Origin of the sequence: Streptococcus mitis (assembly GCF_000722695.1) — a bacterium.
Lineage (GTDB): Bacteria > Bacillota > Bacilli > Lactobacillales > Streptococcaceae > Streptococcus > Streptococcus mitis_O.
Genome location: NZ_JPFU01000015.1, coordinates 1 through 115,343, shown reverse-complemented (window position 1 = coordinate 115,343; position 115,343 = coordinate 1). Strand labels below are relative to the sequence as shown.

The 115,343-nt window shown below is 41.0% G+C and carries 117 protein-coding genes, 3 pseudogenes and 2 riboswitches (1 of these 122 running past the window's edge); of the genes and pseudogenes, 101 read left to right on the top strand and 19 right to left on the bottom strand.

Annotated elements, in window-relative coordinates:
- A protein-coding gene (locus SK629_RS10050; RefSeq protein WP_042901741.1) for a DUF3021 domain-containing protein crosses the window boundary here: on the bottom strand, nucleotides 1-8 show its beginning. The gene continues 451 nt to the left of window position 1, outside the view; 8 of the gene's 459 nt are visible here — the first part of the coding sequence; its start codon is at nucleotides 6-8; its stop codon lies off the left edge, out of view.
- The gene (locus tag SK629_RS10045) at nucleotides 5-445 is read right to left on the bottom strand and encodes a LytTR family DNA-binding domain-containing protein (protein ID WP_042901740.1); all 441 of its coding nucleotides are present in this window, start codon (nucleotides 443-445) and stop codon (nucleotides 5-7) included. Before SK629_RS10045 ends, SK629_RS10050 begins: the two co-directional genes overlap by 4 nt.
- 310 nt (nucleotides 446-755) lie before the next feature.
- Between SK629_RS10045 and mutL the strand changes: the two genes are divergently transcribed.
- On the top strand, nucleotides 756-2,705 hold the full coding sequence (mutL, locus tag SK629_RS10040) for a DNA mismatch repair endonuclease MutL (protein WP_042901739.1): 1,950 nt from the start codon (nucleotides 756-758) through the stop codon (nucleotides 2,703-2,705).
- Nucleotides 2,706-3,015: 310 nt separating this feature from the next.
- On the opposite strand, the gene ribE (SK629_RS10035) is transcribed toward mutL, so the two are convergent.
- From ribE (SK629_RS10035) to ribD, 4 genes are read right to left on the bottom strand one after another with little or no spacing between them, the layout of a single operon-like run.
- Nucleotides 3,016-3,483 (bottom strand): 6,7-dimethyl-8-ribityllumazine synthase, encoded by a 468-nt coding sequence (gene ribE / locus SK629_RS10035; protein WP_042901738.1) that lies wholly within the window; start codon nucleotides 3,481-3,483, stop codon nucleotides 3,016-3,018.
- A complete protein-coding gene (locus tag SK629_RS10030; protein WP_042901825.1) occupies nucleotides 3,484-4,689 on the bottom strand; it encodes a bifunctional 3,4-dihydroxy-2-butanone-4-phosphate synthase/GTP cyclohydrolase II in 1,206 nt (401 codons plus the stop codon).
- Nucleotides 4,690-4,708: 19 nt separating this feature from the next.
- Complete coding sequence (ribE, locus tag SK629_RS10025) at nucleotides 4,709-5,344, bottom strand: riboflavin synthase (protein WP_042901737.1); 636 nt, start codon at nucleotides 5,342-5,344, stop codon at nucleotides 4,709-4,711.
- Entirely contained in the window at nucleotides 5,329-6,429 is a 1,101-nt protein-coding gene (ribD, locus tag SK629_RS10020; RefSeq protein WP_042901736.1) for a bifunctional diaminohydroxyphosphoribosylaminopyrimidine deaminase/5-amino-6-(5-phosphoribosylamino)uracil reductase RibD, read from the bottom strand. Before ribD ends, ribE (SK629_RS10025) begins: the two co-directional genes overlap by 16 nt.
- A 133-nt stretch (nucleotides 6,430-6,562) precedes the next feature.
- A riboswitch (FMN riboswitch) is annotated at nucleotides 6,563-6,677 on the bottom strand.
- 156 nt (nucleotides 6,678-6,833) lie between these two features.
- Here ribD and ruvA point away from each other — a divergent pair.
- A complete protein-coding gene (gene ruvA / locus SK629_RS10015; RefSeq protein WP_042901735.1) occupies nucleotides 6,834-7,427 on the top strand; it encodes a Holliday junction branch migration protein RuvA in 594 nt (197 codons plus the stop codon).
- Between the two features lie 9 nt (nucleotides 7,428-7,436).
- The gene (locus SK629_RS10010; RefSeq protein WP_000166611.1) at nucleotides 7,437-8,000 is read left to right on the top strand and encodes a DNA-3-methyladenine glycosylase I; all 564 of its coding nucleotides are present in this window, start codon (nucleotides 7,437-7,439) and stop codon (nucleotides 7,998-8,000) included.
- Nucleotides 8,001-8,084: 84 nt separating this feature from the next.
- Here SK629_RS10010 and SK629_RS10005 read toward each other — a convergent pair whose 3' ends face one another.
- The 5 genes from SK629_RS10005 to SK629_RS09985 form a co-directional block, all read right to left on the bottom strand.
- Nucleotides 8,085-8,348 carry a SemiSWEET family transporter gene (locus tag SK629_RS10005; RefSeq protein WP_000166114.1) on the bottom strand — a complete coding sequence of 88 codons (264 nt, stop codon included), beginning with the start codon at nucleotides 8,346-8,348 and terminating at the stop codon, nucleotides 8,085-8,087.
- A gap of 101 nt (nucleotides 8,349-8,449) precedes the next feature.
- On the bottom strand, nucleotides 8,450-9,487 hold the full coding sequence (locus tag SK629_RS10000; protein WP_042901734.1) for a S66 family peptidase: 1,038 nt from the start codon (nucleotides 9,485-9,487) through the stop codon (nucleotides 8,450-8,452).
- 161 nt (nucleotides 9,488-9,648) lie between these two features.
- Nucleotides 9,649-9,996, bottom strand: coding sequence for a hypothetical protein (locus SK629_RS09995; RefSeq protein ID WP_000331824.1), 348 nt, complete (start codon nucleotides 9,994-9,996; stop codon nucleotides 9,649-9,651).
- Nucleotides 9,997-10,011: 15 nt separating this feature from the next.
- Complete coding sequence (locus tag SK629_RS09990; protein ID WP_042901733.1) at nucleotides 10,012-10,689, bottom strand: DUF1129 domain-containing protein; 678 nt, start codon at nucleotides 10,687-10,689, stop codon at nucleotides 10,012-10,014.
- 11 nt (nucleotides 10,690-10,700) lie between these two features.
- Nucleotides 10,701-11,645 carry a magnesium transporter CorA family protein gene (locus SK629_RS09985; RefSeq protein ID WP_000815623.1) on the bottom strand — a complete coding sequence of 315 codons (945 nt, stop codon included), beginning with the start codon at nucleotides 11,643-11,645 and terminating at the stop codon, nucleotides 10,701-10,703.
- Nucleotides 11,646-11,776: 131 nt separating this feature from the next.
- On the opposite strand from SK629_RS09985, the gene uvrA reads away from it, so the two are divergent.
- The 49 genes and pseudogenes from uvrA to SK629_RS09735 all read left to right on the top strand — a co-directional run bounded on the left by uvrA (nucleotide 11,777) and on the right by SK629_RS09735 (nucleotide 48,922).
- The gene (gene uvrA, locus SK629_RS09980; protein ID WP_042901732.1) at nucleotides 11,777-14,608 is read left to right on the top strand and encodes an excinuclease ABC subunit UvrA; all 2,832 of its coding nucleotides are present in this window, start codon (nucleotides 11,777-11,779) and stop codon (nucleotides 14,606-14,608) included.
- The gene (locus SK629_RS09975; protein ID WP_042901731.1) at nucleotides 14,601-15,662 is read left to right on the top strand and encodes a M24 family metallopeptidase; all 1,062 of its coding nucleotides are present in this window, start codon (nucleotides 14,601-14,603) and stop codon (nucleotides 15,660-15,662) included. The genes uvrA and SK629_RS09975 overlap by 8 nt, the downstream gene beginning before the upstream one ends.
- Before the next feature lie 57 nt (nucleotides 15,663-15,719).
- Nucleotides 15,720-15,871, top strand: a riboswitch (M-box (ykoK) riboswitch).
- A 194-nt stretch (nucleotides 15,872-16,065) separates the two neighbouring features.
- On the top strand, nucleotides 16,066-18,726 hold the full coding sequence (mgtA, locus tag SK629_RS09970; RefSeq protein ID WP_042901730.1) for a magnesium-translocating P-type ATPase: 2,661 nt from the start codon (nucleotides 16,066-16,068) through the stop codon (nucleotides 18,724-18,726).
- A gap of 135 nt (nucleotides 18,727-18,861) precedes the next feature.
- On the top strand, nucleotides 18,862-19,260 hold the full coding sequence (gene spx / locus SK629_RS09965) for a transcriptional regulator Spx (protein WP_000591165.1): 399 nt from the start codon (nucleotides 18,862-18,864) through the stop codon (nucleotides 19,258-19,260).
- A gap of 217 nt (nucleotides 19,261-19,477) precedes the next feature.
- The gene (locus SK629_RS09960; RefSeq protein WP_042901729.1) at nucleotides 19,478-20,047 is read left to right on the top strand and encodes an SP0191 family lipoprotein; all 570 of its coding nucleotides are present in this window, start codon (nucleotides 19,478-19,480) and stop codon (nucleotides 20,045-20,047) included.
- A gap of 86 nt (nucleotides 20,048-20,133) precedes the next feature.
- The gene (locus SK629_RS09955) at nucleotides 20,134-20,400 is read left to right on the top strand and encodes an IreB family regulatory phosphoprotein (protein WP_000507059.1); all 267 of its coding nucleotides are present in this window, start codon (nucleotides 20,134-20,136) and stop codon (nucleotides 20,398-20,400) included.
- A 3-nt stretch (nucleotides 20,401-20,403) separates the two neighbouring features.
- Nucleotides 20,404-20,823, top strand: a complete 420-nt coding sequence (gene ruvX / locus SK629_RS09950) for a Holliday junction resolvase RuvX (protein WP_033609357.1) — start codon at nucleotides 20,404-20,406, stop codon at nucleotides 20,821-20,823.
- Nucleotides 20,824-20,838: 15 nt separating this feature from the next.
- Nucleotides 20,839-21,144: a DUF1292 domain-containing protein gene (locus tag SK629_RS09945; protein ID WP_000017620.1), complete on the top strand. Its 306-nt coding sequence runs from the start codon at nucleotides 20,839-20,841 to the stop codon at nucleotides 21,142-21,144.
- Between the two features lie 401 nt (nucleotides 21,145-21,545).
- Nucleotides 21,546-22,796, top strand: a complete 1,251-nt coding sequence (locus SK629_RS09940; protein ID WP_042901728.1) for a bifunctional folylpolyglutamate synthase/dihydrofolate synthase — start codon at nucleotides 21,546-21,548, stop codon at nucleotides 22,794-22,796.
- A gap of 84 nt (nucleotides 22,797-22,880) precedes the next feature.
- Nucleotides 22,881-23,345, top strand: coding sequence for an SP_0198 family lipoprotein (locus SK629_RS09935; protein WP_042901726.1), 465 nt, complete (start codon nucleotides 22,881-22,883; stop codon nucleotides 23,343-23,345).
- Between the two features lie 244 nt (nucleotides 23,346-23,589).
- Entirely contained in the window at nucleotides 23,590-25,122 is a 1,533-nt protein-coding gene (cls, locus tag SK629_RS09930) for a cardiolipin synthase (protein WP_042901725.1), read from the top strand.
- Nucleotides 25,123-25,378: 256 nt separating this feature from the next.
- A complete protein-coding gene (locus SK629_RS09920) occupies nucleotides 25,379-26,932 on the top strand; it encodes a damage-inducible protein CinA (protein WP_042901723.1) in 1,554 nt (517 codons plus the stop codon).
- Nucleotides 26,933-27,051: 119 nt separating this feature from the next.
- Nucleotides 27,052-29,259: an anaerobic ribonucleoside-triphosphate reductase gene (gene nrdD, locus SK629_RS09915; protein ID WP_042901722.1), complete on the top strand. Its 2,208-nt coding sequence runs from the start codon at nucleotides 27,052-27,054 to the stop codon at nucleotides 29,257-29,259.
- 11 nt (nucleotides 29,260-29,270) lie between these two features.
- On the top strand, nucleotides 29,271-29,411 hold the full coding sequence (locus tag SK629_RS09910; protein WP_000521618.1) for a hypothetical protein: 141 nt from the start codon (nucleotides 29,271-29,273) through the stop codon (nucleotides 29,409-29,411).
- A 43-nt stretch (nucleotides 29,412-29,454) separates the two neighbouring features.
- Entirely contained in the window at nucleotides 29,455-29,961 is a 507-nt protein-coding gene (locus tag SK629_RS09905) for a GNAT family N-acetyltransferase (RefSeq protein ID WP_042901721.1), read from the top strand.
- On the top strand, nucleotides 29,954-30,544 hold the full coding sequence (gene nrdG, locus SK629_RS09900; protein ID WP_042901720.1) for an anaerobic ribonucleoside-triphosphate reductase activating protein: 591 nt from the start codon (nucleotides 29,954-29,956) through the stop codon (nucleotides 30,542-30,544). Before SK629_RS09905 ends, nrdG begins: the two co-directional genes overlap by 8 nt.
- A pseudogene (locus tag SK629_RS09895) lies at nucleotides 30,541-31,169 on the top strand (uridine kinase family protein). The gene nrdG and the pseudogene SK629_RS09895 overlap by 4 nt, the downstream one beginning before the upstream one ends.
- Before the next feature lie 243 nt (nucleotides 31,170-31,412).
- Nucleotides 31,413-31,721 carry a 30S ribosomal protein S10 gene (gene rpsJ / locus SK629_RS09890; RefSeq protein ID WP_001284513.1) on the top strand — a complete coding sequence of 103 codons (309 nt, stop codon included), beginning with the start codon at nucleotides 31,413-31,415 and terminating at the stop codon, nucleotides 31,719-31,721.
- 216 nt (nucleotides 31,722-31,937) lie between these two features.
- Complete coding sequence (gene rplC, locus SK629_RS09885) at nucleotides 31,938-32,564, top strand: 50S ribosomal protein L3 (RefSeq protein ID WP_000160197.1); 627 nt, start codon at nucleotides 31,938-31,940, stop codon at nucleotides 32,562-32,564.
- A 24-nt stretch (nucleotides 32,565-32,588) separates the two neighbouring features.
- Nucleotides 32,589-33,212: a 50S ribosomal protein L4 gene (gene rplD, locus SK629_RS09880; protein ID WP_000024537.1), complete on the top strand. Its 624-nt coding sequence runs from the start codon at nucleotides 32,589-32,591 to the stop codon at nucleotides 33,210-33,212.
- On the top strand, nucleotides 33,212-33,508 hold the full coding sequence (locus SK629_RS09875) for a 50S ribosomal protein L23 (RefSeq protein ID WP_001055347.1): 297 nt from the start codon (nucleotides 33,212-33,214) through the stop codon (nucleotides 33,506-33,508). Before rplD ends, SK629_RS09875 begins: the two co-directional genes overlap by 1 nt.
- A gap of 17 nt (nucleotides 33,509-33,525) precedes the next feature.
- Entirely contained in the window at nucleotides 33,526-34,359 is an 834-nt protein-coding gene (rplB, locus tag SK629_RS09870) for a 50S ribosomal protein L2 (protein ID WP_000512911.1), read from the top strand.
- A 103-nt stretch (nucleotides 34,360-34,462) separates the two neighbouring features.
- Nucleotides 34,463-34,744 carry a 30S ribosomal protein S19 gene (gene rpsS, locus SK629_RS09865; protein WP_000533766.1) on the top strand — a complete coding sequence of 94 codons (282 nt, stop codon included), beginning with the start codon at nucleotides 34,463-34,465 and terminating at the stop codon, nucleotides 34,742-34,744.
- 11 nt (nucleotides 34,745-34,755) lie between these two features.
- Entirely contained in the window at nucleotides 34,756-35,100 is a 345-nt protein-coding gene (gene rplV / locus SK629_RS09860) for a 50S ribosomal protein L22 (RefSeq protein ID WP_000818137.1), read from the top strand.
- A 12-nt stretch (nucleotides 35,101-35,112) separates the two neighbouring features.
- Nucleotides 35,113-35,766, top strand: coding sequence for a 30S ribosomal protein S3 (gene rpsC / locus SK629_RS09855; protein ID WP_000529936.1), 654 nt, complete (start codon nucleotides 35,113-35,115; stop codon nucleotides 35,764-35,766).
- Between the two features lie 3 nt (nucleotides 35,767-35,769).
- Nucleotides 35,770-36,183 (top strand): 50S ribosomal protein L16, encoded by a 414-nt coding sequence (gene rplP, locus SK629_RS09850; protein WP_000960946.1) that lies wholly within the window; start codon nucleotides 35,770-35,772, stop codon nucleotides 36,181-36,183.
- 9 nt (nucleotides 36,184-36,192) lie between these two features.
- Nucleotides 36,193-36,399, top strand: coding sequence for a 50S ribosomal protein L29 (rpmC, locus tag SK629_RS09845; protein WP_000772918.1), 207 nt, complete (start codon nucleotides 36,193-36,195; stop codon nucleotides 36,397-36,399).
- Between the two features lie 24 nt (nucleotides 36,400-36,423).
- The gene (gene rpsQ, locus SK629_RS09840) at nucleotides 36,424-36,684 is read left to right on the top strand and encodes a 30S ribosomal protein S17 (protein WP_000440801.1); all 261 of its coding nucleotides are present in this window, start codon (nucleotides 36,424-36,426) and stop codon (nucleotides 36,682-36,684) included.
- Between the two features lie 25 nt (nucleotides 36,685-36,709).
- A complete protein-coding gene (gene rplN, locus SK629_RS09835; RefSeq protein WP_000616545.1) occupies nucleotides 36,710-37,078 on the top strand; it encodes a 50S ribosomal protein L14 in 369 nt (122 codons plus the stop codon).
- Between the two features lie 77 nt (nucleotides 37,079-37,155).
- On the top strand, nucleotides 37,156-37,461 hold the full coding sequence (gene rplX, locus SK629_RS09830) for a 50S ribosomal protein L24 (RefSeq protein ID WP_000497691.1): 306 nt from the start codon (nucleotides 37,156-37,158) through the stop codon (nucleotides 37,459-37,461).
- Between the two features lie 23 nt (nucleotides 37,462-37,484).
- Entirely contained in the window at nucleotides 37,485-38,027 is a 543-nt protein-coding gene (rplE, locus tag SK629_RS09825) for a 50S ribosomal protein L5 (protein ID WP_000013542.1), read from the top strand.
- Nucleotides 38,028-38,044: 17 nt separating this feature from the next.
- Nucleotides 38,045-38,230, top strand: a complete 186-nt coding sequence (locus tag SK629_RS09820) for a type Z 30S ribosomal protein S14 (protein WP_001085697.1) — start codon at nucleotides 38,045-38,047, stop codon at nucleotides 38,228-38,230.
- 167 nt (nucleotides 38,231-38,397) lie between these two features.
- A complete protein-coding gene (gene rpsH / locus SK629_RS09815; protein ID WP_000245504.1) occupies nucleotides 38,398-38,796 on the top strand; it encodes a 30S ribosomal protein S8 in 399 nt (132 codons plus the stop codon).
- A 187-nt stretch (nucleotides 38,797-38,983) separates the two neighbouring features.
- Nucleotides 38,984-39,520, top strand: a complete 537-nt coding sequence (gene rplF / locus SK629_RS09810; RefSeq protein ID WP_033684406.1) for a 50S ribosomal protein L6 — start codon at nucleotides 38,984-38,986, stop codon at nucleotides 39,518-39,520.
- 83 nt (nucleotides 39,521-39,603) lie between these two features.
- Nucleotides 39,604-39,960 (top strand): 50S ribosomal protein L18, encoded by a 357-nt coding sequence (gene rplR, locus SK629_RS09805; protein WP_000624044.1) that lies wholly within the window; start codon nucleotides 39,604-39,606, stop codon nucleotides 39,958-39,960.
- 17 nt (nucleotides 39,961-39,977) lie between these two features.
- Nucleotides 39,978-40,472 carry a 30S ribosomal protein S5 gene (gene rpsE / locus SK629_RS09800; RefSeq protein WP_000874202.1) on the top strand — a complete coding sequence of 165 codons (495 nt, stop codon included), beginning with the start codon at nucleotides 39,978-39,980 and terminating at the stop codon, nucleotides 40,470-40,472.
- Nucleotides 40,473-40,485: 13 nt separating this feature from the next.
- A complete protein-coding gene (rpmD, locus tag SK629_RS09795; RefSeq protein WP_042901719.1) occupies nucleotides 40,486-40,668 on the top strand; it encodes a 50S ribosomal protein L30 in 183 nt (60 codons plus the stop codon).
- Nucleotides 40,669-40,812: 144 nt separating this feature from the next.
- Complete coding sequence (rplO, locus tag SK629_RS09790) at nucleotides 40,813-41,253, top strand: 50S ribosomal protein L15 (protein ID WP_000766087.1); 441 nt, start codon at nucleotides 40,813-40,815, stop codon at nucleotides 41,251-41,253.
- A gap of 12 nt (nucleotides 41,254-41,265) precedes the next feature.
- Nucleotides 41,266-42,576: a preprotein translocase subunit SecY gene (gene secY / locus SK629_RS09785; RefSeq protein ID WP_042901718.1), complete on the top strand. Its 1,311-nt coding sequence runs from the start codon at nucleotides 41,266-41,268 to the stop codon at nucleotides 42,574-42,576.
- A gap of 256 nt (nucleotides 42,577-42,832) precedes the next feature.
- On the top strand, nucleotides 42,833-43,471 hold the full coding sequence (locus SK629_RS09780; protein WP_042901717.1) for an adenylate kinase: 639 nt from the start codon (nucleotides 42,833-42,835) through the stop codon (nucleotides 43,469-43,471).
- A 116-nt stretch (nucleotides 43,472-43,587) separates the two neighbouring features.
- Nucleotides 43,588-43,806 (top strand): translation initiation factor IF-1, encoded by a 219-nt coding sequence (gene infA / locus SK629_RS09775; protein ID WP_001029883.1) that lies wholly within the window; start codon nucleotides 43,588-43,590, stop codon nucleotides 43,804-43,806.
- A gap of 24 nt (nucleotides 43,807-43,830) precedes the next feature.
- Nucleotides 43,831-43,947, top strand: a complete 117-nt coding sequence (gene rpmJ, locus SK629_RS09770; RefSeq protein ID WP_001808836.1) for a 50S ribosomal protein L36 — start codon at nucleotides 43,831-43,833, stop codon at nucleotides 43,945-43,947.
- 17 nt (nucleotides 43,948-43,964) lie between these two features.
- The gene (gene rpsM, locus SK629_RS09765; RefSeq protein ID WP_000090781.1) at nucleotides 43,965-44,330 is read left to right on the top strand and encodes a 30S ribosomal protein S13; all 366 of its coding nucleotides are present in this window, start codon (nucleotides 43,965-43,967) and stop codon (nucleotides 44,328-44,330) included.
- Between the two features lie 17 nt (nucleotides 44,331-44,347).
- Complete coding sequence (rpsK, locus tag SK629_RS09760) at nucleotides 44,348-44,731, top strand: 30S ribosomal protein S11 (RefSeq protein ID WP_001118385.1); 384 nt, start codon at nucleotides 44,348-44,350, stop codon at nucleotides 44,729-44,731.
- Between the two features lie 42 nt (nucleotides 44,732-44,773).
- A complete protein-coding gene (locus SK629_RS09755) occupies nucleotides 44,774-45,709 on the top strand; it encodes a DNA-directed RNA polymerase subunit alpha (RefSeq protein ID WP_000568987.1) in 936 nt (311 codons plus the stop codon).
- 11 nt (nucleotides 45,710-45,720) lie between these two features.
- Complete coding sequence (gene rplQ / locus SK629_RS09750) at nucleotides 45,721-46,107, top strand: 50S ribosomal protein L17 (RefSeq protein WP_000331493.1); 387 nt, start codon at nucleotides 45,721-45,723, stop codon at nucleotides 46,105-46,107.
- 264 nt (nucleotides 46,108-46,371) lie between these two features.
- The gene (locus SK629_RS09745; protein WP_042901716.1) at nucleotides 46,372-46,638 is read left to right on the top strand and encodes an ACT domain-containing protein; all 267 of its coding nucleotides are present in this window, start codon (nucleotides 46,372-46,374) and stop codon (nucleotides 46,636-46,638) included.
- Between the two features lie 9 nt (nucleotides 46,639-46,647).
- Nucleotides 46,648-47,985 carry a PFL family protein gene (locus tag SK629_RS09740; RefSeq protein WP_042901715.1) on the top strand — a complete coding sequence of 446 codons (1,338 nt, stop codon included), beginning with the start codon at nucleotides 46,648-46,650 and terminating at the stop codon, nucleotides 47,983-47,985.
- 244 nt (nucleotides 47,986-48,229) lie between these two features.
- On the top strand, nucleotides 48,230-48,922 hold the full coding sequence (locus SK629_RS09735; protein WP_042901714.1) for a histidine phosphatase family protein: 693 nt from the start codon (nucleotides 48,230-48,232) through the stop codon (nucleotides 48,920-48,922).
- A gap of 102 nt (nucleotides 48,923-49,024) precedes the next feature.
- On the opposite strand, the gene SK629_RS09730 is transcribed toward SK629_RS09735, so the two are convergent.
- Genes SK629_RS09730 through SK629_RS09720 form a run of 3 tightly spaced genes read right to left on the bottom strand, consistent with a single transcriptional unit; the run spans nucleotide 49,025 to nucleotide 52,817 of the window.
- A complete protein-coding gene (locus tag SK629_RS09730; protein WP_042901713.1) occupies nucleotides 49,025-50,683 on the bottom strand; it encodes an ABC transporter permease in 1,659 nt (552 codons plus the stop codon).
- Entirely contained in the window at nucleotides 50,673-51,764 is a 1,092-nt protein-coding gene (locus SK629_RS09725) for an ABC transporter ATP-binding protein (protein ID WP_042901712.1), read from the bottom strand. The genes SK629_RS09730 and SK629_RS09725 overlap by 11 nt, the downstream gene beginning before the upstream one ends.
- Nucleotides 51,765-51,776: 12 nt before the next feature.
- Nucleotides 51,777-52,817, bottom strand: coding sequence for an ABC transporter substrate-binding protein (locus SK629_RS09720; protein WP_042901711.1), 1,041 nt, complete (start codon nucleotides 52,815-52,817; stop codon nucleotides 51,777-51,779).
- A 319-nt stretch (nucleotides 52,818-53,136) separates the two neighbouring features.
- On the opposite strand from SK629_RS09720, the gene leuS reads away from it, so the two are divergent.
- The 9 genes from leuS to SK629_RS09675 all read left to right on the top strand — a co-directional run bounded on the left by leuS (nucleotide 53,137) and on the right by SK629_RS09675 (nucleotide 62,058).
- A complete protein-coding gene (gene leuS / locus SK629_RS09715) occupies nucleotides 53,137-55,638 on the top strand; it encodes a leucine--tRNA ligase (protein WP_042901710.1) in 2,502 nt (833 codons plus the stop codon).
- 311 nt (nucleotides 55,639-55,949) lie between these two features.
- Nucleotides 55,950-56,270: a MarR family transcriptional regulator gene (locus SK629_RS09710; RefSeq protein WP_235219634.1), complete on the top strand. Its 321-nt coding sequence runs from the start codon at nucleotides 55,950-55,952 to the stop codon at nucleotides 56,268-56,270.
- A 56-nt stretch (nucleotides 56,271-56,326) separates the two neighbouring features.
- A complete protein-coding gene (locus SK629_RS09705) occupies nucleotides 56,327-57,559 on the top strand; it encodes an acyl-CoA thioesterase/BAAT N-terminal domain-containing protein (RefSeq protein WP_042901708.1) in 1,233 nt (410 codons plus the stop codon).
- Nucleotides 57,560-58,228: 669 nt separating this feature from the next.
- A complete protein-coding gene (locus SK629_RS09700) occupies nucleotides 58,229-59,095 on the top strand; it encodes an ABC transporter ATP-binding protein (protein ID WP_042901707.1) in 867 nt (288 codons plus the stop codon).
- Nucleotides 59,095-59,937, top strand: coding sequence for an ABC transporter permease (locus SK629_RS09695; protein WP_042901706.1), 843 nt, complete (start codon nucleotides 59,095-59,097; stop codon nucleotides 59,935-59,937). Before SK629_RS09700 ends, SK629_RS09695 begins: the two co-directional genes overlap by 1 nt.
- Before the next feature lie 18 nt (nucleotides 59,938-59,955).
- Entirely contained in the window at nucleotides 59,956-60,411 is a 456-nt protein-coding gene (locus SK629_RS09690; RefSeq protein WP_042901705.1) for a LytTR family DNA-binding domain-containing protein, read from the top strand.
- A gap of 9 nt (nucleotides 60,412-60,420) precedes the next feature.
- A complete protein-coding gene (locus SK629_RS09685; RefSeq protein WP_042901704.1) occupies nucleotides 60,421-60,840 on the top strand; it encodes a DUF3021 domain-containing protein in 420 nt (139 codons plus the stop codon).
- A gap of 94 nt (nucleotides 60,841-60,934) precedes the next feature.
- Nucleotides 60,935-61,630: a GNAT family N-acetyltransferase gene (locus SK629_RS09680; protein WP_042901703.1), complete on the top strand. Its 696-nt coding sequence runs from the start codon at nucleotides 60,935-60,937 to the stop codon at nucleotides 61,628-61,630.
- 11 nt (nucleotides 61,631-61,641) lie between these two features.
- Nucleotides 61,642-62,058, top strand: coding sequence for a GNAT family N-acetyltransferase (locus tag SK629_RS09675; protein WP_042901702.1), 417 nt, complete (start codon nucleotides 61,642-61,644; stop codon nucleotides 62,056-62,058).
- Nucleotides 62,059-62,883: 825 nt separating this feature from the next.
- Here the strand turns inward: SK629_RS09675 and SK629_RS09670 are convergent.
- Complete coding sequence (locus SK629_RS09670; RefSeq protein WP_042901701.1) at nucleotides 62,884-62,976, bottom strand: type I toxin-antitoxin system Fst family toxin; 93 nt, start codon at nucleotides 62,974-62,976, stop codon at nucleotides 62,884-62,886.
- A gap of 133 nt (nucleotides 62,977-63,109) precedes the next feature.
- Between SK629_RS09670 and ruvB the strand changes: the two genes are divergently transcribed.
- The 8 genes and pseudogenes from ruvB to glmS all read left to right on the top strand — a co-directional run bounded on the left by ruvB (nucleotide 63,110) and on the right by glmS (nucleotide 73,202).
- A complete protein-coding gene (gene ruvB, locus SK629_RS09665; RefSeq protein ID WP_080710294.1) occupies nucleotides 63,110-64,108 on the top strand; it encodes a Holliday junction branch migration DNA helicase RuvB in 999 nt (332 codons plus the stop codon).
- Nucleotides 64,089-64,661 (top strand): nucleotidyltransferase family protein, encoded by a 573-nt coding sequence (locus tag SK629_RS09660; protein ID WP_042901699.1) that lies wholly within the window; start codon nucleotides 64,089-64,091, stop codon nucleotides 64,659-64,661. The genes ruvB and SK629_RS09660 overlap by 20 nt, the downstream gene beginning before the upstream one ends.
- A gap of 345 nt (nucleotides 64,662-65,006) precedes the next feature.
- Nucleotides 65,007-65,765: an isoprenyl transferase gene (locus tag SK629_RS09655; RefSeq protein ID WP_042901698.1), complete on the top strand. Its 759-nt coding sequence runs from the start codon at nucleotides 65,007-65,009 to the stop codon at nucleotides 65,763-65,765.
- An 8-nt stretch (nucleotides 65,766-65,773) separates the two neighbouring features.
- Nucleotides 65,774-66,577, top strand: coding sequence for a phosphatidate cytidylyltransferase (locus SK629_RS09650; RefSeq protein ID WP_042901697.1), 804 nt, complete (start codon nucleotides 65,774-65,776; stop codon nucleotides 66,575-66,577).
- A 21-nt stretch (nucleotides 66,578-66,598) separates the two neighbouring features.
- Nucleotides 66,599-67,857: pseudogene (rseP, locus tag SK629_RS09645) on the top strand (RIP metalloprotease RseP).
- Between the two features lie 12 nt (nucleotides 67,858-67,869).
- Nucleotides 67,870-69,723, top strand: a complete 1,854-nt coding sequence (locus SK629_RS09640; RefSeq protein WP_042901696.1) for a proline--tRNA ligase — start codon at nucleotides 67,870-67,872, stop codon at nucleotides 69,721-69,723.
- A 98-nt stretch (nucleotides 69,724-69,821) separates the two neighbouring features.
- Nucleotides 69,822-71,201 (top strand): 6-phospho-beta-glucosidase, encoded by a 1,380-nt coding sequence (gene bglA, locus SK629_RS09635; RefSeq protein ID WP_042901695.1) that lies wholly within the window; start codon nucleotides 69,822-69,824, stop codon nucleotides 71,199-71,201.
- A 192-nt stretch (nucleotides 71,202-71,393) separates the two neighbouring features.
- Nucleotides 71,394-73,202 carry a glutamine--fructose-6-phosphate transaminase (isomerizing) gene (gene glmS / locus SK629_RS09630; protein ID WP_042901694.1) on the top strand — a complete coding sequence of 603 codons (1,809 nt, stop codon included), beginning with the start codon at nucleotides 71,394-71,396 and terminating at the stop codon, nucleotides 73,200-73,202.
- 18 nt (nucleotides 73,203-73,220) lie between these two features.
- Here glmS and SK629_RS09625 read toward each other — a convergent pair whose 3' ends face one another.
- A complete protein-coding gene (locus tag SK629_RS09625; RefSeq protein WP_042901693.1) occupies nucleotides 73,221-73,415 on the bottom strand; it encodes a hypothetical protein in 195 nt (64 codons plus the stop codon).
- A 56-nt stretch (nucleotides 73,416-73,471) separates the two neighbouring features.
- Here SK629_RS09625 and SK629_RS09620 point away from each other — a divergent pair, with 56 nt between their 5' ends.
- The 8 genes from SK629_RS09620 (at nucleotide 73,472) to SK629_RS09585 (ending at nucleotide 80,078) form a co-directional block, all read left to right on the top strand.
- On the top strand, nucleotides 73,472-74,521 hold the full coding sequence (locus SK629_RS09620) for an LLM class flavin-dependent oxidoreductase (RefSeq protein ID WP_042901692.1): 1,050 nt from the start codon (nucleotides 73,472-73,474) through the stop codon (nucleotides 74,519-74,521).
- A gap of 220 nt (nucleotides 74,522-74,741) precedes the next feature.
- Entirely contained in the window at nucleotides 74,742-75,746 is a 1,005-nt protein-coding gene (locus SK629_RS09615; protein ID WP_042901691.1) for a uroporphyrinogen decarboxylase family protein, read from the top strand.
- A gap of 12 nt (nucleotides 75,747-75,758) precedes the next feature.
- Nucleotides 75,759-75,962 carry a hypothetical protein gene (locus SK629_RS09610; protein ID WP_042901690.1) on the top strand — a complete coding sequence of 68 codons (204 nt, stop codon included), beginning with the start codon at nucleotides 75,759-75,761 and terminating at the stop codon, nucleotides 75,960-75,962.
- Between the two features lie 2 nt (nucleotides 75,963-75,964).
- On the top strand, nucleotides 75,965-76,963 hold the full coding sequence (locus SK629_RS09605) for a uroporphyrinogen decarboxylase family protein (RefSeq protein WP_042901688.1): 999 nt from the start codon (nucleotides 75,965-75,967) through the stop codon (nucleotides 76,961-76,963).
- Nucleotides 76,964-76,974: 11 nt separating this feature from the next.
- Nucleotides 76,975-77,853 (top strand): transporter substrate-binding domain-containing protein, encoded by an 879-nt coding sequence (locus tag SK629_RS09600; RefSeq protein WP_042901687.1) that lies wholly within the window; start codon nucleotides 76,975-76,977, stop codon nucleotides 77,851-77,853.
- Nucleotides 77,854-77,885: 32 nt separating this feature from the next.
- Entirely contained in the window at nucleotides 77,886-78,578 is a 693-nt protein-coding gene (locus SK629_RS09595; protein ID WP_042901685.1) for an amino acid ABC transporter permease, read from the top strand.
- Nucleotides 78,579-78,581: 3 nt separating this feature from the next.
- On the top strand, nucleotides 78,582-79,304 hold the full coding sequence (locus tag SK629_RS09590) for an amino acid ABC transporter permease (RefSeq protein ID WP_042901684.1): 723 nt from the start codon (nucleotides 78,582-78,584) through the stop codon (nucleotides 79,302-79,304).
- Between the two features lie 9 nt (nucleotides 79,305-79,313).
- The gene (locus tag SK629_RS09585) at nucleotides 79,314-80,078 is read left to right on the top strand and encodes an amino acid ABC transporter ATP-binding protein (protein ID WP_042901683.1); all 765 of its coding nucleotides are present in this window, start codon (nucleotides 79,314-79,316) and stop codon (nucleotides 80,076-80,078) included.
- Nucleotides 80,079-80,153: 75 nt separating this feature from the next.
- Here SK629_RS09585 and SK629_RS09580 read toward each other — a convergent pair whose 3' ends face one another.
- Together SK629_RS09580 and SK629_RS09575 are read right to left on the bottom strand one after the other, a co-directional pair.
- Nucleotides 80,154-84,044 carry a pullulanase gene (locus SK629_RS09580; RefSeq protein ID WP_042901682.1) on the bottom strand — a complete coding sequence of 1,297 codons (3,891 nt, stop codon included), beginning with the start codon at nucleotides 84,042-84,044 and terminating at the stop codon, nucleotides 80,154-80,156.
- 107 nt (nucleotides 84,045-84,151) lie between these two features.
- Nucleotides 84,152-85,636, bottom strand: coding sequence for a M protein trans-acting positive regulator PRD domain-containing protein (locus tag SK629_RS09575; RefSeq protein WP_042901681.1), 1,485 nt, complete (start codon nucleotides 85,634-85,636; stop codon nucleotides 84,152-84,154).
- 482 nt (nucleotides 85,637-86,118) lie between these two features.
- Here SK629_RS09575 and rpoB point away from each other — a divergent pair, with 482 nt between their 5' ends.
- From rpoB to ilvA, 24 genes are all read left to right on the top strand, one after another.
- Nucleotides 86,119-89,730, top strand: a complete 3,612-nt coding sequence (rpoB, locus tag SK629_RS09570) for a DNA-directed RNA polymerase subunit beta (protein WP_042901680.1) — start codon at nucleotides 86,119-86,121, stop codon at nucleotides 89,728-89,730.
- Nucleotides 89,731-89,762: 32 nt separating this feature from the next.
- Nucleotides 89,763-93,440, top strand: a complete 3,678-nt coding sequence (rpoC, locus tag SK629_RS09565; protein WP_042901679.1) for a DNA-directed RNA polymerase subunit beta' — start codon at nucleotides 89,763-89,765, stop codon at nucleotides 93,438-93,440.
- A 107-nt stretch (nucleotides 93,441-93,547) separates the two neighbouring features.
- Nucleotides 93,548-93,970, top strand: a complete 423-nt coding sequence (gene ndk, locus SK629_RS09560) for a nucleoside-diphosphate kinase (protein WP_042901678.1) — start codon at nucleotides 93,548-93,550, stop codon at nucleotides 93,968-93,970.
- A gap of 132 nt (nucleotides 93,971-94,102) precedes the next feature.
- Nucleotides 94,103-94,735, top strand: a complete 633-nt coding sequence (locus tag SK629_RS09555; RefSeq protein WP_235219625.1) for a competence protein — start codon at nucleotides 94,103-94,105, stop codon at nucleotides 94,733-94,735.
- Nucleotides 94,736-94,830: 95 nt separating this feature from the next.
- The gene (tsaE, locus tag SK629_RS09550) at nucleotides 94,831-95,274 is read left to right on the top strand and encodes a tRNA (adenosine(37)-N6)-threonylcarbamoyltransferase complex ATPase subunit type 1 TsaE (protein ID WP_042901677.1); all 444 of its coding nucleotides are present in this window, start codon (nucleotides 94,831-94,833) and stop codon (nucleotides 95,272-95,274) included.
- Entirely contained in the window at nucleotides 95,264-95,782 is a 519-nt protein-coding gene (locus SK629_RS09545; RefSeq protein ID WP_042901676.1) for a GNAT family N-acetyltransferase, read from the top strand. The genes tsaE and SK629_RS09545 overlap by 11 nt, the downstream gene beginning before the upstream one ends.
- Before the next feature lie 7 nt (nucleotides 95,783-95,789).
- Nucleotides 95,790-96,842, top strand: coding sequence for a biofilm formation/cell division transcriptional regulator BrpA (brpA, locus tag SK629_RS09540; protein WP_042901675.1), 1,053 nt, complete (start codon nucleotides 95,790-95,792; stop codon nucleotides 96,840-96,842).
- 88 nt (nucleotides 96,843-96,930) lie between these two features.
- Complete coding sequence (locus SK629_RS09535; protein WP_042901674.1) at nucleotides 96,931-98,187, top strand: competence/damage-inducible protein A; 1,257 nt, start codon at nucleotides 96,931-96,933, stop codon at nucleotides 98,185-98,187.
- A gap of 83 nt (nucleotides 98,188-98,270) precedes the next feature.
- On the top strand, nucleotides 98,271-99,407 hold the full coding sequence (gene recA, locus SK629_RS09530) for a recombinase RecA (RefSeq protein ID WP_042901673.1): 1,137 nt from the start codon (nucleotides 98,271-98,273) through the stop codon (nucleotides 99,405-99,407).
- 114 nt (nucleotides 99,408-99,521) lie between these two features.
- Nucleotides 99,522-100,892: an MATE family efflux transporter gene (locus tag SK629_RS09525; RefSeq protein ID WP_042901672.1), complete on the top strand. Its 1,371-nt coding sequence runs from the start codon at nucleotides 99,522-99,524 to the stop codon at nucleotides 100,890-100,892.
- Between the two features lie 96 nt (nucleotides 100,893-100,988).
- The gene (locus SK629_RS09520; RefSeq protein ID WP_042901671.1) at nucleotides 100,989-101,705 is read left to right on the top strand and encodes a YebC/PmpR family DNA-binding transcriptional regulator; all 717 of its coding nucleotides are present in this window, start codon (nucleotides 100,989-100,991) and stop codon (nucleotides 101,703-101,705) included.
- A gap of 177 nt (nucleotides 101,706-101,882) precedes the next feature.
- Entirely contained in the window at nucleotides 101,883-102,353 is a 471-nt protein-coding gene (locus SK629_RS09515; protein ID WP_042901670.1) for a MarR family winged helix-turn-helix transcriptional regulator, read from the top strand.
- Nucleotides 102,328-104,097, top strand: a complete 1,770-nt coding sequence (locus SK629_RS09510; protein ID WP_042901669.1) for an ABC transporter ATP-binding protein — start codon at nucleotides 102,328-102,330, stop codon at nucleotides 104,095-104,097. The genes SK629_RS09515 and SK629_RS09510 overlap by 26 nt, the downstream gene beginning before the upstream one ends.
- A complete protein-coding gene (locus tag SK629_RS09505; RefSeq protein WP_042901668.1) occupies nucleotides 104,087-105,847 on the top strand; it encodes an ABC transporter ATP-binding protein in 1,761 nt (586 codons plus the stop codon). The genes SK629_RS09510 and SK629_RS09505 overlap by 11 nt, the downstream gene beginning before the upstream one ends.
- A gap of 95 nt (nucleotides 105,848-105,942) precedes the next feature.
- Entirely contained in the window at nucleotides 105,943-106,446 is a 504-nt protein-coding gene (locus SK629_RS09500) for a phosphatase PAP2 family protein (protein WP_042901667.1), read from the top strand.
- Nucleotides 106,447-106,559: 113 nt separating this feature from the next.
- Nucleotides 106,560-107,006 carry a LytTR family DNA-binding domain-containing protein gene (locus SK629_RS09495; RefSeq protein ID WP_042901666.1) on the top strand — a complete coding sequence of 149 codons (447 nt, stop codon included), beginning with the start codon at nucleotides 106,560-106,562 and terminating at the stop codon, nucleotides 107,004-107,006.
- A 4-nt stretch (nucleotides 107,007-107,010) separates the two neighbouring features.
- Nucleotides 107,011-107,685, top strand: a complete 675-nt coding sequence (locus SK629_RS09490; protein ID WP_042901665.1) for a LiaF transmembrane domain-containing protein — start codon at nucleotides 107,011-107,013, stop codon at nucleotides 107,683-107,685.
- Between the two features lie 105 nt (nucleotides 107,686-107,790).
- A complete protein-coding gene (gene rpmB / locus SK629_RS09485; RefSeq protein WP_001140948.1) occupies nucleotides 107,791-107,979 on the top strand; it encodes a 50S ribosomal protein L28 in 189 nt (62 codons plus the stop codon).
- 154 nt (nucleotides 107,980-108,133) lie between these two features.
- Nucleotides 108,134-108,499 carry an Asp23/Gls24 family envelope stress response protein gene (locus tag SK629_RS09480; RefSeq protein WP_042901664.1) on the top strand — a complete coding sequence of 122 codons (366 nt, stop codon included), beginning with the start codon at nucleotides 108,134-108,136 and terminating at the stop codon, nucleotides 108,497-108,499.
- A gap of 2 nt (nucleotides 108,500-108,501) precedes the next feature.
- Nucleotides 108,502-110,169, top strand: coding sequence for a DAK2 domain-containing protein (locus SK629_RS09475; RefSeq protein ID WP_042901663.1), 1,668 nt, complete (start codon nucleotides 108,502-108,504; stop codon nucleotides 110,167-110,169).
- 199 nt (nucleotides 110,170-110,368) lie between these two features.
- The gene (locus SK629_RS09470) at nucleotides 110,369-112,069 is read left to right on the top strand and encodes an acetolactate synthase large subunit (RefSeq protein ID WP_042901662.1); all 1,701 of its coding nucleotides are present in this window, start codon (nucleotides 110,369-110,371) and stop codon (nucleotides 112,067-112,069) included.
- Nucleotides 112,062-112,538 (top strand): acetolactate synthase small subunit, encoded by a 477-nt coding sequence (gene ilvN / locus SK629_RS09465; RefSeq protein ID WP_042901661.1) that lies wholly within the window; start codon nucleotides 112,062-112,064, stop codon nucleotides 112,536-112,538. The genes SK629_RS09470 and ilvN overlap by 8 nt, the downstream gene beginning before the upstream one ends.
- Nucleotides 112,539-112,604: 66 nt before the next feature.
- Nucleotides 112,605-113,627, top strand: coding sequence for a ketol-acid reductoisomerase (gene ilvC / locus SK629_RS09460; RefSeq protein ID WP_000290683.1), 1,023 nt, complete (start codon nucleotides 112,605-112,607; stop codon nucleotides 113,625-113,627).
- Nucleotides 113,628-113,742: 115 nt separating this feature from the next.
- Nucleotides 113,743-114,993: a threonine ammonia-lyase IlvA gene (gene ilvA / locus SK629_RS09455; RefSeq protein ID WP_042901660.1), complete on the top strand. Its 1,251-nt coding sequence runs from the start codon at nucleotides 113,743-113,745 to the stop codon at nucleotides 114,991-114,993.
- Nucleotides 114,994-115,144: 151 nt separating this feature from the next.
- Here the strand turns inward: ilvA and SK629_RS12730 are convergent.
- Nucleotides 115,145-115,343, bottom strand: a pseudogene (locus SK629_RS12730) (transposase); the annotation flags it as partial.

Here is a 115,343-nt window from a genome sequence, read left to right as displayed (position 1 = left end):
TTTTTCATAGTTCTAATTTCTCCTTGATGGTTTTTAGATAACGGCGTGAAGAGTAGGTGAAGCTTTCGTTTTTTAGAAAGATTTCTACCAGACCGTTGGGGGTAAGCTTGAGATGAGAGATAGAGTCGATATTGACGATTTCAGATTGGGAAATTTGGATAAAAGTTGTTGGCAGAATTTCAAGGACCTGATAGAGTCGCAAATCAATGGTGTAGGTCTGACTCGCTGTTTCTGCTAGAACCTTCCGATTCTCGATATAGAAGCGTTGTATCTTACCAATCTCAACGAGATAGACCTGATTATCGATTTTCCCTTTGATTTTTTCTGTTAAATCCAGATTTTCTGCGAACTCGATGACTTTCTGGATTTTATCGGTTTCTTGAGGTGCTTGAACAATCAGCTTTTCCTCTTCGTAAGTCTCACTAATCTGTAGTTCTACTTTCATAAATTTCTCTCCTTGTTTTTCATACAAAATTAATCTCACTTCTTGTACACCTTTATTAATACTCTTCAAAAATCAAATTCAAACCATGTCAGCGTCGTCTTGCCGTACTAAAGTACTGTCTAAGCCTAGCTTTCTAGTTTGCTCTTTGATTTTTATTGAGTATACCACTATTTTATTCCCCCTGGCAAGGGGCTTTGTCTATGTGGAGGGATTTGGCTCCTATGTGGTGGAGCTTTTCTGTCCTGTCTGAAATATGGTATAATAGCACTAATCAATTTCTAGGAAAATAGATACAGAAAGGGGCTGAAAGATGTCTCATATTATTGAATTGCCAGAGGTGCTGGCAAACCAGATTGCAGCTGGAGAGGTTATCGAGCGTCCAGCTAGCGTTGTTAAGGAGCTGGTAGAAAATGCCATTGACGCAGGCTCTAGCCAGATTATCATTGAGATTGAGGAAGCTGGTCTCAAGAAAATTCAAATCACAGATAATGGTCACGGAATTGCCCACGATGAGGTGGAATTGGCCCTACGTCGCCATGCAACTAGTAAGATAAAAAATCAAGCAGACCTCTTTCGGATTCGGACGCTTGGTTTTCGTGGTGAAGCCCTGCCTTCTATCGCTTCTGTTAGTGTCTTGACTCTGTTGACGGCGGTGGATGGTGCAAGTCATGGGACTAAGCTCGTTGCGCGTGGGGGAGAAGTAGAAGAAATTATCCCAGCGACCAGTCCTGTGGGAACCAAGGTTTGTGTGGAGGACCTCTTTTTCAACACGCCTGCCCGCCTCAAGTATATGAAGAGCCAGCAAGCAGAGTTGTCTCATATCATTGATATTGTCAACCGTCTGGGCTTGGCCCATCCTGAGATTTCTTTCAGCTTGATTAGTGATGGCAAGGAAATGACGCGGACAGCTGGGACTGGTCAACTGCGTCAAGCTATTGCAGGGATTTACGGTTTGGCGAGTGCCAAGAAGATGATTGAAATTGAGAATTCTGACCTTGATTTCGAAATTTCAGGTTTTGTGTCTCTGCCTGAGTTAACCCGAGCCAACCGCAACTATATCAGCCTTTTCATCAATGGCCGTTATATCAAGAACTTCCTGCTCAATCGTGCTATTCTTGACGGCTATGGTAGTAAGCTTATGGTAGGCCGTTTTCCACTGGCTGTCATTCACATCCATATTGACCCTTATCTAGCGGATGTTAATGTGCATCCGACCAAGCAAGAGGTGCGAATTTCTAAGGAAAAAGAACTGATGACATTGGTCTCAGAAGCTATTGCAAATAGTCTCAAGGAACAAACCTTGATACCAGATGCCTTGGAAAATCTTGCCAAATCGACCGTGCGCAATCGTGAGAAGGTGGAGCAGACTATTCTCCCTCTCAAAGAAAATACTCTATACTATGAAAAAACAGAGCTGACTAGATCTAGTCAAGCTGAAGTAGCTGATTATCAGGTAGAATTGACTGAGGAAGGGCAGGATTTGACCCTGTTTGCCAAGGAAACCTTGGACCAACTGACCAAGCCAGCAAAATTGCATTTTGCAGAGAGAAAGCCTGCTAACTATGACCAGCTAGACCATCCAGAGCTAGATTTAGCCAGTCTGGATAAGGCTTATGACAAACTGGATCGAGAAGAATCTTCAAGTTTTCCAGAGTTGGAATTTTTTGGACAAATGCATGGAACCTATCTTTTTGCTCAAGGGCGAGATGGACTCTACATCATAGACCAACATGCGGCTCAGGAACGGGTTAAGTACGAGGAGTACCGTGAAAGCATTGGCAATGTTGACCAGAGCCAGCAGCAACTCCTAGTGCCCTATATCTTTGAATTTCCAGCGGATGATGCCCTCCGTCTCAAGGAAAGAATGTCTCTCTTAGAGGAAGTGGGCGTCTTTCTAGCAGAGTACGGAGAAAATCAATTTATTCTACGTGAACATCCTATCTGGATGGCAGAAGAAGAGATTGAATCAGGCATCTATGAGATGTGTGATATGCTACTCTTGACCAAGGAAGTTTCTATCAAGAAATACCGAGCAGAGCTGGCTATCATGATGTCCTGCAAGCGGTCTATCAAGGCCAATCACCGTATCGATGACCATTCGGCCAGACAACTCCTCTATCAGCTCTCTCAATGTGACAATCCCTATAACTGTCCCCACGGACGTCCTGTTTTGGTGCACTTCACCAAGTCGGATATGGAAAAGATGTTCCGACGCATTCAGGAAAATCATACTAGTCTACGTGAGTTAGGGAAATATTAAAAGTACAAAAAAGTCTGGGAAAAATTTTCAAAATCAGAAAAACGCATAAAATCAGGTGTTCACAAAAACCTTGATTCTATGCGTTTTATTATGGAAATATTTGCTTTTTTCCGAATACTCGTCAAAACACGTCAGTTTTATATGTAATCTCAAAATAGTGTTTTGAGCTAATTCTGCCAGTTTTGTCTGTAATCTAAAAGCTGTGTTTTGAATACTTGCTGTTACCTTCCTAGTTTACTCTATGATTTTCATAGAGTATTAAATTGCGATTTTACCAAGTTTCTTTATTCGTCTAAAAGTAGAGTCTGTTTTATGCGTCCAATGTACGAATTAGGTTGACCATTTCAATAGCTCCTTGTGCACACTCAGAACCCTTATTGCCTGCTTTAGTGCCAGCTCGCTCTATGGCTTGTTCAATTGTATCTGTCGTTAGCACACCAAACATAACAGGGATTTCGCTATTTAAACTGATTTGGGCGATTCCCTTAGATACCTCGCTACATACATAATCATAATGACTTGTACTACCTCTAATGACAGCTCCCAAGCAGATAATTGCATCATATTTTTTACTTTTTGCCATTTTTGATGCAATCAGTGGTATTTCAAAAGCTCCTGGAACCCAGGCTACCTCGATATCTTTCTCGTTTACATTTTCTCTTTTGAGATTATCTAGTGCTCCAGATAATAATTTTGAAGTTATAAATTCATTAAATCTCGCTACAACAATACCGATTTTAATATTGTTTGCTACTAAATTACCTTCATAAGTGTTCATTTATTTTTCCTCCATATTTAAAATGTGCCCCATTCGATTTTTCTTTGTTTCTAAATAAAAACTATCGTGAGGATTGGCTTCTATTTCGATTGGTATTCTACTGGAAATGGTAATTCCATATTTTTCTAACTGTTCAACTTTGTCAGGATTATTTGTCAGTAAATGTAGTGACTGTAGTCCCAGGTCTTTAAGCATTTGTGCTCCAATATGATATTCTCTTAAATCACCTTCAAAGCCTAATGCAAGATTGGCATCAAGCGTATCCATTCCTTGATCTTGTAAATGATAGGCTTTTAATTTATTGATAAGTCCAATTCCTCGTCCCTCCTGTCGCAAGTAAAGTAAGACACCCGAACCATTCTCAGCAATCATTTTCATAGCTTTATCGAATTGCTGTCCACAATCGCACCGTAAAGAGCCTAAAACATCTCCTGTTAAACATTCAGAGTGAACTCGACATAATACGTTGGCTTCGTCCTCTATATTTCCCATAATAAGAGCAAGATGATGTTCCCCATTTAGTTTATCTATGTAGCTAATTGCTTTGAAATTACCGTATCTAGTAGGCATATTGACAGTTGAAACTCGTTCTACCAGCTGATCATATACTTTTCTATATTCTTGTAATTCTTTGATGGTGATTAGTGGAATGTTGTGTTTCTTCGAGAACTGAATTAAATCATCTGTTCTCATCATTTTACCATCATGATTCATTATTTCACAACATAGGCCACACTCTTTGAGTCCTGCTAATTTTAATAGATCAACAGTTGCTTCTGTGTGTCCATTTCTTTCTAGAACACCACCGTTTTTCGCAATTAAAGGAAACATATGTCCTGGCCTGCGAAAATCAGAGGGTCTTATATCTTCAGCTACACACATACGTGCGGTCAGTCCTCTTTCCTCGGCAGAAATACCTGTGGTCGTTTCCTTATAATCAATTGAAACTGTAAAAGCAGTCTTATGATTATCTGTATTGTGTTCAACCATAGGTGAAAGCATTAATTGATTAGCTAAACGTTCGCTCATAGGCATACAAATTAATCCTTTGGCATAAGTAGCCATGAAATTAACATTTTCTGTTGTAGCTGCTTGTGCGGAACAAATTAAGTCTCCTTCGTTTTCTCTATCCTTGTCGTCTATAACAAGAACAAGTCGTCCCTTCTGCAATGTTTCTAATGCTTCTTGTATTTTTCGATATTCCATTGACTGATCATCCTTTCTACTAAAATCCATTTTGATATAATAGTTCCTTAGATATTTCTGATTTTGGAGAATTATCCATCAGTTTTTGCACATATTTACCTAAGATATCATTTTCAAGATTTACTGTACTCCCGACTTGTTTACTCTTAAGAATGGTTTGTTCCAAGGTATGAGGGATAACAGATACTGAAAAGTTTACTTTGGAGACTTTAGCGACAGTCAGACTAATGCCGTCAATTGTAATAGATCCTTTTTCAACTATTAAATCTAAAATTTCTTTTTGTGTGTTGATTTGATACCATACAGCATTATCATCTTTTTTTATTGACGAGATTTTTCCTGTACCATCAATGTGTCCTGTAACGACGTGACCTCCAAGTCGACCGTTGGCAGATAAGGCTCTTTCTAGATTTACCTCACTTCCATGTTTTAATAGAGTAAGAGCTGTTCGACTCCATGTTTCATTCATTACATCAACTGTAAAGGATTGATGATTGAAATGAGTAACTGTAAGACAGATACCATTTACTGCTATACTATCGCCTAAATGGATATCCGTTAATATTTTTGAGGCTTTAATCGATAGTTTGCAATTACGAGAGTCTTTCTGTATTCTTTCAACTTTTCCGATTTCTTCAATTATTCCTGTGAACATGGATAAATCACTTCACTTTCTATGAGATAGTCATTTCCTATTTGAGAAAAAGCATAAGGTTTCAGCATGATAGCGTCATTTGGCAAAGAAATACCTTCACCTCCGACAGGAAACTTGGCACTGCCTCCAAAAATTTTTGGTGCAATATATATTTTCAGATCATCAACAATTTGTTGTTCCAAAGCACTCCAATTCATTAGACTGCCCCCTTCTAGAAGTAGGCTATCAATCTGCATGTTTCCTAGATGTTGCATTAAATCTGATAAGTCTATATGATTGCCTTTTTTCTTTATGGAAAGTATTTCACAGCCATGATTTTGATATAGCTTTATTTTATTTTTGTCTTCAGAGGAAGTGGCAATGTAAGTTTTAATATCATTTGCTGTTTTTACGATTTTAGAGGTAAGAGGAGTTCGTAAATGTGTATCGCATATGATACGGATAGGATTTTTCCCTTCCTCCAATCTACATGTCAGCAAAGGATCGTCTTGAATAACAGTATTGACTCCCACCATAATCGCACTGACATGGTGTCGTAACTGATGCACATGCTTTCTTGCCTCTTCTCCAGTAATCCATTTGGATTGATTTGTTTTAGTGGCTATTTTTCCATCCATTGTCATTGCATATTTCATAAAAACATAGGGTACATGCTGAGTAATGTACTTTCTAAAACTTTTTATTAAGTTAAGACACTCATTTTCTAAAACTCCAACAGTAACTTGAAGATTATTTTCCTCAAGTATCTTTACTCCTTTTCCAGATACAATAGGGTTACAGTCTAGGCTTCCAATGACTACTCTTGTAATACCACTATCAATTATAGCGTCTATACAAGGAGGTGTTTTCCCGAAGTGACAACAGGGTTCAAGTGTTACATAAAGTGTCGCTCCTACAGGGGATTCTCTACAGTTTTTAAGAGCATTTCTCTCAGCATGTGGGCCGCCAAAAAACTCATGATATCCTTGTCCGATAATGTGATTATCTTTTACAATAACTGCGCCGACCATAGGATTGGGATTGACGTAACCAGCCCCTTTTTGTGCCAGTTTTATTGCTAATTGCATATATTCTGAGTCGCTCATCTCACTACCTCCAAAAAAATATACCTTGAATAGGGGACTATTCAAGGCATACAAAAGAGAACTTATGCGATTAACAAAAATACTCTGAAATGACAAGTAATCATTTCAGAGCACGCAAAAAGCACAAATATACTTTCATCTTCTTTCATCCAGACTATACTGTCGGCTTTGGAATTTCACCAAATCATGCCTTTCGGCTCGTGGGCTATACCACCGGTAGGGAATTACACCCTGCCCTGAAGATAGTTATTCAATTACAAATGATTATAGTACTTAATTTTAAATATGTCAACAGATAAATACAGATTATTTTTGCTATACTTTGTTTGTGTTCATTGCTCCTCTATCATCGGCTAAAGAAAATATGATATACTAGATAGGCAAATTAAGAGAGAAGGAAAACTATGTACGAATATTTAAAAGGAATCATTACCAGAATCACTTCCAAATACATTGTTCTTGAAGTCAACAGTATCGGTTATATCCTGCATGTGGCCAATCCTTATGCCTACTCAGGACAGGTCAATCAAGAAGCTCAAATTTATGTGCATCAGGTTGTGCGTGAGGATGCCCATCTGCTTTATGGATTTCGCTCAGAAGACGAGAAAAAGCTCTTTCTCAGTCTGATTTCGGTATCTGGGATTGGTCCTGTATCAGCTCTTGCTATTATCGCTGCTGATGACAATGCTGGCTTGGTTCAAGCCATTGAAACCAAGAACATCACCTACTTAACTAAGTTCCCTAAAATTGGCAAGAAAACAGCCCAACAGATGGTGTTGGACTTGGAAGGTAAGGTAGTAGTTGCAGGAGATGATCTTCCTGCCAAAGTGGCAGTGCAAGCTAGCGCTGAAAACCAAGAATTGGAAGAAGCTATGGAGGCCATGTTGGCTCTGGGCTACAAGGCAACCGAGCTCAAGAAAATCAAGAAATTCTTTGAAGGAACGACAGATACAGCTGAGAACTATATCAAGTCGGCCCTTAAAATGTTGGTCAAATAGGAGCAGAGCATGACAAAACGTTGTTCGTGGGTCAAGATGACCAATCAGCTCTACATTGCCTATCATGATGAGGAGTGGGGGCAGCCCCTCCATGATGACCAAGCATTGTTTGAGTTGTTGTGTATGGAAACCTATCAGGCAGGCCTGTCTTGGGAAACGGTACTAAACAAACGTCAAGCTTTCCGAGAAGCATTTCATGGCTATCAAATTCAAGTGGTCGCAGAGATGACTGACACCGAATTGGAAGCTTTGCTGGATAATTCAGCTATCATCCGAAATAGAGCCAAGATTTTTGCTACACGCGCTAACGCCCAAGCCTTTCTACGACTACAGGCAGAATATGGCTCTTTTGATGCCTATCTTTGGTCTTTTGTTGAGGGGAAAACTGTCATTAATGATGTTCCCGATTATCGCCAAGCCCCAGCTAAAACCGCTTTGTCTGAGAAATTAGCCAAAGATCTCAAAAAAAGAGGTTTCAAGTTCACAGGCCCAGTCGCCGTCTTGTCTTTTCTACAGGCTGCAGGACTAGTTGATGACCACGAGAATGATTGTGAATGGAAAAGCAGGAATTAGTGTGTACAGGTAACTAGCATATCTGAGAATATAGAAAAAAGCTGAGAAATTTTTCCCAGCTTTTTATATATACTATTAGATTTGTTAGAGTGAAGTCAAAAAAGTGATTCCACCTAAAATAACACCAGCTGAATTTGGAATGATTAGTATCCAATCCTTCTTAGGTTCCTTTGTCCATCCATAAATAACCCAGATTAAGCAAGATATAGCAGCTGATAAAGGTTGAAATGGTTGAGCTTTATTTCCCTGTAAATTAGCGATAATTTGAGGTATGTAGGCAATAAATACTATAATTCCAATAAAGGCACCAATAGAACCTACGATTCGATTAATTTTTTGTTTTGTCATATACACCTCCTTCAAAAGGATATCATAGAAATTAGCGAAATGCAATAAATTCAGATACAAATTGTAATGAAAACGAATACAAAAGCACAAAAATAGAGAAACTATTTATTTTTGTTATAGTCAAAGCGAATGATTTGCTCCTGTGCATCTACATGGGCGTGGACTCCAAAGGGGACAATTGCTCTCGGAGTTGCGTGGCCGACATTCAGATTATAGACAATTGGGATATTGCTGTCAATAATATCCAATAGTGCCTCTTTATAGTCGTCATAGAAAGTTTCATCCATAGGTTTTCCGACCAAGAGTCCACTGATGACCTCGAATATACCAGTGTCTTTTAAAGTCTGCAACATATTTTTGAAGTCTTCCAGCTCAGGCTTTTCTTCGCTTGTTTCTAGTAAGAGTATTTTTCCTTTCCAGTCTGACAAATCAGGGAAAAGTTTGTATTTTTGGCTGAGTTCCGTGCTATCTGCGTATCGAGAGTTGTCAAAGATATCGTAGAGGGATTCGAGGCAACCACCGAGAATTTCCCCCTCAAACTGGGCATTTCCTTGCAACAACTCAAAACCGGTATTTGCATGACTGACACGAGGTATTCCCAGAGCCTTGGGACTGAAGTCAGTCCTTTCCTCATACCAAACATTGCTAGGGCGAATTTCTGAGATTCTTTCCGTCTCAATTAATTCTTTAAAGTAGTGAAGACTATAGGGCAACATCTCCTTGTCTAATTCACAAATGTCTGCTAAGAAGGATTGACCATAAAAAGTCTTGATTCCTAGTTTATGCAACATGAGATGGTTCATGGTTGTATCTGAGAAGCCAAGAAAAATCTTTTGTTTGATAACCTTTTGTAGTCGGTCATTTTCAAAAAGATAAGGTAGTAAGCGATAGGTATCGTCTCCACCGATGGCGCATAGGATCATGTCAATGTTATCATCAGAAAAGGCATGAATCAAATCCTCTGCACGAGCTTCAGGATGGTCCTTGATAAAGTCTAATCCTTTTAGCGAATGAGGCAAAAAGGTAGGATTGAGTCCCAGGTTCTTGAGACGTTGAACACCCAAGTCCACTTCGTGTTTGACAAAGTTCTCTCCGATAATACCACTAGATAAACTAACAACACCAATAGTAGAAACCATATTTCTTCCTCCTAGAAATTAATTGAGCCTATTTTATCATAAAAGATGGGAGAAAACTATAGGGAAAATGGTAGAGGGAAGCTTGTAGGCAAGCAAGTGAAAAAGCAACCGCTGGTGCAGTTGCTTTTCGTTTTCTAATCAGTAATCTCGCTAGATATGAGTTACTTGGTCAACTCTTGATTATAGGAGAGGGCCAAATCAATCCAGTAAGGCAATTCTTTTTGACCTTCTATATCTAAGTCTATATACCCATGATAAAGGCGCCCCCTCATCAATGTAGTATGAGCTCCTGTTCGGGGTAGAACTTGCTTCTCCATTTCCTTGCCAATTCTGACCATAACCAGTTCATCCTTTCTGGAACTGACAGTAAGGACCATTTTACCACGAATCATAAAGGCCAGGCCACCAAACAGCTTCTTTTCTTCTAGCTCTTCTTCGAAAATTTGGGGAGGAAGTTTGAGCGCTAGAATTTTTCGAATCTGCTGAGCTAAAGATTGACTATACGCCATAGCTCTTTCCTTTTCTTAGTAACGTGTTGGTCCTGCACTTGCGCTGCGGATGTTCAAGCGTTTCTTGAGATAGAAGCGAAGGGCTAGGAGGACTGCTCCGATAATAGCTAGTGGCAATGGAGCAAGTACTGGGTTAAGGCTAGCTGGTAGGAAGCTTGTTGCAAAGAAAACAAGCAACCAAAGGAACATAGAAGCCAGGATAACCAGTACAGATTTCCAGAAAGGTGGACGTTGACTGCGGTCCATATCTGGTCCATAGTATTGGTAAACGAAGTAGTACATCAAGTAGAAGGCAAATCCACCAACCAGTCCAACTAATAGGAGAGTGACAAATCCATAGCCGAAAGCTTGATCTGCCGCAAAGAAAGTTGTGAGGGCGCTGACGAGGGCAAAGAGACTAGTGATGAAAAGGGCTGAGTCCATAATCATGAGTTTTGGATCATCATTTTCTTTTGGATGCTCTTTTTCATATTGCTCCTTGACAGTAAAGCTATGAGCCCAGTGAGTTGGTGCGCCATAGAGGGAACGAGCAGTCGTACCCTTGGCTTGCTCCTCAAGGATTTGGGGAATAACTTCCTCAAAAATAGCCTTGATTTCAGCGTCTGATTTCCCATCTTTGATGAATTGTTGGGTAGCGATATGGATAAACTCTTGGTTTTTCTTGGTTAATTTTTGTAAATCAATCTGAGACATAGGAACTCCTCTTAGAACCATTTTTTATGGATGAGATAGAGAGTGAGCGAGACACTCATAGCAAAGGCGATAAAGACGATTAACCAGAAGGCATTTGGCTCGCCGTTTAGGGGGATTTCATTATCCTTAAAGTTCATCCCGTAGGCAGAGAAGACCATGGTTGGGATGGACATGACGATGGTCACAAGGGCCAAGGTTTTCATGATGTTGTTCTGGTTGTTGGAAATGATAGAGGCAAAGGTCTCTGTCATAGAATGCAAGACGTTTCCATAAATGTCTGCCATCTCGATGGCCTGTTGGGTTTCAATCAGGGTATCTTCAAGCAGGTCTTCGTCCTCAAGGTATTTCTTGATATTGCTGGTTGAACTGGTCAATTTCTTAATCACGCGCTCATTGGTTTTAAGTGAGGCCTTGAAATAGACGATGGTTTTTTCCAATTCCATGAGCTCAATCAATTCTTCATTACGAGTTGATTGATGCAGTTGACTTTCGATTTGTTCACTCTTACGATCAATCGAACGAAGGGCTGTTAGGTAAAGCTCTGCATTACGATAGAGGATCTGAAAGATGAAACGTGAACGCATGAAGGTGTAGAAATTACGCAAGCGACGGTTGATAAAGACATCGAGGACTGGTAGTGGTTCCAAACACGTAGTGATAATGGTTTCCTCGGTGATGATAATACCAAGCGGGATGGTAACGTAATAGGTGCGGTTATTTCTTTCCTCTGTGACCGGAACGTCTACGATAATCAGGGTGTACTCGTCTTCAATGGTAATACGAGACATTTCTTCCGCATCGAGCGGTGCTCGAAGGTCAGCAATATCAATATCGAAGGCGTTAGCGATTTCGAGTGATTCATTTTGAGTCGGATTGACGAGATTGATCCAAGTACCCGGTTCAAGTGTATCGATCTCTTTAAATTCAGTTGTTGTAGAGAGAAAAACTTGTTTCATATCCCTTATCCTTTCTCATTTTTCAGATTTTTTCACACCGTACTATTATACTACAAAATCAGCCTTTTGGGTAATAGAATCTCACTTTTTTTGGTATAATGGTAAGCAATAATGGACTAGAAAGAACAAAGATGCAAGATAAAATTGTCATTCATGGGGCGCGTGCCCATAATTTAAAAAATATTGATGTGGAGATTCCGCGAGACAAGTTGGTTGTCGTGACAGGTTTGTCAGGTTCAGGGAAATCCAGTCTGGCCTTTGACACCCTCTATGCGGAGGGTCAACGTCGCTATGTAGAGAGTTTGTCAGCCTACGCTCGCCAGTTTTTGGGAAATATGGAGAAGCCTGATGTAGATGCTATTGATGGCCTCAGCCCTGCTATTTCCATCGACCAGAAAACGACTAGCAAAAACCCTCGCTCGACGGTGGGAACAACGACTGAAATCAATGACTATCTGCGTCTCCTCTATGCGCGTGTGGGGACGCCTTACTGTATCAACGGGCATGGAGCTATCAAGGCTTCTTCTGTAGAGCAAATCGTTGATAGGGTTTTGGAGTTACCTGAACGCCAGCGCCTGCAAATCTTAGCCCCAGTTATCCGTAAGAAAAAAGGACAGCACAAGAGCGTTATTGAAAAGATTCAGAAAGATGGGTATGTTCGTGTCCGTGTGGATGGGGAAGTCTATGATGTGACCGAAGTGCCAGAGTTGTCTAAGAGCAAGCAACACAATATTGATGTCGTGGTTGACCGTATCGTTATCAAGGAGGGCATTCGTAGTCGTCTCTTTGATTCCATTGAGGCTGCCCTTCGTATTGCAGAAGGTTATGTCATTATCGACACCATGGACGACTCTGAGTTGCTCTTCTCTGAGCATTATGCCTGTCCAGTTTGTGGCTTTACTGTTCCAGAGTTAGAGCCGCGTCTCTTCTCCTTCAATGCTCCTTTTGGCTCTTGTAGTGAGTGTGACGGCTTGGGCATCAAGTTGGAGGTGGATACTGATTTGGTAGTGCCAGATGCCAGCAAAACGCTACGTGAGGGGGCGCTGGCACCTTGGAATCCTATCTCATCCAACTACTATCCAAACATGCTAGAGCAGGCTATGACGGCCTTTGGAGTGGATATGGATAAGCCTTTTGAGGACCTGTCAGAAGAAGATAAGAACTTGATTCTCTATGGGTCAGATGGTAAGGAATTCCATTTCCACTATGAGAATGAATTTGGTGGCGTGCGCGATATCGATATTCCTTTTGAGGGAGTTGTCAATAATATCAAACGTCGCTACCATGAAACTAATAGTGACTACACCCGCACCCAGATGCGCCTCTACATGAATGAGCTGACCTGCGGAACCTGTCACGGCTATCGTCTCAATGACCAGGCTTTGTCTGTCCGTGTTGGTGGTGAGCAAGGACCACATATCGGAGAAATTTCAGACCTGTCTATCGCGGACCACTTGGACTTGGTAAGCAAGTTGACTCTATCTGAAAATGAAGCCATCATTGCTCGTCCCATTCTCAAGGAAATCAAGGACCGCTTGACCTTCCTTAATAACGTGGGTCTAAACTATCTGACTCTGTCACGTTCAGCAGGAACTCTTTCAGGTGGGGAGAGCCAGCGTATTCGCTTGGCTACCCAGATTGGTTCCAACTTATCAGGTGTCCTTTATATCCTGGATGAGCCGTCAATCGGTCTCCACCAGAGAGACAATGACCGCCTGATCGCCAGTTTGAAAAAAATGCGAGATTTGGGCAATACTCTCATCGTAGTGGAACATGATGAAGATACCATGCGCGAAGCGGACTATCTGATTGACGTTGGTCCTGGTGCAGGTGTTTTTGGTGGGGAGATTGTTGCTGCAGGTACGCCCAAACAGGTGGCTCGTAACAGCAAGTCTATCACAGGCCAGTATTTATCAGGTAAACGTGCTATTCCAGTACCAGAAGAGCGCCGTGTAGGAAATGGTCGCTTTATCGAGGTGACGGGAGCGCGTGAGAACAACCTGCAAAATGTCACAGCTCGTTTCCCATTAGGAAAATTCATCGCGGTGACAGGGGTATCAGGTTCAGGGAAATCGACCTTAATCAACAGTATCCTCAAAAAAGCCATTGCCCAGAAGCTTAACCGCAATTCAGACAAGCCTGGCAAATTCAAGACCATTACCGGTATTGAGCATGTAGACCGCTTGATTGATATTGACCAGAGTCCGATTGGACGAACGCCGAGGTCTGACCCTGCTACCTATACAGGAGTTTTTGACGATATACGTGACCTTTTTGCCCAGACAAACGAGGCCAAGATTCGAGGCTACAAGAAGGGTCGTTTCAGTTTCAACGTCAAGGGAGGTCGTTGCGAAGCCTGCTCAGGTGACGGGATCATCAAGATTGAGATGCACTTCTTGCCAGATGTTTATGTTGCTTGTGAAGTCTGCCACGGGACCCGCTACAACAGTGAAACCCTAGAAGTTCACTACAAGGAAAAAAATATCTCGCAGGTCTTGGATATGACGGTCAACGATGCGGTAGAATTTTTCCAACATATTCCTAAAATTCAACGCAAACTTCAGACCATCAAGGATGTGGGGCTGGGCTATGTGACGCTAGGTCAACCAGCTACCACCCTTTCTGGGGGAGAAGCCCAGCGTATGAAGCTGGCTAGTGAACTCCACAAACGATCGACAGGAAAATCTTTCTACATTCTGGATGAGCCGACGACAGGTCTTCATACTGAGGATATCGCTCGCTTGCTTAAGGTTTTAGCTCGCTTTGTAGACGATGGCAATACAGTCCTCGTCATTGAGCACAATCTAGACGTTATCAAGACAGCAGACCATATTATTGACTTGGGTCCTGAGGGCGGTGTCGGCGGTGGAACCATCATCGCAACAGGAACTCCAGAAGAAGTAGCGGCCAATGAAGCCAGCTACACAGGACAGTATTTGAAAGGAAAGTTACATCATGAATAAACGTGTACAAGCATTTCTCACTAAAATGCAAGAAAAAGAACTAGATGGCATCATTATCAATAACCTTAAAAATGTTTACTACTTGACTGGTTTTTGGGGTTCAAATGGAACAGTTTTTATCAGCCGTGACCGTCAGGTCTTGGTGACAGACTCTCGCTATATCATTGCAGCCAAGCAAGAAACCAGTGGTTTTGAGATTGTGGCTGATCGCGATGAATTGGCAGTCATTGCAGGAATTGTTAAGGACATGGGCTTGTCTCGAATCGGTTTTGAGGACGAGATTTCGGTCTCTTATTATCACCGTATGCAGGCCGCCTTTGAAGGAATTGACTTGCTTCCACAAACTCAGTTTGTTGAAGGTCTTCGAATGATTAAGGATGAGGCGGAGATTGCAGCTATTCGCAAGGCTTGTTCTATCTCAGACCAAGCTTTCCGCGATGCGCTTGACTTTATTAAGCCAGGAAAGACTGAGATTGAGATTGCCAACTTCCTTGACTTCCGCATGCGTGAGTTGGGAGCATCTGGCTTGTCTTTTGACACCATTCTAGCTAGCGGTATCAACTCTTCTAAACCCCATGCCCATCCTATGCACAAACCAGTGGAGCTGGGAGAAGCTATTACCATGGATTTCGGCTGCCTCTATGACCACTATGTCAGCGATATGACACGAACTATCTACTTGGGGCATGTCAGCGACGAGCAAGCAGAGATTTACAATACAGTTCTCAAAGCCAACCAAGCCTTGATCGATCAAGCCAAGGCAGGATTAGGTTTCCGTGACTTTGACAAAATCCCTCGTGATATTATCATTGAGGCAGGTTATGGTGACTACTTTACCCACGGTATTGGGCACGGTATTGGCCTGGATATCCATGAAGAGCCTTACTTTAGCCAGACTTCTACAGAAACTATTAAGGCAGGTATGACCTTGACCGATGAGCCAGGTATCTATATCGAAGGTAAATACGGTGTTCGTATAGAGGATGATATCTTGATTACAGAGACAGGTTGTGAATTATTGACCTTGGCTCCAAAAGAGTTGATAGTCATTTAAGAGTCAAACAATTCAAATGATTGACTTTTAAAATTTAAAGGTTTATACTGAAAGACGAAAACGGTAGGTGAGGCTACCATAGGGATACGGATGACTACCGCAAAGCAGTGGAGACACTACTCGTTGGTCAACAGTTTTGGTCGCGAAGGCTAAGACTAAGCTCATTACATTGCCCTATGGAGTTAAAGCTTGAACGAAAAAACAGATATTTAGTTTTTTAATCCTGCCATTTTATGGTGGGATTTTCTACTGTTTAAAACAAAGAAAGGAGACAGACGATGCAAATTGACGACCATCCGGAACCGCACATACACAGCCAATCGCTGATTTGTGTCGTTCTGCCCTTATAAAGTGATTGGTCTCTGTGTATGAAACACATCATTCATACAGATAGGAGAAACCAATGAAAACAACAAAAGAAAGATTAGCAACAGCTATTCAAGTCCCTTTAGACGAGAGTCTAACTTTTTATCATACCAGTTTAAACGGTTTGACAGAGGAACAGGTCGAAAAAAATCGTGACCTCTATGGCGAAAATGTGATTACCAAAGGCCAAGAAGACAGTATCCTCAAAAAGATTTACGAATCTATTATCAATCCATTTACAATCATCTTGCTGGTTATCGCCGTGATTTCCTTAGTGACCAATGTCTGGTTGGCAAAACCAGGTCAAGAGGATCCGACGACTTCCATTATCATTGTTGTCCTAGTTCTCATTTCTGGAGGCATTCGATTTGTCCAAGAACTCCGCAGTGACAAGGCAGCCACCAATCTTTCAAAAATGATTGTCAACACAGCGACAGTCATTCGTCAAGGAGAAATCCAAGAAGTACCTATCGATGATTTGGTAGTAGGTGACGTGGTTAAATTAAGCGCTGGAGACATGATTCCAGCAGATCTTCTTTTATTTGAGTCGCGCGATTTCTTTGTACAACAGTCTGGCTTGACAGGCGAAAGTGATTCTGTTGAAAAATTGGCCTTGACCAAGGCAACGGTTCAACAATCTGATAGTCTTCTCGAAGCCGAATCCTTGGCTTTTATGGGAACCAATGTCTTATCTGGTAGTGCCAAGGCCGTGGTTTTGGCGGTTGGTGATGATACCATGATGGGGGCTATTGAGCAGACTCTGAACACCTATGACGAGCCCACTTCGTTTGAGCGGGAGATGAACAGTATCTCTTGGCTTTTGATCCGCTTGATGTTGGTCATGGTGCCCATCGTTTTCTTGTCCAATGGTTTAACAGATGGCGACTGGCTGGAAGCTGGAGTATTTGCTTTGAGTGTTGGTGTTGGATTGACACCTGAAATGCTTCCTATGATCATCACTGCCAGTCTAGCAAAAGGCTCCATTATTATGGCCAAGGAAAAAGTGGTTATCAAGAAACTCAATGCCATACAGGACTTAGGGGCGATTGATATCTTGTGTACAGATAAGACAGGAACTCTAACCCAAGATGAAATCGTTCTAGAATATCCCTTGGACATCCACGGACGCTTGGATTTGACTGTCTTGAGACGAGCTTATCTCAATTCTTATTTTCAAACGGGCTTAAAAAATTTGATGGACAGAGCCATTATCAAACGGACTGAAAAGGAAGCCAAAGAACACGCCCTCTTGCAAAATCTGTCTCAAACTTTTCAAAAAATAGATGAGCTTCCCTTTGATTTTGAACGCAGACGGATGAGTGTCATCGTCAAGGATGAACACGAAGTGGTTAGTTTAGTGACCAAGGGTGCCCTAGAGGAAATGTTGACGATTTCCAGTCATGCGGAATACCAAGGAGTGATTACTCCCTTGACAGATGCTATTAGAGAAGAAATATTAGAGGAAGTCCGACAACTCAATCAACAAGGTTTGCGTGTCTTGGGAGTGGCCTATAAGTCAGGTTTGAGGGAAGGTCATGCTTATACAGTTGATGATGAAGGGGATATGATTCTAACTGGTTATTTAGCCTTCCTAGATCCACCAAAACCATCTGCAGCACCAGCAATTAAGGCTTTGTTAGAACATGGAGTTAAAACAAAGATTTTAACGGGAGACAACGAAAAAGTTACCCAAGCAGTCTGTGAAAAGGTTGGTTTAGATATCAATCAGATGCTATTGGGATCTGAAATTGATCAGATGAGTGATCAAGAATTGGCCCAAGCCGTAGAGGAGGTAACAGTCTTTGCCAAACTTTCTCCTGACCAAAAAGCAAGGATTATTTTGCAATTTAAGGCTAATGGTCATGCTGTTGGCTATATGGGAGATGGAATCAATGATGCCCCTTCTATGAAAGTAGCAGATGTGGGGATTTCTGTTGATACAGCAGTAGATATTGCTAAAGAAACAGCTGATGTTATCCTACTTGATAAGGATCTCATGGTACTTGAAAAAGGACTGGTTGAAGGGCGTAAGGTCTATGCTAATATGACCAAATATATCAAGATGACAGTGAGTTCTAATTTTGGAAATATCTTATCCCTATTGGTCTCTGGAATCTTTTTACCATTTTTACCAATGGCACCAGTCCATTTGATTATCCTAAATCTAGTCTATGATTTGTCTTGTATTGCCTTGCCTTTTGACAAGGTGGACAAAGATTTTTTGAGAAATCCGCATACATGGGAAGCCAAGTCTATTACACGTTTCATGGTTTGGATGGGGCCTATCTCTTCTGCCTTTGATATTTTGACCTTCAGCTTGCTTTATTTTATCATTGTACCCATGACGACAGGTCATGCCTATGTTCATGGAGCAGAGTCGGCCGTAGGCTTTATTGTCTTGTTCCAGACAGGTTGGTTTATCGAGTCTATGTGGTCTCAGACTATGGTTATCCATATGCTGCGTTCAGCCAAAATTCCCTTTTTACAAAGTCGTCCAGCTTGGCTAGTCCTTGTGACAACCTTATTGGCTGCAGCCTTTGTGACCTTCCTTCCCTACAGTCCACTAGCTAGCCTTCTTCATTTAACTCCTTTGAAACCGATTTATTTCATCTTTTTGATTTTTATCATCATTTTGTACATGATTAGCGTGACAATTGTGAAAAAAATCTATATCAAGAAATATAAAGAATGGCTGTAAATTTCATTTTGTCAAGAAAAAAGTACGAAAATGACGAAAAAAGTCAAAAAAATTTAAAAATAGGTCGCAAGTCGGATGTTTTTTATGGTATAATAGACTAAACTGATAGTAACATGTAGCGAAAGGGGTAGGTACATGATCAAGATTTATACAGTCTCAAGTTGTACTAGTTGTAAAAAAGCAAAAACCTGGCTCAATGCCCACCAGTTAAGTTATAAAGAACAAAATCTTGGTAAAGAAGGAATTACGAGAGAAGAATTACTGGATATTCTAACCAAAACAGATAACGGAATAGCCAGCATCGTTTCGTCTAAAAATCGCTATGCCAAAGCCCTTGGAGTGGATATTGAAGATTTGAGTGTCAACGAAGTACTCAATCTGATTATGGAAACACCGAGAATTTTAAAGAGCCCAATCCTTGTAGATGAAAAACGCCTGCAAGTTGGCTATAAGGAAGACGATATTCGTGCCTTCCTACCACGCTCTGTCCGTAATGTAGAAAATGCAGAAGCACGTTTGCGTGCAGCTCTATAAACATCAAGGCTGGGGGCAACTCCCAGTCTTATTCTATTTTATACTCTTCAAAAATCAAATTCAAACCGCGTCAACATCGCCTTGCCGTATGCATGTTCCTGACTTCGTCAGTTTTATCTGCAACCTCAAAGCAGTGCTTTGAGCAGCCTGCGGCTAGTTTTCTAGTTTGCTCTTTGATTTTCATTGAGTATTAATCTCAAAAAGAAAGAAGAAAGAAATGAAAAAAATAGTTCTTGTTAGTCTAGCTTTCCTTTTTGTCCTGGTTGGTTGCGGACAGAAAAAAGAAACTGGAAAAGCTACAAAAACAGAAAAGGATACGCTTCAGTCGGCATTACCAGTTATTGAAAATGCTGAGAAGAATACAGTTGTAACCAAGACTTTGGTCTTGCCCAAGTCAGATGATGGCAGCCAGCAAACCCAAACCATTACTTATAAAGACAAGACTTTTTTGAACCTAACCATTCAACAAAAGCGTCCAGTCTCAGATGAGTTGAAGACCTATATTGACCAACATGGTGTGGAAGAAACTCAAAAAGCTCTTCTTGAGGCGGAGGAGAAGGATGAGTCTATCATTGAAGCTCGTAAATTGGCAGGCTTTAAGCTTGAAACCAAATTATTGAGTGCAACCGAACTTCAAACAACGACTAGTTATGATTTTCAAGTTTTGGATGTCAAGAAGGCTTCTCAATTGGAATATCTGAAGAATATTGGCTTGGAAAATCTTTTGAAAAATGAACCAAGCAAATATATTTCAGACAGATTGGCAAATGGTGCGACAGAACAATAGAAAATCCAAATAAATAGACTGCCTGAATTGTAGAAGGTAAGGAATTATGCTATAATGGTACTATTCTAAGGAAAGAGGGTGTTAGAATGGGATTTACTGAAGAAACAGTACGTTTTAAATTGGACGATTCCAATAAAAAAGAAATTAGCGAAACTTTGACTGATGTCTATGCTTCGTTGAACGATAAGGGCTACAACCCGATTAACCAAATCGTAGGTTACGTATTGAGTGGAGACCCTGCCTACGTTCCTCGTTATAATAATGCACGAAATCAAATCCGTAAGTATGAGCGTGATGAAATCGTTGAGGAATTGGTCCGCTACTACCTTAAAGGACAAGGAGTCGATCTATAACCTATGAGAATTATGGGATTGGACGTCGGTTCAAAAACGGTAGGGGTGGCCATTAGCGATCCGCTCGGTTTTACAGCTCAAGGGCTTGAAATCATCCAAATCAATGAGGAGCAAGGCCAATTTGGTTTTGACCGCGTTAAGGAGTTGGTTGATGCTTACAAGGTGGAACGATTTGTAGTGGGCTTGCCTAAAAACATGAACAATACAAGCGGACCGCGCGTGGAAGCTAGTCAGGCATACGGAGCAAAGCTAGAAGAGCTTTTTGGTTTACCAGTAGACTATCAGGATGAACGCTTGACAACAGTTGCTGCGGAACGCATGTTGATTGAACAAGCAGATATCAGCCGTAACAAGCGCAAGAAAGTCATTGATAAGTTAGCAGCTCAGCTGATTTTACAAAATTATTTAGATAGAAAATTTTAATATAAAGGAGAGGCTATGTCACACGATCATAACCACGACCACGAAGAACGTGAATTAATTACACTAGTAGATGAGCAAGGAAATGAAACCTTGTTTGAGATCCTTTTGACGATTGACGGAAAAGAAGAATTTGGTAAAAACTATGTTCTTCTAGTGCCAGTTAACGCAGAAGAAGACGAAGATGGACAAGTTGAAATCCAAGCTTACTCATTCATCGAAAACGAGGATGGAACAGAAGGCGAATTGCAACCAATCCCAGAAGATTCAGAAGACGAATGGAACATGATTGAAGAAGTCTTCAACAGCTTTATGGAGGAGTGATACAGTCTGGGAGACTGTATCAGCCCAACTCCTAGAAATTGGAAGAGTTGGAACGTCCAGTGGACGTTTTTAGCCCTGCGCTAGAAAATAGAAACGCAGGCAGTCCGGGGGGACGTTTTTACCCCTGCGCTAGAAAATAGAAACGCAGGCAGTCCAGTGGACGTTTTTAGCCTGACGCTAAAAATAAAGACCGTAAGTAAGTTCGGGGGATATTTTTACCCCAGTTCCTTTAAATAAGAGAGACTGGTAAGTCTGGGGGTGTTTTTAGCCCAAGTTAATATTCATAGTAGCTAGTTATTAGCTAACCAGGTTAGAGGTCGGGACGAAAATCCTGGCCTTGTTTTTATTAGTCATCATGCTTTGATGTGGTAATTGATTGGACTTTTGTCAAGGAGATATATATGTTTGAAGTAGAAGAATGGCTTCACAGTCGGATTGGTTTGAATTTTCGATCAGGTTTGGGGCGAATGCAACAAGCGGTGGATTTGTTGGAGAATCCAGAGAAGTCTTACCCTATTATCCACGTAACAGGGACTAATGGGAAAGGCTCTACCATTGCTTTTATGAGGGAATTATTTATGGGACATGGCAAAAAAGTTGCGACCTTTACCTCCCCTCATATCGTCTCTATCAATGACCGAATCTGCATTAATGGGCAACCTATAGCAGATGCAGACTTCATCCGTTTGGCTGATCAGGTCAAGGAGATGGAGAAAACGCTTCTGCAAACCCATGATCAGTTGTCCTTTTTTGAATTGCTGACCTTAGTTGCTTTTCTTTATTTTAGGGAGCAAGAAGTGGATTTGGTTTTATTAGAAGTAGGAATTGGTGGCCTACTTGACACGACTAATGTGGTAACTGGAGAGATTGCTGTCATCACCTCCATCGGGCTTGACCATCAGGAGACCTTGGGTGATAGACTAGAAGCAATCGCAGAGCAGAAAGCTGGTATTTTCAAGGTTGGTAAGAAGGCAGTGATTGCGAAATTGCCGCAAGAAGCTAGGTTTGTTTGTCAGAAAAAAGCCGAATCTTTAGCTATTGACTTTTATCAGGCAGGCCAGGATTTTTCAATGCTGAATAGTGATTTTTCAAGTTCGTTGCTGAATCTTTCGCAGTTGAAAATAGGTTTAGAAGGAGCCTATCAGCAGGAAAATGCGGCCTTGGCATTGCAAACTTTTCTTCTTTTTATGGGAGAAGGAAAGGAAGTTGTTGATGAACAGGCTGTAAGAAAGGCCTTGAAACAGACCCATTGGGCTGGTCGTTTGGAGCGTATTCATCCACAGATTTACTTGGATGGTGCTCATAACCTCCCTGCCTTGACTCGCTTGGTTGAGTTTATCAAAGAAAAAGAGCAGGAAGGTTATCGACCTCAAATCCTCTTTGGAGCCTTAAAACGTAAGGATTATCAAGGGATGTTGGCTTATTTGGCTGAAAATTTACCTCAAGTGGAACTCAAGGTGACTGGTTTTGACTATCAAGGTTCTCTGGACGAGACAGATGTAATGGGTTACGACGTCATTCCTTCTTACCGAGAATTTATCAGCAGTTTCGAAGAAAGAGCCGACGCGCAGGACTTATTGTTCATTACAGGATCTCTCTATTTTATCTCAGAAGTACGGGGCTGCCTACTGGACCATGAGCAGATAAATTGACCTCCTTTTTTGAACTTGTTATACTAGGGGAACTACCAGTTAGAAGAAACATTCTCTAAATCGGTAGCAGAAAGGAAATTCATCATGAAATTAAAAACATTCACACTTTCTCTTGCTTCTCTAGCAAGTCTTAGTCTCTTAGTAGCTTGTTCACAAAGAACTCAACAAGTTCAACAACCAGTAGCTCAATCGCAAACTCAACAAACTCAGCAATCACAACCTACTGTTTCATCGTCTACAGAAAATAGCAACCAGGCAGCAACAAGTTCTTCACAAAATACAGTTACAGCTCAACCAACTAATATTGATGGAACTTATACTGGTCAGGACGAAGGAGACCGTATCACTTTAGTGGTAACTGGAACAACTGGTACATGGACACAGGTAGAAACTGACGGAGATCAAGAAATCAAGCAGGTTAGCTTCGATGCCGCTAATCAACGCATGATTATTGGTGATGATGCCAAGATTTATACAATTAATGGCAATCAGATGATTATCGACGATATGGATAGAGACGCTTCAGATCGTATCGTTTTATCAAAATAGACTAGAAGGAGACTGGATTTTTCGGTCTCTTTTATGATTACTTAGAAAAATGACCATAAATACTTGCCTTCTACCGAATACCTGCGTTATACTAGTATCATACTCAATGAAAATCAAAGAGCAAACTAGGAAGCTAGCCGCAGGCTGTACTTAAGTACGGCAAGGTGAAGCTGACGTGGTTTGAAGAGATTTTCGAAGAGTATCAATTACCTGTTTTTAGCATTCAAACTATCAAGGAGGGGATATGAAATATAGGAAATTTCAATTATTGATGTCCAAGTATGGCTTTAGTCTTTTGATTATGCTACTTGAACTTTCTCTTGTTTTTGGTCTCTTTCTTTATTTAGGTCGCATGGCTCCTATTCTTTGGGTGATTCTCTTAATCTTTATGAGTATGGCAACTATTGTCGCAATTGTCAATCGTTCCATGGCGCCTGAAAGCAAAGTAATGTGGTTAGTGGTGACTTTTGTTCCTGTTATTGGTCCTTTGCTCTATATAATGTTTGGTGAAAGGCGATTGTCCAAAAAAGAAATCAAGCAGTTGGACAAACTTGGTTCCATGCATTTTCGGGAGGATAACAGTAAAGCTCTCCGCCAGAAATTGAAGGAAGAGGATAAGGCGGCTTACGGAGTTATCAAATCTTTGTTAAGTATGGATAGTAACGCCGATGTCTATGATCGAACAGACTCACAATTCTTTTCTTCGGGTGAAAGCATGTGGCAATATATGTTGGAAGACCTTAAGAAAGCTGAAAAGTTTATCTTTCTAGAGTACTATATTGTCGAAGAAGGTCTGATGTGGAATAGCATACTAGACATACTAGAGCAAAAGGCAGCTCAGGGTGTAGAGGTCAAGATGCTCTATGATGATATCGGCTGTATGGCGACTTTGCCTGGAGACTACACTATTCAGCTTCGTAGTCGAGGAATTGAAGCCCATAAATTCAATAAGGTAATTCCTCGTCTGACGGTGGCTTACAACAATCGGGACCATCGTAAAATTCTGGTCATAGATGGTCAGGTAGCTTATACAGGAGGCATTAACTTAGCCGATGAGTACATCAATCATGTAGAACGCTTTGGCTATTGGAAGGACAGTGGGATTCGCTTAGATGGCCTTGGTGTCAAGGCTCTCACCCGTCTCTTTTTGATGACCTGGTACATCAATCGTGGGGAAATCAGCGATTTTGACCAGTATCACTTGGAAAATCAGCCTTGTTTTAGTCAAGGACTCTGCATTCCTTACGGTAGTGGACCCAAGCCCATCTTCCGTACTCAGGTAGGGAAAAAAGTCTATCAAAGTTTGATTAATCAGGCCACTGATTCAGTCTATATTACAACGCCCTATTTAATTATTGACTATGATTTAACTGAGAGTATTAAAAATGCAGCTATGAGGGGTGTTGATGTCCGCATTGTGACCCCTTTCGTTCCAGATAAAAAATTAATCCAACTCATCACAAGAGGAGCCTATTCGGATTTGTTATCGGTAGGAGTAAGAATTTTTGAGTATAGTCCAGGCTTCATTCACAGTAAACAAATCTTAGTGGATAAGGACTTTGCTGCAGTTGGAACCATTAACTTAGATTACAGAAGTTTGCTTCACCACTATGAAAATGCAGTTTTGTTATATAAAACGGCATCAATCACAGAGATTCAAAAAGATTTTCAAGAGATTTTTTCGGTATCGCAAGAAATTTTTGCTCATACGATAAAAAATAGCTGGTATCAAAAATTGATTAAGGAAATTGCCCAGTTATTTGCCCCTATCTTATAAGAAATCTAGGACTTAGGATATGACTGAGTCCTCTTTTTCTTGCTTTTTACGAATAGAGAGATATAGGGGAGAAACGATGCTGACTCAGAAGGAATTGAACTATATCACGACATTTAAACAGACACATTTACACCGATTTCGAGAAATTGAAACCTTTGTGAAACTATGCGAAAAATCGCTCAAACAGCCATCGCAAGCTGACAATTCTAGGTCTTTTTGATATACTAAGACAGATAAATTGAATAGGAGAAACGACATGGCTGTATATGGCAGAATCGAAGAAGTATCCGAAACGATACAGAGTAATGAAATTGAAAATAGATTGGATAGGAACCTTGAATCGAACCTGGAAAAAGAAGAGCCCCTAGCTTTCCCGTTTTTCAGACTCATCATCGGAAGTACGATTGCGACGGTTTTTTCTGTGGTGCTTCCTTTACTTTTAGATATGGTAAGTCCTTCTCAGGCTCAGGATTTGTATATAGGGTGGGCTTTGCATCAGGGAGGACAGCTATACAGTAGTTATTATGCTAGCCAAGGTCTTCTTTATTATTTACTACTTTATATTACCCAAGGAGGCATCCTTTTTGCCTTGGTAGAATGGCTAGCCCTCTTAGGAGGAGGTTATTTCCTTTTTTCTGCAACTGACTATCTGACAGGACAAAGGGATCAAGCTAAGCAACTTTTAACGATATTTTATATTTTGGTATCTGGTCTTGGTTTTGGAGGAGGCTATGCTACGATTTTAGCTCTTCCATTCTTATTTGCAGGCTTTTCTTTAGTAGCAGGCTATCTGTCAAATCCTAATAATGACAAGGGATTTTTACGTTTGGGGATTTTCTTGGCCCGATCATTTTTCATAGAACCCCTAACTAGTCTTCTATTTATTGTAGCGATAACTGTAGGTTTATTGGTCTTTAATATTGGACATGGACGCTTTATACATGGAATTTATCAATTTTTTGCGACAGCACTTGGTTTCTCTCTCCTATTTTATCCTTTAGGCTACTATGTCATCATTTCAGGAGGTTTTGGAGAGGCTTTAAGTAGATTTTTGTATCCATTTACCTCTATGATTACTTTTACTAACCCCCAGTTAGTAGAAAATACTTTATTCTATGGTCTATTAACCTTTGGATTAGGAGCTTTCATTCTTATTTTTCTCGGTTTGTTCCAATCTAAAGCATCTAAATTATATGTCATCTCAGTACCAGCTAGCTTTGTTTTCTTATTTGTACTAGCCTTGTTGCTTTTTTCTCAAGAACCTCTTCACGGTTCGCGTTTGATTCTAATCCTTCCATTTTTACTCCTTCTTTTGATGGCCAGTATTCGTGGAAAACATTCAGCTAGAGGAGCTCGTTGTCGGAGAAGAGAGGAAGTTCCAAATTTATGGAAAAAATTTATGAGGGGAAATCTCTACTTACCGATTTTAGTAGTGTTTTATCTAATTGCAGTTCCTTTTGTAGCTCGTTTTGTCTTGCATCCAGCTTCATATAGTGAACAACATCAAGTAGTGGACAGAATAAAACAAGAGACGAGCGAGGGAGACCAAATCTATATCTGGGATTCCCATGTTCAGATCTATAAAGAAAGCCAGCGTTTGTCTGGATCCATTTTCCCATCCCCTCTTCTCTACACGAATACAGAAGAAAATAAAACTAGTTTGATCAATGATTTGAAAGAAAATCAACCTAAGGTGATTGTGGTGAATGATAAGGTGGCGCTCTGGTCTGAAGTAGAAACACTTTTAAAAGAAAATTACCAACAATTAAAGACAGATTATTCAGAGTTTAAAGTTTATAAAACCAAATAATAAAATCAATATCTTGTGTATTTTTAAAAATTTTAGGATTTTTAACACAAGATATTGATTTTTCTTTTTAGAGTGGTATAATACTTTTTAGAAAGAACATTTTAGAAAAGAGCATGCATATGATTGCACTAGAAGAAAAAATTACAATTTTGCCAACTCTCTTCGTCGAGAAACGAGATGGAAGACGTGTTGTATTTGATGTGGACAAGATTGATAAAGCTCTCCACAAGGCGGCAGACAAGGTTATGGACGTGACACCCTTAGTCGAAAAACGCCTCAATGCTCTGACTGAGCGAATTGTCACAGAAATTCATAGTCGCTTTCCACAAGGGGTTAAGATTTACGAAATTCAAAATATCGTAGAACATGAACTCCTTGAATCCAAAGAATATGCCTTGGCTGAGGAGTATATCACTTATCGGACACAAAGGGATTTTGAACGCTCGAAAGCGACAGATATAAACTTTAGTATCCATAAACTTCTCAACAAAGATCAGGCGGTTGTTAACGAAAATGCCAATAAAGACAGCGATGTCTTCAACACCCAGCGTGATTTGACAGCAGGGATTGTTGGAAAGTCAATCGGACTGCAAATGCTTCCTAAGCATGTAGCCAATGCCCACCAAAAGGGGGATATCCACTATCACGATTTGGACTACAGTCCCTATACCCCTATGACCAACTGCTGTTTGATTGACTTCAAGGGTATGTTGGAAAATGGTTTTAAGATTGGAAATGCAGAGGTAGAGAGTCCCAAGTCTATCCAGACTGCGACAGCTCAAATTTCCCAAATCATCGCCAATGTTGCTTCTAGCCAGTACGGAGGTTGTTCAGCTGACCGTATCGATGAGATCTTGGCGCCTTATGCAGAGAAGAATTACAAAAAACACCTCAAGGATGCGGAAGAGTGGGTCTTACCTGAAAAACGGGAAGATTACGCTTGGAAGAAAACGCAAAAGGACATCTATGATGCCATGCAATCTCTCGAGTATGAAATCAATACTCTCTTCACTTCAAATGGCCAAACACCATTTACTTCACTAGGTTTTGGTCTAGGAACTAGTCGTTTTGAGCGGGAAATTCAAAAGGCAATTTTAAACATTCGTATCAATGGGCTTGGTTCAGAACACCGTACAGCTATCTTCCCAAAACTCATCTTTACGCTAAAAAGAGGACTCAATTTAGAGGAAGGAACTCCCAACTACGACATCAAGCAGTTGGCTCTTGAGTGTGCAACCAAGCGGATGTATCCAGATGTTTTATCTTATGATAAGATTGTTGACTTGACAGGCTCCTTCAAGGTGCCTATGGGTTGCCGTTCGTTCCTTCAAGGATGGAAGGATGAAAATGGTGTCGAGGTCAATTCAGGCCGTATGAATCTGGGTGTTGTGACGGTTAACCTGCCTCGTATTGCCCTTGAATCTGAAGGAGACATGAATAAGTTCTGGGAAATCTTCAACGAGCGTATGAATATCGCTGAGGATGCTCTGGTTTATCGTGTCGAACGCACTAAAGAGGCAACACCAGCAAATGCTCCTATCCTGTATCAATACGGTGCTTTTGGCCATCGTCTAGGTAAAGAAGAAAGTGTTGACCAGCTCTTTAAGAATCGTCGTGCGACAGTTTCTCTGGGCTATATCGGTTTGTATGAGGTAGCAACTGTTTTCTTTGGTAACAGCTGGGAAAGCAATCCAGAAGCTAAGAAACTCACGCTAGACATCATTCACGATATGAAACGCCGTGTAGAAGAGTGGTCGGATCAATATGGTTACCATTTCTCTATCTACTCAACACCGTCTGAAAGTCTGACAGACCGTTTCTGCCGACTAGATACAGAGAAGTTTGGCTCTATTCCTGATATCACAGACAAGGAATACTACACCAATTCTTTCCATTATGATGTTCGTAAAAATCCAACACCGTTTGAAAAATTAGACTTTGAGAAAGTCTATCCAGAAGCAGGTGCGTCAGGTGGTTTTATCCATTATTGTGAGTATCCAGTTCTTCAGCAAAATCCAAAGGCCTTGGAAGCTGTCTGGGACTATGCCTATGACCGCGTGGGCTATCTAGGGACCAATACTCCGATTGACCGTTGCTACAAGTGTGACTTTGAGGGGGATTTTGAACCAACTGAGAGAGGATTTGCTTGTCCAAACTGTGGCAATAGCGACCCTAAAACCGTAGATGTGGTCAAACGAACTTGTGGCTATCTAGGTAATCCTCAAGCGCGACCTATGGTCAATGGCCGTCACAAGGAAATCGCTGCGCGTGTCAAACACATGAATGGCTCAACGATTAAAATAGCTGGCCATCAAGTAACAAATTAGAAAGAAATGAAATGGGAAAATATCAATTAGACGATAAAGGGCGCGCACAAGTGACCCGTTATCACGAGAAACACTCTAAAGGTGGAGCTGGTAAGAAAGAACGCTTGCTCAATCTCAGAGAACAATTTTTAAACAAGAATAAGAAAAAATAAAAGTGAGAGTTAACTCTCGCTTTTCTCTTAGCGGGAGGTAAGGATGGAATTACGCAGACCAAGACTAGCAGACAAAGAAACAGTTTTAGAGTTGATGGCAGAGTTTGAAAAGAGCCAATCAGCCCATGATGGAGGATTTTGGGATACAGAGAACTTTGTGTATGAAGAGTGGTTGGAAAGCAATCAGAATCAGGAAATGGGGATTAATCTGCCTGAAGGATGGGTCCCAGCAATTCAGTTAGTAGCTTTTTCCGGGAAAGGTCAAGCACTTGGATTTCTTAACCTCCGATTGCGCCTCAATAACTTCCTACTAGAAAAAGGTGGCCACATTGGCTATTCCATCCGACCATCTGAAAGAGGCAAAGGTTATGCCAAGGAAGCTCTCCGTCAGGGTTTGCAAGTTGCTAAGGAAAAGAATATCAAGAAAGCTCTTGTGACCTGTAGCGTGAATAATCCTGCTAGTAGAGCAGTCATTCTAGCAAATGGAGGTCTCATTGAGGATGTTCGTAATGGAGTCGAGCGTTATTGGATAGAGGTAGCGAATGAATAATCCAAAACCACAAGAATGGAAAAGCGAGGAACTCAGTCAAGGCCGTATCATTGACTACAAGGCCTTTAACTTTGTTGATGGCGAAGGCGTGCGTAACTCTCTCTATGTATCAGGTTGCATGTTTCACTGCGAGGGATGTTATAATGTTGCGACTTGGTCTTTCAATGCTGGCATTCCATACACTGCAGAGCTAGAAGAACAGATCATGGCAGATCTTGCTCAGCCCTATGTTCAAGGCTTGACTTTGCTAGGAGGAGAGCCTTTTCTCAATACGGGCATTCTCTTGCCTCTCGTTAGACGCATCCGAAAGGAATTGCCAGACAAAGATATCTGGTCCTGGACGGGCTACACTTGGGAAGAAATGATGCTGGAGACTCCAGACAAATTGGAACTCTTATCGCTAATTGACATCCTTGTCGATGGACGGTATGACCGAACTAAGAGAAATCTTATGCTCCAGTTTCGAGGTTCGTCCAATCAACGCATCATCGATGTGCAAAAATCGCTCAAAGGTGGGCAAGTAGTGATTTGGGACAAGCTTAATGACGGAAAAGAAAGCTATGAACAGGTGAAGAGAGAATGAAGAGAAAAGACTTAATAGACCAGCTTATCTCAGAAATGGAAACGGGAAAAGTCAGGACACTAGGGATATACGGTCATGGGGCTTCGGGTAAATCAACCTTTGCACAGGAATTGTACCAAGCCTTAGATTCTACTACAGTAAATTTGCTAGAAACAGATCCTTATATCACCTCAGACCGTCATCTGGTAGTACCAAAGCAAGCGCTAGACCAAAAGGTGACAGCTTGTCTGCCGGTGGCACATGAATTGGCAAGTTTGCAGAGAGATATCTTAGCCTTGCAGAGGGGTATGGATATCTTAACAATTGAAGAACCTTGGAAAGCTAGTGAGGTCTTGTCTGGAGCAAAATCGATTTTGATTGTCGAAGGGATGTCTGTTGGCTTTTTACCCAAAGAACTCTTTGACAAAACCATCTGCTTTTACACGGATGAGGAGACTGAATTAAAGCGGCGCTAGCTCGAGATACGACTGTGAGAAATCGCGATGAATCCTTTATATTGGCTAGCCATCAGATGAGACGGGAGCAATATCTACACTACTATAAAGAAACCGAGTCAAGGGCGGACATTCTCGTGAAACAATCAGAAGATAAATTTGAGGTCAAGAGGACTCAAATAATTATATAGAAGAAAATCCGTAATTTTAGAAAGAAAAAATAGGAAAACAGTTTCATTGTAAAAAACGAAAAAACAGCAACAAATCCCTTGCAATCGTAGGGGCTTTGTGTTATTCTATTATGGTGCTGTAAATTACAGCTTTAGCTTTGATGCAAGAGGTTGCGACACGCTCGGTTGCATTGCCACGCAACACCGCGTCGGTTTTCTTGTGGAGCTAGCCTATTATCTTAAATAGACGAAAAGGAGAAAAAGATGGCAAACAAAAAAATCCGTATCCGTTTGAAAGCTTACGAACACCGTACGCTTGACACAGCGGCTGCAAAAATCGTAGAATCAGCTACTCGTACAGGTGCACAAGTTGCGGGTCCAATCCCACTTCCAACTGAACGTAGCCTCTACACAATCATTCGTGCGACTCACAAATACAAAGACTCTCGCGAACAATTTGAAATGCGTACACACAAACGTTTGATCGATATCGTTAACCCAACTCAAAAAACAGTTGATGCTTTGATGAAATTGGATCTTCCAAGTGGTGTAAACGTAGAAATCAAACTTTAATCTAAAATATAAAAGAGCAGAGGCTGGTGTTTCAATCTAATTGAACACGGGCTAAACTCGGTGTGAAAAAGATAAACTTCCTAGTGTCTGCTAGACACTGCGTTAGTTTCCTATTTTCACTTTGAGTTTGACGCCCTTTGTATCTTAGACTTGAGCATAAAAAACGCTCGTTAAAAACTTTTTGAACAAAAAATATAGAAAAGGAACTATTTTCTCATGACAAAAGGAATCTTAGGGAAAAAAGTGGGAATGACTCAAATCTTCACTGAAGCTGGCGAATTGATCCCTGTAACAGTTATTGAAGCAACTCCAAACGTTGTTCTTCAAGTTAAAACTGTTGAAACAGACGGATACAACGCTATCCAAGTTGGTTTCGATGACAAACGCGAAGTATTGAGCAACAAACCTGCTAAAGGACATGTAGCGAAAGCAAACACGGCTCCTAAGCGCTTCATTCGTGAATTCAAAAACGTTGAAGGCTTGGAAGTTGGTGCTGAAATCACAGTTGAAACATTCGCAGCTGGAGACGTTGTTGACGTAACTGGTACTTCTAAAGGTAAAGGTTTCCAAGGTGTTATCAAACGTCACGGACAATCACGTGGACCAATGGCTCACGGTTCTCGTTACCACCGTCGTCCAGGTTCTATGGGACCTGTTGCACCTAACCGCGTATTCAAAGGTAAAAACCTTGCAGGACGTATGGGTGGTGACCGCGTAACAATTCAAAACCTTGAAGTTGTACAAGTTGTTCCAGAAAAGAACGTTATTCTTATCAAAGGTAACGTACCAGGTGCTAAGAAATCTCTTATCACTATCAAATCAGCAGTTAAAGCTGGTAAATAATAAAGAAAGGGGAAATCAGTCACAATGGCAAACGTAACATTATTTGACCAAACTGGTAAAGAAGCTGGCCAAGTTGTTCTTAACGATGCAGTATTTGGTATCGAACCAAATGAATCAGTTGTGTTTGATGTGATCATCAGCCAACGCGCAAGCCTTCGTCAAGGAACACACGCTGTTAAAAACCGCTCTGCAGTATCAGGTGGTGGACGCAAACCATGGCGTCAAAAAGGAACTGGACGTGCTCGTCAAGGTTCTATCCGCTCACCACAATGGCGTGGTGGTGGTGTTGTCTTCGGACCAACTCCACGTTCATACGGCTACAAACTTCCACAAAAAGTTCGTCGCCTAGCTCTTAAATCAGTTTACTCTGAAAAAGTTGCTGAAAACAAATTCGTAGCTGTAGACGCTCTTTCATTTACAGCTCCAAAAACTGCTGAATTTGCAAAAGTTCTTGCAGCATTGAGCATCGATTCTAAAGTTCTTGTTATCCTTGAAGAAGGAAATGAATTCGCAGCTCTTTCAGCTCGTAACCTTCCAAATGTGAAAGTTGCAACTGCTACAACTGCAAGTGTTCTTGACATCGCAAATAGCGACAAACTTCTTGTCACACAAGCAGCTATCTCTAAAATCGAGGAGGTTCTTGCATAATGAATTTGTATGATGTTATCAAAAAACCTGTTATCACTGAAAGCTCAATGGCTCAACTTGAAGCAGGAAAATATGTATTTGAAGTTGACACTCGTGCACACAAACTTTTGATCAAGCAAGCTGTTGAAGCTGCTTTCGAAGGTGTTAAAGTTGCCAATGTTAACACAATCAACGTAAAACCAAAAGCTAAACGTGTTGGACGTTACACTGGTTTTACTAACAAAACTAAAAAAGCTATCATCACACTTACAGCTGATTCTAAAGCAATCGAGTTGTTTGCTGCTGAAGCTGAATAATCTAAGGAGGAAATATCGTGGGAATTCGTGTTTATAAACCAACAACAAACGGTCGCCGTAATATGACTTCTTTGGATTTCGCTGAAATCACAACAAGCACTCCTGAAAAATCATTGCTTGTTGCATTGAAGAGCAAGGCTGGTCGTAACAACAACGGTCGTATCACTGTTCGTCACCAAGGTGGTGGACACAAACGTTTCTACCGTTTGGTTGACTTCAAACGTAACAAAGACAACGTTGAAGCAGTTGTTAAAACTATCGAGTACGATCCAAACCGTTCTGCAAACATCGCTCTTGTACACTACACTGACGGTGTGAAAGCATACATCATCGCTCCAAAAGGTCTTGAAGTAGGTCAACGTATCGTTTCAGGTCCAGAAGCAGATATCAAAGTCGGAAACGCTCTTCCACTTGCTAACATCCCAGTTGGTACTTTGATCCACAACATCGAGTTGAAACCAGGTCGTGGTGGTGAATTGGTACGTGCTGCTGGAGCATCTGCTCAAGTATTGGGTTCTGAAGGTAAATACGTACTTGTTCGTCTTCAATCAGGTGAAGTTCGTATGATTCTTGGAACTTGCCGTGCTACAGTTGGTGTTGTCGGAAACGAACAACATGGACTTGTAAACCTTGGTAAAGCAGGACGTAGCCGTTGGAAAGGTATCCGCCCAACAGTTCGTGGTTCTGTAATGAACCCTAACGATCACCCACACGGTGGTGGTGAAGGTAAAGCACCAGTTGGTCGTAAAGCACCATCTACTCCATGGGGCAAACCTGCTCTTGGTCTTAAAACTCGTAACAAGAAAGCGAAATCTGACAAACTTATCGTTCGTCGTCGCAACGAGAAATAATATTAAACTAGTCGCTTAAGTAACTAGTAAATCCGCCAGCTCGGTAGCGCTCCATGTGAGCGCAAGCCGCTGTGGTACAACATTTAAAGGAGAAAATATAAAAATGGGACGCAGTCTTAAAAAAGGACCTTTCGTCGATGAGCATTTGATGAAAAAAGTTGAAGCTCAAGCTAACGACGAAAAGAAAAAAGTTATTAAAACTTGGTCACGTCGTTCAACGATTTTCCCAAGTTTCATTGGTTACACTATTGCAGTTTATGACGGACGTAAACACGTACCTGTTTACATCCAAGAAGACATGGTAGGTCACAAACTTGGTGAATTTGCACCAACTCGTACTTACAAAGGTCACGCTGCAGACGACAAGAAAACACGTAGAAAATAAGGAGAACATAAATGGCAGAAATTACTTCAGCTAAAGCAATGGCTCGTACAGTACGTGTTTCACCTCGTAAATCACGTCTTGTTCTTGATAACATCCGTGGTAAAAGCGTAGCCGATGCAATCGCAATCTTGACGTTCACTCCAAACAAAGCTGCTGAAATCATCTTGAAAGTTTTGAATTCAGCTGTAGCTAACGCTGAAAACAACTTTGGTTTGGATAAAGCTAACTTGGTAGTATCTGAAGCATTCGCAAACGAAGGACCAACTATGAAACGTTTCCGTCCACGTGCGAAAGGTTCAGCTTCACCAATCAACAAACGTACAGCTCACATCACTGTAGCTGTTGCAGAAAAATAAGGAGGTAAAATCGTGGGTCAAAAAGTACATCCAATTGGTATGCGTGTCGGCATCATCCGTGATTGGGATGCCAAATGGTATGCTGAAAAAGAATACGCGGATTACCTTCATGAAGATCTTGCAATCCGTAAATTCGTTCAAAAAGAACTTGCTGACGCAGCCGTTTCAACTATCGAAATCGAACGCGCAGTAAACAAAGTTAACGTTTCACTTCACACTGCTAAACCAGGTATGGTTATCGGTAAAGGTGGTGCTAACGTTGATGCACTCCGTGCAAAACTTAACAAATTGACTGGAAAACAAGTACACATCAACATCATCGAAATCAAACAACCTGATTTGGATGCTCACCTTGTAGGTGAAGGAATTGCTCGTCAATTGGAGCAACGTGTTGCTTTCCGTCGTGCACAAAAACAAGCAATCCAACGTGCAATGCGTGCTGGAGCAAAAGGAATCAAAACTCAAGTATCAGGTCGTTTGAACGGTGCAGATATCGCCCGTGCTGAAGGATACTCTGAAGGAACTGTTCCACTTCACACACTTCGTGCAGATATCGATTACGCTTGGGAAGAAGCAGATACTACATACGGTAAACTTGGTGTTAAAGTATGGATCTACCGTGGTGAAGTTCTTCCAGCTCGCAAAAACACTAAAGGAGGTAAATAACCAATGTTAGTACCTAAACGTGTTAAACACCGTCGTGAATTCCGTGGAAAAATGCGCGGTGAAGCAAAAGGTGGAAAAGAAGTAGCATTCGGTGAATACGGTCTCCAAGCTACAACTAGCCACTGGATCACTAACCGCCAAATCGAAGCTGCTCGTATCGCCATGACTCGTTACATGAAACGTGGTGGTAAAGTTTGGATTAAAATCTTCCCACACAAATCATACACTGCTAAAGCTATCGGTGTGCGTATGGGATCTGGTAAAGGGGCACCTGAAGGTTGGGTAGCACCAGTTAAACGTGGTAAAGTGATGTTCGAAATCGCTGGTGTATCTGAAGAGATCGCACGCGAAGCGCTTCGTCTTGCTAGCCACAAATTGCCAGTTAAATGTAAATTCGTAAAACGTGAAGCAGAATAAGGAGAAGGCATGAAACTTAATGAAGTAAAAGAATTTGTTAAAGAACTTCGTGGTCTTTCTCAAGAAGAACTCGCGAAGCGCGAAAACGAATTGAAAAAAGAATTGTTTGAACTTCGTTTCCAAGCTGCTACTGGTCAATTGGAACAAACAGCTCGCTTGAAAGAAGTTAAAAAACAAATCGCTCGTATCAAAACAGTTCAATCTGAAGCGAAATAATAGACTAGGGAAGGAGAAATTTCAATGGAACGCAATAATCGTAAAGTTCTTGTTGGACGTGTTGTATCTGACAAAATGGACAAGACAATCACAGTTGTAGTTGAAACAAAACGTAACCACCCAGTCTATGGTAAACGTATTAACTACTCTAAAAAATACAAAGCTCATGATGAAAACAATGTTGCCAAAGAAGGCGATATCGTACGTATCATGGAAACTCGTCCGCTTTCAGCTACAAAACGTTTCCGTCTTGTAGAAGTTGTTGAAGAAGCGGTCATCATCTAATCAAACCTGAAAGGAGAAAACTGAAATGATTCAAACAGAAACTCGTTTGAAAGTCGCAGACAACAGCGGTGCTCGCGAAATCTTGACTATCAAAGTTCTTGGTGGTTCAGGACGTAAATTTGCAAACATCGGTGATGTTATCGTGGCATCTGTAAAACAAGCTACTCCTGGTGGTGCGGTTAAAAAAGGTGACGTTGTTAAAGCAGTTATCGTTCGTACTAAATCAGGTGCTCGTCGTGCTGATGGTTCATACATCAAATTTGACGAAAACGCAGCAGTTATCATCCGTGAAGACAAAACTCCTCGCGGAACACGTATCTTTGGCCCAGTTGCACGTGAATTGCGTGAAGGTGGCTTCATGAAGATCGTGTCACTTGCTCCAGAAGTACTTTAATTTTTAGAAACAAACTAGTCCCCTAGCTTCAAGCTAGGGTGCCCTTATGGGCGTAAGAAAAATCAAGGAGAAACCTAATGTTTGTAAAAAAAGGCGACAAAGTTCGCGTAATCGCTGGTAAAGATAAGGGAACAGAAGCTGTTGTCCTTACTGCCCTTCCAAAAGTAAACAAAGTTATCGTTGAAGGTGTTAACATCGTTAAGAAACACCAACGTCCAACTAACGAGCTTCCTCAAGGTGGTATCATCGAGAAAGAAGCAGCTATCCATGTATCAAACGTTCAAGTTTTGGACAAAAATGGTGTAGCTGGTCGTGTTGGTTACAAATTTGTAGACGGTAAAAAAGTTCGCTACAACAAAAAATCAGGCGAAGTGCTTGATTAATCACGAAGGAAAGGAGAAGTATAATGGCAAATCGTTTAAAAGAAAAATATCTTAATGAAGTAGTTCCTGCTTTGACAGAACAATTCAACTACTCATCAGTGATGGCTGTGCCTAAAGTAGATAAGATCGTTTTGAACATGGGTGTTGGTGAAGCTGTATCAAACGCTAAAAGCCTTGAAAAAGCTGCTGAAGAATTGGCACTTATCTCAGGTCAAAAACCACTTATCACTAAAGCTAAAAAATCAATCGCCGGCTTCCGTCTTCGTGAAGGTGTTGCGATCGGTGCAAAAGTTACCCTTCGTGGTGAACGTATGTACGAATTCTTGGATAAATTGGTTTCAGTTTCACTTCCACGTGTACGTGACTTCCACGGTGTTCCAACAAAATCATTTGATGGACGCGGAAACTACACACTTGGTGTGAAAGAACAATTGATCTTCCCAGAAATCAACTTCGATGACGTCGACAAAACTCGTGGTCTTGACATCGTTATCGTAACAACTGCTAACACTGACGAAGAGTCACGTGCATTGCTTACAGGCCTTGGAATGCCTTTTGCAAAATAATATAGGAGGTAAATCTAATGGCTAAAAAATCAATGATTGCTAAGAACAAACGTCCAGCGAAGTTCTCTACTCAAGCTTATACTCGTTGTGAAAAATGTGGTCGTCCACATTCAGTTTACCGCAAATTTAAACTTTGCCGTGTTTGCTTCCGTGAATTAGCTTACAAAGGACAAATCCCTGGTGTAACAAAAGCATCTTGGTAATTTAAGATATCAAGGGCGTCAAAACTCCAAGTGAAAAAGACCAATTTGCTTTGGAGCATCGCTCCTGCATTAAATTGCCTATTTTTGCTCTTGCTGTTACGCTCTTTGTATCATGTATTAACTAGCAAGTGCAACTTGCAAACTACTAGTAAGAGGAGAAAAACAAAATGGTTATGACTGACCCAATCGCAGACTTCCTAACTCGTATTCGTAACGCTAACCAAGCGAAACACGAAGTACTTGAAGTACCTGCATCAAACATCAAAAAAGGGATTGCTGAAATCCTTAAACGCGAAGGTTTTGTAAAAAACGTTGAAATCATCGAAGATGACAAACAAGGCATCATCCGTGTATTCCTTAAATACGGACCAAACGGTGAAAAAGTTATCACTAACTTGAAACGTGTTTCTAAACCAGGACTTCGTGTCTACAAAAAACGTGAAGACCTTCCAAAAGTTCTTAACGGACTTGGAATTGCTATCCTTTCAACTTCTGAAGGTTTGCTTACTGATAAAGAAGCACGCCAAAAGAATGTTGGTGGTGAGGTTATCGCTTACGTTTGGTAATATTTAGCTCCCAATTTCTTTGTGACTCTTCGTTATCGTCTCTAGCCTAACCCAAAGTTATGCCTGCGAGACGATGCCTAGATTCACTTTGAAATTGAAACCTAAATGTTCCTTTAAATCGAGAAATTGATTTAGCCCCCGTGAAAACTGGCCGTATGGCCTGACAATTTAACAGGAGAAAATAAACATGTCACGTATTGGTAATAAAGTTATCGTGTTGCCTGCTGGTGTTGAACTCACTAACAATGACAACGTTGTAACTGTAAAAGGACCTAAAGGAGAACTTACTCGTGAGTTCTCAAAAGATATTGAAATCCGTGTGGAAGGTACTGAAGTAACTCTTCACCGTCCAAACGATTCAAAAGAAATGAAAACTATCCACGGAACTACTCGTGCCCTTTTGAACAACATGGTTGTTGGTGTATCAGAAGGATTCAAGAAAGAACTTGAAATGCGTGGGGTTGGTTACCGTGCACAACTTCAAGGAACTAAACTTGTTTTGGCTGTTGGTAAATCTCATCCAGACGAAGTTGAAGCTCCAGAAGGAATTACTTTTGAACTTCCAAACCCAACAACAATCGTTGTTAGCGGAATTTCAAAAGAAGTAGTTGGTCAAACAGCTGCTTACGTACGTAGCCTTCGTTCACCAGAACCATATAAAGGTAAAGGTATCCGTTACGTTGGTGAATTCGTTCGCCGTAAAGAAGGTAAAACAGGTAAATAATGTTGAGTGGTTGATTTTCAACCACCAACCTATTTTCCAACTTTGTGCATAGCACACGATTTAAAACTAAAGAGGTGAAAACTGTGATTTCAAAACCAGATAAAAACAAACTCCGCCAAAAACGCCACCGTCGCGTTCGCGGAAAACTCTCTGGAACTGCTGATCGCCCACGTTTGAACGTATTCCGTTCTAATACAGGCATCTACGCTCAAGTGATTGATGACGTAGCGGGTGTAACGCTCGCAAGTGCTTCAACTCTTGACAAAGAAGTTTCAAAAGGAACTAAAACTGAACAAGCCGTTGCTGTCGGTAAACTCGTTGCAGAACGTGCAAACGCTAAAGGTATTTCAGAAGTGGTGTTCGACCGCGGTGGATATCTATATCACGGACGTGTGAAAGCTTTGGCTGATGCAGCTCGTGAAAACGGATTGAAATTCTAATAGGAGGACACTAGAAAATGGCATTTAAAGACAATGCAGTTGAATTAGAAGAACGCGTAGTTGCTGTCAACCGTGTTACAAAAGTTGTTAAAGGTGGACGTCGTCTTCGTTTCGCAGCTCTTGTTGTTGTTGGTGACCACAACGGTCGCGTAGGATTTGGTACTGGTAAAGCTCAAGAAGTTCCAGAAGCAATCCGTAAAGCAGTAGATGATGCTAAGAAAAACTTGATCGAAGTTCCTATGGTTGGAACAACAATCCCACACGAAGTTCTTTCAGAATTCGGTGGAGCTAAAGTATTGTTGAAACCTGCTGTAGAAGGTTCTGGAGTTGCCGCTGGTGGTGCAGTTCGTGCCGTTGTGGAATTGGCAGGTGTGGCAGATATTACATCTAAATCACTTGGTTCTAACACTCCAATCAACATTGTTCGTGCAACTGTTGAAGGTTTGAAACAATTGAAACGCGCTGAAGAAGTTGCTGCCCTTCGTGGTATTTCAGTTTCTGATTTGGCATAAGAAAGGGGATAAAATGGCTCAAATTAAAATTACTTTGACTAAGTCTCCAATCGGACGCATTCCATCACAACGTAAAACTGTTGTAGCACTTGGACTTGGCAAATTGAACAGCTCTGTTATTAAAGAAGATAACGCTGCTATCTGTGGTATGATCACAGCAGTATCTCACTTGGTAACAGTTGAAGAAGTAAACTAATGAATTTTTAGGGGATGTGCACTATACCATCCCCTAAAACTAGATATAGTCATCTATGATGACGTCGTATAGGCGAGTTGATGGGGGAGACAACCTTTTCTCCCTTATCGGCGCTAGCATTTTACAAAAGAGGAGAAAATAAAAATGAAACTTCATGAATTGAAACCTGCAGAAGGTTCTCGTAAAGTACGTAACCGCGTTGGTCGTGGTACTTCATCAGGTAACGGTAAAACATCTGGTCGTGGTCAAAAAGGTCAAAAAGCTCGTAGTGGTGGCGGAGTTCGCCTTGGTTTTGAAGGTGGACAAACTCCATTGTTCCGTCGTCTTCCAAAACGTGGATTCACTAACATTAACGCTAAAGAATACGCAATTGTGAACCTTGACCAATTGAACGTCTTTGAAGATGGTGCTGAGGTTACTCCAGTTGTTCTTATCGAAGCAGGAATTGTTAAAGCTGAAAAATCAGGTATTAAAATTCTTGGTAACGGTGAGTTGACTAAGAAATTGACTGTGAAAGCAGCTAAATTCTCTAAATCAGCTGAAGAAGCTATCACTGCTAAAGGTGGTTCAGTAGAAGTCATCTAAGAGAGGTGACCTATGTTTTTTAAATTATTAAGAGAAGCTCTTAAAGTCAAGCAGGTTCGATCAAAAATTTTATTTACAATTTTTATCGTTTTGGTCTTTCGTATCGGGACTAGCATTACAGTTCCTGGTGTGAATGCTAATAGCTTGAATGCTTTAAGTGGATTATCCTTCTTAAACATGTTGAGCTTGGTGTCAGGAAATGCCATGAAAAACTTCTCAGTTTTTGCTCTTGGTGTTAGCCCCTACATTACGGCCTCTATCGTTGTCCAACTCTTGCAAATGGATATTTTACCCAAGTTTGTAGAGTGGGGTAAACAAGGGGAAGTAGGTCGAAGAAAATTAAATCAAGCTACTCGTTATATTGCTCTTGTTTTAGCCTTTGTGCAATCTATCGGGATTACAGCTGGTTTTAATACTTTGGCTGGAGCTCAATTGTTGAAAACAGCTCTTACTCCACAAGTCTTTATCATGATTGGTATCATCTTAACAGCTGGTAGCATGATTGTGACTTGGTTGGGAGAGCAAATTACAGATAAGGGATACGGAAATGGTGTTTCTATGATTATCTTTGCCGGGATTGTTGCCTCAATTCCAGAGATGATTCAGGGCATCTATGTGGACTACTTTGTGAACGTCCCAAGTAGCCGTATCAGCTCATCTATCATTTTCGTAATCATTTTGATTATTACTGTGTTGTTGATTATTTACTTTACAACTTATGTTCAACAAGCAGAATACAAAATTCCAATCCAATATACTAAGGTTGCACAAGGTGCTCCATCTAGCTCTTACCTTCCTTTGAAAGTAAACCCTGCTGGAGTTATCCCTGTTATCTTCGCAAGTTCGATTACTGCAGCGCCAGCAGCTATTCTACAGTTTTTAAGCGCTACAGGTCATGATTGGGCTTGGGTAAGAACAGCACAAGAAATGCTGGCAACAACTTCACCAACAGGTATTGCTATGTATGCTTTGTTGATTATTCTCTTTACATTCTTCTATACGTTTGTGCAGATTAATCCTGAAAAAGCGGCAGAGAACCTACAAAAGAGCGGTGCCTATATCCATGGAGTTCGTCCTGGTAAAGGTACAGAAGAATATATGTCTAAACTTCTTCGTCGTCTTGCAACTGTTGGTTCCCTCTTCCTTGGTGTGATTTCCATTTTACCGATTGTAGCAAAGGATGTTTTCGGACTTTCAGAAGCAGTTGCTTTTGGAGGAACCAGTCTTTTGATCATTATCTCTACAGGTATTGAAGGAATCAAACAATTGGAAGGTTACCTATTGAAACGTAAGTATGTTGGTTTCATGGATAGAACAGAATAAAAGTATTTACTGATACTCTTCGAAAATCAAATTCAAACCACGTCAGCTTTACCTTGGCGTACTCAAGTACAGCCTGCGGCTAGCTTTCTAGTTTGCTCTTTGATTTTCATTGAGTATGAATCAGTAAATGCTGAGGGAGTGGAGGTTTAAACTCTGACATTTGTGAGAGTTTGGTCTCCCCTCTTCTATTTTGTTTTTAAATAGAGGTGCAAAGACTTTTTACTTCTATTTAAAAATAAAATAAGGAGATCAGATCATGAATCTTTTGATTATGGGCTTACCTGGTGCAGGTAAGGGAACTCAAGCAGCAAAAATCGTAGAACAATTCCATGTTGCACATATCTCAACGGGTGATATGTTCCGCGCTGCTATGGCAAATCAAACTGAAATGGGTGTTCTTGCTAAGTCATACATTGACAAGGGTGAATTGGTTCCTGATGAAGTTACAAATGGAATCGTAAAAGAACGTCTTTCACAAGATGATATTAAAGAAACAGGATTCTTGTTGGATGGTTACCCACGTACAATTGAACAAGCTCATGCCTTGGACAAAACATTGGCTGAACTTGGCATTGAACTAGAAGGTGTCATCAACATTGAAGTGAATCCAGACAGCCTCTTGGAACGTTTGAGTGGCCGTATCATCCACCGCGTAACTGGAGAAACTTTCCACAAGGTCTTTAACCCACCAGTTGACTATAAAGAAGAAGATTACTACCAACGTGAAGATGATAAGCCTGAGACAGTCAAACGTCGTTTGGATGTGAATATTGCTCAAGGGGAACCAATCATTGCTCACTACCGTGCCAAAGGTTTGGTTCATGACATCAAAGGTAATCAGGATATCAATGATGTTTTCTCAGATATCGAAAAAGTATTGACAAATTTGAAATAAAGCGCTTTTCACACTTGCAAAAATCAGCTACAAATGTTATACTGAGATAGTCTGACTTATAATTGTTGTCTCTGTGTCTAGAGGCATCGAATCGAAATTTATGGAGGTGCTTTTGCGTGGCAAAAGACGATGTGATTGAAGTTGAAGGCAAAGTAGTTGATACAATGCCGAATGCAATGTTTACGGTTGAACTTGAAAATGGACATCAGATTTTAGCAACAGTTTCTGGTAAAATTCGTAAAAACTATATTCGTATTTTAGCGGGAGATCGTGTTACTGTCGAAATGAGTCCATATGACTTGACACGTGGACGTATCACTTACCGCTTTAAATAATCGAAAAACTTGGAGGGATAAGAAATGAAAGTAAGACCATCGGTCAAACCAATTTGCGAATACTGTAAAGTTATTCGTCGTAATGGTCGTGTTATGGTAATTTGCCCAGCAAATCCAAAACACAAACAACGTCAAGGATAAGATAGAAAGGAGAAAACATGGCTCGTATTGCTGGAGTTGACATTCCAAATGACAAACGCGTAGTAATCTCATTGACTTATGTTTATGGTATCGGACTTGCAACATCTAAGAAAATTTTGGCTGCTGCTGGAATCTCAGAAGATGTTCGTGTACGTGATCTTACATCAGATCAAGAAGATGCTATCCGTCGTGAAGTGGATGCAATCAAAGTTGAAGGTGACCTTCGTCGTGAAGTAAACTTGAACATCAAACGTTTGATGGAAATCGGTTCATACCGTGGTATCCGTCACCGTCGTGGACTTCCTGTCCGTGGACAAAACACTAAAAACAACGCTCGCACTCGTAAAGGTAAAGCTGTTGCGATTGCTGGTAAGAAAAAATAATATAGGAGGTAAAAGTCTTGGCTAAACCAACACGTAAACGTCGTGTGAAAAAGAATATCGAATCTGGTATTGCTCATATTCACGCTACATTTAATAACACTATTGTTATGATTACTGATGTGCATGGTAATGCAATTGCTTGGTCATCAGCTGGTGCTCTTGGTTTCAAAGGTTCTCGTAAATCTACACCATTCGCTGCTCAAATGGCTTCTGAAGCTGCTGCTAAATCTGCACAAGAACACGGTCTTAAATCAGTTGAAGTTACTGTAAAAGGTCCAGGTTCTGGTCGTGAGTCAGCTATTCGTGCGCTTGCTGCCGCTGGTCTTGAAGTAACAGCAATTCGTGATGTGACTCCAGTGCCACACAATGGTGCTCGTCCTCCAAAACGTCGCCGTGTATAATCATCGCATTACACTGCTTTTCGTTTAAGAGGGAGTAACTAAATGATCGAGTTTGAAAAACCAAATATAACAAAAATTGATGAAAATAAAGATTATGGCAAGTTTGTAATCGAACCACTTGAACGTGGCTACGGTACAACTCTTGGTAACTCTCTTCGTCGTGTACTTCTAGCTTCTCTACCAGGAGCAGCTGTGACATCTATCAACATTGATGGTGTGTTACATGAGTTTGACACAGTTCCAGGTGTTCGTGAAGACGTGATGCAAATCATTCTGAACATTAAAGGAATTGCAGTGAAATCGTACGTTGAAGACGAAAAAATCATCGAACTAGATGTTGAAGGTCCTGCTGAAGTAACAGCTGGTGACATTTTGACAGATAGCGATATTGAAATTGTAAATCCAGATCATTATCTCTTTACAATCGGTGAAGGTTCTTCTCTAAAAGCGACTATGACTGTTAACAGTGGTCGTGGATATGTACCTGCAGATGAAAATAAAAAGGATAATGCACCAGTTGGAACACTTGCTGTAGATTCTATTTATACACCAGTTACAAAAGTCAACTATCAAGTGGAACCTGCTCGTGTAGGTAGCAATGATGGATTCGACAAACTAACCCTTGAAATCTTGACAAATGGAACAATTATTCCAGAAGATGCTTTAGGGCTTTCAGCACGTATTTTGACAGAACATCTTGATTTGTTTACAAATCTTACTGAGATTGCTAAGTCAACTGAAGTGATGAAAGAAGCTGATACTGAATCTGACGACCGTATTTTGGATCGTACGATTGAGGAACTGGACTTGTCTGTGCGTTCATACAACTGTTTGAAACGTGCCGGTATCAATACTGTGCATGACTTGACAGAAAAATCTGAAGCAGAGATGATGAAAGTACGAAATCTTGGACGCAAGAGTTTGGAAGAAGTGAAATTCAAACTTATTGATTTGGGTCTTGGATTAAAAGATAAATAAAGGAGGAATAAATGGCTTACCGTAAACTAGGACGCACTAGCTCACAACGTAAAGCAATGCTTCGCGATTTGACAACTGACCTTTTGATCAACGAATCAATCGTGACAACTGAAGCTCGTGCTAAAGAAATCCGTAAAACTGTTGAAAAAATGATTACTCTAGGTAAACGTGGTGATTTGCATGCACGTCGTCAAGCAGCTGCTTTCGTACGTAATGAAATCGCATCTGAAAACTATGATGAAGCAACTGATAAGTACACTTCTACTACAGCACTTCAAAAATTGTTCTCAGAAATCGCACCTCGTTATGCTGAACGTAATGGTGGATACACTCGTATCCTTAAAACTGAACCACGTCGTGGTGATGCAGCGCCAATGGCGATCATCGAATTAGTATAAAATCATCAATTTTGTTGAGTGTTATGATGATGGAGTCTTGTGCTCTTAGTCTAGCTCTGGTCTACCGCTAGGATTTCGGTCCTAGCGGGAACACTCATCATAAGTTGGGATAGTAGACGCTTGTTTACGAAATTGTTTTTTGCTTAAGAACAACTTCGTAAGCAGGCGTTTTTGAGTATTTTAGTTAGAATTATGCTATACTATTTAAGACGAAATCTGTTTAATGTTCAGGTTTCCTATTTTAAAAAGAATTGGAGTTTGCTTATGAAAGCGATTATAACTGTTGTTGGTAAAGATAAATCTGGAATTGTTGCGGGAGTTTCTGGTAAAATTGCAGAATTGGGTTTGAATATTGATGATATCTCTCAAACTGTCTTGGATGAATATTTCACGATGATGGCTGTTGTATCTAGTGATAAAAAGCAGGATTTTACTTATCTTCGTAATGAATTTGAAACTTTTGGGCAAACTTTGAATGTGAAAATCAATATTCAGAGTGCAGCGATTTTCGAAGCTATGTATAATATCTAGGAGGTTATCATGGATATTAGACAAGTTACTGAAACCATCGCCATGATTGAGGAGCAAAACTTCGATATTAGAACCATTACTATGGGTATTTCCCTTTTGGACTGTATCGATCCAGATATCAATCGTGCTGCGAAGAAAATTTATCAAAAGATTACGACCAAGGCAGCTAATTTAGTGGCTGTTGGCGATGAAATTGCGGCTGAGTTGGGGATTCCAATCGTTAATAAGCGTGTATCGGTGACTCCTATCTCTTTGATTGGGGCTGCGACAGATGCGACGGACTATGTGGTTCTGGCAAAAGCTCTTGATAAGGCTGCGAAAGAGATTGGTGTGGACTTTATTGGTGGTTTCTCTGCCTTGGTACAAAAAGGGTATCAAAAGGGAGATGAGATTCTTATCAATTCTATTCCTCGTGCTTTGGCTGAAACGGACAAGGTCTGCTCGTCAGTCAATATCGGCTCAACCAAGTCTGGTATCAATATGACGGCTGTCGCAGATATGGGACGAGTTATCAAGGAAACGGCTAATCTATCAGATATGGGAGCGGCCAAGTTGGTTGTATTCGCTAATGCTGTTGAGGACAATCCATTTATGGCGGGTGCCTTCCATGGTGTTGGGGAGGCAGATGTTATCATCAATGTCGGAGTTTCTGGTCCTGGTGTTGTCAAGCGTGCCTTGGAAAAAGTTCGTGGTGAGAGCTTTGATGTAGTAGCCGAAACAGTCAAGAAGACTGCCTTTAAAATCACTCGTATCGGTCAATTGGTTGGTCAAATGGCTAGCGAGAGACTGGGTGTGGAATTTGGGATTGTTGACTTGAGTTTGGCGCCAACTCCTGCGGTTGGAGATTCTGTTGCACGTGTACTTGAGGAAATGGGGCTGGAAACAGTTGGAACGCATGGAACGACGGCTGCCTTGGCTCTCTTAAACGATCAAGTTAAGAAGGGTGGAGTGATGGCCTGCAACCAAGTCGGTGGTTTGTCTGGTGCTTTTATCCCCGTTTCTGAGGACGAGGGGATGATTGCTGCTGTTCAAAATGGCTCCCTTAATTTGGAAAAACTAGAAGCCATGACGGCTATCTGTTCTGTTGGTTTGGATATGATTGCCATCCCAGAAGATACTCCTGCTGAAACCATTGCGGCTATGATTGCAGATGAAGCTGCAATTGGTGTCATTAACATGAAAACAACGGCTGTCCGTATCATTCCAAAAGGAAAAGAGGGCGATATGATTGAGTTTGGTGGCCTATTAGGTACTGCGCCGGTTATGAAGGTCAATGGGGCTTCGTCTGTTGATTTCATCTCTCGTGGAGGACAAATTCCAGCACCAATTCATAGCTTTAAAAATTAAGAAAATAAGAGAAATTTTAAGTTCTATTTAAGGTTGGATGTGTATACTATAATCATTAAATAAAGACCTCCTAATATTATTTGAAACAGATAACTCTGATTTAGTTTGAATTTGATTTTCATCTAATATCTTTATTTAATAGAACTCCTAAACTTTTTCATAATAATCTCCTGCAAAAGTCGCCTGTATGGGTGGCTTTTGTTTTATCATCCATGATATAATAGAAGCAAACGGAGGACGGAAAATGGTAAAAGTACGATTGTATTTGGTACGTCATGGAAAGACTATGTTTAACACGATTGGTCGCGCGCAAGGTTGGAGCGATACTCCCTTAACAGCTGAAGGTGAGAGAGGGATTCAAGAATTAGGAATCGGTTTGCGAGAATCTGGTCTGCAGTTTGAGCGCGCTTATTCGAGTGATTCTGGTCGCACCATTCAGACTATGGGAATCATCCTTGCTGAACTTGGTTTGCAGGGGAAAATCCCTTATCGTATGGACAAGCGTATCAGAGAATGGTGTTTTGGTAGCTTTGACGGAGCTTATGATGGTGATCTTTTCATGGGCATTATTCCTCGTATCTTTAATGTGGATCATGTTCACCAATTATCTTATGCTGAGCTGGCTGAGGGATTGGTAGAGGTCGATACAGCTGGTTGGGCTGAAGGCTGGGAAAAACTCAGTGACCGAATTAAGGAAGGTTTTGAAGCGATTGCCAAAGAAATGGAAGAACAAGGTGGGGGCAACGCTCTCGTTGTCAGCCATGGAATGACCATTGGAACCATTGTTTATCTGATTAATGGCATGCATCCGCATGGTCTCGATAATGGTAGCGTGACGATTCTTGAATATGAGGACGGGCAGTTTAGCGTTGAAGTTGTCGGTGACCGTAGTTACCGACAACTAGGACGGGAGAAGATGGAGGAAGTCTCTATTTAATCAGTCTAGACTTGTTTGCTATGAACTGAGGATTTGATAAGAATATCAAGATAAGAAAAAACAGCCGAGGGTAATCCTTTCGGCTGTTTTTGATGGGGAAAACTAAAGTGTAATGCTGTTATTTTTAGAGATTTTCATAAACAAGAGCAAGGAACCTACTGTTAGAACAGTTAGGATAGTTGACAAGGCTGCCGCAACACCGTAATTTCCTCTGAGAACCTCTGTATAAATAGCTACAGTCATTGTTCTTGTTTTGACATTGTAGAGGAGGATAGAAGTAGAGAGTTCTGAAATCATTGTGACCCAAGATAGGATGGCTCCAGAAATAATACCAGATAGCATCATTGGAGTTGTAATCTTGGCAAAGGTATTGAGACGACTACTTCCTAAGCTCTCGGCAGCTTCTTCAATACTTGGTGCTATTTGTTGCAAGCTAGCAACAGATGAGCGAATAGTATAAGGCAATCTTCTGACAGATAGGGACATAATCAAGATGAAAGCTGTCCCTGTAATCATAAGAAATCCACTTCCAAATAGACCAGTATTGAAGGAAGAAATGAAGGCAATCCCTAGAACGGTTCCTGGTACAATATAAGGAACCATACTGAGGCTGTCAATTAAGTTTGTAAACAAATTCCGTTTTCTAACGGCTAGGTAGGAGATAAATGTTGCGAATAGGACAACTAGAACTAAGGCAATCAAAGGGATACGAATGGTATTGAAAATAGCAGATCCCATACGATTGAAAGCTACCTTGTAACTGTTTAGAGAATAACCTTTGACAAATACCATACCTGATGTTTTTAGGAAAGAAGTATAAATCAAGTAGACTTGAGGTAGAACAGAGAACAAGATAATTCCGTAGACTGTTGCATAAATGGCAGCCATTTTTCCTTTTGTAGTTTTTTTAGGCTCAATTGGATGGAGCGAATTCATGCTGAAACTGTAGCGGTTTGAAATGTATTTTTGGATAAGGAAAATCGCCAAGGCAATGATAATCGCCATAACTGCTAAAGCAGATGCAAAGGCAGAATTTCCTCCAACCTCGCTAATAAATTGGGTATAAATCAGGACAGGGAAAGTCCGATATCCTTCACCAATCAACATAGGCGTTCCAAAGTCTGAGAATGCCCTCATAAATACAAGCAGGGCAGCAGCCAGTAAGGTTGGAACTAGGAGAGGTAAAATAACCGTTACGATACGCTTAAATCCGAAGGAACCCATGCTTTCAGCGGCTTCAAGTAGAGAATTGTCAATACTTTTCATTGTCCCAGCAACGTATAGAAATACCAGTGGGAATAGTTGCAGTGTAAAGACAAGTACAATTCCTTTGAATCCATAAATATCGATAGCTGGAAGATGAAAGGTATTTGTCAGGAATTTTGTGATGACCCCATTTCGTCCTAGCAAGAGAATCCAGGAGTAGGCTCCCACGAAAGGAGCTGACATGGAAGCAATGATAATTAATATTTGTAGAAATTTCTTTCCCTTGAAGTCATACATAGAGAAGAGATAAGCTAATAAGGTTCCTACGACTAAGGAAGTGACAGTAGCGGTAATGGAAACCTTGAAACTATTGACGAGTGTCTCAGAATAGTAGGCTTTACTAAAAAAAGTGACAAAATTAGCTAGTGAGAATTGTCCTTCATGTATGAGTGCTTGCTTGAGCACGGTAACGATAGGATAAACGAGAAAGACAAGATAGGTAAGAAAGATGAAGAAAGAGGAGGCTGTCCAAATATTTAGCTTTTTACGTTCCATGGTTGACTCCTTTTATCAGGTTTTGGGAACCATCCGCAGAAAAGACATTTAATTTTTGAGTATTGATTCGTAGACGAATACGATCGCCTTTTTGTAGATCTTCTTCAAAAGTTGATTCTTCGCTAACCTGAATTTTTGAGGCAAAGCCTGTCTCGATGAAGTATTCAGTATTCAGTCCAAGATAGACGCTATCGCTAATAGTTCCTTCAATATCTCCAGATTCATCTTTGATAAACTCTTCAGGACGAATGCTTACATGAATAGCTTGTGCCTCAGCCTGATCAAGGGCTGGTATTCGAAGAGCATAGCCATCTGAAAAGACGATATAAGCGCCGTCGCTCCGTTTTTCAAGATTGGCAGGGATAATATTTGTTCGTCCGATAAAGGTTGCTACAAACTCATTAGCTGGTTTATGATAGAGTTCTTTTGGTCGGCCGATTTGTTGGATCACCCCATCTTTCATAACAGCAATTTGGTCTGAAATCGCCATGGCTTCTTCTTGGTCGTGGGTCACATAAACAGTTGTAATTCCCACTTCGTGTTGGATTTCTCGAATGGCTTGACGCATATCCAAGCGAAGTTTGGCATCCAGATTACTAAGTGGCTCGTCCATGAGGAGAACACTTGGATTAACCGCTAAGGCACGTGCCAAGGCGACACGTTGTTGTTGTCCACCACTGAGTTTATCAGGTTTTCGATCCGCGTATTGAGCAATTTGCATAAGTTCAAGATACTTGTTGGTCTGTTGAATCAATTCTTCTTTTGGAACCTTCTTTTGCTTAAGACCAAAAGCAACATTGTCTCGGACAGTCAAATGTGGGAAAATAGCGTAGTTTTGGAAAACCATGCCGATATTGCGTTTGCTGGGTTCCATATTATTGATTTTTGTATCATCGAAGTAAAATTCTCCGCCTTCGATACTGTTGAAACCTGCAATCATGCGAAGAAGAGTCGTTTTTCCACACCCTGAAGGACCAAGGATGGTAAAGAGACTTCCTTTGGGAACTGTAATATTTAAATTATCAATAACAGGGACATCGTGGTAGATTTTTTTGGCGTTAATAATTTTGATCTCACTCATAGTGAACCTCTTTTACTGTTTAGATTGAATATCTGTAAAAATGTCATTGTACTTTTTAAGAATAGTGGATTTATTTTTAATGACATAATCTGAATCTTCGGTGGCAATCTTGATTTCTGTCATAGCCTTCATATTTTTATTGGTTTTAGCATTTTTACGAATAGGTCTGATTGTAGTTTCAGTTCCTAGCTTATCTTGGATTTCTTGAGAAAGGATGAAATCGATAAATTTCTTAGCGTTTTCCATGTGTTTGGCATTTTTGACGATAGCCGCGTTACCAGGTAAAAAGACGGTACCTTCTTTTGGATAAATAACTTTTACATCAACTCCGTCGTTTAAGAGTTTTAAGGCAGGATCTTCATAGGTGAGTCCTACAGCCATTTCTCCATCGGCGACAGCTTTGTAAACATTTGAAGAGCTAGATGCAATTTTTCCATCTACTAGGGTAAATAGATTTTTCACATAGGTCCAAGCTTGTTCATTTTCGTATCCACCTTGGTCTACAAGCATGTTTGTTAGTTGTGCAAAGGCACTAGAAGCATTACTTGGATCAGCAGTAGCAATTTTTCCTTTTAATTTAGGATTGAGTAGATCATTGTAGCCTTCAATTTTAATATCTTTTGTAAGAGCTGAATTGGCAATGATAACACTGACATCCAGTGTATAAGGTGTGTAGAATCCTGTTTTATTTTGATATTCAGGGATTATCTGGTCGTTCTCTTGAGAAATATAAGGTTCAAAAAGTTTTTCGTTAGAAGAGAAGAGGGCGTAGGAGCCTCCGAAAATGACATCGGCTACTGGGGATTCTTTTTCGGCCTCAGCTTTTTTGAACAATTCACCCGTGCTGGCTTGTACTAAATCAACCTTAATACCATATTTTTCTTCGAAGGCAGGGATTGTCTCTTCGATAAGGTCTTCAGGGTTAGGCGAGTAGATAACCAAAGCATTATCCGAATCTGTCTCAGTGTTAGTTTCCGAATCTGTTGTTGAAGAACATCCAGATAACGTAAGAAATATCCATCCACAAGAGAGAAAGAATAGTAGTTTTTTCATAAGAATCTCCTTTTTTACGAACATTTTCACTCTGCGATTTGATTAACATTTATAATTTGCAGAGTTCTATAGGATATAATAAAAACCTTAAAGAAATCTAAAACGGGGAATATGAGTCAAAGACGCTAGGGGAAAAAGATGGCAGAGACAAATAATTGATATAAGTTAATTTTAAGTGAGAGCTAATTTTTTATACTGCTAAATAAGTTGGATTTGCTATTCGAACTTTCTTGTCATCCAAATCTAAAAGAACATTTCTCGTCTTTCAAATTCCCTCAAAAATGGTATAATAGTAACATCACAAAATTGGAGAGAGACCATGAGTTTTTACAATCATAAAGAAATTGAGCCTAAGTGGCAGGGCTACTGGGCAGAACATCATACATTTAAGACAGGAACAGATGCATCAAAACCTAAGTTTTATGCTCTCGATATGTTCCCTTACCCGTCTGGAGCTGGTCTGCACGTAGGACATCCAGAAGGCTATACTGCAACCGATATCCTCAGCCGTTTCAAACGTGCGCAAGGCTACAATGTTCTTCACCCAATGGGGTGGGATGCTTTTGGTTTGCCTGCAGAGCAATACGCTATGGATACGGGTAATGACCCAGCAGAATTTACAGCTGAGAACATTGCTAACTTCAAACGCCAAATCAATGCGCTTGGATTTTCTTATGACTGGGAGCGTGAAGTTAACACGACAGATCCAAATTATTACAAGTGGACTCAATGGATTTTCACTAAGCTTTACGAAAAAGACTTGGCCTATGAAGCGGAAGTGCCAGTAAACTGGGTTGAGGAATTGGGAACAGCCATTGCCAACGAAGAAGTTCTTCCTGACGGAACTTCTGAGCGTGGAGGTTATCCAGTTGTCCGCAAACCAATGCGCCAATGGATGCTTAAAATCACGGCTTACGCAGAGCGCTTGCTCAATGACTTAGATGAACTAGATTGGCCAGAGTCTATCAAGGACATGCAACGCAACTGGATTGGGAAATCAACTGGTGCTAATGTAACCTTCAAGGTTAAGGGAACTGATAAGGAATTCACTGTCTTTACTACTCGTCCTGATACTCTTTTCGGTGCGACTTTCACTGTTTTGGCTCCTGAACATGACTTGGTTGACGCTATCACAAGTTCAGAGCAAGCAGAGGCAGTAGCAGACTACAAACACCAAGCTAGCCTCAAGTCTGACTTGGCTCGTACAGACCTTGCTAAAGAAAAAACAGGGGTTTGGACTGGTGCTTATGCCGTCAACCCTGTCAATGGCAAGGAAATTCCAATCTGGATTGCAGACTACGTCCTTGCTAGCTATGGTACAGGTGCGGTAATGGCTGTTCCTGCCCACGACCAACGTGACTGGGAATTTGCCAAACAATCTGACCTTCCAATCGTCGAAGTACTTGAAGGTGGAAATGTTGAAGAAGCTGCCTACACAGAAGATGGCCTTCATGTTAATTCAGACTTCCTAGATGGACTCAACAAAGAAGATGCAATTGCTAAGATTGTGGCTTGGTTGGAAGAGAAAGGTTGTGGACAAGAGAAGGTTACCTACCGTCTCCGCGACTGGCTCTTTAGCCGTCAACGTTACTGGGGTGAGCCAATTCCTATCATTCATTGGGAAGATGGAACTTCAACAGCTGTTCCTGAAAGTGAATTGCCACTTGTCTTGCCTGTAACCAAGGATATCCGTCCTTCAGGTACTGGTGAAAGTCCACTAGCTAACTTGACAGACTGGCTTGAAGTAACTCGTGAAGATGGTGTTAAAGGTCGTCGTGAAACCAACACCATGCCACAATGGGCTGGTTCAAGTTGGTATTACCTCCGCTATATTGATCCACACAATACTGAGAAATTGGCTGATGAGGATCTTCTTAAACAATGGTTACCAGTAGATATCTACGTTGGTGGGGCAGAGCATGCTGTACTTCACTTGCTCTACGCTCGTTTCTGGCATAAATTCCTATATGACCTCGGTGTTGTTCCGACTAAGGAACCATTCCAAAAACTCTTTAACCAAGGAATGATTTTGGGAACCAGCTACCGTGACCACCGTGGGGCTCTTGTGGCGACTGACAAGGTTGAAAAACGTGATGGATCCTTCTTCCATGTGGAAACAGGGGAAGAGTTGGAGCAAGCACCAGCTAAGATGTCTAAATCGCTTAAGAACGTTGTTAACCCAGACGACGTGGTGGAACAATACGGTGCCGATACCCTTCGTGTCTATGAAATGTTTATGGGACCACTTGATGCTTCGATTGCTTGGTCTGAAGAAGGTCTGGAAGGAAGCCGTAAATTCCTTGACCGTGTTTACCGTTTGATTACAAGCAAGGAAATGGTTGCAGAAAACAATAGCTCTCTCGACAAGATTTATAACGAAACCGTTAAAGCTGTCACAGAGCAAATCGAATCTCTAAAATTTAACACAGCAATTGCCCAACTTATGGTCTTTGTCAACGCTGCCAACAAGGAAGACAAGCTCTATGTGGACTATGCCAAAGGCTTTATCCAATTGATTGCACCATTTGCACCTCACTTGGCAGAAGAACTTTGGCAAACTGTTGCAGCAACAGGTGAGTCAATCTCTTACGTGGCTTGGCCAACTTGGGATGAAAGCAAATTAGTTGAAGACGAAATCGAAATCGTTGTCCAAATCAAAGGAAAAGTTCGTGCTAAACTCATGGTAGCCAAAGACCTATCACGCGAAGAATTGCAAGAAATTGCTCTAGCGGATGAAAAAGTCAAAGCAGAAATTGATGGTAAGGAAATCGTGAAAGTGATTAGTGTACCTAACAAACTCGTTAATATCGTCGTTAAATAACGAGTTTATTAGCTCTATCTGCCACCTTCAATAGTCCACTGGACTATTGAAGCCAACTAAATTGGTTAATATTGTTGTGAAATAAGATAGGAATCCTTCAGAGTAGAATCTGGAGGATTTTTTATTTGACAGGAAGTTTCTATTTTGTTAATATGATTAACAAAGGGAAGAGAGATTATGGATAAAAAAGAATTTATTGCATTTAATAATCGCTTCAATAGATTTATTTTAGCGTTTGACCAGTTAAAAAAAATCAACATAAAAGTGGTGTTGACAAATCCATTACTTTGAATGAGGTACATTTGATTGTTGTGATTGGGGAAAATCAGCCCTTAAATCTAGTAAAATTATCTGAATTATTAGAAGTTTCAAGAAGTGCAATAACTCAAAGTGTTAGGAGATTGATTCAAAAAAATTTAGTTGTTTTTGATTTTGATCCGAATAATGGGAAAAATAAATATTTGAGATTATCTGAAAAAGGCATCGAAATTTTTAAAATCCATAAGGAGCAACAAGAATATATTGAAAAATCAATCTTTTCAGTTTTAAACAACTATAGCGAGGTGGAACTTAAAACAGTTGTGAAATTGATGGATGATATTGAAAAGGTGTGGGGAGAATTACCGTGGTAAAAGTCACGGTAAATTTCAAATATAATTGTTAAGTAAATTAACAAAAAGGAGAAGACATGACTGTAAACATAGAACTGATTTCACAAACAGATTTAGCGGATGAATCTTTTTATATTGCTATCAATGGTTTAGAACCAAGGGCAATGTATTGTGTAGAAATGTACCTATCTGATTATTACTGTATAAATGCTCCCTTGCTTTTAGATCATGGTGTTATATGGAAATCAACCGCAATTTTTTTATCTGATCAGGACGGTATGATTGATACCTCTCAGACAGCATCTATTTCGGGATCTTATAAAGGAATTTCAGAAATGGGCTTATTCTTTAATGCGAAGCCGTTAAAGAATAGGAAAAGGAGATTACCGAGTTCTCTTGATAGAATTCCATTACAAGATTGTTTTGGTGTTGAAATTAAAATCAAGATGGGGAAAGATGTGATCGCGGAGCAAAGTTTCGTAAGGCGTTATATGAATCTAGGAGTAAGATATCAAGATATCTATGGCAAGCATTTTCAAGGTCGATTATTTTATGATGAAAAGTTAAGAAGGGCGCCAGCCGTGATTATTGTTAGCGGTAGTGAGGGAAGAATTGAAAAAGCTCAGAATATTGCCCAACTTTTATCTTCTAGGGGCTATATTTGTCTTGCGATAGCTTATTTTGGTTTAGAGGAATTACCTCAAAATTTAGAACGAATTCCAATAGAATGTCTGGAGGAGGCGAAAGATTTTCTATATCATCATCCTCAAGTTGATAATACAAAAATAGGAATATATGGTCGCTCTAAAGGAGCAGAGCTTGTTCTGGCTGGACAAAGTATTTTGGAAGATGTGCAATGTTTGGTACTCAATTCCCCCTCAAATGTAATATTTGAGGGAATAAAGGGAAAATTCAACTCTCATTCATCTTCTTGGACATATTTGCAAAAAGAACTTCCGTATCAAAAATTTCAGTTAGGAAATTATTTGTTAAACAAGTTTTTTGGAAAACACATTCCTGAAGATAGTAGGGCTCAGATTGATGTGAGTAAAATTGACTCTCCTTTATTATTACTAGGAAGCGATGTTGATGAAATATGGAATGCGTCATCTGCGATAGATGGTATTATTTCACATTATAAAGGGGAATCTATTTTGTTTAAAAAATACCATGAAACAGGGCATATGTTGACGGTTGCTTATCAACCGAATCATCGTTATCGAAAAGATTGGCGCTTATTAATGAAAGAAAGTGTAGACTCTTGGTTTGCTACGATAAATTTTTTTGATACACATCTGAAAAATTTGTAGATAGTGCTGAACCGTACTATAATAGTCTCAACTAAGATAAAAACACAGTTCTAGTCGGTAGTCCAGTCTACAAAAGCAATTGTTCAAACAAGAGAAATTTGAACTCAAACAGTAAAAACGTAGAGAGAAGTACAAGAGTTACTAGTGACTTTCTCTTTCATAAAATAGAACAGCTCTTCTCGGATAAAAAGAGCTGTTTTTTGCTTGTATTGAAAATTCTTTTCATACATTATTTCCTAATGGATTTACTTGTCGTTAAAAATTTGGCTAATGGAAGTTTCAAATTTAGGGCAATACTTACTTGCCTCCAATTCAATCATATCATATTCAGCAATTTCATTTTGATAGAAGGGATTGTGTGTCATGATTTCTAGTTAATTTTTTATTGTTTGATTTGGCGAGAATAATACTACCGATTCTTGAATTTTTCGGCCAGATGCGGTAAAACATCTCTTTTATAGCGCATATTTCAAAATATAACATTTTGTTGTAGGTGTTTTTAAGCTTCATTTAGCAATTAGGTAGGAGAAAAATGGCTGTAGCCTTCTCTACTTTAACTTAACTCTAATCATCTCACCACTTAACCTCTCATTTTAACCACTTATCTCGAAAGTCGATTTTTCTTTCATACTTTTTGTTAAACTAGTGAGATAAAAGGAGGGAAGAAATATGATTTTACAAGCTAAACATTTAACTAAACGGTACGGCGATTATATGGCTGTTGACCATATTCAGTTAGAGTTTGAAAAAGGGAGTTTTAATGCTATTTTAGGTCCAAATGGTGCAGGAAAATCAACCACTATTTCCATGTTAATCGGTTTGAAAAAGCCGACAAAAGGTCAGATTCGATATGCGCCAAATACGAAAATAGGAGTTGTTTTTCAAGCTAGTGTACTGGATGAGATGTTGACGGTTAGGGAAAATCTTACGATTCGTGCTCAACAGTATAAGGAGATTGCAGCAAGTCGTGTGGATGATTTGATCCATCAACTGGGTTTGACTGCTTTCCAGAAGCAACTATATGGGACTTTGTCAGGTGGGCAAAAACGTAGGGTTGATATAGCGCGTGCTCTTCTTTCACAGCCAGATATTCTTTTCTTAGATGAACCAACGACAGGTCTAGATATTCAGACTCGAAAAGTTATTTGGGATTTACTGTCTCGACTACAAAAGGATGAAGGGCTGACTATTATCTTAACGACTCATTATCTGGATGAAGCGGATGAAGCGGATCAGATTTATATCGTTGATCATGGGAAAGTGATTGCGCAAGGTTCTGCGACGGCTATTAAAAGTCAGTATGCATCTAATATTCTAAAAATTCGTTTTAAAGAAATGAAGGATTTAGAAAAGTTGCTACAGACTGGAATGACAGTAAAGGAAGAAAATGAGTTGGAATATCTTTTTTATCCAAGGACATCACTGGAAGCTATTGAATATTTGGCAAAAGTACGAGAAGAAATTGATTCTTTTGAGTTTCGTCCAGGTACCATGGATGATGCCTTTATTGCACTTACAGGAAGAGAGGTTCGCTAATGTTAGCTTTATTGAAACGGAATTTTATCTTATATTTTCGTAATCGTTCAGGAGTATTTTTCTCATTATTGGGGGCATTGATTTCCTTCCTCCTTTATATCATTTTTTTGCAGAAGAACTTGACGGATGCTTGGTCCCAACTCCCTGATAATACGAACCTTTTAAATAACTGGCTGATGGGTGGGACCTTGGCTGTAACTGGGATTACAACCAGTTTTACGGCTCTTACACAAATGGTACAGGATCGTGAAAATCAAGTGGATCAAGATCTCTTCTTGACAGATTTAGGTAGCTGGGGTTTACAGGTATCCTATCTAATCAGTAGTATTGCCATCTCTTTTGTCATGCAGGTGTTTATGTTTGCTGTTATGGGGCTTTATTTTAAAGAAAGTCCAGTTATCAGTCATTTACCGGAAATTGCTTTGATTATGTTGTTAAGTAGTCTGCTTTCAAGTTTGATAAATATTCTCTTGATTTATCGTTTTCAATCTGTAGATAGTCTTGGCAAACTGGCAACTATAGTGGGAACTGCTTCTGGATTTTTAGTAGGAACTTATGTCCCTATTGGAGTTTTACCTGATTTTGCACAGATTATCATGAAGTGTACCCCTGCAACTTATATTGCTTCTCTTTATCGACAAATTTTAATGAAAGAACCATTAGAGACCGCATTTACAGGAAATAGCAGATTGTTACAGGAATTTCAAGAAAAAATGGGAATTCAAATCAACTGGCAAGAACTATTGACAAAGGAAGAGACATACTTTATAGTGGTTATTATCAGTTTCGTCGCTATTCTTCTTTGGCTTTTATTTGTTAAAGTGTTTAGCAGGAGAAAATAAAGGTATATTGGAGAGAAAATGAAGATTCGTTTTGAAATGAAGGCAGAGTTTTCAGAAAAGGACCCACATATTGTAATTCAGGCAGCTCAGTTAACCGACCAAGCAAGGGAAGTCATGGAGTATTTAGAACAATTTTCAAAGACCAATCAGGTGGTCATTCCTATTCGAACGGATGATCATCTGGTCATGGTAAAAATTGAGGATCTTATTCTAGCAGATATCGATAAGAACTTGTTAACCATTTATACGGTAGACGGAATTTATAAAACTAAGGAAACATTGATAAACTTTCAGAATCGGATTAACCGACGTAATTTTATACAGATATCACGCCATTCAATTATAAACATTGACCATTTAGAGTCATTATCAGATAGTTTTTCAGGGAATATGATGGCTAAAATGACTCGGGGCATCAAATCTAGTGTGAGTCGGAAATACGTTAAGTCCTTAATGAATTATCTAGGTTTATAGGAGAAAATCATGAAACGATTAATTGATTATTTTGTATCGGGAATGCGCACGGCTTCCTTCTTTTATTTGAATATGATGTTATTAGCTCAGTGTTATCCAAGCATTACCTATCCTGTCCCAATGGTAAAAAATATTCTAGCTCTTTTTTTAATGGGTGGAATTATGGGGGTATTGACTTTAATACTTGAAAAGCTAGAGTTTCTTGCTTTTAGTATACGTGTAGGAGTTCATTTATTAGTGACAGCTACTATCTTAGTATTGACCTCTCTATTTTTTGGCTGGGGTTCAGCATTGTGGAGTCCCTTGCTTTGGTTCTTTTTCTTGTTAATTTATGGATTGATATGGTTGTATCAAATCTGGCAAACTCACAAACTCACCCAACGAATTAATCAAGCCTTAGAGGATAAAAGACAGAAAACGGGTCACTAATATAGTGTTGAGGATGAAGTTTGAAGACAGTGCCAGTTTCCAAAGAGAACAATTTGTGATATAGTATTTTCAGTGTAAAACAAGGAGAAGAAAGATGCCAGTAAATGAATATGGTCAAATGATTGGTGAGTCAATGGAAGGTTATACACCAGGTGAATTGCCTTCTATTGATTTCTTAGAAGGGCGTTATGCTAGGATAGAGGCTCTTTCAGTGGAAAAGCATGCGGAAGATTTGCTAGCTGTTTATGGTCCGGATACTCCTCGGGAGATGTGGACCTACCTCTTTCAGGAGCCAGTGGCAGATATGGAGGAGCTGGTTAGCCTTTTAAATCAGATGTTGGCTCGTAAGGACCGTTTTTTCTATGCGATTGTAGACAAGGCAACTGGTAAGGCTTTGGGAACTTTTTCTCTCATGCGTATTGACCACAATAACCGAGTAATAGAAGTGGGAGCTGTCACTTTTTCTCCAGAGCTCAGGGGGACACGGATAGGGACAGAAGCCCAGTATCTCTTGGCTTGCTATGTCTTTGAAGAGCTTAACTATCGTCGCTATGAGTGGAAATGCGATGCTTTTAACCTGCCATCAAGACGAGCTGCGGAACGTTTGGGCTTTATTTATGAAGGAACCTTCCGTCAGGCAGTGGTTTATAAGGGACGGACGAGGGATACGGATTGGTTATCTATGATTGATAAGGACTGGCCCAAAGTCAAAGCTCGTTTGGAAACGTGGTTGGCTCCTGAAAACTTTGATAAAAATGGACAGCAGTACAAGAGCTTGAGAGAGCTTTAAGAGGTGTTGAGATGATTACTATTAAAAAGCAAGAAATTGTCAAGCTAGAGGATGTTTTGCATCTCTATCAGGCTGTCGGTTGGACAAATTATACAAATCAACCTCAGATGCTGGAGCAGGCCTTATCTCATTCATTAGTAATTTATCTGGCACTTGATGGTAATGCTGTAGTGGGCTTGATTCGTTTGGTTGGAGATGGTTTTTCATCAGTTTTTGTACAGGATTTGATTGTTTTGCCTAGCTATCAGCGCCAAGGGATTGGCAGTCTCTTGATGAAAGAGGCTTTAAAAGATTACAAAGATGCCTATCAAGTCCAGCTGGTGACAGAAGAGACAGAAAGAACCTTGGGATTCTATCGTTCTATGGGCTTTGAAATCTTATCCACCTATAATTGTATAGGGATGACTTGGGTGAATCGAGAAAAATAACAAAACTTGTTTTTCTTAAGCAAAGTTTAAGGATGGTCTAGTATTATATAGTCATTAAATAAAGACCTCCTAACTTTATTTAATGAAATCCTAAAACTTTTTTTCATCATAATCTCCTAATGAAGCCACCCAATCAGGTGGCTTTTTTCGTGGGTAGGTGATGCTGATAGAAATTTTTTTAAAAATGGTAGAATTTGAGAAAAGTTAAGCTAGTTTTAAGCTTCGTCTTGTATCATATAGTTATTAAATAAAGACCTCCTAACTTTATTTAATAAAATCCTAAACTTTTCTTTTTCATAATAATCTCCCTTAACTCCACCGAAACTGGTGGAGTTTTTTGGCTCTATTTCAGGCTTTTCGGGAGTTTTCTAAACATCATTTTCCGATATTTTCAGATATTTTTCGGATTTTGGTCGGGGAATTGGCGGGGATCTTTTTAGCGAATATGACTAAGAAATAGGTTTGCTGTTACTTCGGCTACTTCAACCTCACTTTGAATGTAAGTGACTGTTAATTGAAGGACTAGAACTACTGTAATAATGATTTTGCTTGTCTAGTAGTGGCGTATTAAATGAGAAGTGACATATAAGATTGTCTCTTCGTTTACTAAATCAAAATTTCTATGAAATTGATAGAATCCCTAATTTTCTCTTAAACTTGAAAGTCTTGTTATAAAGCGGTTAAAGCTTGCAAAGCTGAGAATGTAAACCTTTGACAAAATTTGTGAACTGTGGGATAATAAAAGGGAATTAAGTATTGTGTCTATATCATAGGCTAGAAAAGACCCCAAGCTCACGTCCAAATAAGCTTGGGGTCTTTTTGACACTATTTGTCCTTGTTTAGCCATTTATCGACTAAGCGAAGAACAACACCGACCGCGATTGGTCCGATGATAGTTTTAAGTATTGTATCCATCATAGGCTATCTCACCTCCCTTCGTAGGCGGTGTAGAAGTGCCGTAGAATATTATACCACATAAGTGCTAAACTCGGGAGGCACCCAATCAGGTGCCTTTTTTGTTTGTGGCTTGGTTTTTTGATATAATGGAAACATGAGTAGAATTTTAGATAATGAGATAATGGGGGATGAGGAGTTAGTAGAGCGCACGCTCCGTCCTCAGTATTTACGTGAATATATCGGTCAGGATAAGGTCAAGGATCAGCTCCAGATCTTTATCGAAGCTGCCAAAATGCGGGATGAAGCGCTGGATCATGTCCTTTTATTTGGGCCTCCAGGTTTGGGGAAAACAACCATGGCCTTTGTTATTGCTAATGAACTGGGGGTCAATATCAAGCAGACTTCGGGTCCAGTCATTGAAAAAGCAGGGGATTTGGTAGCGATTTTGAATGACTTAGAGCCTGGGGATGTCCTTTTTATTGATGAGATTCATCGTTTGCCCATGTCAGTAGAAGAGGTGCTTTACAGTGCCATGGAGGACTTCTACATTGACATCATGATTGGGGCTGGTGAAGGCAGTCGCAGTGTTCATTTGGAGTTGCCTCCTTTTACCTTGATTGGGGCGACAACTCGGGCTGGTATGCTCTCAAATCCTCTACGGGCACGTTTTGGGATTACAGGTCATATGGAATACTATGCCCACGCTGACTTGACAGAAATTGTCGAGCGGACGGCAGATATTTTTGAGATGGAAATCACTCATGAGGCAGCGTCTGAGTTAGCCCTGCGTAGTCGTGGGACTCCTCGTATTGCCAATCGTCTTCTCAAGCGAGTGCGCGATTTTGCCCAGATAATGGGGAATGGGGTTATCGATGATGTTATTACCGATAAGGCTTTGACTATGCTGGATGTTGACCATGAAGGTTTGGACTATGTGGATCAAAAAATCCTTCGCACCATGATTGAGATGTACGGTGGTGGTCCTGTTGGTCTAGGAACTCTTTCTGTTAACATAGCAGAAGAGCGTGAGACAGTTGAAGACATGTATGAGCCCTACTTGATTCAAAAAGGTTTTATCATGCGGACACGGTCTGGACGGGTGGCGACTGCTAAGGCATATGAGCATTTGGGGTATGAGTACAATGAAAAATGAGCAAGAAATTCTAGAGGCTTTTAGAAAAAATCCAGATATGATGGCTATTCTGACTATCATCCGAAACTTGGAGTTGACAGATTCCTGGTTGGCAGCAGGTTCTGTCAGAAATTTTATCTGGAATCTATTATCAGACAAATCTCCTTTTGACCATGAAACAGATGTAGATGTGATTTTCTTTGATCCAGATATTTCTTATGAGGAAACCTTGTCCCTAGAGAAAAAACTGCGAGAGGATTTTCCTCAGTATCAGTGGGAATTGAAAAATCAAGTCTATATGCACCAGCACAGTCCTCACACTTCTCCCTATACTAGTTCTCGTGATGCTATGAGTAAGTATCCAGAACGATGTACGGCTGTTGGACTACGCTTGAATAAAGAATCAGATTTTGAACTCTATGCACCTTATGGACTCGAGGATATTTTGAATTTTCAAGTTCGCCCAACTCCTCATTTTTTAGAGAATGAAGACCGAATGGAACTCTATCAAACACGTTTATCCAAGAAAAATTGGCAGGAGAAATGGAAAAATTTGATTTTTAAAAATACTTAAGGAAACTTTAAGCTAGGAAGTGTATACTAAGTCCATAAGTTAAGAAGACCTTAACTTAAACTCCTAAAACTTTTTCATAATAATCTCCCTATAAAAAATTGAGTCGCCCAATCAGGCGGCTTATTTTTTTGAAAAATGGGCTTGGTGCCTGAGAATAATACTCAATGAAAATCAAAGAGCAAACTAGGAAGCTAGCCGCAGGCTGCTCAAAACACTGTTTTGAGGTTGCAGATAGAGCTGATGTGGTTTGAAGAGATTTTCGAAGAGTATAAATAGCTTAGTGATAGAAGAAAATAGGGAAATATGGTATAATGAAACGATAGATTTTTGAATAGGAATAAGATCATGTTTGGATTTTTTAAGAAAGATAAGGCTGTGGAAGTAGAGGTTCCGACACAGGTTCCTGCTCATATCGGCATCATCATGGATGGCAATGGCCGTTGGGCTAAAAAACGTATGCAACCGCGAGTTTTTGGACACAAGGCAGGCATGGAAGCGTTGCAAACTGTGACCAAGGCAGCCAACAAACTAGGCGTCAAGGTGATTACGGTCTATGCTTTTTCTACAGAAAACTGGACCCGCCCAGATCAGGAAGTCAAGTTTATCATGAACTTGCCAGTAGAGTTTTATGATAATTATGTCCCGGAATTGCATGCGAATAATGTTAAGATTCAAATGATTGGAGAGACAGACCGCCTGCCTAAGCAGACTTTTGAAGCTTTAACCAAGGCTGAGGAATTGACTACGAACAACACAGGTTTGATTCTTAATTTTGCCCTCAACTATGGTGGACGTGCTGAGATTACACAGGCGCTTAAGTTGATTTCCCAGGATGTGTTAGATGCCAAAATCAACCCGGGTGACATCACAGAGGAATTGATTGGCAACTATCTCTTTACCCAGCATTTGCCTAAGGACTTACGAGACCCGGACTTGATTATCCGTACTAGTGGAGAATTGCGTTTGAGTAATTTCCTTCCATGGCAGGGAGCCTACAGTGAACTCTATTTTACAGATACCTTGTGGCCTGATTTTGACGAGGCGGCCTTGCAGGAAGCCATTCTTGCCTACAATCGTCGTCATCGCCGATTTGGGGGAGTTTAGGAGGAAATATGACACAGGATTTACAGAAAAGAACCTTGTTTGCAGGGATTGCCCTGGCTATTTTCCTACCAATTTTAATGATTGGTGGCCTCTTGCTTCAGATAGCAATTGGAATCATAGCCATGCTAGCCATGCATGAACTTTTGAAGATGAGAGGTCTAGAGACCATGACGATGGAGGGTCTCTTAACCCTCTTTGCAACCTTTGCCTTGACCATTCCCTTGGAGAATTATCTGACTTTTTTGCCAGTTGATGGGAATGTGGTTGCTTATAGTGTTTTGATTTCAATCATGTTAGGAACGACTGTTTTTAGCAAGTCTTATACGATTGAGGACGCTGTTTTCCCTCTTGCTATGAGTTTCTATGTAGGCTTTGGATTTAATGCTTTACTAGATGCTCGCGTTGCAGGTTTAGATAAGGCTCTCTTAGCCTTATGTATCGTCTGGGCGACTGACAGTGGTGCCTATCTTGCTGGGATGAACTTTGGGAAACGGAAACTGGCTCCAACGGTTTCTCCAAATAAAACCTTTGAGGGTGCCTTGGGTGGTATTTTAGGCGCAATTTTGGTAACCATCATCTTTATGATAGTTGACAGGACAGTTGCTCTGCCGTATGGAATTTACAAGATGTCGGTCTTTGCTATTTTCTTTAGTGTAGCTGGACAATTTGGTGATTTACTAGAAAGCTCGATTAAGCGTCACTTTGGTGTTAAGGATTCTGGGAAATTTATCCCTGGGCATGGTGGTGTTTTGGATCGTTTCGATAGTATGTTGCTTGTATTTCCAATCATGCACTTGTTTGGACTCTTTTAATCAAAAGACGGAGGAAATACTATGCTCGGAATTTTAACCTTTATTCTGGTTTTTGGGATTATTGTAGTAGTGCACGAGTTCGGACACTTCTACTTTGCCAAGAAATCAGGGATTCTAGTGCGTGAATTTGCCATTGGCATGGGACCCAAAATCTTTGCTCACATTGGTAAGGATGGAACGGCCTATACCATTCGAATCTTGCCTCTGGGTGGCTATGTTCGCATGGCCGGTTGGGGTGATGATACAACTGAAATTAAGACAGGAACTCCTGTCAGTTTGACGCTTACTGATGATGGTAAGGTTAAACGCATCAATCTTTCAGGTAAAAAATTAGATCAAACAGCCCTTCCTATGCAGGTGACCCAGTTTGATTTTGAAGACAAGCTCTTTATCAAGGGCTTGGTTCTGGAAGAAGAAAAACATTTGCAGTGGATCACGATGCAACGGTTGTGGAAGCAGATGGAACTGAGGTCCGGATTGCACCTTTAGATGTTCAATATCAAAATGCGACTATCTGGGGGAAACTCATTACTAACTTTGCAGGTCCTATGAACAACTTTATCTTAGGTGTCGTTGTTTTCTGGATTTTAATCTTCATGCAGGGTGGTGTCAGAGATGTTGATACCAATCAGTTCCATGTCATGCCTCAAGGGGCCTTGGCTAAGGTGGGAGTACCAGAAACGGCACAAATTACCAAGATTGGCTCACATGAGATTAGCAACTGGGAAAGTTTGATTCAGGCTGTGGAATCAGAAACCAAAGGTAAGACGGCCCCGACCTTGGATGTGACTATTTTTGAAAATGGGAGTGACAAACAAGTTACGGTTACACCCGAAGAAAGTCAAGGTCGTTACCTTCTAGGTGTTCAACCGGGAATTAAGTCGGACTTTCTATCCATGTTTGTGGGTGGATTCACAACCGCAGCCGACTCGGCTCTTCGAATTCTATCGGCTCTGAAAAATCTGATTTTCCAACCGGATTTGAACAAGCTAGGTGGACCTGTTGCCATCTTTAAGGCAAGTAGTGATGCTGCTAAAAATGGAATTGAGAATGTCTTGTACTTCTTAGCAATGATTTCCATCAATATCGGGATTTTTAATCTTATTCCGATTCCAGCCCTGGATGGTGGTAAGATTGTGCTCAACATCCTGGAAGCTATTCGCCGTAAACCATTAAAACAAGAAATTGAAACCTATGTCACCTTGGCCGGAGTGGTCATCATGGTTGTCTTGATGATTGCTGTGACTTGGAATGACATTATGCGACTCTTTTTTAGATAATCGAGGAATATTATGAAACAAAGTAAAATGCCTATCCCAACGCTTCGCGAAATGCCAAGCGATGCTCAAGTTATCAGCCATGCTCTTATGTTGCGAGCTGGTTATGTTCGTCAAGTATCTGCAGGTGTTTATTCTTACTTGCCACTTGCCAATCGTGTGATTGAAAAAGCTAAAAACATCATGCGCCAAGAATTTGATAAGATTGGTGCTGTTGAGATGTTGGCTCCTGCCCTTCTCAGTGCAGAGTTGTGGCGCGAATCAGGTCGTTATGAAACTTATGGTGAAGACCTTTACAAGCTAAAAAACCGTGAAAAATCAGACTTTATCCTAGGCCCAACTCACGAAGAAACCTTTACAGCTATTGTCCGTGATTCTGTTAAGTCTTACAAGCAATTGCCACTCAACCTTTACCAAATCCAGCCTAAGTATCGTGATGAAAAACGCCCACGCAATGGACTTCTTCGTACACGTGAGTTTATCATGAAAGATGCTTATAGTTTCCATGCTAACTATGATAGTTTGGACAGTGTTTATGATGAGTACAAGGCTGCATATGAACGCATTTTCACTCGTAGTGGTTTAGATTTCAAGGCTATCATCGGTGACGGTGGAGCCATGGGTGGTAAAGACAGCCAAGAATTTATGGCCATTACACCTGCTCGTACAGACCTTGACCGCTGGGTTGTTTTGGACAAGTCAGTTGCCTCATTTGATGAAATTCCTGCAGAAGTGCAAGAAGAAATCAAGGCAGAATTGCTTAAATGGATGGTTTCTGGTGAAGATACCATTGTTTACTCAAGTGAATCTAGCTATGCGGCTAACTTGGAAATGGCAACAAACGAGTACAAACAAAGCAACCGTGTTGTCGCTGAAGAAGAAGTGACTCGTGTTGCAACACCAGATGTTAAATCAATTGATGAAGTGGCAGCCTTCCTCAATGTTCCAGAAGAACAAACGATCAAAACTCTCTTCTACATGGCAGATGGGGAGCTTGTTGCAGCCCTTCTAGTTGGAAATGACCAGCTTAATGAAGTTAAGTTGAAAAACCACTTGGGAGCAGATTTCTTTGACGTTGTTAGCGAAGAAGAAGTGTCAAACGTTGTTCAAGCAGGATTTGGTTCGCTTGGCCCAGTTGGTTTGCCAGAGAATGTTAAAATCATCGCAGACCGTAAGGTGCAAGATGTTCGCAATGCAGTTGTGGGTGCTAACGAAGATGGCTATCACTTGACTGGTGTGAACCCAGGTCGTGACTTTACTGCAGAATATGTGGATATCCGTGAAGTTCGTGAGGGTGAAATTTCTCCAGACGGACAAGGTATCCTTAACTTTGCGCGTGGTATCGAAATTGGTCACATCTTCAAACTCGGCACTCGCTATTCAGCAAGCATGGGAGCAGATGTTTTGGATGAAAATGGCCGTGCTGTGCCAATTATCATGGGATGTTACGGTATCGGTGTCAGCCGTCTCCTTTCAGCAGTGATGGAGCAACACGCTCGCCTCTTTGTTAACAAAACGCCAAAAGGTGAATACCGTTACGCTTGGGGAATCAACTTCCCTAAAGAATTGGCACCATTTGATGTGCACTTGATCACTGTCAATGTCAAGGATGAAGAAGCGCAAGCCTTGACAGAAAAGCTTGAAGCAAGCTTGATGGGAGCTGGTTACGAAGTCTTGACAGATGACCGTAACGAACGTGTCGGTGTTAAATTTAGCGATAGCGACTTGATTGGTCTTCCAATCCGTATCACTGTTGGTAAAAAAGCGGCTGATGGCATCGTAGAAGTGAAGATTAAAGCGACTGGTGACACCATCGAAGTTCATGCAGATAACGTGCTTGAAACGCTTGAAATCCTCAGCAAGAAATAAAAACTATAATCAGAAGAAAAACAAGGAAAAAATGTAACTAGTTTTTACCTTGTTTTTTCTGTATAATGGAAAAAATGAGTAGATAAAGAGGTAAATGTATGCTAAGATTTCCAAAGGATTTTGTCTGGGGATCCTCTACTTCTGGACCACAAACAGAAGGACGTGTAGCTGGTGACGGTAAGGGAGATAATCTCTGGGATTATTGGTACCAAGTGGAGCCCAATCGTTACTATAATGGGATTGGTCCAGATAAAACATCAACCTTTTATGAAAACTGGGAAAAGGATATTGAGCTACTGTTAGAAACTGGTCATACGGTCTTTCGTACTTCTATTCAGTGGTCACGGATTTTTCCACAAGGCTGTGGAAAAGTCAATTCTCAAGGTGTAGACTTTTACCGTAAGGTTTTTGAGGCTATTAAGGCCAAAGGGATTCGTCTTTTAGTCAATCTTTATCATTTTGATTTGCCTTTTGCTCTTCAAGAAGCTGGTGATGGTTGGGAAAATAAGGCGACAGTTTCAGCTTATGAAGATTATGCTCGTTTCTGTTTTGAGACTTATGGAGATTTAGTGGATCAATGGATTACCTTTAACGAGCCCATCGTTCCTGTGGAATTTGGCTATTTTTACGATGCCCATTATCCACATAAGGTGGATGCAGAGGCAGCCGTTAAAGTAGCTTATCATACACAATTGGCCAGCAGTCGAGCGGTCAAGGCCTGTCATGAAATTTTGCCTGATTCCAAAATTGGGATTGTCCTCAACTTGACACCAGCTTATCCACGTAGTCAGCATCCTGCTGATGTCAAAGCAGCTCGGATTGCGAATCTCTTTCAGGCTCAATCTTTCTTAGATCCGTCCGTTTTGGGGACTTATCCACAGGAGTTGGTAGAAATCTTACATGAGTATGGTCTCTTGCCTGATGCTACAGAGGAGGAGTTGGATCTCATTCGTGACAATACGGTGGACTTCCTTGGTGTCAACTACTATCAACCTTTGCGTGTTATGGCTCCTCGATTTGCTAAGCATCCAGAGAGTCCACTCTTACCAGAACATTTTTACGAGCCTTATGTGATGCCTGGACGTAAAATCAATCCTCATCGTGGCTGGGAGATTTATGAGCAGGGGATTTATGACATCGCCCAAAATATCAAGGAAAACTATGGCAATATTGAGTGGATGTTGACAGAGAATGGTATGGGGGTTGAAGGAGAGGAAAAATTCCGTCAAGATGGAATGATTCAAGATGATTATCGTATTGACTTTGTAAAAGGTCATCTTCGTGAACTTCACCGTGCTATTGAAGACGGAGCTAATTGTAAGGGCTACTTGATTTGGACATTTATCGATTGTTGGTCATGGCTCAATAGCTATAAAAATCGCTACGGTTTGGTCGAGCTAGACTTGGAAACGCAAGAACGTCGTCTGAAAAAATCAGGGCACTGGTTCAAGGAATTAAGCGACAATAATGGATTTTAACAAGGACTCTGACTGATTATCCTAATTGGTCAGAGTTTTTTTGATTACAGAAGGCCGATTTGAACTATACCAATTTTTACTCTTGACAAGTGAAAGAAACAAGTATATACTGTTTTTGCTGATTCTATAAAAGAAGAATCAGACTATACCAATTTTAAGGAGAAAGCACAGCTTGCCTGTGTCGTATATACTATGTGTGGAATTGTTGGTGTTGTTGGAAACACAAATGCAACTGATATTTTGATTCAAGGGCTTGAAAAGCTCGAATACCGTGGCTATGATTCTGCGGGGATTTTTGTCCTAGGTGGTGCTGAAAATCATCTAGTCAAGGCTGTAGGCCGTATCGCAGAATTGTCTGCTAAGACAGCTGATGTTGAGGGAACAACTGGTATCGGACATACTCGTTGGGCTACTCACGGGAAACCAACGGAAGACAATGCTCACCCACACCGCTCTGAGACAGAACGTTTTGTCTTGGTTCACAATGGGGTGATTGAGAACTATCTTGAAATCAAGGAAGAATACCTTGCAGGGCACCACTTCAAGGGGCAAACAGATACGGAAATCGCCGTTCACTTGATTGGAAAATTTGCGGAAGAAGACGGCTTGTCAGTTCTTGAAGCCTTCAAAAAAGCTCTTCACATCATCCGTGGTTCTTATGCTTTTGCCTTGGTTGACTCACAAGATCCTGAAGTCATCTACGTGGCTAAGAATAAATCACCACTTTTGATTGGTCTTGGGGAAGGCTATAACATGGTCTGCTCAGATGCTATGGCTATGATTCGTGAGACCAACCAATATATGGAAATTCATGATCAAGAGTTGGTAATCGTCAAGGCTGGTAGTGTTGAAGTTCAAGACTATGATGGCAACAGTCGTGAGCGTGCTAGCTACACTGCCGAGCTAGACTTGTCAGATATCGGTAAGGGAACTTACCCTTACTACATGCTTAAAGAAATTGATGAGCAACCAACTGTTATGCGTAAACTCATCCAAGCCTACACAGATGAGGCTGGTCAAGTTGTCGTAGACCCAGCTATCATCAAGGCTGTTCAAGACGCAGACCGTATCTACATCCTTGCAGCTGGGACATCTTACCACGCAGGATTTGCTTCTAAGAAGATGCTGGAAGAATTGACAGATACGCCAGTTGAACTTGGAATTTCATCTGAGTGGGGCTATGGTATGCCACTTCTTAGCAAGAAACCACTCTTCATCTTTATCAGTCAGTCTGGTGAAACAGCGGATAGCCGTCAGGTTTTGGTTAAGGCTAATGAAATGGGAATTCCAAGCTTGACAGTGACAAACGTCCCAGGTTCAACCCTTTCACGTGAAGCTAGCCATACTATGCTTCTTCACGCAGGTCCTGAAATTGCCGTAGCCTCAACCAAGGCCTATACAGCGCAAATCGCAGCCCTTGCCTTCCTTGCAAAAGCAGTTGGTCAAGCAAATGGTAATGCTAAAGCGCAAGCCTTTGACCTGGTTCATGAGTTGTCAATCGTAGCTCAGTCTATCGAATCAACTCTTTCAGAGAAAGAAACCATTGAATCCAAGATTCGTGAGCTTCTTGAAACAACTCGCAACGCCTTTTATATTGGGCGTGGTCAAGATTACTACGTAGCTATGGAAGCAAGCCTTAAACTCAAAGAGATTTCTTACATCCAGTGTGAAGGCTTTGCGGCAGGAGAACTCAAGCACGGAACTATTGCCTTGATTGAAGAAGGAACGCCTGTCTTGGCTCTCTTGTCAGATCCAGTCCTTGCCAACCACACTCGTGGAAATATCCAAGAGGTGGCAGCTCGTGGTGCCAAAGTCCTCACTATCGCAGAAGAGAATGTAGCCAAAGATACCGACGATATCGTCCTTACGACCGTACATCCTTACCTCTCACCAATCTCAATGGTCGTACCAACACAATTGGTCGCTTACTTTGCAACCCTGCACCGTGGCCTTGATGTGGATAAACCACGTAACCTTGCTAAGTCAGTAACGGTAGAATAAGCTAAAAAGTCTAGTTATCTAGGTTTTTTCTTGTGAGCAAATTGGTTGCTTGTACTCAAGATTCGTGTTATACTCTTCGAAAATCTCTTCAAACCACGTCAGCTTCACCTTGCCGTAGGTATGGTTACTGACTTCGTCAGTTCTATCCACAACCTCAAAACACTGTTTTGAGCAACCTGCGGCTAGCTTCCTAGTTTGCTCTTTGATTTTCATTGAGTATTAGAATAATTTTTCAAATTGAAGGACAGAGATAGACAGGGGGAATCACCATGGTAGAATTGGGAATTTCAACATTTGGGGAAACAACGGAGCTTGAGGGAACTGGACAGACTTACAGTCATGCTGAACGCATTCGTCAGTTAGTGGCGGAGATTGAACTGGCTGATAAGGTTGGTTTGGATGTGTATGGGATTGGTGAGCACCACCGAGAGGATTTTGCAGTATCAGCCCCAGAGATTATTTTGGCAGCTGGGGCAGTCAATACCAAGAAAATCCGTTTGACCAGTGCAGTCAGCATTCTCTCGAGTATGGACCCCATTCGGTTGTTCCAACAGTATGCCACTATCGATGCTTTGTCAAATGGACGAGCAGAGATTATGGCTGGGAGAGGCTCTTTTACGGAGTCATTTCCCTTGTTTGGCTATGACTTGAAAGACTACGAAGTTCTCTTTGATGAGAAATTAGACTTGCTTCAGTTAGTCAATGAAAAGACCAAGCTAGACTGGAAAGGTCGATTGATCCAAACAATTTCTGGCAAAGAAGTTTATCCTCGTCCAGTTCAGGACAAATTGCCCTTGTGGATAGCGACAGGTGGTCATGTCGAATCAACAGTGAAGATTGCTCAGGCAGGCTTACCGATTGTCTATGCTATTATTGGTGGCAATCCGCGTTATTTTAAAAAATTGATTCAGGCTTATCGTGAGATTGGGAGTGAAGCGGGCCATGCAAGTCATGAGCTAAAGGTCGGAGCCCATTCTTGGGGTTGGATTGCTGAGGATGGCGAGCAGGCGGTAAAAGATTATTTCCATCCGACCAAGCAAGTAGTGGATGCTATTTCCAAAGACCGTCCTCATTGGCAAGAATTGCGTTATGAACAATACCTTGAGCAGGTTGGACCAAATGGAGCCATGTTTGTGGGTAATCCTGATCAGGTAGCAGAAAAATTGATTCGCATGATTGAGGATTTAGGTTTGGATCGCTTTATGTTGCACTTACCTCTTGGTTCCATGCCGCATGAACAAGTCCTGAGAGCCATCGAACTTTTTGGAACTCAAGTCGCACCCAAAGTCCGGGCTTACTTTGCCATGAAAGAGGCTTAATAAAAAATCCTAATCAAGTTGATAAAAAATCTATATAACAACTATTTTAAAAAAGCAATAAACAGAAAAGAATCTCTGAAAAGCTAGTAAAATCAAGCTTTCCAGAGATTTTTTTCGTTATTGATATAAACAATATCAATCAAGTCGATAGTCAATATATATTGGGAAAAGGTAAAAAGGAGTGGTAAGATGGTTTCAATCAAAATGGAAGGAGAAAAATATGACAAGTAAAAGAGAGCTAGTTTTTAAAGCCATCCGAGGAGAAGAGGTGGAACGAGTTCCTGTAGGCTTTTGGTTTCATTTTGTAACACTGGAGGAAAAAGGGCAAGGTTTAAATAACCCACGTATCTTTCAAAAAAGTGTAGAGGGACATCGGAAGTACGTTGAAAGAATTCATCCTGATTTTGTCAAAATGATGAGTGACGGATTTTTCATTTATCCGAGTAATGTCTATAGTCCTTTTGTTACAAGTATTCAGGAGCTGGCTTCTATTGAGTCGATTGGTGAAAACCATCCTTGGATTCAGCAACAAGTAGAAGTAGTACAAGCCATTCGAGCAACCTTCACTGAGGAGATTGCTTCATTCTACAATATCTTTTCTCCAATTTCCTACCTGAAACGGTGGTTTCGTACAGAGACTTCTAGAGGTGATAAGGAGGTTGCTGATCTATTACTTGAAAATCCAGAGCTATTCAGGGAGATTTTAGATGTGATAGCTGAGGATATCGCTATCCTAACCAAGGCAATCATTCAGGATGGTGGAGCAGATGGGATTTACCTCAGTACACAAGAAATTCAGGATGAACGCATTACAGCAGAATTGTATCAGACCTATATTGAGCCAAGCAACGTAAAGGTTTTAGAAGCTGCCAATCAGGCAGGTGGGATAAATATCCTGCATATCTGCGGTTTCCAAGGTGCCAGTAACAATGTGACTATTTTCAAAGATTATCCAGCCCAGGTTTTCAATTGGGCAACCCACCATGAAGCAGTCAGTTTACCTCAAGGTCAGGAGCTATTTCATGGCAAAGCGGTCTTGGGTGGTTTTGAAAATGGGAAGCAGAGCCTGCTTTATGGAGGTAGAAAGGATGCACTACAAGAGGAAACCAAACGCTTGTTGGCTGAAGCTGGGACTAGAGGAGTCCTTCTTGGAGCGGATTGCACGGTTCCAGATGACTTTGAATTAGAAAGATTGGACTGGATTCGTCAGGCTGCTGTTTTATAATAGGAGGGCCTTATGAAAAGAAAAAAGTTGCTATTGGCAGGGATGGTCCTCGGCTTTGTCATCTTACTTGCGATCAGTCTTAGCAGGGGGCTGAATTGTAAGGAAGGGCCAAGATGTCATGGAATTCAGGATTTTCAGAAGGGAAGTCTTCCCTTTATTCAAACCAATGATATTGCCAGTGTTTTATTAGTCGAAAAAGAAAGAAATGGAGAATAGAGATGTCAGAAAAAAGAGAATGGGTTTTAAAAGCATTTAGAGGAGAAGCAGTCGATCGTGTGCCTGTTGGTTTTTGGCACCACTTTACATCAGAAGAGGAATGGTTAAAGGGATTTTCCAATCCTGTGATTATTGAAAAGAACATACAAGGTCACAAACAATTTATCCATGAACTAAATCCCGACTTTATCAAGTTGATGAGTGATGGCTATTTTGCTTATCCAAATCCAGTTATCGGTAAAGGAAAGTCACTCCAAGAGCTGTCGGAGATTGAACCTCTGGGTCAAGATCATCCGTGGATTAGAGAGCAAGTAGAATTGGTGAAGAAGATTAAGCAGGAGTTTACGGAAGATATTGTTGCTATTTACAATATTTTTGCGCCTGTTACCTACCTCAAATGGTTACTTGGAGAAGTGTCTGGTGGAGATGATCTCATTGCAGATTTCTTAGTTCAAGATTCTCAGAAATTGAAAAAAGTACTTGATGTGATTGCGCAAGATATCGCTAGTTTGAGTCAAGCTATTATTAAAGATGCAGGAGCAGACGGTATTTATCTCAGTGTGCAAAGTATTCAGGATGCGCGTGTTTCTGTTGAAGACTATCAGGAGATTATTGCGCCGAGTGAACTGACTGTTTTAAATGCAGCTAAGTCGGTTGGTGGGGTAAATATCCTTCATATCTGTGGCTATGAAGGAGCCCGAAACGATATTCATATCTTTGCCGACTATCCAGCTCATGTTTTTAATTGGGCAGTTGGACCAGAAGGTATCAGCCTAAAAGAAGGTCGTGAGATTTTCAAGGGTCGTACTGTTTTGGGAGGATTTGAAAATGGAAAAGAGGGACTTCTCTATCGAGGCAGTAAGGAAGAAATTCAAGCTGAAACCAAACGCTTGATAGAAGAAACAGGTAAAGATGGCCTCATACTTGGAGCAGATTGTACCATTCCGAGCGATATTGCAGTGGAACGTATCCAGTGGGTGAGAGAAGCAGTAGCTAAATAAAGGAGAAGAATATGAGTAAGAAAACATGGATTATTGGTGGAGTTGCGGTTGCGACAGTGCTTGGAGCAACAATTATTGGTAGAACTTTGACAGGAGCATCTGCTAAAGGTGCAGATGCAGCTTCATCTGGACAAGTAACAACTTTAAAGGTTGCCCATACCCAAAACTATGTCCCTTATGATTTTATTGACGAAAAAGGGGAATCAGATGGTTATGAAGTTGCTGTTTTAAAGGCGGTTGATGAGAAATTAGCAGATTATAAATTTGAGTATACAGGAACTAGTGATGATGATCTCTTGATTGGGCTTGAGTCTGGCAAGTACGATATTGGGACAAAAGGTGCTTGGTATACAGATGAAAGGGCTAAAAAATTCATCATTCCATCTGAGCCAGTAGGTGCTAGCATTATTGGTTTTACTGTTAGAAAAGAAGATGAAGGCAAATATAAGAATATTGATGATTTTGCTAAAAATAAAGGAAAATTAGTACCAATCTCTCCTCAAAATGCCCAGTGGAATGTCATCAATAGTTATAACGAGAAGCATAAGGATACACCAATTGAGTTGACAGCTGCTGAATCTTTCAAAGTGGCAGATGCTTATGCTTGGGTTTTAGAAGGACGTTATGATGCTTTCTTTGATATTAAGCTGTCTTTTGAAAAAGCAGTGACAGCAGAGGATGGTTCTTACCACCAATATGCGGATAAACTTAGCTGGTTCCCATATAAAGGAATCCCAACCTATCCATTGATTCACCGTGATGAAAAGGGCGAGAAGTTTGCTAAAGAATATGAAAAAGCGATTAAAGAATTAAAAGAAGACGGTACTCTAGCTAAACTTTCTCAAAAATACTTTAAAGAAGATGTCTTTAGTTATGTTGATAAAGATTAGATAACAATCAGGCATGTTAGAAAGAGGTTTACATGGTTTCATATGATTTTTCAAGAGTGTTCAAATTTTTACCTACCTTATGGCAGGCTCTTCCTATGACCTTGTCCATTCTCTTTTTTACTACAATCCTTGGTTCCCTTTTCGGTGGCTTACTGGCTTGGGCACAAGTGGGAGAAGACAAGACTTTTGCAGGTCTTTCCAAGGTCTATATTTTCACTCTTCGATGTACTCCCCCGATTGTTTTACTATTTTTAGTCTTTTATGGTTTACCTGAATTTTTAAAATGGTGGTTGAATTTAGATATCAACAACTGGTCTAAAACGGTCTTCGTATTATTTACTATGGTCTTGCTGTTTGCGGCTATCATTGCAGAAGTGTTTAAGGCCTCCTATCAGGCAATTCCAAAAGGTCAGATGGAAGCTGGAGTCAGTATTGGTCTGACACCTAGTCAGACATTCTGGAGAATCATTTTTCCTCAGGCTTTTCAAGTGGCCCTTCCAAATATGACGACCGCTATTCTAAATTTGATGCGAGACGCTGCCCTAGCTTATACGATTGGTTTTGTAGATGTCATGGGGGCTGGCAATCTCTTAATTAGTCGCAATTTGGGGAATTACTCTCTTGAAACCTATACAGCGGTTGCCATTCTTTATTGGGGTGTGGCCTTGGCTGTTTCCTTCTTGAGTCGCTTGTTGGAAAAATCTTTGGAAACGAAAGGGAGATAGGATATGGATTTAGACTATATTGCAAAAACCTTTTTAGAGACCTTAAAAGGGGTACCGACTGCCTTGATCATCATGATTATTGCCATGGTCTTAAGTTTTGTACCAGCCTTGTTTTTAGCGCTGGGTCAAATATATAAAGTGAAAGGTGTTCGAACATTCTCCCTCGTGTATCTAGCTTTTATAAGAGCGACACCTCCAATTTTACTGATTCTTTTCTTTTATAGTTTGTTTCCGAGTTTGCTCAATCAATTTCTCAAAAGCATAGGAAGTGATGTTGATATCTTTAAACTCAATCCGATCTATTATGCTTTTATTATCTATAGTTTGATGACAACAGGTAGTTTATCAGAAATCTTACGTTCGGCTATTTTGACTGTGGATAAGGGACAATTAGAAGCTGCACAAGCGATTGGTTTAAGCACTAGACAAGCCTATGTGAGGATTGTTTTTCCACAGGCCTTGCGTTCAGCCCTGCCCAATTTGGCTAATTTAGTCATAAATATTGTAAAAGGGACCTCTTTGGTCTTTGTTATGACCATTAAGGATATTACAGCTATTGCCCGTGTTGAAGCGTCTTATGGTTATCAGTATTTTGAATCATACTTTGTTATCTTTTTACAGTACATTCTTATTTGCGGATTGATTCAATGGGGCTTTTCACTCTTAGAGAAACGCTATATTCGAAGAGAACAGAGACAAGTAGCGTCCACTGCAGGTTTAGCATAGGAGGATACAATGTTACAAGTAGAACATGTTGCAAAAAAATTTGGAGACAGACAAGTCTTAGAAGATGTTAATCTCAAGGTCAACCAAGGGGATGTGGTTGTAATCTTGGGGCCATCTGGATCAGGTAAAACGACTTTTCTCAGATGTCTCAATCATTTAGAAAAGGCTGATAGTGGTTCTTTGAAGCTTGCTGGCAAAGACTACGACCTTGGCAAATTGACTAAAAAAGACATTTTAGAAATTCGCCAAAAGACCGCTTTTGTTTTCCAACATTATAATTTATTTGCTAATAAAACGGCCTTGGAAAATATTTTAGAGGGCTTGGTGATTGCTCGGAAAATTCCTAAGGAAGAAGCAACCAAGCGTGCGGAAGCTGCCTTAGAAAAAGTTGGTTTACTAGCTTATAAGGATTACTATCCCTCTCAGCTTTCTGGAGGTCAGCAACAACGAATCGGCATTGCGCGTGCTATCGCTGTGAAACCAGAGGTCATTTTGTTGGATGAGCCAACATCGGCCTTGGATCCAGAGTTGGTAGGGGATGTTTTGGATGTTTTAAAACAGTTAGCTAAAGAAGGAGTTACTATGGTAGTAGTGACGCATGAGATGGGATTTGCTAGAGATGTAGCTAATCATGTCATTTTTATGGATGGCGGGAAAATTGTTGAAGAAAATAATGCCCATGATTTCTTCAGTCGTCCAAAAGAAGAACGAACCAAGCAATTTTTGGCACGAATACTTTCGGATGCGACCTATAGTGTAGAATATATGATTTGATAGATAGGCTTAGCAGACTAAAAATCAATCCCCCGAGCGTTAAGGCTTGGGGGATTGTTCTATAGGAGGGCTAGTTTAGTTCTCTTTTTTGTTTTTCAGTAAGAACCCGAGACCTAGAAGGGCAAGAATGCTGATTCCTGCAAACAGGAGTTTGTGATCGTTTTTGGTTCCTGTATTTGGAAGTTCAGCTTGTTTAGCTAGGGGTGCAGGAGTATTATCCTTGCTAGAGTTTTCTACTGATTCGTTTTGAACCGCCTCTTTTACAGATGATGCTTGTGCTTCTTGTGCTGGTTGTTCAGCTTGTGAATCAGTTGTAGCTTGGCTAGGTTTATCTTCTGCATCAGCTACTTTTTCATCTGGTTTTGCAGAATCAGGTTTAGTTTGTGGAGCTGGATCTTGATGTTCCGGTTTGACTACTCGGTTTGGAATATTACTTGTACTGTGCTCTTGACCTTGTTCTTGTTCTTGTCTAGAATTCGGAAGGTCAGATTTTGGTTTATCTTCCATAGCTGGACGGCTTTGAGAGACTCGAAGAACAGTAGCTGTAAGGGCATTCAATTTCAAGCCTTTTTCAGTCCATTCAAGTCCTTTCGGGTTGGCAATTCCAACTGGTCCTGCTTGGTTTTCATCTGCCAAAACTTCAGCATTTCTTAGATGTGCAAAGGCAGTTCCAAAATTAAATTCGCGAGCTTTTTCGTCCGCATTGACAAAGACTGCGTAGATATCTCCGTTTGGAGCAGTGATTTGGTAGCCAATCACTACGTCCTCTTTTTCTACACCATTTTGGCCTGGGACAGTGATGAGGTGGACACGGTCCTTGATATCTTTAAGACTCTTAAGTCGGAAGGCATCTGTAGATTGACGAAGGGCAATCAACCCTTTCATATAGTCACGACTCTTGACATTTTCAGGATATGCTTTTCTATCTGTAGCTTTAGTCCAGTCAAATTTGTTGACAGCATCGCTAGAATCGTAAGAGTCATGGATGAAGTAAGGATAGTCAAATGGATTGCCGTTCTTATCACGCAATAAGTGAGATTTGTTTGGAACCTTGTTTTCTGCGACGGGAGTCTTGTAGGCTGGGTCACGGAATTGTTTAGTACGTCCGTATTCCTGACCAGAGTGGATAAATGGAGTTCCTTGAGCTGTCAAGACCATGAGGTTTCCAAGTCGCAAACGACGGTGGATTTCAGTATAGTTTTCAGCCTTGCTGGGGTCTTTTTTAATAGACTGAGCGATGATGTCAAAGAGGGTCAAGTTATCATGTGCTGCGATGTATTGGATGACATCTCCAGGACTGTCTGCTTCAAAGTTGGTTGGTTGAGCAATGAGATTTTTGAAGATAGTGTTGATATCACGCTTGCCACCTGTGATAAAGGCAGGTTGACCTTCGTTTGGATAACCAGATTTGAGGTTGTTACGGATGTCATCTGAAAAGACAGCGACAGTATCGGTATGTTTCATCCAATCTTGATCAGCAGCTTTAGTAGGCATGTTCTCATCACCAGCATAGGTTCTCCAACCTTCACCAAGCATGATTAGGTTTGGATTGAGGGCGCGTGCGGCCTTGTAAGCTTCTTCGATAGAAGCTGCATCATGGTCTCCCATCATATCGAAGCGGAATCCATCCACTTTGTAGGTATCAACTAGATATTTGATAGAGTCAACTAGGAGTCGTTTGGTCATATGATGGGTTGTTCCCAAACGTCCACCACCAAAGCTAGTGCGAGGTGTACCATCAGCATCCATAAAGTGGTAGTAGTTTGGTTCTAAATCTTCAAAGATATCGACTTTGGCTGTATGGTTGTAAACTACGTCCAGGATAGCTCCCATGCCACGTTTGTGGATTTCATTGATGAGGTTTTTGAATTCTGCGATTCGTTTTTCTGGATTCTTAGGATCGCTTGAGTACATACCAGTCAAGGAGAAGTAATTTTGAGGGTCATATCCCCAGTTGTAATTGCTGTTGCTTGAAGCATAGTCAGACAAGCGTTCATGATTTTTCAATTCATTGACAAAGTAGTAAGACAAGACTGGAAGGAGCTGGATGTGGGTTACACCCAAGTCTTTGAGGTAGTCTAGTTTTTCAATGAAGGCTTCAAAGGTACCAAATGGTTTGGTCAAGTCTTTTGCAATGGCAGGATCTGAAGTGAAGTCGCGCACATGAGCTTCGTAGATAACGGCATCTTCACGAGTCTTGAAATTGTGAATCTTACCATAAGTCAAGTCTTGAGGTCCTAGTTTAGCTGGATTTACAAAGGCGGCTTTAGCCACTTTATGGGCATCGTCAATCTTGGCATCGTCACTATTCCAAGCAGCGAGGGATTTAGCGTAAGGATCGAGTGCAAGAACAGTTTTACCTTGACGCTCGATTTGGTATTGATAATAGTAGCCAGTGAAATCCGTGATGCCTAGTTTGTTTGTGCCATCTAGAGTTTGTTTCCAAGTTCCTCTTTCCCCTTTTTCAAGAGCGACAGTTCCAACCACTTTTTCAGGGTCATTCTTGTCGTAGACAACAACAGAAACCTTATCAGCACTTGGTGACCAAAGGGTTAAATCAACTTGTTTTCCTTCTTCTTTTAGGTCAGCTCCAAGTTTGCCATCATAACTGTATGTCTCATCTTTAAGTCGCCAGCTTGTTTTGGTAGTGAATTGGTCGGAATTGTAGCTAACAGTATAGGGATGTTTTGTGTCCGAGAAATCTCCGCTGTAAGTCACTTTCTTGCCAGCTTCATCGATTGCGACATCGGTGATAGTTACCTTGTTTCCTAGGTGATTAGTGATATTGGAGTGCTTGAGAATATCTTCTTTTTTGGCACCGACCAGTGTTGAAAAACTACTCTCAATGCTAGAAGTGCCTACGTGCTGAGCCCCTGTCATACGGATATCATGGACATAGTATGGATTTGTGTAAATCGATTCATCATCGTCTTTTAGGAAAATTTGGCTATGGTTTTTCAAATCTGTGAACTTATAATCTTCTTTACGGATTTTCACGTCGTCTCCTTGTTTGCTCTCATCTAGTAATAAAAAGCCGAATTCTTTTGCGGCATCCTTAAGAGGAATGTCAATATAGCGACCGTATTTTCCTGTAGCTGTAAAGTCTGTTCCGTCAGGCCATTGAGCGCTACTTGGATTTTTCACATCTCCCCAGTACCAAAGAGATTTCTTATCATAGTTGCCATCTGTACGGTAGTAGTTGACGCGAACAGTCCCTGCAGGTTGTGGTTCGTAAGAGAAAACCTTGTAATCTTGGTCCAACCAAGCCTCGTTCATTTTTGGAACTAGTTTTTCGGCCGATTTATCGCCAGTTAGATTTTTTCCAGCTGCATTATTGATAAGGAAGCTAATTTTCTTGGCTTGCTCTCCCTTTAATTTGACATCTAGGTAGTAGCCGTAGTCATCTTTTTTGGCGTCTTTAAAGGACAAGGCACCGTTAGGCCAGTTTTCAGAAGGTTTTTCAACATCGTCCCAAGTCCATAGTCCTTGAGCATCCTTGTTTTCTTCAGGAAGTTTTTTGACGTGGATACGGAAGTAGTTGTCTTCGATTGGCTCTTCCGCTTTAGTTTCAGTCGTTACTGGACTAGTAGAAGTCGTTGGCTCACTTGAACGATCTTGTCCAGTTTGTGGTGCTGAATCAGCTGGACTTGCAGCAGGACTAAATGTCTCTGTTGCAGGTTTTTCTTCTTTTTTCTCTAGGGAAGCGTTTGCATTTTTAGGTACAGAAAGATCACTTTCTTGCTTACCAGTGCTGGCTGTTGTATCAGTAAGAGGTTGGACAAGGGCAGTAGTAGTTTCACTATTACTTGCATTAGTGGTTGGTGTATTTTCGTTGGCTGAGATAGTTGGTGTAGCCATGGCAAGTAGGACAAAGCTTGCGCCGATAAGGACAGAACCAGTTCCATTCTTGAGGGAACGGATGCTGTAGACCATTTTTTTCTCAGTTTGAGAAGTTGTTCTTTTCATAATTATTCTCCTATAAATGAATTTCTTTATCAGTATAGCACTTAGTAAAATAAGATGCAAGCGTTTTCCTAAAATTGAACTAAAAGAAAAAATCGTAACAAATTTTGTTACGATTCAGCCAGTCTTTCTTTATGAATTTGAGAAGCCAGCAGGTGGAGGTGGTGAAATAGTTCTGCAGTAGAAAGATTCCGACTACAAATAATGGGTTTCGGACAATTGGAAACAGGAAAGGTAGTGATCACAATATCGTGAGGGATTTGATTGAGACTTGAGAAAGAAATAGCAGATTCTTCCCAAGAATCAAATAGATAGAGATTATTGCCGTAGTGAGTTAGGGTGTCGATAAGGTTTTGTGCATGATGGCTATCCAGATGACCAATGACTAAAACACGTATTTTGGGAAGTTTTTGAAGTAATTGGACTAAAATACGTCGCCCTTGAATCGAAAAGGTGTAGACAAGTTCTTGTAGCTTAATGGAGTGACTTTCGAGTCCCATTTCAGTAAGGTAAGATTGGAATTTGTGTTGACTTACTTCAAATAGTTTTGGAAATTCTGCTTGATAATTGCTTAAAATCAGGAATCTCTGTTTGTCAAGAGACTGGTCACTGAGTAGATGGAAGAAATCAGATTGGGCAGTATAGTGGAGGAGCCAAATCAATTCCTCGCGATTTTCAATCTGCAGATGAAATTCTTTAGCTAACTCTTCTAAGATTTGACTCAATAAACGATAAGATTTTTGAATCTGATGAATGTCTCCTAAAGCTCCATTACTAGGCTTGTTTGTAATTTGATGAGATTTGATTGGGTTTGAAAATAGCTGTTCCAGTGTCTCCTTTGTAGCTTCAAAATCGAGTTTTTTAGCCAGTTTTTTGATATCTTGTTCAAACTGGGGAATTTGTATGAGGGAACTGTAATGACTGGTTAAGAGCGGACTAGGATTTTCAATGAAACGTCCCTTATTGAATCGCTCTAGATTGATAGCCAGGGTATATTTGATTTGCCGTAAGCTACTGAGGTTGGGTGAAACTTGTTGGGCCTTTAAAAATAGCTGAATCAGCTGAGTGAGTGCCTCTTCAGAAATAAAAGGGAAGGGCCAATCAAGAAAGGTGTAACTTTGGATAAAGTAGTCCAGATAAAAGGCGCGAATGTCTTCTTCTGCTCCCTCCATGCCTAAAGGAGAAAGTTGGACTTTGATGTCATAATGTTGTGGGAGTTTAGTATTTAGATACTGGATGATTTCCTCAATCTGCTCTGGATTAGTCGAAAGTGCCTGACACAGTTGCTCAAGTCCTTGTCCCTCTTTAAAAAATAGACGGTGCAAAAAAGAGTAGGTTGTAGATTGTTCAAAGATTGCAATCCGAGGATCCAAGGTGTTTTGAAAGTCAAACTGCAACTGAATGCCTTCTTTTGTTGATCGAATAAGGAGGTTTGGGAATAATTGCTCGAGCCTAGAAAGGTGTTCTTGCAATTCTTCTATTGAAAAATTCAGATTCTCAGCCAAGACTGGAAGTTCTATCCAATCATGGTGCTTGATTAATTCTTCCAGTAACACTAGCAAATTCTGTTCTGTTTCAGAAAGCAAAATATCCATAATAAACCTCCCTATATATTTATACATATATATTAAAAGAAAAACCTAGTAAAGTCAAGAAAAACAGCCTAGGATAAAATAGGAGAATCTGAATTTGCTATATTTTTATTGGACTATTAAACTGAAAATGAAATTTGCAAAGTAATAGTTGAATTCAATTTTTTATAGGAAAAAATTTACCAAAAATCTACAGATTCCCTTGAAAAATCTAGCTAAATAGGGTATAATATGAGTAATCATTTGTCGTAGGTTTTGTCTGAAATATTGTCCAGACAAGGCTCACAGCAGTTAAATCTTCTGAAAAAGTCAGATTTAGCTGCTCTTTTTGTGCTTTTTTTCATGATTTTGAGCATTTGTAACAAAGACTTAAAGATTCTGAAAATTCGCCCAAAGGACACGGTGATAGGGGTTTTTAAAACCATATGACGATTAGAAAAGCCTGATTGACAAGGCTTGGAACTTATTTACAAAGGAGAATCATCTTGGCAGGACATGACGTTCAATACGGGAAACATCGTACCCGTCGTAGTTTTTCAAGAATCAAAGAAGTTCTTGACTTACCAAATTTGATTGAAATTCAAACTGATTCATTCAAAGCTTTCCTAGACCACGGTCTTAAGGAAGTATTTGAAGATGTATTGCCAATTTCAAACTTCACAGACACGATGGAGTTGGAATTTGTTGGATATGAAATCAAGGAACCAAAATACACGCTAGAAGAAGCTCGTATCCACGATGCTAGCTACTCAGCACCAATTTTTGTAACTTTCCGCTTGATCAATAAAGAAACAGGCGAAATCAAAACTCAAGAAGTTTTCTTTGGTGATTTCCCAATCATGACAGAAATGGGTACTTTCATCATCAATGGTGGTGAACGTATTATCGTATCTCAGTTGGTCCGCTCACCAGGTGTTTACTTCAACGACAAAGTTGATAAAAATGGTAAAGTGGGTTACGGTTCAACTGTTATCCCTAACCGTGGAGCTTGGTTGGAACTTGAAAGCGACTCAAAAGATATTGCCTACACTCGTATCGACCGTACGCGTAAGATTCCATTTACAACCTTGGTTCGTGCTCTTGGTTTCTCAGGTGATGATGAAATCTTTGATATCTTTGGTGATAGCGAATTGGTTCGCAACACTGTTGAAAAAGATATCCACAAGAATCCAATGGACTCTCGTACAGACGAAGCCTTGAAGGAAATTTACGAACGCCTTCGTCCAGGTGAACCTAAGACTGCTGAAAGCTCACGTAGCTTGCTTGTAGCTCGTTTCTTTGATCCACGTCGCTATGACTTGGCAGCAGTTGGTCGCTACAAGATCAATAAAAAACTCAATGTTAAAACACGCTTGCTTAACCAAACAATTGCTGAACCATTGGTAGACCCTGAAACAGGTGAAATCTTGGTAGAAGCTGGGACAATCATGACTCGTAGTGTGATTGAAAGCATCGAAAGCCATTTGGATGGTGATTTGAACAAGATTGTTTACATTCCAAATGATGCAGCTGTTGTGACTGAGCCAGTTGTTCTTCAAAAATTCAAAGTTGTTGCACCAACGGATCCAGATCGTGTTGTAACGATCATTGGTAATGCTAACCCAGATGACAAGGTTCGTATCGTCACTCCTGCAGATATCCTTGCTGAAATGAGCTACTTCCTCAACTTGGCTGAAGGACTAGGTCGTGTTGATGATATCGACCACCTTGGTAACCGTCGTATCCGTGCGGTTGGGGAATTGCTTGCTAACCAAGTACGTCTTGGACTTTCTCGTATGGAACGTAATGTCCGTGAACGTATGTCTGTTCAAGACAACGAAGTCTTGACACCACAACAAATTATCAATATCCGTCCTGTAACAGCAGCAGTTAAAGAATTCTTTGGTTCTTCACAGTTGTCACAGTTCATGGACCAACACAATCCGCTTTCTGAGTTGTCTCACAAACGTCGTTTGTCAGCCTTAGGACCTGGTGGTTTGACACGTGACCGTGCTGGATATGAAGTACGTGACGTGCATTACACTCACTACGGTCGTATGTGTCCAATCGAGACACCTGAAGGACCTAACATCGGTTTGATTAACAACTTGTCATCATACGGACACTTGAACAAATATGGTTTTGTTCAAACACCATACCGTAAGGTTGACCGTGAAACAGGTGTTGTTACGAATGAAATCGTTTGGTTGACAGCCGATGAAGAAGATGAATTCACTGTAGCGCAGGCTAACTCTCGTCTTAACGAAGATGGAACTTTTGCTGAGAAAGTTGTTATGGGACGTCACCAAGGGGTCAACCAAGAGTATCCAGCGAATATTGTTGACTACATGGACGTTTCACCAAAACAGGTAGTTGCCGTTGCGACAGCATGTATTCCTTTCTTGGAAAACGATGACTCCAACCGTGCCCTCATGGGAGCCAACATGCAACGTCAGGCTGTGCCATTGATCAATCCTCAGGCACCTTACGTTGGTACTGGTATGGAATACCAAGCAGCCCACGACTCTGGAGCCGCTGTGATTGCTCAGTATGATGGTAAAGTTACTTACGCAGATGCTGACAAGGTAGAAGTTCGTCGTGAAGATGGTTCATTGGACGTTTACCACATCCAAAAATTCCGTCGTTCAAACTCAGGTACTGCTTACAACCAACGTACTCTCGTAAAAGTTGGCGATGTTGTTGAAAAAGGCGACTTCATTGCTGACGGACCTTCTATGGAAAATGGAGAAATGGCGCTTGGACAAAACCCAATCGTTGCCTACATGACTTGGGAAGGTTACAACTTCGAGGATGCCGTTATCATGAGCGAACGCTTGGTGAAAGACGATGTTTATACATCTGTTCACCTTGAAGAATATGAATCAGAAACGCGTGATACAAAGCTTGGGCCTGAAGAAATTACTCGTGAAATTCCAAACGTTGGTGAAGATGCCCTTAAAGACCTTGACGAAATGGGGATTATCCGTATCGGTGCTGAGGTTAAAGAAGGCGATATCCTTGTAGGTAAAGTAACACCTAAGGGTGAGAAAGACCTTTCAGCTGAAGAACGCCTCTTGCACGCTATCTTCGGAGACAAATCTCGTGAAGTACGTGATACTTCTCTTCGTGTACCACACGGTGCCGATGGTGTCGTTCGTGATGTTAAGATTTTTACACGTGCAAATGGAGATGAGTTGCAATCAGGTGTCAACATGCTGGTTCGTGTCTACATCGCTCAAAAACGTAAGATCAAGGTCGGAGATAAGATGGCCGGACGTCACGGAAACAAAGGGGTTGTCTCTCGTATCGTTCCTGTAGAAGATATGCCTTATCTTCCAGACGGAACTCCAGTCGATATCATGTTGAACCCACTTGGGGTGCCATCACGTATGAATATCGGACAGGTTATGGAACTTCACCTTGGTATGGCGGCTCGTACTCTTGGTATCCACATCGCGACACCAGTCTTTGACGGAGCAAGTTCTGAAGATCTTTGGTCAACCGTTAAAGAGGCAGGTATGGATAGCGATGCCAAGACAATCCTTTACGATGGACGTACTGGTGAGCCATTTGATAACCGTGTGTCAGTTGGTGTCATGTACATGATCAAACTCCACCACATGGTTGACGATAAATTGCACGCTCGTTCAGTCGGACCTTACTCAACTGTTACCCAACAACCACTCGGAGGTAAAGCTCAGTTTGGTGGACAACGTTTTGGTGAGATGGAGGTTTGGGCTCTTGAAGCCTACGGTGCATCAAATGTCCTTCAAGAAATCTTGACTTACAAGTCTGACGATATCAACGGACGTTTGAAAGCATATGAAGCCATTACAAAAGGAAAACCAATTCCAAAACCAGGTGTTCCAGAATCCTTCCGAGTTCTTGTCAAAGAATTGCAATCTCTTGGTCTTGACATGCGTGTCCTTGACGAAGATGACCAAGAAGTGGAACTTCGCGACTTGGATGAAGGAATGGACGAAGATGTCATCCACGTAGATGACCTTGAAAAAGCCCGCGAAAAAGCAGCCCAAGAGGCTAAAGCAGCCTTTGAAGCTGAAGAAGCTGAGAAAGCAACAAAAGCGGAAGCAACAGAAGAAGCTGCTGAACAAGAATAAGCAGTTCACTTAGAATAGAAAGGGAAGAAATAGTGGTTGATGTAAATCGTTTTAAAAGTATGCAAATCACCCTAGCTTCTCCAAGCAAAGTCCGTTCATGGTCTTATGGAGAAGTCAAAAAACCTGAAACAATCAATTACCGTACCTTGAAACCAGAACGTGAAGGACTCTTTGATGAAGTTATCTTTGGTCCTACAAAAGACTGGGAATGTGCTTGTGGTAAGTACAAACGCATTCGTTACAGAGGGATTGTTTGTGACCGCTGCGGGGTTGAAGTAACGCGTACGAAAGTTCGTCGTGAGCGTATGGGACATATCGAATTGAAAGCTCCTGTATCTCACATCTGGTACTTCAAGGGGATTCCAAGCCGTATGGGCTTGACCCTTGATATGAGCCCTCGTGCCCTCGAGGAAGTTATCTACTTTGCGGCTTATGTGGTGATTGATCCTAAGGATACACCACTTGAGCACAAGTCTATCATGACAGAGCGCGAATACCGTGAGCGCTTGCGTGAGTATGGTTATGGATCATTCGTTGCCAAGATGGGTGCCGAAGCTATCCAAGACCTCTTGAAACAAGTAGATCTTGAAAAAGAAATTGCTGAACTCAAAGAAGAGTTGAAAACAGCTACTGGACAAAAACGTGTTAAAGCCATCCGTCGTTTGGATGTTTTGGATGCCTTTTACAAGTCTGGAAACAAACCTGAATGGATGATTCTCAACATCCTTCCGGTTATTCCACCAGATCTTCGTCCAATGTTGCAGTTGGATGGTGGCCGTTTTGCCTCATCTGACTTGAATGACCTTTACCGCCGTGTTATCAACCGTAACAACCGTTTGGCTCGTTTGCTTGAGTTGAATGCACCAGGTATTATCGTTCAAAATGAGAAGCGTATGCTTCAAGAAGCGGTTGACGCTTTGATTGACAATGGTCGTCGTGGTCGTCCAATCACAGGACCAGGTAGCCGTCCACTGAAATCATTGAGCCACATGCTTAAAGGTAAACAAGGACGCTTCCGTCAAAACTTGCTCGGTAAACGTGTTGACTTCTCAGGACGTTCTGTTATCGCCGTTGGTCCAACTCTTAAGATGTACCAATGTGGTGTACCACGTGAAATGGCGATCGAGCTCTTTAAACCATTTGTCATGCGTGAAATCGTTGCGCGTGATATCGTGCAAAACGTCAAAGCAGCTAAACGCTTGGTGGAACGCGGAGATGAGCGTATCTGGGATATTCTTGAAGAAGTGATCAAAGAACACCCAGTACTTCTTAACCGCGCACCGACCCTTCACCGTTTGGGTATCCAAGCCTTCGAGCCAGTCTTGATTGATGGTAAGGCCCTTCGCTTGCACCCACTTGTCTGTGAAGCCTACAATGCCGACTTTGACGGGGACCAAATGGCCATCCACGTACCACTTTCAGAAGAAGCCCAAGCAGAAGCGCGTATCCTCATGCTCGCTGCTGAGCACATCTTGAACCCGAAAGATGGTAAACCAGTTGTTACTCCATCACAGGATATGGTTTTGGGTAACTACTACTTGACTATGGAAGAAGCTGGTCGTGAAGGTGAAGGAATGGTCTTCAAAGACCGTGACGAAGCTGTTATGGCTTACCGTAATGGTTATGTTCACCTTCATTCACGTGTAGGTATTGCAACTGACAGTCTCAACAAACCATGGACAGAAGAGCAAAAACACAAGGTCTTGCTTACAACAGTTGGTAAAATCCTCTTCAATGACATCATGCCAGAGGGTCTACCATACTTGCAAGAACCAAACAATGCCAACTTGATAGAAGGCGTTCCAGCTAAATACTTCTTGCCACTTGGTGGAGATATCAAGGAAGCAATCAGCAAACTTGAACTCAACCCTCCATTCAAGAAGAAAAACCTTGGAAATATCATCGCTGAAATCTTCAAACGTTTCCGTACGACAGAAACTTCTGCCCTACTTGACCGTATGAAGAACCTTGGTTACCACCACTCAACTCTTGCAGGATTGACAGTGGGGATTGCCGATATCCCAGTCGTTGATGACAAGGCTGAAATCATTGAAGAATCACACAAACGTGTAGAACAAATCACAAAACAATTCCGTCGTGGTATGATCACAGACGACGAGCGTTACAATGCCGTTACAGCTGAATGGCGTGCTGCTCGTGAAAAACTTGAGAAACGCTTGATTGCCAACCAAGATCCTAAGAATCCAATCGTTATGATGATGGACTCTGGAGCCCGTGGTAACATCTCAAACTTCTCACAGCTTGCCGGTATGCGTGGTCTGATGGCTGCTCCGAACGGACGTATCATGGAATTGCCAATCCTTTCAAACTTCCGCGAAGGTTTGTCAGTACTCGAAATGTTCTTCTCAACTCACGGTGCCCGTAAAGGTATGACCGATACGGCCCTTAAGACAGCCGACTCAGGTTACTTGACTCGTCGTTTGGTTGACGTTGCCCAAGACGTTATCATCCGTGAGGACGACTGTGGAACTGACCGTGGTCTCTTGATCCGCTCTATCGCAGAAGGAAAAGAGATGATTGAATCTCTCGAAGAGCGTCTCAATGGTCGTTACACTAAGAAAACTGTTAAACATCCAGAAACTGGTGCAGTGATTATTGGTCCAAATGAGTTGATTACAGAAGACAAGGCGCGTGAAATTGTCAATGCTGGTGTGGAAGAAGTCACTATCCGCTCTGTATTTACATGTAACACTCGTCACGGTGTCTGCCGTCACTGTTATGGTATCAACTTGGCGACTGGTGATGCGGTTGAAGTTGGTGAAGCAGTTGGTACAATCGCTGCCCAATCTATCGGGGAACCTGGTACACAGCTTACAATGCGTACCTTCCACACGGGTGGGGTTGCCTCAAATACCGATATCACTCAGGGTCTTCCTCGTGTCCAAGAAATCTTTGAAGCCCGCAATCCTAAAGGGGAAGCGGTTATCACAGAGGTTAAAGGACAAGTTACTGCTATCGAAGAAGACGCTTCAACTCGTACCAAGAAAGTCTTTGTTAAGGGTGAAACTGGCGAAGGCGAATATGTTGTTCCATTTACAGCTCGTATGCGTGTAGAAGTTGGAGACCAAGTAGCGCGTGGTGCTGCTCTTACAGAAGGTTCTATCCAACCAAAACGTCTCCTTGCAGTTCGTGATGTCTTGTCAGTTGAAACTTACCTTCTTGGTGAAGTACAAAAAGTTTACCGTAGCCAAGGGGTAGAAATCGGTGACAAACACATCGAGGTAATGGTTCGTCAAATGATCCGTAAAGTCCGTGTCATGGATCCAGGTGACACAGATCTTCTCATGGGTACCCTCATGGATATCAATGACTTTACAGATGCCAATAAAGATGTCCTTGTCGCAGGTGGAGTTCCAGCGACAGGTCGCCCAGTTCTTATGGGAATTACCAAAGCCTCACTTGAAACAAATAGTTTCTTGTCAGCGGCTTCCTTCCAGGAAACAACTCGTGTCCTCACTGACGCAGCTATCCGTGGTAAGAAAGACCATCTCCTTGGACTTAAGGAAAATGTTATCATCGGTAAGATTATCCCAGCAGGTACTGGTATGGCACGTTACCGTAACCTTGAACCACATGCTATCAACGAAGAAGAATACCTTAATCCTCCAGTAGAGGAAGAAGGAAACGAAGAAACAACAGAAGTAGTTGTAGATACTGCCGTTGAAACTGTGGAAGAAACAGTAGAATAAAAGAGAATGGAGAACCTTCGGGTTCTCTTTCTCTTTTCTGAAAACTTTCTCCATTTTTCCATGAAATGTGGTAAAATAAAAGAAAGAATCTGACAAAGGAGACAAGTATGGAACAAACATTCTTTATCATTAAACCAGATGGTGTAAAAAGAGGATTAGTAGGTGAAGTGTTGAAACGCATCGAACAGCGTGGCTTTACAATCGAAAAATTGGAGTTGCGTTCACAGGTTTCAGAAGAGTTGATTGACCAGCACTATCAGGACTTGGTTGGTCAGAGTTTTTACCCACCGATTCGTGAATTCATGACTTCAGGACCGATTCTTGTAGGCGTTATCTCTGGTCCCAAAGTAATCGAAACTTGGCGGACCATGATGGGGGCAACTCGTCCAGAAGAAGCTTTACCAGGAACTATTCGAGGTGATTTTGCAAAAGCTGCTGGAGAAAATGAGGTTATCCAAAATGTTGTACATGGTTCAGATTCAGAAGAGTCAGCTAAGCGAGAAATTGCTCTTTGGTTTGAGGGTAAATAGCAAAAAGTTTGATGTAAGGGTTGCTTGCATCAAACTTTTTTTGCGTTTTAGAGTAGAAAACTGACAGTTGAGAAATATTCTAGCAAAAGTGAGGATTTCTAGCATATAATAAGAGCAAGTAAGGGAGGGAAAATGATGGAAAGAATGAAAAAGCAAATTCAAGTTTTGTTATTACTGACGGTTTTTGGACTTGGTGGCTGTTCTTGTTTAAGTTTATCGACTTGGTCCTTGATGTTAAATCAAAACTGCTTTTATTATTTAGTGGGTATGTTGCTACTTGCGAGTATTGGGGCAGGACTAAACTACTATAAAGGACAACAAAATCAATATTATTCAGTTTTTAAAGAAGATAAGAAACAACTCTTGTATACTCTGTTGCTATTGGTAAATGTTTTAGGTTTAGCTTTAATTATCATAGAATATGTTCTTACGGGAGGGGCAACTGGTGAAGAGTTTGTGGAAGTCTTTCTACCGAGTTTCTTTTTCTTATTCGGTATTGATTTGTTAGTCTTTCTACCGATTCAGAAGTATCTATATGCCTTGAAAAAGATTTTGGGTAAAAAGCAAGTCTGTTTTATCAGTGGACTAGCTATTTTAATCGTTCTCAAAAATCCTTGGTCAATATTATCCATGACATTTTATATTGCCTTGGGAATGTTTTTTCTAGGATTGTTGGTGCCAAAAGTTATTCGTTGGGAAGTTTCATTTTATAGCCATTTGATGAGAGATATATTATTAGTTCTCTTTTTACTGTTCCTATTTTAAAATCAGAACAAGAACCAGCCCAAGTCTCATAATTCATAATCTGGACTTCACAGATAATATCTCGACAAAGAATAACTTTTTGGTATAATAGAGGTATGTACACAAAAAATGAAGAAGAGCTACAATCCTTAGGGGAGCGTTTGGGCCATTTATTAGAAAAGAATGATGTTTTAATCTTAACTGGAGAGCTGGGTGCAGGTAAAACAACCTTTACAAAAGGCCTTGCTAAGGGATTACAGATTTCTCAGATGATTAAGAGTCCAACTTATACTATCGTGAGAGAGTACGAAGGTCGTCTTCCACTTTACCATTTAGATGTTTATCGTATCGAGGGGGATGCTGATTCTATTGACTTGGATGAGTTTCTCTTTGGTGGTGGCGTAACTGTTATCGAGTGGGGACATCTTTTAGGTGATGCCTTGCCAGATACTTATTTAGAATTGGAAATTCTAAAAGAAGAAGACGGTCGCAGATTAAACTTCCAAGCCAAGGGTTTGCGTGCAGAAAAACTCTTAGAGGAGCTTCAACATGGAGTATGAGTTGCTCATTAGAGAAGCAGAGCCTAAAGATGCAGCTGCCTTAGTATCATTTTTAAATCGTGTCAGTGTAGAAACAGACTTTACCAGTCTAGACAGGGATGGTATTTTGATGACAGATACTGAGATGGAGTTATTTTTGGATAAACAGGCTCACTCGGAAAATCAAATCACTTTACTGGCCTTACTGAATGATAAAATTGCTGGTATTGTAAATATTACGGCTGACCAGCGCCAGAGAGTTCGCCATATTGGAGATCTCTTCATTGTGATTGGAAAAAGATGTTGGAATAATGGATTGGGAAGTTTTTTGCTAGAAGAAGCGATAGAGTGGGCACAAGCAAGTGGCATTCTGCGTCGTCTCCAACTGACTGTCCAAACTCGTAATCAAGCTGCAGTCCATCTTTATCAAAAGCATGGCTTTGTAATTGAAGGTCGCCAAGAGCGTGGGGCATATATAGAAGAAGGGAAATTTATTGATGTTTACTTGATGGGTAAACTGATAGATTAGTAGAAATATGGTTAAAAAAATTATTGGAATGGTGCTAGCTTTTCTAGCTGTGACAGTTTTGGGTGTGGGTGTCTTTGCTTATACCATTTATCAGCAAGGTACACAAACCTTATCAAAAACCTATAAAAAGATTGGGGAAGAAACCAAGGTTATCGAAGCAACTGAACCCATGACCATTCTGTTGATGGGAGTTGATACTGGGAATGTGGAACGTACGGATCAGTGGGCTGGAAATAGTGACAGTATGATTTTGCTGACCGTCAATCCTCACACAAAGAAGACCATGATGTTAAGTTTGGAACGTGATATCCTGACTAAAATTCAACATAAAGATGGTCGTATTGAAGAAGCGAAGTTAAACGCTGCCTATGCTGGTGGTGGTGCGGAACTAGCTATTTCAACGATTCAACAGATGATGAATATCCATATCGATCGCTATATTATGGTCAACATGCAAGGATTGCAACAATTAGTCGATGCAGTAGGTGGCATTACCGTCAATAACACGCTAGGTTCCCCGATTTCTATCAGTGACCAAGAAGAATTTAACACCATTTCTATTGGCGTTGGAGAACAGAAAATAAATGGAGAGGAAGCGCTTGTTTATTCACGCATGCGATATCAAGATCCAGAAGGAGACTACGGGCGTCAGAAGCGTCAGCGTGAAGTCATTCAAAAAGTTGTTGAAAAAGTTCTTAGTTTGGATAGTGTCAGTCACTATCAGTCTATCTTAAAAGCTCTAAGTACCAATATGCAGACTAATATTGATTTATCTGCAAAAAGTATTCCGAACTTGTTGGGTTATAAAGATTCATTTAAAACCATTGAATCACAACAGTTGAAGGGTGAGGGAGAGATGTTGCAAGGTATTTCTTACCAGATTGTTTCTAGAGAGCATATGTTGGAAATGCAGAATATATTGCGACGTTCTTTGGGACAAGAAGAAGTCACTCAGCTTGAAACAAATGTTGTCTTATTTGAAGATTTGTTTGGACGGGTGCCTGTTGATAATGGGGATAATCAACAACAAAGCGTCTTTGTAACAAATGAAGTAGAATAGTTTGTTTTTTGATACAAATAAAAAATCAATCGTGGGAAATTTCCTGCGATTTTTTCAAAAAAATACGAATAGATAGGTAGGAGGAAACATGAAAGCAGAAATCATTGCTGTTGGAACAGAGATTTTGACAGGACAGATTGTCAACACCAATGCCCAGTTTTTATCGGAAAAACTAGCAGAAATTGGAGTAGACGTATATTTTCAGACGGCTGTAGGAGACAATGAAGCTCGTCTCTTGTCTTTGCTTGAGATTGCCAGTCAACGTAGTAGTCTGGTGATTTTGACAGGTGGTTTGGGACCGACTGAGGATGACTTAACCAAACAAACTCTAGCTAAATTCTTAGGGAAAGAATTAGTCTTCGATCCTCAGGCGCAGGCGAAGTTGGATGTCTTTTTTGCCCAGAGACCAGACTATGCCCGAACACCGAATAACGAAAGGCAAGCTCAAATTGTAGAAGGAGCGACTCCACTACCAAACGAAACAGGACTGGCTGTGGGAGGAATTTTAGAAGTAGACGGAGTGACCTATGTCGTCCTTCCTGGTCCACCCAGTGAATTGAAACCCATGGTCTTAAACCAACTTCTACCCAAGTTGATGACAGGGAGCAAGCTGTATTCCCGAGTTCTTCGTTTCTTTGGAATTGGCGAAAGTCAGTTGGTGACCATTTTGGCTGATTTGATTGACAATCAAACAGATCCGACCTTAGCACCTTATGCTAAGACAGGAGAAGTCACTCTGCGTCTATCAACAAAGGCTAGCAGTCAAGAAGAGGCGAATCAAGCGCTGGATATCTTGGAAAATCAAATCTTGGACCACCAGACTTTCGAAGGAATTTCTTTACGAGACCTCTGTTATGGTTATGGAGAGGAGGCTAGCTTGGCTAGCATTGTGGTAGAAGAACTGAAAAAACAAGGGAAAACTATCACGGCTGCAGAGAGTTTGACGGCAGGGCTTTTCCAAGCTACTGTGGCGGATTTTTCAGGAGCTTCAAGTATATTTAAGGGTGGTTTCGTGACCTATAGCCTGGAGGAAAAATCAAAGATGTTGGATATTCCTGTCAAGGATTTGGAAGAATATGGTGTGGTGTCTGCATTTACAGCTCAAAAGATGGCCGAGCAGGCACGAAGCAAGACCCAGTCTGATTTTGGTATTAGTTTGACTGGAGTAGCAGGACCAGATAGCCTAGAAGGGCACCCAGCTGGGACAGTCTTCATAGGCTTGGCTCAAGAGCATGGAACTGAAGTCATCAAGGTAAATATTGGAGGCAGAAGTCGAGCAGACGTACGTCATATTGCGGTTATGCATGCCTTTAACCTAGTTCGCAAGGCTTTATTAAGTGACTAACTTTTGATATAATAGTAGATAGGTCTGAGGACCATTAGAATGTAGGAGAATAGAATGGCGAAAAAACCAAAAAATTAGAAGAAATTTCAAAAAAATTTGGGGCAGAACGTGAAAAAGCCTTGAATGATGCTCTTAAATTGATTGAGAAAGACTTTGGTAAGGGTTCAATCATGCGTTTGGGTGAACGTGCCGAGCAAAAAGTGCAAGTGATGAGCTCAGGTTCCTTGGCTCTCGATATTGCTCTTGGTTCAGGTGGTTATCCTAAGGGACGTATCATTGAAATCTATGGGCCAGAGTCATCTGGTAAGACAACAGTTGCCCTTCATGCAGTTGCACAAGCGCAAAAAGAAGGTGGGATTGCAGCCTTTATCGATGCGGAGCATGCCCTTGATCCAGCTTATGCTGCGGCCCTTGGGGTCAACATTGATGAGTTGCTCTTGTCTCAACCAGACTCAGGAGAGCAAGGTCTTGAAATTGCAGGAAAATTGATTGATTCAGGTGCTGTGGATCTTGTTGTAGTCGACTCAGTTGCGGCTCTTGTACCTCGTGCGGAAATTGATGGAGATATCGGAGATAGCCACGTTGGTTTGCAGGCTCGTATGATGAGTCAGGCCATGCGTAAACTTGGTGCTTCTATCAATAAAACCAAAACAATTGCCATCTTTATCAACCAATTACGTGAAAAAGTTGGGGTGATGTTTGGAAATCCAGAAACAACTCCTGGTGGACGTGCTCTGAAATTCTACGCATCAGTCCGTTTGGATGTTCGTGGAAGCACACAGATCAAGGGAACTGGTGACCAAAAAGATACCAATGTCGGTAAAGAAACCAAGATCAAGGTCGTGAAAAACAAGGTGGCTCCACCATTTAAGGAAGCCTTCGTTGAAATCATGTACGGAGAAGGGATTTCTAAGACCGGTGAGCTTTTGAAGATTGCAAGTGATTTGGATATCATCAAAAAAGCAGGAGCTTGGTATTCTTACAAGGATGAGAAAATCGGGCAAGGTTCTGAAAATGCTAAGAAATACTTGGCTGATCACCCAGAAGTCTTTGATGAAATCGACCATCAAGTCCGTGTTCAATTTGGTTTGATTGATGGAGAAGAAGCTTCTGCAGAAGGTGTTGAAACTACAAAAGATGAAGCAGTTCAAGCAGATTCTGTGAATGAAGAAGTCACACTTGACCTTGGCGACGAACTTGAAATCGAAATTGAAGAATAGGCTGTTAAAGTAGTGGAGAAATCCACTGCTTTTTCGTTGCCTAGTTCTGGTTTTCAGCTCGCGCATAGTTTTCTGTTTCTTGTCGCTCCTCTAGAAAGCTGATATAATAGCCTTATGAATAAAAAACGAACAGTGGACCTGATTCATGGTCCTATTCTTCCCTCGCTTGTGAGTTTTGCCTTCCCAATCTTGCTGTCCAATATTTTCCAACAGCTCTATAACACTGCTGATGTCTTGATTGTTGGACGTTTTCTTGGACAAGATTCTTTGGCTGCGGTTGGGGCAACAACTGCCATTTTTGACTTGATTATAGGCTTTACACTTGGTGTTGGTAATGGGATGGGGATTGTCATTGCCCGTTATTATGGGGCTCGAAATTTTACTAAAATCAAGGAAGCGGTAGCAGCCACCTGGATTTTAGGTGCTCTTTTGAGTGTTGTGATTATGTTGTTGGGCTTTCTTGGTTTGTATCCTCTCTTGCAATACCTAGATACCCCTGCTGAAATCCTCCCTCAGTCCTATCAATATATTTCTATGATTGTGACTTGTGTTGGTGTCAGCTTTGCCTATAACCTCTTTGCAGGTTTGTTGCGGTCTATTGGGGACAGTCTAGCAGCCCTTGGCTTTCTGATTTTCTCTGCCTTGGTCAATGTGGTTCTGGATCTCTATTTCATTACGCAACTGCATCTGGGAGTCCAATCTGCGGGCCTTGCTACTATTATTTCGCAAGGCTTATCAGCGGTTCTCTGCTTTTACTATATTCGTAAGAGGGTGCCAGAACTTTTGCCTCAGTTTAAGCATTTCAAATGGAATAAGGCCTTATACGCTGATCTCTTGGAGCAAGGTTTGGCTATGGGCTTGATGAGTTCCATTGTGTCCATCGGTAGTGTGATTTTACAGTCTTCTGTTAATACCTTTGGTGCCGTAATTATCAGTGCCCAGACGGCGGCTCGACGCATTATGGCCTTTGCCCTTCTTCCTATGACCGCTATTTCTGCCTCGATGACGACCTTTGCTTCGCAGAATCTTGGTGCCAAGCGACCAAACCGCATTGTTCAAGGCCTTCGAATCGGCAGTCGTTTAAGCATGTCCTGGGCAGTTTTTGTTTGTGTCTTCCTCTTTTTTGCCAGTCCCACCTTGGTTTCCTTCTTGGCCAGTTCGACGGATGGATACCTGGTAGAAAATGGTAGTCTCTATCTGCAAATCAGCTCAGCCTTTTATCCTATTTTGAGTCTCTTGTTGATTTATCGCAATTGTTTGCAGGGTTTGGGGAAAAAAGTCCTTCCGCTGGTTTCTAGCTTTATAGAACTAATCGGGAAAATCGCTTTTGTAGTCTTGATTATCCCTTGGGCGGGCTATAGGGGAGTTATCCTTTGTGAACCCCTTATCTGGGTTGCCATGACAGTTCAACTGTACTTCTCACTGTTCCGTCACCCCTTGATAAAAGAAGGTAAGGCTATCTTGGCAATAAAAGTGTCATCCTAGCTCGATTTGCTGAATAAAATCCATTTCCTCTAGTGAAAATCGAAAAAACTTGTGTTATAATAAGAAAGATTAAAATGTGAAAAAAGGAGATTCCTAATGGGACGTAAATGGGCCAATATCGTAGCCAAGAAAACGGCTAAAGATGGAGCTAACTCTAAAGTATATGCAAAATTTGGTGTAGAAATCTATGTAGCAGCTAAAAAAGGTGATCCAGACCCAGAATCAAACACTGCCTTGAAGTTCGTTATCGACCGTGCTAAACAAGCCCAAGTGCCAAAACACGTTATCGATAAGGCTTTGGACAAGGCTAAAGGAAACACAGACGAAACTTTTACAGAAGGACGTTACGAAGGTTTTGGACCAAATGGTTCTATGTTGATCGTGGATACTTTGACTTCAAATGTCAACCGTACAGCGGCTAATGTTCGTGCAGCTTTTGGTAAAAATGGCGGCAACATGGGCGCTTCAGGTTCGGTTTCATACCTCTTCGATAACAAGGGTGTTATTGTATTTGCAGGTGAAGATGCGGACGCGGTCTTTGAGCAATTGCTAGAAGCAGATGTGGATGTGGACGATGTGGAAGCAGAAGAAGGAACAATCACTGTTTACACAGCGCCAACTGACCTTCACAAGGCTATCGTTGCCCTTCGTGAGTCTGGTATTGAAGAATTCCAAGTGACTGAATTGGAAATGATTCCTCAGTCAGAAGTGGAATTGTCAGGCGATGACCTTGAAACCTTTGAAAAACTGTACAGCGTTCTTGAAGACGACGAAGATGTGCAAAAGATCTACACAAACGTAGACGGATTCTAATTTAACCTAAAAAACATGATCCTAAGTGAAAAACTCACTTGGGATTTTTTCAATCAAGAAAATAGTTCTCTAGGAAACTTTTTTCTTGACATCTCTTTTCAAAGTAGTAAAATAGTTCTCATGAAAACTTATTTAGTTCCTAGGAGAACTAAATGTGATAGTTAGAAAGGAGTTAGTATGGATAAACCGATGTTAGTCTTTAAGCGTTTTGGTCATCAGATTCATCTGATGGTGCAAAAGGAAGCTAAGCGTTGTGGCATTGAATTTATGGGTGGACCACAAGGTCAGGTTGTACGTTTTTTGGATAGCCGTGAGGAAAACCAAAACTTGGTCTTGATTAAAGATATCGAGCAGGAACTCAATATTACCAAGTCTGTTGCTAGTAATTTGGTCAAGCGTATGGTGCAAAATGGTTTAGTGGAATTGGAGGCGAGTCCTAGCGATAAGCGGGCAAAATTTGTTCGTTTGACGGACAAAGCACGTTCTCAAATGAAGCAGGTTAAGGCTTTTTTTGAACGAATAGACAAGCAGTTGATGGAAGACATTGATGAAGATGAATTACTGATTTTTGAGAAAGTTCTCGGTCAACTACAGGCAAATATCAAGGGAATAGGAGGAGAGAATGAAGAAATTAGCCAAACGAATTAGTAGAAAAGAATGGGGGATGATTTTACTAGCCATTCTCTTTACTTGCTTTTCGGTCTATCTAGAGTTGGAAGTGCCGACCTATATCTCGAAAATTACGGATTTGCTAGGTAGTCAAGGAACTAATTTAGATGAGTTGTGGCAGCCGGCAAGCATGATGGTCGGAATGTCCTTTCTTGCCTTCTTGTCCGTAGTTGCAGTTGGATTTTTTGCATCCCGAGTGGCGGCTTCTTATACTAGTAGGCTGAGAAGTGATATTTTTAACCGAGTTTTGGATTACTCGCAGACAGAGATTAAGAAATTCTCTATTCCCAGTCTTTTAACTCGTACCACCAATGACATTACTCAAGTTCAGATGTTGATTACCATGGGCTTGCAAGTGGTAACACGTGGTCCAATTATGGCTATCTGGGCTATCGGGAAGATTTTAGGCCATTCAGAATACTGGCTCTGGGCCGTACTTGTGGCAGTGATTGTCAACGTCTTGATGACGACTGTTTTGATGACGCTAGCCTTTCCAAAACAGTCCTTGATTCAGGGGCTGACTGATAAATTGAACAGTATCACTCGTGAGAGTTTAACAGGTATTCGTGTCGTTCGCGCCTACAATGCTGAAGAATACCAAAATGAAAAATTTGCATCAGCAAATGATGAATTGACACGCTTGAATTTGTTTGTCAACCGTCTTATGGCTATTTTGAACCCTATCATGATGGGGATTTCAAGTGGTTTGAGTGTGGCGATTTACTGGATTGGGGCCTATGTGATTAACGACGCTGCTCCGATAGCGCGTCTGCCTCTCTTTAGTGACATGATTGTTTTCATGTCTTATGCTATGCAGGTTGTCATGGGCTTCCTTCTCATGGGAGCACTCTTCATCGTTCTTCCCCGAACTATGGTCTCTGCTAAGCGGATTAATCAAGTTTTAGATTTGCATTCTTCTATCCAAAACTCTGCTCAAGTGCAGCTGGCTGATGAAAATCTCAAAGGTCAGGTCGAATTTAAAGATGTGACCTTCCGCTATGCGGCAAATTCGGAGGCAGTTATCGAGCATGTTAGCTTTAGAGCAGAAGCTGGTCAAACAGTGGCCTTTATTGGGTCAACGGGTTCAGGTAAATCAACTCTGGTCAATCTGATTCCACGATTCTACGATGTGTCAGACGGAGAAATTCTGGTAGATGGTGTCAATGTTCAAGACTATGCCTTAGAAGATTTGCGCAACAAGGTTGGTTATATTCCTCAGAAAGCGGTTCTCTTTTCAGGTGATGTCAAGGGCAATCTAGACTTTGGACAGAGTCAAGAAACACCGCTTAGTGAGCAGGCTATGTGGCAGGCTTTGGAATTGGCCCAGTCTAAGAACTTTATCGAAGACAAGGAAGCGGGCTTAGAGTCAGAAGTGGCCCAAGGAGGAACCAACTTCTCAGGTGGTCAAAGACAACGTCTGGCCATTGCTCGTGCCTTGGCTCGGAAGCCAGAAATCCTCATCTTTGATGACTCCTTCTCAGCCTTGGACTACAAGACAGACCGTGTCCTACGCCAAGAGCTAGCAGAGAAAACCAAGTCTATGACCAAGCTCATTGTTGCACAGCGTATTTCAACGATTATGGATGCAGATTTGATTTTGGTCTTGGATCAAGGAAAAGTCGTGGGGCAAGGCACCCACAAGGAACTTCTAGCTAATAACGAAGTTTACCAAGAAATTGCCTATTCACAACTATCGAAAGAGGAATTGGAACATGGAAAATAAAAAACTGTCTCTCTGGAAACAGAGTAAACCCTATCTTGCAGGTCTCCAGTTTGCCCTTCTAATCGCCTTTCTAGCAACAATCGTATCCAATATCATTACTGTATATGGTCCAACCCGTATCAAGGAAATGACCAATATCATTGCAAGTGGCCTAGAAACAAGTGTGGATGTCGCTGCGGTTGCGGCCATTGGTGGTTTTTTGGCCGTTATCTATGTGATTGGACTCCTATCAAATTATTTGCAGGCTTTTCTGTTTACAACAGCTATTCAACGTTTTTCAGAACGTTTGAGAAGAGCGATTGCAGAGAAAATTAATCGCCTTCCATTGGGGTATTTTGATGGACATTCTCAAGGAGATACCTTGTCTCGTGTGACTAATGACGTTGACACTGCAGCCCAATCCCTCAATCAAAGTCTGGGAACAGTTCTTTCATCCACTTTACTGGTCGTGGCAGTCTTGGTGACCATGTTTGGGATGAACTGGATTTTAGCCTTGGTGACGGTTGTTTCAACTCTTATCGGTTTTGCTTTCGTGTCCGTCTTTATGGGCAAATCCCAGGGCTTCTTTAAGAGTCAGCAACAGGATTTGGCAGCTGTCAATGGCTATGTGGAAGAAATGTACTCTGGCCATAATGTAGTGACCAGTTACAATGCTATAGAGAGCACGAAAGAAGAGTTTGCGAAATTAAACCATCGTCTGTATGATAGTATCTGGAAATCTCAGTTTATTTCAGGGATTATGATGCCGATTATGATGTTTATTGGGAACTTTAGCTATGCCTTGGTGATTATCGTTGGTGCAGCCTTGGCCTTGAATGGGCAGATTAGTATTGGGATTATCGTTGCCTTTATGGCCTACGTTCGTATCTTTTCTCAGCCTCTTTCACAAATTGCCCAAGGGATTACTAGTTTGCAGCAGGCTAGCGCAGCTATGGGACGTGTCTTTGAATTTCTAGCTGAAGAGGAGATGGAAGACGAATCCCATAAAGCAAGACAATTGAGCGATATGAAAGGTCAAGTGGTCTTTGATCGAGTTTCCTTTGGTTATACACCAGAGAGAACTATTATCCATGACTTTTCTGCGATTGCTCATGCAGGTAAAAAGGTTGCCATTGTCGGACCGACTGGGGCTGGTAAGACAACCATTGTCAATCTTTTGATGAAGTTCTATGAGATTGATAAGGGAAGTATCCGTATCGATGGTGTGGATACCAAGGAGATGAAGCGTTCGGAAGTACACGATGCCTTTTCAATGGTCTTGCAGGACACCTGGCTCTTTGAAGGTACTATTCGCGACAATCTTATCTATAACCAAGAGGGGATTAGTGATGAGCGCGTGATTGAAGTCAGCAAGGCTGTAGGGATTCACCACTTTATTATGACCCTACCAGATGGTTACGATACCGTCTTGGACGATACAGTGACCTTGTCTGTCGGACAAAAACAACTCTTGACCATTGCTCGTGCTTTGCTGAAAGATGCGCCACTCCTAATCCTAGATGAAGCGACCTCTTCGGTTGATACCCGTACTGAGGAATTGATTCAGAAAGCCATGGACCGATTGATGGAGGGAAGAACTTCCTTTGTCATCGCCCATCGCTTGTCTACTATTCGAAATGCTGATTTGATTCTTGTCATGAAAGATGGCAATATCATCGAGCAAGGAAATCATGAGGAGCTAATGGCGCAAGCAGGCTTCTACGCTGACCTCTACAACAGTCAGTTTACAGAAGATGAAGCGGAAGAATAAACCAAAAGAAGGCTTGACGGCCTTCTTTTTCTGCACTATACTAGAAGACAAGTGCTTCCCTATAAGCAAAATTTGAGTAAGTGATGAGAAAATATATGAAAAGTTATCAAGAATGGTATGGCCACGTTGCTAGTAACATTAAAAATAAGCCCTTTCTTCTGAGATCGTTAAGAGCTTTCAATCGCTTCATGACAGTAGTTATGCCTATGATTTATCTAACCTTGTTAGCAATTACCTATCTCCAACAAGGACTTGGGGAACAGGTCTTGATCTATGTGTTTATCCCTGCATCAGGTTTTGTGATTTTGTCCTTTCTTCGTAAGAAAATCAATGCCCCTAGGCCTTATGAGGAATGGGATATTAAACCCTTGCTTGACAGAGATAGTCCTGGTCAGTCTATGCCCAGTCGTCATGTCTTTTCAGCAACCATTATTTCCGTGGCTTGCATGCATGCTAGTCTAACTATGGGGATGATTTGTTTGACATTATCAGCCTTCCTAGGTCTAGTGAGAGTCTTAGGTGGCGTGCATTATCCCAAGGATGTCTTGGTTGGTTATGCTTGCGGACTTGTGTGGGGTGTGATTTTCTTTCTATTTTGACCTGTAAGTTAAGGTAGCCTTACAACCACTTACGTGCCTAAAGTAACCACTTGCTTTTTTGCTCTTGTTTTCTTATTTTTCCTTTGATATAGTAGAGTCAGAAAGGAGATGGAATGAAGTTACGAATCGAAATTGACAGCAATTTAGAGGAAACTGAAATTGTCATCAAGGCGGCGGCTTTGACAGATGAGATTGCGGATTTACAGCGGCTCTTGCAAGAGTCCAAGTCTCCTAGGTTGATTTTTTACAAGGGGACAGGTGAATATTATCTGGACTTGTCGGAAATTCTCTTCTTTGAGACAGAAGGTAGCAAGATTTATGCCCATACCCATAAAGATGCCTATGAAGTTCGGCTCAAACTCTATGAGTTAGAGTCTATCCTTCCTCGCTATTTTAGTCGAGTATCCAAGTCAACTATCGCTAATATTCAGCAAATCTATTCGGTGGACAAGTCCTTTTCAGGAACGGGCACCATTTCCTTTTATCAGACCCACAAGGAGGTTCACGTGTCGCGGCACTATCAATCCCTCCTAAAAGAAAATCTAAGAAACATGAGGTAAGAACATGAAAAAGAAAGCATTTGGTATTGTGTTGCTAGTATTGGCAGCTTTAATATTATTACAAGGAAATTTTGGAATCCCTTCATTCGGTGGGCAAATTTGGCCCTTGCTTGGTATTGCATTTTTTGCCTATCAATCAGTTGGAGGTTTGTTGCGTCGTCACTTAACTTCAGCCTCTTTTACAGCTCTAGTAGCCTTAATGATTGCTAACCACTTTTATGATATTTTACCGATTCCAAATCAGTCACTATTCTGGGCTAGTATTTTAATCGTACTGGGTGTCAACGCACTTACTCATTCTAACAGAACTTGGAATGGGAAAAAATGGTGGTATGATGGTGAAAAGACCATTCTTACAGACAAGGAAGTCGCTTTTGGAACGGGAACTTTCTACAAGCAAAACCAAGAATTGGTAGATGACCAAGTAGAAGTTGGTTTTGGCAATGCTAAGATATATTACGACAATGCAGAGATTTTAGGAGATAGCGCAACCTTGAAGGTGGAAGTTGGTTTCGGAAGTGCAGTTATTTATGTTCCCCAACATTGGCGAGTGGATTTGAAGGTGGAAACTTTCTGTGGTGTAGCCAAGGCAGATACTTCTCTAGCTCCAACCAGTAAAACTTTGATTATCCGTGGAGATGTGGCCTTTGGGAAGTTGGAAATTGTCTACGTTAAATAAAAAAATCTTCCAATTCCCTTGCAAAAATGAAGAAAGTGTGATAACATAGTACGGTATGTGGTGCTAGCACATCCGCTATATTAGATCTAATAGGAGGAAAACACAATGGCTAAAGTATGTTACTTTACAGGTCGTAAGACTGTATCAGGAAACAACCGTTCACACGCGATGAACCAAACAAAACGTGCCGTAAAACCAAACCTTCAAAAAGTTACTGTTCTTATCGATGGTAAACCTAAAAAAGTTTGGGCTTCAGCTCGTGCTTTGAAATCAGGTAAAGTTGAACGCGTTTAATAATAAAAGTAAGGAGACCTCAGGGTCTTTTTCTTTTGTTGTGGGTATAAAATCATTTGAAAAATAGAGTAAATATCCGCTGATACAGTATTCTGCTTTTACACTTGGGCTGAAATATGATAAAATAGAGTATCAACTAGTTGAGGTAAAAAGGATGACTGTAAAAATTAATACAAAAGATGGTCAAATCGAACTAACAGATGAAGTGATTGCAACCGTCGTAGGTGGAGCAGCAACTGAGATTTTTGGTGTGGTCGGTATGGCTAGTAAAAATGCCCTCAAAGATAATTTCCAAGCCCTTCTAGGTAAGGAAAATTATTCTAAAGGTGTCGTCGTAAAGGCGACCGAAGATGGCAGTATTGCAGTTGATGTATATACCGTGTTGAGCTACGGAACAAAGATTAGCGAAGTGTCGAAAAACATTCAAGAGCGTGTTCGTTTTAGCTTGGAAAACCAGCTTGGAATTACTGCTCAGACTGTAAATGTCTACATTCAAAATATCAAAGTTGTAGGAGAATAACCGTGTCAAAAATTACTACTAGCTTATTTCAAGAAATGGTGCAAGCTGCATCAACTCGCTTGAATAAGCAAGCTGAATATGTCAATTCATTAAACGTCTTCCCCGTTCCAGATGGAGATACCGGGACAAATATGGGAATGACCATTGAAAATGGTGCTAAAGAAGTTGCAGACAAGCCAGCTTCTACAGTTGGAGAGGTAGCGAGCATTCTTGCCAAAGGTCTTTTGATGGGTGCGCGTGGGAACTCAGGAGTTATCACATCTCAGCTTTTCCGTGGATTTTCACAAGCTATCAAGGATAAAGACGAGTTAACAGGTCAAGACTTGGCCCTTGCCTTCCAATCAGGTGTGGAAGTTGCCTATAAGGCAGTGATGAAACCAGTTGAAGGAACGATTTTGACAGTTTCTCGTGGGGCTGCTATCGGTGCTAAGAAAAAAGCTGAGCAAACAGATGACGCTGTTGAAGTCATGCGCGCAGCCTTGGAAGGTGCTAAAACAGCTCTAGCTAAAACACCAGACATGCTTCCAGTATTGAAGGAAGTTGGCGTTGTGGACTCAGGTGGTCAAGGACTGGTCTTCATCTATGAAGGTTTCCTTTCAGCCCTTACTGGCGAATATATTGCATCTGAGGACTTTGTAGCGACTCCTGCCAACATGAGTGAAATGATCAATGCAGAACATCATAAAGCTGTAGCTGGTCATGTAGCGACTGAGGACATCACCTTTGGTTACTGTACTGAAATCATGGTAGCTCTTAAGCAAGGTCCAACCTATGCCAAAGATTTTGACTACGACGAATTCCGTAACTACTTGAATGAACTTGGGGATTCTCTTCTTGTTGTCAACGATGATGAAATCGTCAAAGTCCATGTCCATACAGAAGATCCAGGACTGGTTATGCAAGAAGGTCTGAAATATGGTAGCTTGGTCAAGGTAAAAGTTGATAATATGCGTAACCAACACGAAGCACAGGTTGAAAAAGAAGCTGCTCAAGTTAGCAAGCCAGCTGAAGAAAAAGAGTATGCTTTGATTGCTGTGGTGGCTGGTAAAGGTCTAGCAGATATCTTCCGTTCCCAAGGTGTTGATTATGTTATCGAAGGCGGTCAAACTATGAACCCTTCAACAGAAGACTTTATCAAGGCTGTTGAACAGGTCAACGCTCGTAATATTATCTTCTTGCCAAACAACAAAAATATCTTCATGGCAGCTCAATCTGCAGCAGAAGTTTTGGAACAACCAGCAGTAGTGGTAGAAGCTCGTACTTTGCCACAAGGTTTGACAAGTCTTCTTGCCTTTGATCCAAGCAAGTCTATCGAAGAAAACCAAGAGCGTATGACTGCTGCTCTTAGCGATGTCGTTAGCGGAAGCGTCACAACCGCTGTGCGTGATACAACCATTGATGGCTTAGAAATCCATGAAAACGATAATCTTGGTATGGTGGATGGGAAAATTCTAGTGTCAAACCCTGACATGCACCAAACCTTGACAGAAACCTTGAAACATATGTTGGATGAAGATAGTGAAATCGTAACCTTCTATGTCGGTGAAGACGGAAGCGAAGAACTTGCAAATGAAATTGCTCAAGAAATCGCAGAAGAATTCGAAGACGTTGAAGTTGAGATTCACCAAGGCCAACAACCTGTTTACCCATACCTATTTAGTGTGGAATAAGATGAATGAAGGACTGAAAAATCAGTTCTTCTTTCTTTTTGAATAATAAAATCGCTATCTTTTAAATAAAAACAAAAAGAATATTCATAAATAAACGTTAAAATAGAAAATTCAGAAAATTTCTTCTTTTCTCTTGAAAAATCTTGAAAAAATGGTATGATAGTAACAAGTTATTTTTAAGAGAAGAGAAAGGGGAACAATGGAGAAAATCAGTTTAGAGTCTCCTAAGACGGGGTCGGACCTAGTTTTGGAAACACTTCGTGATTTAGGAATTGATACCATCTTTGGTTATCCTGGTGGTGCGGTCTTGCCTTTTTATGATGCGATATATAATTTTAAAGGCATTCGCCACATTCTAGGACGCCATGAGCAAGGTTGTTTGCATGAAGCTGAAGGTTATGCCAAATCAACTGGAAAGTTGGGTGTTGCCGTCGTCACTAGCGGACCAGGAGCAACCAATGCCATTACAGGGATTGCAGATGCCATGAGCGATAGCGTTCCCCTTTTGGTCTTTACAGGTCAGGTGGCGCGAGCAGGGATTGGGAAGGATGCCTTTCAGGAGGCAGACATCGTGGGAATTACCATGCCAATCACTAAGTACAATTACCAAGTTCGTGAGACAGCTGATATTCCGCGTATCATTACGGAAGCTGTCCATATCGCAACTACAGGTCGTCCAGGACCAGTCGTCATTGACCTACCAAAAGACGTATCTGCTTTGGAAACAGACTTCATTTATTCACCAGAAGTGAATCTACCAAGCTATCAGCCGACTCTTGAGCCGAATGATATGCAAATCAAGAAAATCTTGAAGCAATTGTCCAAGGCTAAAAAGCCAGTCTTGCTAGCTGGTGGTGGAATTAGTTATGCTGAAGCTGCCGCGGAATTAAATGAATTTGCAGAACGCTATCAAATTCCAGTGGTAACCAGTCTCTTAGGGCAAGGTACGATTGCAACGACTCATCCACTCTTCCTTGGAATGGGAGGTATGCACGGATCTTTCGCAGCTAATATTGCCATGACGGAAGCTGACTTTATGATTAGTATTGGTTGTCGTTTCGATGACCGCTTGACAGGAAATCCTAAGACCTTCGCTAAGAATGCCAAGGTTGCTCACATTGATATTGACCCAGCTGAGATCGGTAAGATTATCAGTGCAGATATTCCTGTAGTTGGAGATGCTAAGAAAGCTTTGCAAATGTTGTTGGCAGAACCAACCGTTCATAACAATACTGAGAAATGGATTGAGAAAGTTACTAAAGACAAGAACCGTGTTCGTTCTTATGACAAGAAAGAGCGTGTGGTTCAACCGCAAGCCGTTATTGAACGAATTGGTGAATTGACGAATGGAGATGCCATTGTGGTTACAGACGTTGGTCAACACCAAATGTGGACAGCCCAGTATTATCCATACCAAAATGAGCGTCAGTTAGTGACTTCAGGCGGTTTAGGAACCATGGGATTCGGAATTCCAGCAGCAATCGGTGCTAAAATTGCCAACCCAGATAAGGAAGTAGTCTTGTTCGTTGGGGATGGTGGTTTCCAAATGACCAACCAGGAATTGGCTATTTTGAACATTTACAAGGTGCCAATCAAGGTGGTTATGCTGAACAATCATTCGCTTGGAATGGTTCGCCAGTGGCAGGAATCCTTCTATGAAGGTAGAACGTCTGAGTCAGTCTTTGATACCCTTCCTGATTTCCAATTGATAGCACAGGCTTATGGTATTAAAAACTATAAGTTTGACAATCCTGAGACCTTGGCTCAAGACCTTGAAGTCATCACTGAGAATGTCCCTATGCTAATCGAGGTAGATATTTCTCGTAAGGAACAGGTGTTACCAATGGTACCAGCTGGTAAGAGTAATCATGAGATGTTGGGGGTGCAGTTCCATGCGTAGAATGTTAACAGCAAAACTACAAAATCGTTCAGGAGTCCTCAATCGCTTTACAGGTGTCCTGTCTCGTCGTCAGGTTAATATCGAAAGCATTTCTGTTGGAGCAACAGAAGATCCGAATGTATCGCGCATCACCATTATTATTGATGTAGTTTCACATGATGAAGTGGAGCAAATCATTAAGCAGCTCAATCGTCAGATTGATGTGATTCGCATTCGAGATATTACAGACAAGCCTCATTTGGAGCGCGAGGTGATTTTGGTTAAGATGTCAGCGCCAGCTGAGAAGCGAGCTGAGATTTTAGCGATTATTCAACCTTTCCGTGCAACAGTGGTAGACGTAGCGCCAAGCTCGATTACCATTCAAATGACAGGAAATGCTGAAAAGAGTGAAGCTCTATTGCGAGTCATTCGACCATACGGTATTCGCAATATTGCTCGAACGGGTGCAACTGGATTTACCCGCGACTAAAAATCCAACTTAGATTTGTTAAACCAGCCTAAAAGGCAATAAATAATAGAAAAGAGAGAAAAAATTATGGCAGTTCAAATGGAATACGAAAAAGATGTTAAAGTAGCAGCACTTGACGGTAAAAAAATCGCCGTTATCGGTTATGGTTCACAAGGACATGCGCATGCTCAAAACTTGCGTGATTCAGGTCGTGACGTTATTATCGGTGTACGTCCAGGTAAATCTTTTGACAAAGCAAAAGAAGATGGATTTGACACTTACACAGTAGCAGAAGCTACTAAATTGGCTGATGTTATCATGATTTTGGCACCAGACGAAATCCAACAAGAATTGTATGAAGCAGAAATCGCTCCAAACTTGGAAGCTGGGAATGCAGTTGGATTTGCTCATGGTTTCAACATCCACTTTGAATTTATCAAAGTTCCTGCAGATGTAGATGTCTTCATGTGTGCTCCTAAAGGACCAGGACACTTGGTACGTCGTACTTATGAAGAAGGATTTGGTGTTCCAGCTCTTTACGCAGTATACCAAGATGCAACAGGAAATGCTAAAAACATTGCTATGGACTGGTGTAAAGGTGTTGGAGCTGCTCGTGTAGGTCTTCTTGAAACAACATACAAAGAAGAAACTGAAGAAGATTTGTTTGGTGAACAAGCTGTACTTTGTGGTGGTTTGACTGCCCTTATCGAAGCAGGTTTCGAAGTCTTGACAGAAGCAGGTTACGCTCCAGAATTGGCATACTTTGAAGTTCTTCACGAAATGAAATTGATCGTTGACTTGATCTACGAAGGTGGATTCAAGAAAATGCGTCAATCAATTTCAAACACTGCTGAATACGGTGACTATGTATCAGGTCCACGTGTGATTACTGAACAAGTTAAAGAAAACATGAAAGCTGTCTTGGCAGACATCCAAAATGGTAAATTTGCAAATGACTTTGTAAATGACTATAAAGCTGGACGTCCAAAATTGACTGCTTACCGTGAACAAGCAGCTAACCTTGAAATTGAAAAAGTTGGTGCAGAATTGCGTAAAGCAATGCCATTCGTTGGTAAAAACGACGATGATGCATTCAAAATCTATAACTAATTGATAGAAATCAAGTTGAAGGCGAGTTGGGGGGACCTAACTCGCTTTTATAATCAATTCATCTCTCTTTTTAGAGGATGGATTGTGATAGTATGAAATAGTCTAGGAGAAAAAGATGTTAAGTTCAAAAGATATCATCAAGGCTCACAAGGTCTTGAACGGTGTGGTTGTGAATACCCCACTGGATTATGACCATTATTTATCGGAGAAGTATGGTGCTAAGATTTATTTGAAAAAGGAAAATGCTCAACGTGTTCGCTCCTTTAAAATTCGTGGTGCTTATTATGCTATTTCTCAGCTCAGCAAGGAAGAGCGTGAGCGTGGGGTAGTCTGTGCTTCTGCGGGAAATCATGCGCAGGGAGTTGCCTATACTTGTAATGAGATGAAAATCCCTGCTACTATTTTTATGCCCATTACCACTCCACAACAAAAAATTGGTCAAGTTCGCTTTTTTGGTGGGGAGTTCGTAACCATTAAACTAGTTGGAGATACCTTTGATGCTTCTGCTAAGGCAGCTCAAGAATTTACAGTTTCTGAAAATCGTACCTTTATTGATCCCTTTGATGATGCTCATGTCCAAGCAGGTCAAGGGACTGTTGCTTATGAGATTTTAGAAGAAGCTCGAAAAGAATCGATTGATTTTGATGCTGTCTTGGTTCCTGTTGGTGGTGGCGGTCTCATTGCTGGGGTTTCAACTTATATCAAGGAAACAAGTCCAGAAATTGAAGTCATTGGGGTAGAGGCGAATGGGGCACGTTCCATGAAGGCTGCCTTTGAAGCTGGTGGACCTGTTAAGCTCAAGGAAATTGACAAATTTGCGGATGGGATTGCTGTACAAAAGGTAGGTCGATTGACCTATGAAGCAACTCGCCAACATGTTCAAACCTTAGTAGGTGTTGATGAGGGGTTGATTTCTGAAACATTGATTGATCTCTACTCTAAACAAGGGATTGTAGCAGAGCCTGCTGGAGCAGCTAGTATCGCCTCTTTAGAGGTTTTAGCTGAATATATCAAGGGGAAAACCATTTGTTGTATCATTTCTGGAGGAAATAATGATATCAACCGTATGCCAGAAATGGAAGAGCGTGCCTTGATTTATGATGGGATTAAGCATTACTTTGTGGTCAACTTTCCACAGCGTCCAGGAGCTTTGCGTGAATTTGTAAATGATATTTTGGGACCAAACGATGATATCACACGTTTTGAGTATATCAAACGAGCTAGTAAGGGAACAGGTCCAGTATTAATTGGGATTGCTTTGGCAGATAAGCATGATTATGCAGGATTGATTCGTCGAATGGAAGGTTTTGATCCAGCTTATATTAACTTAAATGGTAATGAAACGCTCTATAATATGCTTGTCTGAGGACTAATAAAAAAATATCATATTATTTGCACAACTGATGTATAGGTGCTATAATCCCATCTTTGACAGTTTTTTGAAAACAAAGAGCCCCTAAATGCTGCTATAACAGCTTTTCGGAGCTCTTTTTCTCTTTTAAAAAAATGCGTACTTTTTATCGAGATTTGGTTTTTTTAAAAATTTTTTCATATTTTTTTCGCTTATAATCTCAAAATCAGTTTGGAAGCCAAATGCTTGGTGGAGTTGATCCGTGATAGTTGTTCTGGTGTAAGTTGGAAGATATCCTACTCCATAAAGATGTTTGAACTTATAATTGCGTAAGGTTTGGATGAGTTCTGAACAGGTGACTGTTT

Bases quoted from the DNA above. Each gene is read 5' to 3' on its own strand.
- SK629_RS09510 (WP_042901669.1), top strand. From the start codon at position 102,328: ATGAAGAAATTAGCCAAACGAATTAGTAGAAAAGAATGGGGGATGATT.
- rpmJ (WP_001808836.1), top strand. From the start codon at position 43,831: ATGAAAGTAAGACCATCGGTCAAACCAATTTGCGAATACTGTAAAGTT.
- ruvB (WP_080710294.1), top strand. From the start codon at position 63,110: ATGAGTAGAATTTTAGATAATGAGATAATGGGGGATGAGGAGTTAGTA.
- leuS (WP_042901710.1), top strand. From the start codon at position 53,137: ATGAGTTTTTACAATCATAAAGAAATTGAGCCTAAGTGGCAGGGCTAC.
- SK629_RS10005 (WP_000166114.1), bottom strand. From the start codon at position 8,348: ATGACAAAACAAAAAATTAATCGAATCGTAGGTTCTATTGGTGCCTTT.
- SK629_RS09910 (WP_000521618.1), top strand. From the start codon at position 29,271: ATGGGAAAATATCAATTAGACGATAAAGGGCGCGCACAAGTGACCCGT.
- SK629_RS09505 (WP_042901668.1), top strand. From the start codon at position 104,087: ATGGAAAATAAAAAACTGTCTCTCTGGAAACAGAGTAAACCCTATCTT.
- SK629_RS09515 (WP_042901670.1), top strand. From the start codon at position 101,883: ATGGATAAACCGATGTTAGTCTTTAAGCGTTTTGGTCATCAGATTCAT.
- spx (WP_000591165.1), top strand. From the start codon at position 18,862: ATGATCAAGATTTATACAGTCTCAAGTTGTACTAGTTGTAAAAAAGCA.
- SK629_RS09740 (WP_042901715.1), top strand. From the start codon at position 46,648: ATGGATATTAGACAAGTTACTGAAACCATCGCCATGATTGAGGAGCAA.
- rpsM (WP_000090781.1), top strand. From the start codon at position 43,965: ATGGCTCGTATTGCTGGAGTTGACATTCCAAATGACAAACGCGTAGTA.
- rpsQ (WP_000440801.1), top strand. From the start codon at position 36,424: ATGGAACGCAATAATCGTAAAGTTCTTGTTGGACGTGTTGTATCTGAC.
- SK629_RS09655 (WP_042901698.1), top strand. From the start codon at position 65,007: ATGTTTGGATTTTTTAAGAAAGATAAGGCTGTGGAAGTAGAGGTTCCG.
- rplX (WP_000497691.1), top strand. From the start codon at position 37,156: ATGTTTGTAAAAAAAGGCGACAAAGTTCGCGTAATCGCTGGTAAAGAT.
- SK629_RS09700 (WP_042901707.1), top strand. From the start codon at position 58,229: ATGATTTTACAAGCTAAACATTTAACTAAACGGTACGGCGATTATATG.
- rplO (WP_000766087.1), top strand. From the start codon at position 40,813: ATGAAACTTCATGAATTGAAACCTGCAGAAGGTTCTCGTAAAGTACGT.
- SK629_RS09555 (WP_235219625.1), top strand. From the start codon at position 94,103: ATGATGGAAAGAATGAAAAAGCAAATTCAAGTTTTGTTATTACTGACG.
- SK629_RS09680 (WP_042901703.1), top strand. From the start codon at position 60,935: ATGCCAGTAAATGAATATGGTCAAATGATTGGTGAGTCAATGGAAGGT.
- SK629_RS09500 (WP_042901667.1), top strand. From the start codon at position 105,943: ATGAAAAGTTATCAAGAATGGTATGGCCACGTTGCTAGTAACATTAAA.
- rpsS (WP_000533766.1), top strand. From the start codon at position 34,463: ATGGGACGCAGTCTTAAAAAAGGACCTTTCGTCGATGAGCATTTGATG.
- SK629_RS09820 (WP_001085697.1), top strand. From the start codon at position 38,045: ATGGCTAAAAAATCAATGATTGCTAAGAACAAACGTCCAGCGAAGTTC.
- rpsJ (WP_001284513.1), top strand. From the start codon at position 31,413: ATGGCAAACAAAAAAATCCGTATCCGTTTGAAAGCTTACGAACACCGT.
- SK629_RS09525 (WP_042901672.1), top strand. From the start codon at position 99,522: ATGAATAAAAAACGAACAGTGGACCTGATTCATGGTCCTATTCTTCCC.
- SK629_RS09620 (WP_042901692.1), top strand. From the start codon at position 73,472: ATGGTAGAATTGGGAATTTCAACATTTGGGGAAACAACGGAGCTTGAG.
- SK629_RS09955 (WP_000507059.1), top strand. From the start codon at position 20,134: ATGGGATTTACTGAAGAAACAGTACGTTTTAAATTGGACGATTCCAAT.
- rplD (WP_000024537.1), top strand. From the start codon at position 32,589: ATGGCAAACGTAACATTATTTGACCAAACTGGTAAAGAAGCTGGCCAA.
- SK629_RS09625 (WP_042901693.1), bottom strand. From the start codon at position 73,415: ATGAAAATCAAAGAGCAAACTAGGAAGCTAGCCGCAGGTTGCTCAAAA.
- SK629_RS09685 (WP_042901704.1), top strand. From the start codon at position 60,421: ATGAAACGATTAATTGATTATTTTGTATCGGGAATGCGCACGGCTTCC.
- SK629_RS10030 (WP_042901825.1), bottom strand. From the start codon at position 4,689: ATGGAATATCGAAAAATACAAGAAGCATTAGAAACATTGCAGAAGGGA.
- rpmB (WP_001140948.1), top strand. From the start codon at position 107,791: ATGGCTAAAGTATGTTACTTTACAGGTCGTAAGACTGTATCAGGAAAC.
- ribE (WP_042901738.1), bottom strand. From the start codon at position 3,483: ATGAACACTTATGAAGGTAATTTAGTAGCAAACAATATTAAAATCGGT.
- ruvX (WP_033609357.1), top strand. From the start codon at position 20,404: ATGAGAATTATGGGATTGGACGTCGGTTCAAAAACGGTAGGGGTGGCC.
- SK629_RS09695 (WP_042901706.1), top strand. From the start codon at position 59,095: ATGTTAGCTTTATTGAAACGGAATTTTATCTTATATTTTCGTAATCGT.
- rplP (WP_000960946.1), top strand. From the start codon at position 35,770: ATGTTAGTACCTAAACGTGTTAAACACCGTCGTGAATTCCGTGGAAAA.
- rplF (WP_033684406.1), top strand. From the start codon at position 38,984: ATGTCACGTATTGGTAATAAAGTTATCGTGTTGCCTGCTGGTGTTGAA.
- rplV (WP_000818137.1), top strand. From the start codon at position 34,756: ATGGCAGAAATTACTTCAGCTAAAGCAATGGCTCGTACAGTACGTGTT.
- uvrA (WP_042901732.1), top strand. From the start codon at position 11,777: ATGCAAGATAAAATTGTCATTCATGGGGCGCGTGCCCATAATTTAAAA.
- SK629_RS09640 (WP_042901696.1), top strand. From the start codon at position 67,870: ATGAAACAAAGTAAAATGCCTATCCCAACGCTTCGCGAAATGCCAAGC.
- SK629_RS10010 (WP_000166611.1), top strand. From the start codon at position 7,437: ATGACAAAACGTTGTTCGTGGGTCAAGATGACCAATCAGCTCTACATT.
- SK629_RS09520 (WP_042901671.1), top strand. From the start codon at position 100,989: ATGGGACGTAAATGGGCCAATATCGTAGCCAAGAAAACGGCTAAAGAT.
- SK629_RS09590 (WP_042901684.1), top strand. From the start codon at position 78,582: ATGGATTTAGACTATATTGCAAAAACCTTTTTAGAGACCTTAAAAGGG.
- ribE (WP_042901737.1), bottom strand. From the start codon at position 5,344: ATGTTCACAGGAATAATTGAAGAAATCGGAAAAGTTGAAAGAATACAG.
- mutL (WP_042901739.1), top strand. From the start codon at position 756: ATGTCTCATATTATTGAATTGCCAGAGGTGCTGGCAAACCAGATTGCA.
- rplC (WP_000160197.1), top strand. From the start codon at position 31,938: ATGACAAAAGGAATCTTAGGGAAAAAAGTGGGAATGACTCAAATCTTC.
- ilvN (WP_042901661.1), top strand. From the start codon at position 112,062: ATGCGTAGAATGTTAACAGCAAAACTACAAAATCGTTCAGGAGTCCTC.
- rpmD (WP_042901719.1), top strand. From the start codon at position 40,486: ATGGCTCAAATTAAAATTACTTTGACTAAGTCTCCAATCGGACGCATT.
- bglA (WP_042901695.1), top strand. From the start codon at position 69,822: ATGCTAAGATTTCCAAAGGATTTTGTCTGGGGATCCTCTACTTCTGGA.
- rpmC (WP_000772918.1), top strand. From the start codon at position 36,193: ATGAAACTTAATGAAGTAAAAGAATTTGTTAAAGAACTTCGTGGTCTT.
- rpsE (WP_000874202.1), top strand. From the start codon at position 39,978: ATGGCATTTAAAGACAATGCAGTTGAATTAGAAGAACGCGTAGTTGCT.
- ruvA (WP_042901735.1), top strand. From the start codon at position 6,834: ATGTACGAATATTTAAAAGGAATCATTACCAGAATCACTTCCAAATAC.
- SK629_RS09905 (WP_042901721.1), top strand. From the start codon at position 29,455: ATGGAATTACGCAGACCAAGACTAGCAGACAAAGAAACAGTTTTAGAG.
- nrdD (WP_042901722.1), top strand. From the start codon at position 27,052: ATGATTGCACTAGAAGAAAAAATTACAATTTTGCCAACTCTCTTCGTC.
- SK629_RS09730 (WP_042901713.1), bottom strand. From the start codon at position 50,683: ATGGAACGTAAAAAGCTAAATATTTGGACAGCCTCCTCTTTCTTCATC.
- ilvC (WP_000290683.1), top strand. From the start codon at position 112,605: ATGGCAGTTCAAATGGAATACGAAAAAGATGTTAAAGTAGCAGCACTT.
- SK629_RS09650 (WP_042901697.1), top strand. From the start codon at position 65,774: ATGACACAGGATTTACAGAAAAGAACCTTGTTTGCAGGGATTGCCCTG.
- SK629_RS09745 (WP_042901716.1), top strand. From the start codon at position 46,372: ATGAAAGCGATTATAACTGTTGTTGGTAAAGATAAATCTGGAATTGTT.
- ndk (WP_042901678.1), top strand. From the start codon at position 93,548: ATGGAACAAACATTCTTTATCATTAAACCAGATGGTGTAAAAAGAGGA.
- SK629_RS09975 (WP_042901731.1), top strand. From the start codon at position 14,601: ATGAATAAACGTGTACAAGCATTTCTCACTAAAATGCAAGAAAAAGAA.
- SK629_RS09575 (WP_042901681.1), bottom strand. From the start codon at position 85,636: ATGGATATTTTGCTTTCTGAAACAGAACAGAATTTGCTAGTGTTACTG.
- SK629_RS09490 (WP_042901665.1), top strand. From the start codon at position 107,011: ATGAAAAAGAAAGCATTTGGTATTGTGTTGCTAGTATTGGCAGCTTTA.
- mgtA (WP_042901730.1), top strand. From the start codon at position 16,066: ATGAAAACAACAAAAGAAAGATTAGCAACAGCTATTCAAGTCCCTTTA.
- SK629_RS09670 (WP_042901701.1), bottom strand. From the start codon at position 62,976: ATGATGGATACAATACTTAAAACTATCATCGGACCAATCGCGGTCGGT.
- SK629_RS09535 (WP_042901674.1), top strand. From the start codon at position 96,931: ATGAAAGCAGAAATCATTGCTGTTGGAACAGAGATTTTGACAGGACAG.
- SK629_RS09705 (WP_042901708.1), top strand. From the start codon at position 56,327: ATGACTGTAAACATAGAACTGATTTCACAAACAGATTTAGCGGATGAA.
- SK629_RS10045 (WP_042901740.1), bottom strand. From the start codon at position 445: ATGAAAGTAGAACTACAGATTAGTGAGACTTACGAAGAGGAAAAGCTG.
- ilvA (WP_042901660.1), top strand. From the start codon at position 113,743: ATGTTAAGTTCAAAAGATATCATCAAGGCTCACAAGGTCTTGAACGGT.
- SK629_RS09780 (WP_042901717.1), top strand. From the start codon at position 42,833: ATGAATCTTTTGATTATGGGCTTACCTGGTGCAGGTAAGGGAACTCAA.
- tsaE (WP_042901677.1), top strand. From the start codon at position 94,831: ATGTACACAAAAAATGAAGAAGAGCTACAATCCTTAGGGGAGCGTTTG.
- SK629_RS09605 (WP_042901688.1), top strand. From the start codon at position 75,965: ATGTCAGAAAAAAGAGAATGGGTTTTAAAAGCATTTAGAGGAGAAGCA.
- ribD (WP_042901736.1), bottom strand. From the start codon at position 6,429: ATGAGCGACTCAGAATATATGCAATTAGCAATAAAACTGGCACAAAAA.
- SK629_RS09545 (WP_042901676.1), top strand. From the start codon at position 95,264: ATGGAGTATGAGTTGCTCATTAGAGAAGCAGAGCCTAAAGATGCAGCT.
- SK629_RS09875 (WP_001055347.1), top strand. From the start codon at position 33,212: ATGAATTTGTATGATGTTATCAAAAAACCTGTTATCACTGAAAGCTCA.
- brpA (WP_042901675.1), top strand. From the start codon at position 95,790: ATGGTTAAAAAAATTATTGGAATGGTGCTAGCTTTTCTAGCTGTGACA.
- SK629_RS09595 (WP_042901685.1), top strand. From the start codon at position 77,886: ATGGTTTCATATGATTTTTCAAGAGTGTTCAAATTTTTACCTACCTTA.
- secY (WP_042901718.1), top strand. From the start codon at position 41,266: ATGTTTTTTAAATTATTAAGAGAAGCTCTTAAAGTCAAGCAGGTTCGA.
- SK629_RS09610 (WP_042901690.1), top strand. From the start codon at position 75,759: ATGAAAAGAAAAAAGTTGCTATTGGCAGGGATGGTCCTCGGCTTTGTC.
- SK629_RS09585 (WP_042901683.1), top strand. From the start codon at position 79,314: ATGTTACAAGTAGAACATGTTGCAAAAAAATTTGGAGACAGACAAGTC.
- SK629_RS09990 (WP_042901733.1), bottom strand. From the start codon at position 10,689: ATGTCTCAGATTGATTTACAAAAATTAACCAAGAAAAACCAAGAGTTT.
- rplE (WP_000013542.1), top strand. From the start codon at position 37,485: ATGGCAAATCGTTTAAAAGAAAAATATCTTAATGAAGTAGTTCCTGCT.
- SK629_RS09940 (WP_042901728.1), top strand. From the start codon at position 21,546: ATGTTTGAAGTAGAAGAATGGCTTCACAGTCGGATTGGTTTGAATTTT.
- SK629_RS09495 (WP_042901666.1), top strand. From the start codon at position 106,560: ATGAAGTTACGAATCGAAATTGACAGCAATTTAGAGGAAACTGAAATT.
- SK629_RS09580 (WP_042901682.1), bottom strand. From the start codon at position 84,044: ATGAAAAGAACAACTTCTCAAACTGAGAAAAAAATGGTCTACAGCATC.
- SK629_RS09690 (WP_042901705.1), top strand. From the start codon at position 59,956: ATGAAGATTCGTTTTGAAATGAAGGCAGAGTTTTCAGAAAAGGACCCA.
- SK629_RS09720 (WP_042901711.1), bottom strand. From the start codon at position 52,817: ATGAAAAAACTACTATTCTTTCTCTCTTGTGGATGGATATTTCTTACG.
- cls (WP_042901725.1), top strand. From the start codon at position 23,590: ATGAAATATAGGAAATTTCAATTATTGATGTCCAAGTATGGCTTTAGT.
- nrdG (WP_042901720.1), top strand. From the start codon at position 29,954: ATGAATAATCCAAAACCACAAGAATGGAAAAGCGAGGAACTCAGTCAA.
- glmS (WP_042901694.1), top strand. From the start codon at position 71,394: ATGTGTGGAATTGTTGGTGTTGTTGGAAACACAAATGCAACTGATATT.
- rpsH (WP_000245504.1), top strand. From the start codon at position 38,398: ATGGTTATGACTGACCCAATCGCAGACTTCCTAACTCGTATTCGTAAC.
- SK629_RS09600 (WP_042901687.1), top strand. From the start codon at position 76,975: ATGAGTAAGAAAACATGGATTATTGGTGGAGTTGCGGTTGCGACAGTG.
- SK629_RS09995 (WP_000331824.1), bottom strand. From the start codon at position 9,996: ATGGCGTATAGTCAATCTTTAGCTCAGCAGATTCGAAAAATTCTAGCG.
- SK629_RS09960 (WP_042901729.1), top strand. From the start codon at position 19,478: ATGAAAAAAATAGTTCTTGTTAGTCTAGCTTTCCTTTTTGTCCTGGTT.
- SK629_RS09660 (WP_042901699.1), top strand. From the start codon at position 64,089: ATGAGTACAATGAAAAATGAGCAAGAAATTCTAGAGGCTTTTAGAAAA.
- SK629_RS09985 (WP_000815623.1), bottom strand. From the start codon at position 11,645: ATGAAACAAGTTTTTCTCTCTACAACAACTGAATTTAAAGAGATCGAT.
- SK629_RS09470 (WP_042901662.1), top strand. From the start codon at position 110,369: ATGGAGAAAATCAGTTTAGAGTCTCCTAAGACGGGGTCGGACCTAGTT.
- SK629_RS09725 (WP_042901712.1), bottom strand. From the start codon at position 51,764: ATGAGTGAGATCAAAATTATTAACGCCAAAAAAATCTACCACGATGTC.
- rplN (WP_000616545.1), top strand. From the start codon at position 36,710: ATGATTCAAACAGAAACTCGTTTGAAAGTCGCAGACAACAGCGGTGCT.
- SK629_RS09675 (WP_042901702.1), top strand. From the start codon at position 61,642: ATGATTACTATTAAAAAGCAAGAAATTGTCAAGCTAGAGGATGTTTTG.
- SK629_RS09755 (WP_000568987.1), top strand. From the start codon at position 44,774: ATGATCGAGTTTGAAAAACCAAATATAACAAAAATTGATGAAAATAAA.
- SK629_RS09935 (WP_042901726.1), top strand. From the start codon at position 22,881: ATGAAATTAAAAACATTCACACTTTCTCTTGCTTCTCTAGCAAGTCTT.
- SK629_RS09615 (WP_042901691.1), top strand. From the start codon at position 74,742: ATGACAAGTAAAAGAGAGCTAGTTTTTAAAGCCATCCGAGGAGAAGAG.
- SK629_RS09920 (WP_042901723.1), top strand. From the start codon at position 25,379: ATGGCTGTATATGGCAGAATCGAAGAAGTATCCGAAACGATACAGAGT.
- SK629_RS09735 (WP_042901714.1), top strand. From the start codon at position 48,230: ATGGTAAAAGTACGATTGTATTTGGTACGTCATGGAAAGACTATGTTT.
- SK629_RS09945 (WP_000017620.1), top strand. From the start codon at position 20,839: ATGTCACACGATCATAACCACGACCACGAAGAACGTGAATTAATTACA.
- rplQ (WP_000331493.1), top strand. From the start codon at position 45,721: ATGGCTTACCGTAAACTAGGACGCACTAGCTCACAACGTAAAGCAATG.
- SK629_RS09480 (WP_042901664.1), top strand. From the start codon at position 108,134: ATGACTGTAAAAATTAATACAAAAGATGGTCAAATCGAACTAACAGAT.
- SK629_RS10000 (WP_042901734.1), bottom strand. From the start codon at position 9,487: ATGGTTTCTACTATTGGTGTTGTTAGTTTATCTAGTGGTATTATCGGA.